General features: G+C 71.3%; 89 protein-coding genes, 1 tRNA gene and 3 pseudogenes (2 of these 93 cut by a window edge). 53 read left to right on the top strand and 40 right to left on the bottom strand.

All coding sequences use genetic code 11. The features are described from left to right. From CHC11_RS01435 to CHC11_RS01420, 5 genes are all read right to left on the bottom strand, one after another. A protein-coding gene (locus CHC11_RS01435; RefSeq protein WP_089309717.1) for a hypothetical protein crosses the window boundary here: on the bottom strand, positions 1-544 show its 5' portion. 395 nt of this gene lie to the left of the window's left edge; 544 of the gene's 939 nt are visible here — the first part of the coding sequence; its start codon is at positions 542-544; its stop codon lies beyond the left edge, outside the window. A gap of 29 nt (positions 545-573) precedes the next feature. Further along, complete coding sequence (gene fxsT / locus CHC11_RS01430) at positions 574-4482, bottom strand: FxSxx-COOH system tetratricopeptide repeat protein (protein WP_089309716.1); 3909 nt, start codon at positions 4480-4482, stop codon at positions 574-576. 98 nt (positions 4483-4580) lie between these two features. Further along, the gene (locus CHC11_RS40990) at positions 4581-4751 is read right to left on the bottom strand and encodes a hypothetical protein (protein ID WP_179278629.1); all 171 of its coding nucleotides are present in this window, start codon (positions 4749-4751) and stop codon (positions 4581-4583) included. A 204-nt stretch (positions 4752-4955) separates the two neighbouring features. Beyond that, on the bottom strand, positions 4956-6257 hold the full coding sequence (locus tag CHC11_RS01425) for a cation:proton antiporter (RefSeq protein WP_089309715.1): 1302 nt from the start codon (positions 6255-6257) through the stop codon (positions 4956-4958). Between the two features lie 368 nt (positions 6258-6625). Next, entirely contained in the window at positions 6626-7300 is a 675-nt protein-coding gene (locus CHC11_RS01420; protein WP_089309714.1) for a GntR family transcriptional regulator, read from the bottom strand. A gap of 198 nt (positions 7301-7498) precedes the next feature. On the opposite strand from CHC11_RS01420, the gene CHC11_RS01415 reads away from it, so the two are divergent. From CHC11_RS01415 to CHC11_RS01385, 7 genes are all read left to right on the top strand, one after another. Continuing rightward, positions 7499-9187: an alpha-amylase family glycosyl hydrolase gene (locus tag CHC11_RS01415; RefSeq protein WP_089309713.1), complete on the top strand. Its 1689-nt coding sequence runs from the start codon at positions 7499-7501 to the stop codon at positions 9185-9187. Further along, on the top strand, positions 9178-10113 hold the full coding sequence (locus CHC11_RS01410; protein ID WP_089309712.1) for a carbohydrate ABC transporter permease: 936 nt from the start codon (positions 9178-9180) through the stop codon (positions 10111-10113). The genes CHC11_RS01415 and CHC11_RS01410 overlap by 10 nt, the downstream gene beginning before the upstream one ends. 4 nt (positions 10114-10117) lie before the next feature. Beyond that, positions 10118-10978 carry a carbohydrate ABC transporter permease gene (locus CHC11_RS01405; RefSeq protein ID WP_089309711.1) on the top strand — a complete coding sequence of 287 codons (861 nt, stop codon included), beginning with the start codon at positions 10118-10120 and terminating at the stop codon, positions 10976-10978. Positions 10979-11040: 62 nt separating this feature from the next. Continuing rightward, positions 11041-12348 (top strand): ABC transporter substrate-binding protein, encoded by a 1308-nt coding sequence (locus CHC11_RS01400; protein ID WP_218825925.1) that lies wholly within the window; start codon positions 11041-11043, stop codon positions 12346-12348. Between the two features lie 78 nt (positions 12349-12426). Beyond that, positions 12427-13563 carry a mandelate racemase/muconate lactonizing enzyme family protein gene (locus CHC11_RS01395; protein WP_089309709.1) on the top strand — a complete coding sequence of 379 codons (1137 nt, stop codon included), beginning with the start codon at positions 12427-12429 and terminating at the stop codon, positions 13561-13563. 67 nt (positions 13564-13630) lie between these two features. Then, on the top strand, positions 13631-14404 hold the full coding sequence (locus CHC11_RS01390; RefSeq protein WP_218825896.1) for an SDR family NAD(P)-dependent oxidoreductase: 774 nt from the start codon (positions 13631-13633) through the stop codon (positions 14402-14404). A gap of 14 nt (positions 14405-14418) precedes the next feature. Continuing rightward, positions 14419-14802, top strand: coding sequence for a sensory rhodopsin transducer (locus CHC11_RS01385; protein ID WP_089309707.1), 384 nt, complete (start codon positions 14419-14421; stop codon positions 14800-14802). A gap of 80 nt (positions 14803-14882) precedes the next feature. Here CHC11_RS01385 and CHC11_RS01380 read toward each other — a convergent pair whose 3' ends face one another. The 3 genes from CHC11_RS01380 to CHC11_RS01370 all read right to left on the bottom strand — a co-directional run bounded on the left by CHC11_RS01380 (position 14883) and on the right by CHC11_RS01370 (position 19001). After that, positions 14883-16865: an ABC transporter ATP-binding protein gene (locus CHC11_RS01380; protein WP_245918649.1), complete on the bottom strand. Its 1983-nt coding sequence runs from the start codon at positions 16863-16865 to the stop codon at positions 14883-14885. A gap of 271 nt (positions 16866-17136) precedes the next feature. Next, the gene (locus CHC11_RS01375) at positions 17137-17916 is read right to left on the bottom strand and encodes an SAM-dependent methyltransferase (RefSeq protein ID WP_089309706.1); all 780 of its coding nucleotides are present in this window, start codon (positions 17914-17916) and stop codon (positions 17137-17139) included. Positions 17917-18110: 194 nt separating this feature from the next. Next, a complete protein-coding gene (locus CHC11_RS01370) occupies positions 18111-19001 on the bottom strand; it encodes a hypothetical protein (protein ID WP_143226877.1) in 891 nt (296 codons plus the stop codon). A 148-nt stretch (positions 19002-19149) separates the two neighbouring features. On the opposite strand from CHC11_RS01370, the gene CHC11_RS01365 reads away from it, so the two are divergent. Continuing rightward, positions 19150-19515: a hypothetical protein gene (locus CHC11_RS01365; RefSeq protein WP_089309704.1), complete on the top strand. Its 366-nt coding sequence runs from the start codon at positions 19150-19152 to the stop codon at positions 19513-19515. Positions 19516-19553: 38 nt separating this feature from the next. Then, positions 19554-19919, top strand: coding sequence for a roadblock/LC7 domain-containing protein (locus CHC11_RS01360; protein ID WP_089309703.1), 366 nt, complete (start codon positions 19554-19556; stop codon positions 19917-19919). Positions 19920-19989: 70 nt separating this feature from the next. On the opposite strand, the gene CHC11_RS01355 is transcribed toward CHC11_RS01360, so the two are convergent. After that, a complete protein-coding gene (locus CHC11_RS01355; protein WP_089310255.1) occupies positions 19990-20700 on the bottom strand; it encodes a DUF4386 domain-containing protein in 711 nt (236 codons plus the stop codon). 259 nt (positions 20701-20959) lie between these two features. Here CHC11_RS01355 and CHC11_RS01350 point away from each other — a divergent pair, with 259 nt between their 5' ends. Next, the gene (locus CHC11_RS01350; protein ID WP_089309702.1) at positions 20960-21400 is read left to right on the top strand and encodes an SRPBCC family protein; all 441 of its coding nucleotides are present in this window, start codon (positions 20960-20962) and stop codon (positions 21398-21400) included. After that, positions 21397-21912, top strand: a complete 516-nt coding sequence (locus tag CHC11_RS01345; RefSeq protein WP_089309701.1) for an NUDIX hydrolase — start codon at positions 21397-21399, stop codon at positions 21910-21912. The genes CHC11_RS01350 and CHC11_RS01345 overlap by 4 nt, the downstream gene beginning before the upstream one ends. 37 nt (positions 21913-21949) lie before the next feature. Here CHC11_RS01345 and hisD (CHC11_RS01340) read toward each other — a convergent pair whose 3' ends face one another. Further along, positions 21950-23257, bottom strand: a complete 1308-nt coding sequence (gene hisD / locus CHC11_RS01340) for a histidinol dehydrogenase (RefSeq protein ID WP_218825894.1) — start codon at positions 23255-23257, stop codon at positions 21950-21952. A gap of 274 nt (positions 23258-23531) precedes the next feature. On the opposite strand from hisD (CHC11_RS01340), the gene CHC11_RS01335 reads away from it, so the two are divergent. From CHC11_RS01335 to CHC11_RS01310, 6 genes are all read left to right on the top strand, one after another. Next, positions 23532-24458, top strand: coding sequence for a LysR family transcriptional regulator (locus CHC11_RS01335; protein ID WP_089309700.1), 927 nt, complete (start codon positions 23532-23534; stop codon positions 24456-24458). A gap of 267 nt (positions 24459-24725) precedes the next feature. Continuing rightward, positions 24726-25499 (top strand): ATP-binding cassette domain-containing protein, encoded by a 774-nt coding sequence (locus CHC11_RS01330; RefSeq protein ID WP_245918648.1) that lies wholly within the window; start codon positions 24726-24728, stop codon positions 25497-25499. Beyond that, positions 25496-26575 carry an ABC transporter permease gene (locus CHC11_RS01325; protein WP_089309698.1) on the top strand — a complete coding sequence of 360 codons (1080 nt, stop codon included), beginning with the start codon at positions 25496-25498 and terminating at the stop codon, positions 26573-26575. Before CHC11_RS01330 ends, CHC11_RS01325 begins: the two co-directional genes overlap by 4 nt. 8 nt (positions 26576-26583) lie before the next feature. Further along, positions 26584-27561: an ABC transporter substrate-binding protein gene (locus CHC11_RS01320; protein ID WP_089309697.1), complete on the top strand. Its 978-nt coding sequence runs from the start codon at positions 26584-26586 to the stop codon at positions 27559-27561. Further along, positions 27558-28736 carry an ester cyclase gene (locus tag CHC11_RS01315; RefSeq protein WP_218825893.1) on the top strand — a complete coding sequence of 393 codons (1179 nt, stop codon included), beginning with the start codon at positions 27558-27560 and terminating at the stop codon, positions 28734-28736. The genes CHC11_RS01320 and CHC11_RS01315 overlap by 4 nt, the downstream gene beginning before the upstream one ends. A gap of 23 nt (positions 28737-28759) precedes the next feature. Next, a complete protein-coding gene (locus CHC11_RS01310; protein ID WP_089310252.1) occupies positions 28760-29626 on the top strand; it encodes a nitrilase-related carbon-nitrogen hydrolase in 867 nt (288 codons plus the stop codon). Here the strand turns inward: CHC11_RS01310 and CHC11_RS01305 are convergent. Next, positions 29619-30581, bottom strand: a complete 963-nt coding sequence (locus CHC11_RS01305) for a LysR family transcriptional regulator (RefSeq protein WP_089309696.1) — start codon at positions 30579-30581, stop codon at positions 29619-29621. The two genes, CHC11_RS01310 and CHC11_RS01305, sit on opposite strands and share 8 nt — an antisense overlap. 142 nt (positions 30582-30723) lie before the next feature. Between CHC11_RS01305 and hisD (CHC11_RS01300) the strand changes: the two genes are divergently transcribed. The 3 genes from hisD (CHC11_RS01300) to CHC11_RS01290 are packed head-to-tail and all read left to right on the top strand — an operon-like array spanning position 30724 to position 33558. Further along, the gene (gene hisD / locus CHC11_RS01300) at positions 30724-32052 is read left to right on the top strand and encodes a histidinol dehydrogenase (protein ID WP_089309695.1); all 1329 of its coding nucleotides are present in this window, start codon (positions 30724-30726) and stop codon (positions 32050-32052) included. Beyond that, positions 32045-32851, top strand: a complete 807-nt coding sequence (locus tag CHC11_RS01295) for an SDR family NAD(P)-dependent oxidoreductase (RefSeq protein WP_089309694.1) — start codon at positions 32045-32047, stop codon at positions 32849-32851. Before hisD (CHC11_RS01300) ends, CHC11_RS01295 begins: the two co-directional genes overlap by 8 nt. Then, entirely contained in the window at positions 32848-33558 is a 711-nt protein-coding gene (locus tag CHC11_RS01290) for an alpha/beta fold hydrolase (protein ID WP_089309693.1), read from the top strand. Before CHC11_RS01295 ends, CHC11_RS01290 begins: the two co-directional genes overlap by 4 nt. A gap of 13 nt (positions 33559-33571) precedes the next feature. On the opposite strand, the gene CHC11_RS01285 is transcribed toward CHC11_RS01290, so the two are convergent. Both CHC11_RS01285 and CHC11_RS01280 read right to left on the bottom strand, forming a co-directional pair. Continuing rightward, positions 33572-34561, bottom strand: a complete 990-nt coding sequence (locus tag CHC11_RS01285; RefSeq protein WP_089309692.1) for a LacI family DNA-binding transcriptional regulator — start codon at positions 34559-34561, stop codon at positions 33572-33574. Positions 34562-34595: 34 nt separating this feature from the next. Further along, positions 34596-35387: an HpcH/HpaI aldolase family protein gene (locus tag CHC11_RS01280; protein ID WP_089309691.1), complete on the bottom strand. Its 792-nt coding sequence runs from the start codon at positions 35385-35387 to the stop codon at positions 34596-34598. Between the two features lie 111 nt (positions 35388-35498). On the opposite strand from CHC11_RS01280, the gene CHC11_RS01275 reads away from it, so the two are divergent. The 5 genes from CHC11_RS01275 to CHC11_RS01255 all read left to right on the top strand — a co-directional run bounded on the left by CHC11_RS01275 (position 35499) and on the right by CHC11_RS01255 (position 58071). Further along, on the top strand, positions 35499-36617 hold the full coding sequence (locus tag CHC11_RS01275; protein WP_089309690.1) for a cupin domain-containing protein: 1119 nt from the start codon (positions 35499-35501) through the stop codon (positions 36615-36617). Between the two features lie 508 nt (positions 36618-37125). Continuing rightward, entirely contained in the window at positions 37126-38766 is a 1641-nt protein-coding gene (locus tag CHC11_RS01270; RefSeq protein ID WP_089309689.1) for a phospholipase D family protein, read from the top strand. Then, positions 38763-48776, top strand: a complete 10014-nt coding sequence (locus CHC11_RS01265) for a hypothetical protein (protein ID WP_143226876.1) — start codon at positions 38763-38765, stop codon at positions 48774-48776. The genes CHC11_RS01270 and CHC11_RS01265 overlap by 4 nt, the downstream gene beginning before the upstream one ends. 55 nt (positions 48777-48831) lie before the next feature. Continuing rightward, positions 48832-57477, top strand: coding sequence for a LamG domain-containing protein (locus CHC11_RS01260; protein ID WP_089309687.1), 8646 nt, complete (start codon positions 48832-48834; stop codon positions 57475-57477). A 369-nt stretch (positions 57478-57846) separates the two neighbouring features. Then, a complete protein-coding gene (locus tag CHC11_RS01255) occupies positions 57847-58071 on the top strand; it encodes a hypothetical protein (RefSeq protein WP_089309686.1) in 225 nt (74 codons plus the stop codon). Positions 58072-58184: 113 nt separating this feature from the next. Here the strand turns inward: CHC11_RS01255 and CHC11_RS01250 are convergent, their stop codons facing one another. Continuing rightward, the gene (locus CHC11_RS01250) at positions 58185-58751 is read right to left on the bottom strand and encodes a CGNR zinc finger domain-containing protein (RefSeq protein ID WP_089309685.1); all 567 of its coding nucleotides are present in this window, start codon (positions 58749-58751) and stop codon (positions 58185-58187) included. An 82-nt stretch (positions 58752-58833) separates the two neighbouring features. On the opposite strand from CHC11_RS01250, the gene CHC11_RS01245 reads away from it, so the two are divergent. After that, positions 58834-60006, top strand: coding sequence for an epoxide hydrolase family protein (locus CHC11_RS01245; RefSeq protein WP_089309684.1), 1173 nt, complete (start codon positions 58834-58836; stop codon positions 60004-60006). Positions 60007-60546: 540 nt separating this feature from the next. Beyond that, positions 60547-61056: a peptide-methionine (S)-S-oxide reductase MsrA gene (gene msrA / locus CHC11_RS01240; protein ID WP_089309683.1), complete on the top strand. Its 510-nt coding sequence runs from the start codon at positions 60547-60549 to the stop codon at positions 61054-61056. 233 nt (positions 61057-61289) lie between these two features. Here msrA and CHC11_RS01235 read toward each other — a convergent pair whose 3' ends face one another. After that, on the bottom strand, positions 61290-62870 hold the full coding sequence (locus tag CHC11_RS01235) for an MDR family MFS transporter (RefSeq protein ID WP_089309682.1): 1581 nt from the start codon (positions 62868-62870) through the stop codon (positions 61290-61292). 112 nt (positions 62871-62982) lie between these two features. Here CHC11_RS01235 and CHC11_RS01230 point away from each other — a divergent pair, with 112 nt between their 5' ends. Beyond that, a complete protein-coding gene (locus CHC11_RS01230) occupies positions 62983-63537 on the top strand; it encodes a TetR/AcrR family transcriptional regulator (protein WP_089309681.1) in 555 nt (184 codons plus the stop codon). Between the two features lie 228 nt (positions 63538-63765). Next, the gene (locus tag CHC11_RS43750) at positions 63766-64122 is read left to right on the top strand and encodes a DUF6247 family protein (protein ID WP_425427262.1); all 357 of its coding nucleotides are present in this window, start codon (positions 63766-63768) and stop codon (positions 64120-64122) included. A 339-nt stretch (positions 64123-64461) separates the two neighbouring features. Here the strand turns inward: CHC11_RS43750 and CHC11_RS01225 are convergent, their stop codons facing one another. Beyond that, entirely contained in the window at positions 64462-66987 is a 2526-nt protein-coding gene (locus tag CHC11_RS01225; RefSeq protein WP_089309680.1) for a GmrSD restriction endonuclease domain-containing protein, read from the bottom strand. Positions 66988-68221: 1234 nt separating this feature from the next. On the opposite strand from CHC11_RS01225, the pseudogene CHC11_RS42335 reads away from it, so the two are divergent. Then, positions 68222-68448 (top strand): annotated as a pseudogene (locus CHC11_RS42335) (transposase family protein); the annotation flags it as partial. 451 nt (positions 68449-68899) lie between these two features. Here CHC11_RS42335 and CHC11_RS40000 read toward each other — a convergent pair. The 5 genes and pseudogenes from CHC11_RS40000 to CHC11_RS01195 form a co-directional block, all read right to left on the bottom strand. Then, positions 68900-69076: pseudogene (locus CHC11_RS40000) on the bottom strand (IS110 family transposase); the annotation flags it as partial. A 296-nt stretch (positions 69077-69372) separates the two neighbouring features. Further along, the gene (fadD1, locus tag CHC11_RS01210) at positions 69373-70953 is read right to left on the bottom strand and encodes a fatty-acid--CoA ligase FadD1 (protein ID WP_089309678.1); all 1581 of its coding nucleotides are present in this window, start codon (positions 70951-70953) and stop codon (positions 69373-69375) included. Next, the gene (locus tag CHC11_RS01205; protein WP_218825892.1) at positions 70946-71884 is read right to left on the bottom strand and encodes an alpha/beta fold hydrolase; all 939 of its coding nucleotides are present in this window, start codon (positions 71882-71884) and stop codon (positions 70946-70948) included. The genes fadD1 and CHC11_RS01205 overlap by 8 nt, the downstream gene beginning before the upstream one ends. Beyond that, entirely contained in the window at positions 71881-72510 is a 630-nt protein-coding gene (locus CHC11_RS01200) for a TetR/AcrR family transcriptional regulator (protein WP_089309677.1), read from the bottom strand. Before CHC11_RS01200 ends, CHC11_RS01205 begins: the two co-directional genes overlap by 4 nt. Then, entirely contained in the window at positions 72507-73856 is a 1350-nt protein-coding gene (locus tag CHC11_RS01195) for a flavin-containing monooxygenase (protein WP_089309676.1), read from the bottom strand. The genes CHC11_RS01200 and CHC11_RS01195 overlap by 4 nt, the downstream gene beginning before the upstream one ends. Positions 73857-73962: 106 nt before the next feature. On the opposite strand from CHC11_RS01195, the gene CHC11_RS01190 reads away from it, so the two are divergent. The 5 genes from CHC11_RS01190 (at position 73963) to CHC11_RS01170 (ending at position 76649) form a co-directional block, all read left to right on the top strand. Next, positions 73963-74700: an SDR family NAD(P)-dependent oxidoreductase gene (locus CHC11_RS01190; RefSeq protein WP_089309675.1), complete on the top strand. Its 738-nt coding sequence runs from the start codon at positions 73963-73965 to the stop codon at positions 74698-74700. Further along, positions 74697-75524: an SDR family NAD(P)-dependent oxidoreductase gene (locus CHC11_RS01185; protein WP_089309674.1), complete on the top strand. Its 828-nt coding sequence runs from the start codon at positions 74697-74699 to the stop codon at positions 75522-75524. Before CHC11_RS01190 ends, CHC11_RS01185 begins: the two co-directional genes overlap by 4 nt. Beyond that, on the top strand, positions 75521-75832 hold the full coding sequence (locus tag CHC11_RS01180) for an LLM class flavin-dependent oxidoreductase (protein ID WP_089309673.1): 312 nt from the start codon (positions 75521-75523) through the stop codon (positions 75830-75832). Before CHC11_RS01185 ends, CHC11_RS01180 begins: the two co-directional genes overlap by 4 nt. 263 nt (positions 75833-76095) lie before the next feature. Further along, complete coding sequence (locus CHC11_RS01175; RefSeq protein ID WP_089309672.1) at positions 76096-76395, top strand: DUF6247 family protein; 300 nt, start codon at positions 76096-76098, stop codon at positions 76393-76395. Next, entirely contained in the window at positions 76392-76649 is a 258-nt protein-coding gene (locus CHC11_RS01170) for a hypothetical protein (protein ID WP_089309671.1), read from the top strand. Before CHC11_RS01175 ends, CHC11_RS01170 begins: the two co-directional genes overlap by 4 nt. 1122 nt (positions 76650-77771) lie before the next feature. Here CHC11_RS01170 and zwf read toward each other — a convergent pair. Next, positions 77772-79142 carry a glucose-6-phosphate dehydrogenase gene (gene zwf / locus CHC11_RS01160; RefSeq protein ID WP_089309669.1) on the bottom strand — a complete coding sequence of 457 codons (1371 nt, stop codon included), beginning with the start codon at positions 79140-79142 and terminating at the stop codon, positions 77772-77774. A 992-nt stretch (positions 79143-80134) separates the two neighbouring features. Here zwf and CHC11_RS01155 point away from each other — a divergent pair. Both CHC11_RS01155 and CHC11_RS01150 read left to right on the top strand, forming a co-directional pair. Continuing rightward, entirely contained in the window at positions 80135-82456 is a 2322-nt protein-coding gene (locus CHC11_RS01155; protein ID WP_143226875.1) for a hypothetical protein, read from the top strand. Between the two features lie 61 nt (positions 82457-82517). Continuing rightward, positions 82518-82736, top strand: a complete 219-nt coding sequence (locus CHC11_RS01150) for a hypothetical protein (RefSeq protein ID WP_143226874.1) — start codon at positions 82518-82520, stop codon at positions 82734-82736. Positions 82737-82818: 82 nt separating this feature from the next. On the opposite strand, the gene CHC11_RS01145 is transcribed toward CHC11_RS01150, so the two are convergent. The 4 genes and pseudogenes from CHC11_RS01145 to CHC11_RS01135 all read right to left on the bottom strand — a co-directional run bounded on the left by CHC11_RS01145 (position 82819) and on the right by CHC11_RS01135 (position 85539). After that, positions 82819-84453 (bottom strand): caspase family protein, encoded by a 1635-nt coding sequence (locus CHC11_RS01145; protein WP_089309666.1) that lies wholly within the window; start codon positions 84451-84453, stop codon positions 82819-82821. A 21-nt stretch (positions 84454-84474) separates the two neighbouring features. Beyond that, the gene (locus CHC11_RS01140; protein ID WP_143226873.1) at positions 84475-84732 is read right to left on the bottom strand and encodes an effector-associated constant component EACC1; all 258 of its coding nucleotides are present in this window, start codon (positions 84730-84732) and stop codon (positions 84475-84477) included. Positions 84733-84736: 4 nt separating this feature from the next. After that, positions 84737-84817, bottom strand: a pseudogene (locus CHC11_RS43745) (hypothetical protein); the annotation flags it as partial. Between the two features lie 648 nt (positions 84818-85465). After that, a tRNA-Arg gene (locus CHC11_RS01135) sits at positions 85466-85539 on the bottom strand. Positions 85540-85644: 105 nt separating this feature from the next. Between CHC11_RS01135 and CHC11_RS01130 the strand changes: the two genes are divergently transcribed. From CHC11_RS01130 to CHC11_RS01110, 5 genes are read left to right on the top strand one after another with little or no spacing between them, the layout of a single operon-like run. Continuing rightward, a complete protein-coding gene (locus tag CHC11_RS01130; RefSeq protein ID WP_179278627.1) occupies positions 85645-86433 on the top strand; it encodes a phosphotransferase enzyme family protein in 789 nt (262 codons plus the stop codon). Beyond that, positions 86417-87313 (top strand): cobalamin biosynthesis protein, encoded by an 897-nt coding sequence (locus CHC11_RS01125; RefSeq protein ID WP_089309663.1) that lies wholly within the window; start codon positions 86417-86419, stop codon positions 87311-87313. The genes CHC11_RS01130 and CHC11_RS01125 overlap by 17 nt, the downstream gene beginning before the upstream one ends. After that, the gene (locus CHC11_RS01120; protein ID WP_089309662.1) at positions 87310-88821 is read left to right on the top strand and encodes a cobyric acid synthase; all 1512 of its coding nucleotides are present in this window, start codon (positions 87310-87312) and stop codon (positions 88819-88821) included. The genes CHC11_RS01125 and CHC11_RS01120 overlap by 4 nt, the downstream gene beginning before the upstream one ends. Before the next feature lie 51 nt (positions 88822-88872). After that, positions 88873-89505 (top strand): DUF1444 domain-containing protein, encoded by a 633-nt coding sequence (locus CHC11_RS01115; protein WP_245918647.1) that lies wholly within the window; start codon positions 88873-88875, stop codon positions 89503-89505. Between the two features lie 57 nt (positions 89506-89562). Beyond that, positions 89563-90201, top strand: a complete 639-nt coding sequence (locus tag CHC11_RS01110; protein WP_089309661.1) for a LysE family translocator — start codon at positions 89563-89565, stop codon at positions 90199-90201. A gap of 65 nt (positions 90202-90266) precedes the next feature. On the opposite strand, the gene CHC11_RS01105 is transcribed toward CHC11_RS01110, so the two are convergent. After that, complete coding sequence (locus tag CHC11_RS01105) at positions 90267-92018, bottom strand: serine/threonine-protein kinase (protein ID WP_089309660.1); 1752 nt, start codon at positions 92016-92018, stop codon at positions 90267-90269. Between the two features lie 115 nt (positions 92019-92133). Here CHC11_RS01105 and CHC11_RS01100 point away from each other — a divergent pair, with 115 nt between their 5' ends. Then, positions 92134-93084 (top strand): alpha/beta hydrolase, encoded by a 951-nt coding sequence (locus CHC11_RS01100; protein WP_245918646.1) that lies wholly within the window; start codon positions 92134-92136, stop codon positions 93082-93084. Positions 93085-93096: 12 nt separating this feature from the next. On the opposite strand, the gene CHC11_RS01095 is transcribed toward CHC11_RS01100, so the two are convergent. The 4 genes from CHC11_RS01095 to CHC11_RS01080 all read right to left on the bottom strand — a co-directional run bounded on the left by CHC11_RS01095 (position 93097) and on the right by CHC11_RS01080 (position 98013). Continuing rightward, entirely contained in the window at positions 93097-94800 is a 1704-nt protein-coding gene (locus tag CHC11_RS01095) for a serine/threonine-protein kinase (RefSeq protein WP_089309659.1), read from the bottom strand. An 81-nt stretch (positions 94801-94881) separates the two neighbouring features. After that, positions 94882-96198 (bottom strand): DUF4389 domain-containing protein, encoded by a 1317-nt coding sequence (locus tag CHC11_RS01090; RefSeq protein WP_089309658.1) that lies wholly within the window; start codon positions 96196-96198, stop codon positions 94882-94884. A 73-nt stretch (positions 96199-96271) separates the two neighbouring features. Next, entirely contained in the window at positions 96272-97234 is a 963-nt protein-coding gene (locus CHC11_RS01085; RefSeq protein WP_089309657.1) for a quinone oxidoreductase family protein, read from the bottom strand. 86 nt (positions 97235-97320) lie between these two features. After that, positions 97321-98013: a TetR family transcriptional regulator gene (locus CHC11_RS01080; RefSeq protein ID WP_179278625.1), complete on the bottom strand. Its 693-nt coding sequence runs from the start codon at positions 98011-98013 to the stop codon at positions 97321-97323. Between the two features lie 315 nt (positions 98014-98328). Here CHC11_RS01080 and CHC11_RS01075 point away from each other — a divergent pair, with 315 nt between their 5' ends. The 3 genes from CHC11_RS01075 (at position 98329) to CHC11_RS01065 (ending at position 102351) form a co-directional block, all read left to right on the top strand. After that, a complete protein-coding gene (locus CHC11_RS01075) occupies positions 98329-98601 on the top strand; it encodes a hypothetical protein (RefSeq protein WP_245918645.1) in 273 nt (90 codons plus the stop codon). Between the two features lie 110 nt (positions 98602-98711). Further along, positions 98712-98987 carry a DUF6504 family protein gene (locus CHC11_RS01070; RefSeq protein WP_089309654.1) on the top strand — a complete coding sequence of 92 codons (276 nt, stop codon included), beginning with the start codon at positions 98712-98714 and terminating at the stop codon, positions 98985-98987. A 1-nt stretch (position 98988) separates the two neighbouring features. Further along, on the top strand, positions 98989-102351 hold the full coding sequence (locus CHC11_RS01065; RefSeq protein ID WP_245918644.1) for a DNA polymerase III subunit alpha: 3363 nt from the start codon (positions 98989-98991) through the stop codon (positions 102349-102351). A gap of 31 nt (positions 102352-102382) precedes the next feature. Here the strand turns inward: CHC11_RS01065 and CHC11_RS01060 are convergent, their stop codons facing one another. The 4 genes from CHC11_RS01060 to CHC11_RS01045 all read right to left on the bottom strand — a co-directional run bounded on the left by CHC11_RS01060 (position 102383) and on the right by CHC11_RS01045 (position 105442). Next, the gene (locus CHC11_RS01060; protein ID WP_089309652.1) at positions 102383-103057 is read right to left on the bottom strand and encodes a DUF4328 domain-containing protein; all 675 of its coding nucleotides are present in this window, start codon (positions 103055-103057) and stop codon (positions 102383-102385) included. A gap of 96 nt (positions 103058-103153) precedes the next feature. Next, positions 103154-103501, bottom strand: coding sequence for a hypothetical protein (locus CHC11_RS01055; protein WP_245918643.1), 348 nt, complete (start codon positions 103499-103501; stop codon positions 103154-103156). A 73-nt stretch (positions 103502-103574) separates the two neighbouring features. Next, entirely contained in the window at positions 103575-104222 is a 648-nt protein-coding gene (locus tag CHC11_RS01050; protein ID WP_218825890.1) for a response regulator, read from the bottom strand. 26 nt (positions 104223-104248) lie between these two features. After that, positions 104249-105442 (bottom strand): sensor histidine kinase, encoded by a 1194-nt coding sequence (locus tag CHC11_RS01045; protein WP_245918642.1) that lies wholly within the window; start codon positions 105440-105442, stop codon positions 104249-104251. A 119-nt stretch (positions 105443-105561) separates the two neighbouring features. Between CHC11_RS01045 and CHC11_RS42330 the strand changes: the two genes are divergently transcribed. The 5 genes from CHC11_RS42330 (at position 105562) to CHC11_RS01020 (ending at position 109849) form a co-directional block, all read left to right on the top strand. Continuing rightward, positions 105562-105753 (top strand): hypothetical protein, encoded by a 192-nt coding sequence (locus CHC11_RS42330; RefSeq protein WP_089309648.1) that lies wholly within the window; start codon positions 105562-105564, stop codon positions 105751-105753. Next, positions 105750-106433, top strand: a complete 684-nt coding sequence (locus CHC11_RS01035; RefSeq protein WP_089309647.1) for an ABC transporter ATP-binding protein — start codon at positions 105750-105752, stop codon at positions 106431-106433. Before CHC11_RS42330 ends, CHC11_RS01035 begins: the two co-directional genes overlap by 4 nt. Next, positions 106433-108430 carry an ABC transporter permease family protein gene (locus CHC11_RS01030; RefSeq protein WP_089309646.1) on the top strand — a complete coding sequence of 666 codons (1998 nt, stop codon included), beginning with the start codon at positions 106433-106435 and terminating at the stop codon, positions 108428-108430. Before CHC11_RS01035 ends, CHC11_RS01030 begins: the two co-directional genes overlap by 1 nt. A gap of 176 nt (positions 108431-108606) precedes the next feature. Next, on the top strand, positions 108607-108813 hold the full coding sequence (locus CHC11_RS01025) for a hypothetical protein (protein ID WP_089309645.1): 207 nt from the start codon (positions 108607-108609) through the stop codon (positions 108811-108813). Between the two features lie 235 nt (positions 108814-109048). Further along, a complete protein-coding gene (locus CHC11_RS01020) occupies positions 109049-109849 on the top strand; it encodes a methyltransferase domain-containing protein (RefSeq protein ID WP_089310248.1) in 801 nt (266 codons plus the stop codon). An 18-nt stretch (positions 109850-109867) separates the two neighbouring features. Here the strand turns inward: CHC11_RS01020 and CHC11_RS01015 are convergent, their stop codons facing one another. From CHC11_RS01015 to CHC11_RS01000, 4 genes are all read right to left on the bottom strand, one after another. Continuing rightward, complete coding sequence (locus CHC11_RS01015; protein ID WP_089310247.1) at positions 109868-111520, bottom strand: acetolactate synthase large subunit; 1653 nt, start codon at positions 111518-111520, stop codon at positions 109868-109870. Between the two features lie 97 nt (positions 111521-111617). Then, on the bottom strand, positions 111618-112637 hold the full coding sequence (locus CHC11_RS01010; RefSeq protein WP_089309644.1) for an LLM class F420-dependent oxidoreductase: 1020 nt from the start codon (positions 112635-112637) through the stop codon (positions 111618-111620). A 131-nt stretch (positions 112638-112768) separates the two neighbouring features. Continuing rightward, complete coding sequence (locus CHC11_RS01005) at positions 112769-112969, bottom strand: DUF397 domain-containing protein (protein WP_089309643.1); 201 nt, start codon at positions 112967-112969, stop codon at positions 112769-112771. Further along, positions 112966-113811, bottom strand: a complete 846-nt coding sequence (locus CHC11_RS01000; protein WP_089309642.1) for a helix-turn-helix domain-containing protein — start codon at positions 113809-113811, stop codon at positions 112966-112968. The genes CHC11_RS01005 and CHC11_RS01000 overlap by 4 nt, the downstream gene beginning before the upstream one ends. A gap of 203 nt (positions 113812-114014) precedes the next feature. Here CHC11_RS01000 and CHC11_RS00995 point away from each other — a divergent pair, with 203 nt between their 5' ends. Further along, positions 114015-114527 (top strand): ATP-binding protein, encoded by a 513-nt coding sequence (locus tag CHC11_RS00995; protein ID WP_089309641.1) that lies wholly within the window; start codon positions 114015-114017, stop codon positions 114525-114527. Here CHC11_RS00995 and CHC11_RS00990 read toward each other — a convergent pair. Then, complete coding sequence (locus CHC11_RS00990) at positions 114524-115138, bottom strand: TetR/AcrR family transcriptional regulator (RefSeq protein WP_089309640.1); 615 nt, start codon at positions 115136-115138, stop codon at positions 114524-114526. The two genes, CHC11_RS00995 and CHC11_RS00990, sit on opposite strands and share 4 nt — an antisense overlap. A 132-nt stretch (positions 115139-115270) precedes the next feature. Here CHC11_RS00990 and CHC11_RS00985 point away from each other — a divergent pair, with 132 nt between their 5' ends. Continuing rightward, positions 115271-115343: the 5' end (the start) of a hypothetical protein gene (locus tag CHC11_RS00985; RefSeq protein WP_089309639.1), read on the top strand. The gene runs 407 nt beyond the window's last position; 73 of the gene's 480 nt are visible here — the first part of the coding sequence; the start codon lies at positions 115271-115273; its stop codon lies beyond the right edge, outside the window.

The raw sequence follows: 115343 nt of genomic DNA, 5'->3' as shown, positions 1-115343 counted from the left end.
CCACCAGGCGGGCGTCGGCGCCCGGGGCCTCGAACAGGACGGGCGCCGGGTCGGGGACGTCCGGAAGCGCCGGGACGAAGGTGCTGTAGCCGCCGAGGTTCTCGGGACCCAGCGAGTAGAGCTCGCGCACCCGGTCGGAGATCTGCGCCATCTGCCGGTCGCCGGTCTCGACCGCCGTGCCCTCCCGCGCGACGCCGAACTGGGTCTCCGCCGGACGGAGCGAGATGTAGTAGACGCCGCCCGCGGAGCAGGACAGGACCAGGCGGATGAGCCGTCCGCTGTCCAGCGACGCCGTCCACGAGTCGATCTTGGCGAACGTCGGGCCCAGCCTGCCGCCGATCTGGGCGTACAGCTTCCGGTCCTGCGGTGACAGATCCGCATCCTCCACCGCGAACCGGAACATGCCGTCGATGAAGTTCGCGGTGTGCAGCAGCCCGGCGGCCCCCTCGAAGACCTTCCGCACCGTGTTCTCCAGCAGCAGCGTTCCGGGGTCTGGGGCGATGTGGCCCGCGCGCCGCGTGGTGGTCCTCGGGGTCTCGCTCACTCGGTCTCCTCTCCAGGGTCCGGCCGGTGTCAGATCTGCGGTGCGTCCCACTGGAACGCGCGGCGCTCGGTGCCCGGCGACTCGTTCCGCAGCCGCGCCCGGGTGTGGGCGAGGTTCCCGCGCACGGCGAGGGCCCACGGATGCCCGTCGTCGGGATAGCAGGACGCGAGACGCTCCTCGGCCTGCTCGTCGAGGTCCAGGGCCTCGTCGAAGCGGCCGAGGGCCATCAGGGCGTTGGCCTGGTCGACCAGCGCCCCCACCACGTACGGATGGTCGTCGTCCAGCCTTTCGCGCAGCAGGTCCAGTGCGGTGGCGCTCTGCTCCTCGGCGAAGTCGGCGTCGCCGAGGGCGAGGGCGTAGGCCGACAGGTTGCAGCGGGCGAGCTGGACGAACGGATGCCCCTCGTCGTACAGGCCGAGGTAGCCCATGACGGCCCGGCCCGCCTCGTCGCGCGCGGCCCCGTACGCGCCGCAGGCGTGCTCGGCCGCGGCGACGGCCAGCCGGCAGGCGAGCGTCTCGTAGCTCTCACCGGGATGGAAGTCCAGGTGGATCTTCAGCAGCCTGCGCAGCTCGTCCCGGTCGGCGCCGCGCGCCTCGGGGTCGCCGGGCCGGTGCCGGCGGGTGATGCGCTGCTGGCGCTGGGCGCACAGCAGATGGAGGTTGGCGGCGTCGTCCCGGTAGAGCTCGCGGAGGATGACGACCGAGTGGGTCAGCTCCCGCGCCGAGTCGTCGTACCGGCCGAGGCGGCGCAGGAGTGCCCCGATCCTGTAGGCGGAGATCGCGAGCGCCTGCTGGTCGCCGGGTTCCGCCCGCAGCTGCCGCCGCCGGGTGAGCCGTTCGATCGCCAGCGCCTCCCGGACGGAGGCGTCCTGCCCCTCCAGGGTCAGCGACAGCGTGAGGTTCATGGCCGCGGTCCGGGTCAGCTCGTGGTCGTCGCCCAACTCGCGGCGCAGCCCGATCAGCGTCGCGCGGTCGCGGACGAGCGCGGCGGTGAAGTCGCCGGCCTGGCGCAGGTCGGCGGCGTACCCCCGCGCGCTCATCAGCGTCCGGGTGTCGGAGTAACCGAGGCGCATCTGCCGGTTGAGCGTGTCCTCGGAGATGGCCGCCGCCTCCTCGAAACGGCCGAGCGCCCTCAGGAGGTTGGCGCGTTGCACCTCGACGCGCAGCAGCAGCGGGTCATCGGCGTCCAGGCGTTCGCGCCAGTCGGCCGACAGCCGTTCGGCGACGTCGAGGCCGAGCCTGCGGTCGTGCACGTCCCCGGCCAGGTACAGGTGGCGCACGTGGCAGGCCAGCCAGCGGCGGACGGGCCGCTCCCCGCTCGCGAGCGCCTCGCTGACGAACAGGTGCCGCCGCAGCTCGGCGAACGTCGCGGCGTGGTAGGGCTTGTCGACCTCGGCGTCGGCCGGCGCGAACGCGGCGAGGACGCGGTGCACCTCGGCGGTCACCCGGTCCCTCTCGCCGTCCCGCAGCGAATCCCGGACGATCTTCTGGACCATCCGGTGGACGCGCAGTTCCCCGCCGAGCGCGTAGTCCACCTCGGCCAGGCCGTACCGGGTCAGCCGGACGAGCAGGGCCTCCAGCCGCACGGAGTCCTCGGCGAGGTCGGACCAGTGCGCCTCCAGCGCGGCGAGCATGGCGGGGGAGAACAGCAGCCTGCGGCCCACGCCGTCCGGCGAGAGGAAGGCCGCCATCCGCATCAGGTGCACGGCGGCCTCGCCCGAGTCGATCTGGCGCAGTGCGTCGAGGGTCAGCCCGAGGACGATCCGGGCGGTCAGCAGGTCCGCCTCTTCCCGGCGGGCCGCGTCGTCCCGCGGAGCCGCGGGAGCCGGCCGCGCGACCTCGGCGGCCTCGGCGGCCTCGGTGAACAGGCTGGTGAACGTCTCGACGGCGTCCTCGACCGCCTCCATCTCGCGGGAGGCCCCCGCGGACGCGGCCGTCCCGGCGCCGGCCCCCAGGGGACGCGCGGCGCCGCGCTGCCTCCAGTCGGCGTGGCGTTCCACCCACGCGGCGGCCAGCGCCACGTTCAGCGGGAGGTCGCGCATGTGGGCCGCGAGCCGGTCGATGTGCTCGTCGGAGAGCGCGGGGACCCTCCTGCGGAACAGCTCCCGGCTCTCGGCCCTGGTGAACGGCCCCGCCCTGGTGGTCTTCTCGACCCGGCGGACCAGCGTTCCGGTCCTGAGGGTCTCGACGTCTCCGCCCGTGATGATGACGTGGTGCCCGCGGGTGGTCTCGGGCACGAGGTCGGCCAGGTCCTCGGCCCGCTCGACGTTGTCGTAGATCAGCAGCCAGGTTCCGGCGCGGTTGACCTCCTCCCTGACGAACTGCGCGACGGGGTCGCCCGCGCCGGACGCGGGCCCGCGGCGGCCGCCGCGGGCTTCGACCGCCTCGTGCATGGCGGTGAGGCCGGCCCGCACGCTCCCGGACGACGCCGCGGTGATCCACCAGATCGCGTCGTAGTCGCCCGAGAACCGGAGGGCGTACTCCAGGGCGAGCCTGCTCTTTCCGGTGCCCGCCGCGCCGTTGATCATGTAGATGCCGTCGCGGTCCGAGCCGAGCAGCGCGTCGCGCATCCGCTCGATCTCCTCGCCCCGCTCGACGAAGGCGCCCGCGGACGGGGGCAGGCGGCGATGCCCGGGCGTCCGGCCGGGGAACCGGGGCTCGCCCCGGACCTCGGCGGGCGCGGGCGGCGTCCGCGCGGGCATCAGCCGCTGGAACAGTTCCTCGCGGGCGGCCGCCTCGCCCAGGGCGAACAGGTCGATCCGCGCGGACGGCGGGACGCCCCGGGCCGGGTCCTCGGGGGACAGCCGGAGGTACCAGTGACCGCCGGACACCGGCGTCCTGGACGGGCCGGCCCCGGCCGCCTCGGGGCCGACGACGATGACGACGTCGTCGTCGCGGACCGGGCCCTCCCCGGCGGGGCGCAGGTGCGCCGAGCGGAACTGGACGCCGAGCCAGTCGGCCCAGGCGCGCTGGGCCGGCTCGTAGACCACGCGGTAGTGGCGCGTCCGCATCACGTCGTCCGCGCCGATGCGCACCCGGTACGCCTCCACCGCCTCGGCCGTGGCCCGCGGCGGGTCGAACCGCTCCTCGCCGAGGATCGTGCGGAGCACGTCCCGGTAGGCGGTGAGGAGCGCGGAGCCCGCCCGGTCCCCGGCGAACACGGCGAGCCTCTCGGCGACGGCGGCGTGGGCGACCTTGGGAACCGCCATCCGCGGCCAGTAGGCGTTCCGCGCCGAGGGCGGCGTCGTGCCGGGGAAGAGCCATGCGAACGCCACGCCCGCCTCGCCGCGCACGCTGAGGGACGACGCGTCCTCCACCTGCATGAGCAGCGGGAGGAGCCGGGGGACCACGGTGGCCTTCAGTTCGCGGGCGAGCGCCTCTCCGGCCGCGATGCCGCCGGAGTCGGCCCTGACCCCGATGACCACGGTGTCGGCGAGCCTCGCCAGGGCCTCCGCCGGGAGGCCGGCGGCGTCGACGAGCACGTGGTCGTAGGAGGTGCGGCGCAGTCCGTCGCGAAGGGCGGCGGCGAAACCGTGGAGAGCGGGGGTCTCCAGTTCGGTCCAGTGGCCACGGGTGCCGTCGGAGCCCCGCGCCGGAAGGAAGTCGACCCGCCCGGCGATCGGCGGGCCGGGCGGTTCCCGGTGCCGCAGGACGGGCAGCAGGTCGAGCCCCTGGGGATCGCCCCGGTCGCCGGAGCCGAACCCGCGGGCGAGGTCGAGGAGCCCGGCATCACCGGGGCCGTCGCCGGCGAACCTCCTCGCGTGGTCCTCCAGGGCGGGCGACGCCAGGTCGCCGTCGACCAGGAGCACGGCGCGGCCGGCGAGCGCGAGCATCCAGGCGAGGTTCGCGAGGGCCGTGGTGCAGCCCGCGCCGCGCTCCGGCGCGGTGAGGGCGATGACGTTCGGCGGGCCGCTGCGCGGCGGAACGTGGGGGACCAACGCGGCTCCTTCGGGACCTCGCGTCCGGCGGCGGGCCGTCGCCCGCGCCGCGGACGCCGCTCACAACTGAGACATTCGCGACCGTTCGCACAACCCTTTCATATTCGCGCATTGAACGTGAGATACAAGGCCGATTCCTGCAGGTTCTCGCAATAGATGCGGTTGACGGCTCTGCGGAGGGCCTCGCTCGGCAGCGCGTCCATTTGGTCGAGATCGAAGTCGGTCACGTCGATGATGGTGGTCGGGAGTTCCTCACTTGCATCGTCCATCGCTCACTCTATTCGGCTGGTACGGCAGTTCTTTGGGGTTGACCGAATTCGGCCGCAGTGCCGAGGTCACTTCCGTCATCCCGCATGGGCACGGTCGAGGTTAGCCTCATCCCGCAATGACGACTATGTCCCATGGCGCGTTTTCCGTGTTCCGGCCGGCAACGAATCGGGGGGCATGCCCGCGCCGCGCCCCGTCAGGCGGGATCACGTTTCCGAGTCGGCGCCGGAAGCGGAGGCACACGCGTCGACCTCGGAGGCCGGCTCGGGATCCGGCGGGCCGGACAGCGCACCGAGCGGAAACGGGCTCCCGGGCCGGTCGGGTTCTTCGAGCGGGGGATGCGGCGGATCGCCGGCGAACCGGTTCAGCACTCCGTTGGAGGCGTAGTGCAGGACGTTCACGACCAGGATCGCCGGCGCGACGATCCCGACGGTGCCGCGGAAGTCGGGCTCCAGCGCCAGCGCCAGAATGATCGCGGTGATCCCGTTCTGCTGGCCGAGGGCCAGGTGGACGCGGTCGCGACGGCTCAGCCCGTGTTTCAGCACGGGCACCACGAGCAGCGAGATGAGCGCCTGGGCGCCGAACGCCGCCACCCCCAGCACCAGCGCGGGAAGCAGGTCGACGCCGTCCACCAGCAGCAGGCCGAGCGCGAAGGAGGCGACCAGGAAGGCGGTCGCCACGGCGCGGTCGATCACCTTCGCGTACGTCCGGACCCTGAAGAAGAGACCGGTCAGCGCCACGGCGAGCATCAGCATCCACTGGGCCGCGACGAGGAAGACGCCCACCAGCACCGCCAGCGAGAGCAGCTCTGCGAACCGCCCGCCCGTACCCGCGCCCCGCTCCGCGAGGGGTCTCCCGACCCGTGCCGGCACGACCTCCGGGCCCGGGGTCCGCAGGTGCCGCAACGCGACGAAGACCAGATAGGCCGCGGCCACCAGCGTGAGGTTCAACCCCAGATCGGACAGGTAGGCGCCGAGCCCGTCCCCCGACGGGCCGGCCTGCGGCGCCCCCTCCCGGCCCGAAAGCCGGAAGGCGAGAATCGAGAAGTAGAGGGAGAGCAGTACCGTCACGGGGTCGTCGAACGAGGCCCAGGCGAACAGGAGCGCCTTCGCCCGCGACGACATCCGGCTGCTCGCCCGCATCGCGGCCACCGACAGGGGATCGATCTGCGCGACGGCGATACCGAGAACGAGGTAGCGGGCGTCCTGGAACACCAGCAGCATCACGCCGGCGATCAGGGCCGCCTTGATGACCACGCCCAGCGTGACGGCCACCAGGACGCCCCGGGCGTCCCGCCTGAGCGCCCCGAGATCGATCTCGTGCGTGCTCCCGTACAGGCCGATCGCCAGCAGGAACCCCGCGAGTAAGGAGTACCGGGCCGAGCCCGCGAGATCACCCGGATGGACGAGCGCGCCCACGCCGAGCCCGGCCATCGTGGCGATCAGCGCCCCGACGACGATGAGGGGAACGATCCGCGACAGCCGTCTCCACGATTCGCGCGAACTCAAAAGGCGTTCTCCGTTCCATGGGCCGACCGCGCCCTTCAGGGCATGCCGGCGTCCGGATCGACGGACCCCCTCACCCGAGAACATCCTAAAAAATGATCACCGGTCGCCGAAAGCCCAATACGCTATCCGCCTACTTACCGACTGTCCGAATCCGGTATCCCGTCGAAACCGGAAAGCCGGGGAAGGAGCACCGGAAGCCCGCGGAGGAGCGGGGCGCGGACGTCCGCGACGGGGGTCGACTGGAACGTCGCAAAATTCGCCCATGGCCTGAAGGCCGACAGTTCCTCCGCACATCCATCCCGCCGGGTGGGACCTACGGTGGGAGCCTGCGCGCTATGCCGAGCCCTTTGCGCCCATCGGGACCGCCGTCACTCGTTGGCGTCCGCCTTGGCTGACGCCTCGTCCAGGTGGATGTGGATGTGCTCGTCCACGGCCGTCCCCAGGCGGACCGGGTCGCCGGCGGCGAGTGCGTCGATGAGGGCCGAGTGCTGTTCCGCGACGGTATGGCGGTCGGTGTGGCCGGACGCGTCGCGGCGGAAGTACGCGCGGACGCGCGGCTGGATGGTGCGCCAGAGCTGCATGCAGTGGGTCTGGCCGGAGCGCTCGATGACCAGCTCGTGGAACCGGAGGTCGGCGTCGGCCATCCGGTCGGCGTCGCCCGCCTCGGCGGCCTCCCGCATCTCGGCGACGAGACTCCGGAGGGCGGAGAAGTCCGACTCGTCCAGCAAGGGCATGGCGATCTGGAAGGCGAAGCGCTCGATGACGATGCGGATGGGGACCAGGACCTGCTCTATCTCCTCCTGGGAGATGTCCGCCACCAGCGTGCCCCGGTAGGCGTAGCTGACGACCAGCCCCTCCTGCTCGAGCTGGCGGAGCGCCTCGCGGATGGGGCCGCGGCTGGTGCCCAGTTGGGCCGACAGGTCCAGCTCGACCAGCCGGTCGCCCGGACGCAGCTCACCTTTGATGATCGCCTCCCGGAGCGCATCGGCGACCCGCTGCCTGCGGGAGTCCTGGGAGACGCGGGGGAGCGTGGGGCCGGCCATGAGGTCGGGGTCCTCTCTCTGGTCGTCGTCGGGAGCTCAGTGTCTCACAATCGACTGTTGATTGGTAATTGTTGACAATCACCAACCCTCGTGTACTGTTCGGATCGCACGCCTCCCCGACGGCACTACCTGCGGAAACTCGTGCATTGCCCCGCGTGGGCGACGGTTTCCGCCTCACCTACGGAGGTCCTCACCCCCATGAACGAACCATCTGTACGGACCCAGGGGCGGCCTGAACACGCCGTCGCGGAGGCGGCGCCGTGGTGGCGGACGGCGGTGTTCTACGAGAACCACATGGCGAGCCTCCGCGACGGCGACGGCGACGGGACCGGCGACATCAGGGGCCTGATCGAAGCGCTGGACTACCTCGCCGGCACGCTCGGCGTGTCGGCGGTCTGGCTGAGCCCCTGCTTCCGCTCGCCGCTGCTCGACCAGGGCTTCGATATCAGCGACTTCTGCGACATCGAGCCCGTCTTCGGCACGATGGCCGACTTCGACCGGCTCGTGGCGGAGGCGCACCGCCGCGGCGTGCGCCTGCTGGCCGACTACGTCCCGAACCACACCTCCGACCAGCATCCCTGGTTCGTGGCGTCGCGGTCCTCGCGCGACGACCCCAAGCGCGACTGGTACGTCTGGCGAGACCCCGGGCCGGACGGGTCGCCGCCGAACAACTGGGTCAGCGAGGCCGGGGGCTCCACCTGGGAGTTCGACCCCCGGACCGGCCAGTACTACCTGCATTCCCACCTCAAGGAGCAGCCGGACCTCAACTGGCGCAACGCCGAGGTGGTCGAGGCGATGCTCGACGTCCTGCGCTTCTGGCTGGACCGCGGCGTCGACGGCTTCCGCATCGACGTGGCGCACATGCTGATGAAGGACCCCGAGCTCCGCGACAACCCGGTACAGCCCGCGGCCGAACGCAACGTCTACGACGTCCAGCACGACGACTTCGGCTCCCAGAAGCACATCCACGACCGGCTGCATCCGGACGTGCACGGCGTCCTGCGCGCCATCCGCGCCGTGGTGGACGAGTACCCCGACCGGGTGCTCGTCGGCGAGATCGAGGCCATGGGGTGGTCGGACTGGGCGAGCTTCTTCGGCGCCGACCAGGACGAGATCCACATGCCGTTCGCGTTCCGTCTGATCGAGACTCCGTGGCGGGCGGCCGACCTCGCCCGCGAACTGGACGATCTGGACGCCGCGACGCCGGACGACGCGTGGCCGATCCTGGCACTCGGCAACCACGACCGGCCCCGCCTGGCCACGCGCCTCGGACGGGACCAGGCCCGGGTGGCCGCCATGCTGCTGCTCACCCTCCGCGGCACGCCGATCATCTTCTACGGCGATGAACTCGGCATGCCGGACCAGGACGTCCCCCGCGAGCGGCAGCGCGACACCTTCGGGCTCACTCCCGGCGGTAGGTCGCGCGACCCGATACGGACGCCGATGCCCTGGGACGACGGGCCCAACGCCGGATTCTCCACCGCCCCCGCGCGGGACCTGTGGCTGCCGGTCTCGGCCGAGGCCGCGACCCTCAACGTCGCCGCCCAGCTCGCCGATCCCGGCTCCCTGCTCTGCCTCTACCGGTCGCTCATCGCGCTGCGCCGCGACAGCGCCGCGCTGCGCGAGGGCTCCTACCGCGGTCTGCCCGGCGCGCCGGAGGGATGCCTGACGTACGAGCGGCGGGCCGGCTCCGACCACAAGATCGTCATGCTCAACCTGACGGGCCGTCCGCTGCGCGTCCCGCTGCCGGGGGCGGCGACCGTCGTGCTCTCCACGGCCGATCGCGGCCGGACCGGGGCCCGCCTCACCGGCGCCCTCGAACTCGCGGCGGACGAGGGCGTCGTCCTCGACGCCGACGGCGGAGAGGGGGACGGCGCATGTCCCTGAGGGCGACCCGGCCGGCGGGCCGGACGGTCCCGGTGACCGGCGGGCCCCCGCGGGCCCGCGGATACGCGAACGCCGAAGGCCGGTTGGCGGTGGCCATGCTGTCGCCCGCCGTTCTCCTGGTCGGCGCCGTGGCGCTCGTCCCCGTCCTCTACACGCTCTACCTGAGCTTCCACGACGCGAGCGTGGCGGAAACGGGACGGTACAACGGGCTCGCCAACTACCGCGCGCTCCTCGACGACCCGGACTTCGTCACGGCGAGCCTCAACACCGCCGTCTTCACGGCCGTCAGCGTCGTGCTGGAGTTCGGGATCGGGCTGGCCGCCGCGCTGGCGCTGCACCGCCGCTTCCGCGCCCGCGGCCTCGTCCGCTCGGCCGTGCTCGTGCCCTGGGCGTTCCCGGTCGTGGTGTCGGCCCTGATGTGGCGCCTCATGCTCCAGGACCAGGTCGGCATCGTCCCGTACCTGGCTCGGCAGATCGGGTTCGGCGACGCCTCCCTGGTGTCCGACCAGCACTCCCTGATGATCGCCTCGATCGGGGTGGACGTCTGGAAGACCACGCCCTTCGTGACGCTGCTCCTCCTGGCCGGATTGCAGACCATCCCGGAGGAGCTGAACGAGGCCGCGTTCGTCGACGGCGCCGGTCCGCTGGTGCGGTTGTGGCGCATCACGCTGCCGATGCTCAGGCCGGCGATCCTGGTCGCGCTGCTGTTCCGCACGCTGGAGGCCTGGAGCGTCTACGACCTGTTCTGGGTGATGAGCGACCGGCAACTGGAATCACTGTCCACCTACGTCTACAGGACCGTCCGGATCAGCGAACTCGCCTTCGCGAAGGGGACCGCGGCGGCGGTCCTGGTGTTCCTGTCCTCGATCGTCATCGCGCTGATCTACATGCGGACCCTGCGGTCCGACCCGGGAGAACAGGACTGACGCCATGGCAGCGACGACCTCGTCCGACCCGAGCCGGAAAGGCGCCCGGGCGCGCGACGCCCTCTTCTACCTCTTTCTTACCCTGTTCGTCCTGGCCGTCGTCGCACCGGTCGTGTGGGTGCTCAAGATGAGCATCAGCACGCGTGCCGACCTGCTCGCGACGCCGCCGCCCATCGTCCCGCCCCACCCGACGCTCTCCAACTACTCCACCGTGTTCGGCGCCCCCGAGTTCCGCCGGGCGCTGCTCAACAGCGTGCTCATCGCCGGCACGACCACGCTGGTCTCGCTCACCTTCGGCGTGCTGGCCGCCTACCCGCTGGCCCGGGTGCGCTTCCGGGGCAAGGCCGTCCTGCTCACCGGGTTCCTCGCCCTCGCCTTCTTCCCCACCGTCGCCATCATCGCGCCGCTGTTCAAGGAGTTCCGCGAGCTCGGCCTGCTGGACACCTACGCGGCGATCATCGCGGTGGACAGCGCGTTCGCGCTGCCCCTGACGGTGTGGCTCCTGACGGCGTTCTTCCGCACCCTGCCCCGGAACCTGGAGGAGGCGGCCCGGGTCGACGGCGCCTCCACATTCCGGGTCCTGACCAGCGTCATCCTCCCGCTCTCCGCCCCGGGCGTCGTCACCGCGGGACTGCTGGTGTTCGTCTTCGCCTGGAACGAGTTCCTGTTCGCCAACACCTTCCTGTTCTCCCAGGACCACTGGCCGGTCACGGTCGCCATCCCGGGCTTCGCCACCACCCACACCATCGACTTCGGCGCCCAGGCCGCGGCGTCCATCACGGTGACCCTTCCGATCCTGGTCATCGTCTTCGTCTTCCAGCGCCGCCTGGTCGCCGGCCTCATGGCCGGCGCGCTCAAGGGCTGACGCCCCGGGCGGTCCAGCCCGACCCACCCCGCATCGCGATGTCCCTCGCGGAAGGACCCACCATGTCGACGCCACGCATGTCCGTGTCCGGCACCACAATGTCCCGCCGTCGGTTCCTCCAGGCGGGCACCGCCGGCGCCGCCCTCCTGGGGCTGGGCGCCTGCGGCGGAGGAGACGACGCCGGCGGCGGGCGCAAGGTCGTGCTCGCCGCCTCCACCGACCAGCGCGAGCTGCTCAGGAAACCGCTGGCCCAGTTCCAGGCGGCGCACGACGTGACCGTCGAGTACCGGACGATGCCGGCGGACACCGGCGCGTACTTCGACCAGATCCGCACGCAGTTCCAGGCGGGCTCCGACGACATCGACGTCATCGCGGGCGACGTCTCCTGGCCCGCGCAACTGGCCGCACACGGTTGGCTCGCCGACCTGACCCCGCGGCTCGCTCCGGCGGCCCGCGCGGCCTTCCTGCCCGCGGCCATCGCCGCCAACACCTACCGCGGCAAGCTGTACGGCGTGCCGTGGTTCAACGACGCCGGCTTCCTCTACTACCGCAAGGACCTCCTGGAGAAGGCCGGGTACAGCGGCCCGCCCGCGACCTGGCAGGAACTCCAGGAGATGGCCCTCAAGGTCAAGGCGGACACGAAGATCCTCAACGGGTACGTCTTCCAGGGCGCGCGGTACGAGGGCGGCACCGTCAACGGGACCGAGTTCATCCGCTCCTCGGGCGGCGACGTCCTGCGGAGCGGCAAGGTCGCGGTCGGCGAGCCGGCGGCGGTGCGCGGGCTGCAGATCGCACGGGGGCTCGTCGCGAGCGGCGCCTCGCCCGCGAGCGTCGCGGAGTTCAAGGAGGACGAGTCCGCCGGCTCGTTCGTGGGCGGCAAGGCCGTGTTCCTGCGGAGCTGGGGCTACCTGTACAGCGTGGTCTCCGACGAGACCCAGTCGAAGCTGAGCCCATCCCAGGTGGGCGTGACCGAACTGCCGGTCGCGCAGCAGGGCCTGCCGCATGTCAACGTGGGCGGCGGCTGGAACCTCTTCCTCAACCGGGAGTCCCGCCGCAAGGACCTGGCCTGGACCCTGATCACGTACCTGGCCGCGGAGCCGCAGCAGCGGATCTGGGCGACCGAGGGGTCGCTGATGCCGACGCTGACCGGCCTGTACGGCGACGCCGAGGTGCTCAGGACCATGCCCGTCCTGGGCAGGGCCCGCACGGTCGTGCCGCACACCACGACTCCGCCGATCTCGCCGTACTACGCGGACATGTCGCTGGCGATGGCCAAGCACTTCAACGCCTCGCTACGCGGCGCCGAACCGCCGGAGCAGGCCGCGGCCGCGCTGGCGTCCGAACTGCAGAAGATCGTTGACCACGGCTGAGCGGCCGCGGCCGACCGCACGGCCCGTCCGCTCCACCACGACCGCCTCGGGGCGGTTCCCTAACGAATCGGGACACCCATGAAGATCCGTGAAATCCGCGCAGCCGGTCTGAGGGGCGCCACCCCGCAGGGCGGGTGGCAGGAGGAGCTCGCCCCCGACGACGTCGTCCACACCCTGGTGGCGGTGCACACCGATGAAGGGCCGGTCGGCGTCGGAAGCGTGTTCACCAGCGAGGCCCTGGTCCGCGGTGCCCTGGAGATTCTGCGGCCGCTGCTGATCGGGGAGGAGGCGACCGAGCCGGAGCGGGTCTCCGAACGCCTGCACCGGGCCACGTTCTGGATGGGCCGCGGCGGCACCGTGACGCACGCGATCAGCGGGATCGACATGGCGCTGTGGGACGTGCTCGGCCAGGTCACCGGGCAGCCCGTCGGCCGCCTGCTGGGCGGGCGGTACCGGGAGCGCGTCCGGCCCTACGCCTCCCTGCTCATGGACATGCCGGAGGTCCTGACCGACCGGCTGGCGCGGCTGGCCGATCGCGGCTGGCGGGCCTTCAAGATCGGCTGGGGGCCGTTCGGCCGGGTCAGCGCCGAGCTCGACGAGCGGATCGTCGCCGCGGCCCGCGCGGCCGTGGGAGCCGACGCCCTGCTCATGGTCGACGCGGGCGGCAGCGACAGCGCCTGGGCGAACGGGTACAAGTGGGCGCTGCGCACGGCCCGGATGCTCGACCGCCACGATGTCGCCTGGTTCGAAGAGCCCCTCAGCCCCGACGCCCTCGACGACTACGCGCACCTGCGCCGCGAGGCGACCGTGGCGATCTCGGGCGGAGAGGTGCTGACCCGGCGGCAGAGCTTCCACCCCTGGCTGGAGGCCGGCGCCCTCGACATCGTCCAGCCGGACGTGACCAAGGTCGGCGGCCTGAGCGAGCAGCGCCGCATCGGGTGGGCGGCGCAGGACCACGGCGTGCGGCTCATCCCGCACGGCTGGAACACCGCCGTCGGGCTCGCCGCCGACCTCCACCTCGCCTCGGCGCTGCCGGGCACGGACCTCGTCGAGTACGTCACCGGGTCGCCCTACGTCGACGACGTCACCGCCGAGCCCTGGCGGCTCGACGGCGACGGGATGCTCGCCATCCCCGACACGCCCGGCCTCGGAATCCAGCTCGACCCGGAGGCGCTGGGCCGCTACACCGACGCGGCCGCCCTGCTGCGCCCGTGACCCAGACCACGGACGCGCCACCCATGCCGTCCGGCTTCAGGAGACCGACCGAGACCAGGGAAGGCACATGCCCGGCGAAACCACTTTGATCACAGGAGCCGCCTCCGGCATCGGCCGGGCCACCGCGTTGCTGAGGGCCTCGGCCGGCCACCCCCTCGCCCTGCTGGACAGGGACGAGGCCGGCGTCCGGGCGGTCGCCGCGGAGGCGGAGGAGCGGGGAGCCCCGCGAGCGCTGGCGATCGCGGCCGACATCTCCTCTGAAAGGGAGGTGGCCGACGCTTTCGCGCGTTGCCGAGCCAACCTGGGCGTTCCCGTCAACATCGTCGCCAATGCCGGCGTGGAGATCGCGCGGGAGGCGCACGAGACGACGTTCACGGACTGGTCGGGAGTGCTCGGCGTGAACCTCAGCGGTACGTTCCTCACCTGCCGCGACGGTATCCGGCTGCTCCTGGCCGAGCGGCTTCCCGGCGCGATCGTCTGCGTGTCGTCGCCCTCGGCGTTCGTGGCGTTCGCCGGAGGGGCCAACAGCGCCTACGCGAGCTCGAAAGGCGGAATCTCCGCCCTGGTCAGAGCACTCGCCATCGAATACGCGGCGCACGGGATCCGCGTCAACGGCGTCGTCCCCGGTGCCACCGCGACCCCGCTGCTCGACGTCACCACAGGCGCGGACGACGACATCGCCGAGCGCGTCCGAACCCAGATCCCGATGGGCCGCCTCGCCCGCCCCGAGGAGATCGCCGAGGCCATCGACTGGCTGCTCGGCCCGAAGGCCGGCTACGTCACCGGCAGCCACCTCCACGTCGACGGCGGCCTCACCGCCCGCGGCGCCAACGACTTCTGACGAAGGGAACGCTCATGCCGCCGCACCCGGCCGGTCTCGGCTCTCACACCTGGGTCGTCGCCGACGGCTACATCCCGCCCTACGGTTCGGGCCCCGAGCCCGAGATGACGAGCCACGACAGCATCTGCATGCTCAACGCGGGGGAGACCGAGGCCAGGGTCGAGGTGCAGGTGTACTTCACCGACCGGGAACCCGCAGGCCCGTTCGTCCTCGCCATCCCCGCCCGGCGGGCCTTCCATCAGCGCATCAACGACCTGGACACTCCGGAGCGGATCCCCCTCGGCACCGACTACTGCCTCGTGGTCACCAGCGACGAGCCCATCGTCGTCCAGCACACCCGCCTGGACTCCCGCCAGGAGGCCAACGCCCTGATGAGCACGATCGCCTTCCCCGCCTGACCCCGCCGACCCGCGGGGCCGACCGGTGCCGATCGAGGTGCCCGCGCCGCGGACGGCGTCCTCATGATGGGGGACCTTCCTCAGACGTCTCCTTTCGGGACGGTGGCGAGAGCGGCTTCGTCCTGGCCTTGCCGGTATGCCGATGCCTGCAGTTCGTACAGTTCGGCGTACAGGCCGTTCAGTGCGACGAGTTCGTGGTGGGTGCCGTGTTCGGTGACGCGGCCGCCGTCGAGGACGTAGATGCGGTCGGCGTGCCGGACGCTCGCGAGCCGGTGGGTGATCAGCAGCACGGTGCGGCCGTGCTGCGCGGCGTGCCGGCGGATCTGGTCGAACAGGTGGTGCTCGGCGCGGGCGTCGAGCGCGGCGGTGGGTTCGTCGCAGATCAGCAGGGGCGCGTCCCGGTAGAAGCCGCGCGCGGCCGCCAGCCGCTGCCACTGCCCGCCCGACAGTTCGCACCCGTTGGCGAAGCGCTTGTCGAGCAGGGTGTCGAGGCCGAGGGGCAGGGCGGCGATCACCTGGTCGGCGCCGGCCGTGGTGGCGGCCTCGTCGACGCTCGCCCGGACGCCCGCGGCGGCCAGGTCGTCGCCCATGGTGATGTTGTCGGCGGCGGTCATCGGCCAGTGGGTGTGGTCCTGGGCGACGACGGCGATGGCCCGCCGCAGGGCCTCGGGTTCCAGATCGCTCACGCGGGTGCCGTCCCAGCGGACGACGCCGCTCTGCGGGGCGTACAGGCCGGCGAGGATCTTGGCGAGGGTGGTCTTCCCCGATCCGTTCTCCCCGACCAGCGCGACGATCTCCCCGCGCCCGAGCCGCACCGACACCCCGTGCAGCGAGGGGGCATCGCTGTCGGGGTAGGTGAAGGTGATCTCCTCGGCACAGATCTTCCCGAACCCGCGCAACGCCTCAAGCTGCTTCTCCGTGTCGCCCGGTTCGCCGGCGCGGGCCCGTCGCACGCGCTGTTCGGCGGTCCGGCAGTAGGCCATGTAGTCGCTGAAGTACAGGCCGTCCTCGTAGCAGCGGTTCAACGCGTAGACGAGGTTGACGAGAGAGGTCTGCCCAGCGCGGATCGCCAGGACCGCCGTTCCGGCCACCGCGAGCGGCATCACACCCCGCCACAGCAGCAGCCCCAGCGCCGTGTACATCAACGCCGTCGCGACCCCCTTGAGGACGTCTCCCCAGATCTGGGACATCGTCTGCCGGCGTGCCAGGTCGAGGAGCACGCGGCGGATGTGGGCGGCCAGTGCGGCGTACTGGCGCAGCAGGAAGGCCCGGACGGTGAAGGAGCGGACCTCGGCGGCGTGGCGCCGCTCGGTCATCAGATCGGACATGATCCAGCTCCGCCGCCGCACCTCCACCAGGTCCAGCTGGGTCAGGTATCCGAGCCGGGCCGCGCGGACCGCCGCCCATCCCTCGGGCAGCGCGGTCAGCAGCAGCAGGGGCAGCAGCGCCGGGTGAAGCACGCCGAGCGCGCCGGCCGCCGCAGTGACCCCGACGGCGGCGGTGAACAGGTCCACCGCGTTGTCGACCATGGACGGGGCCGAGTCCATGCCCCGCTGCCGGGCCCGATGCAGGTCGTCCTGGAACTCGGCGTCGTCGAACGCCGCCAGCTCGATCGCGGTCGTCAGCTCGTACAACCGCTGCTCGACGATCTGCTGGACCTGCGGACGCAGCCGGGCCTGCGCCCACTGCGCCCCGGCCGAGAACGCAGCCCGGACCGTGACCGCCACCCCCACCAGCACCAGCTCGGGCGCCGCGGTCCGCACCCGGTCCGGGGTCGGGCCCCCCGAGAACAGCGCGGTCAGCACTCCGGTGGTGGCCAGCAGCCCGAACGCGGTGAACACCCCGGCGGCCACGTTGAACGCGATCGTCGCGGCCAGGTCCCGCGGGCCCGCCCGCCAGGCGAGCCGCATCACCTGCCCGATCAGCGTCGGCAGCCGCCGCGCCATGGTGAGCGTCCCGGTGTCCGACAGCTCGGCGGCCTTGCGATACCACTTGTGCTCGCTCAGAGCCGGTCCCATGAGCGCGTCGACCGGCCTGGCGACGCGCCCGCGCCGCAGCTTCACCGCTTCACCCCCTCCGAACCGCGGGTCGGCGTCTCGCGATCACCGGAGCAGGCGACAGGGGTCATGGAACACCACCCTCTGTGCCGCGCTCGGCGCGAGGAAGGGGCACGGCGGTCTCTGGCCCCGCGCCCCCGCGGCACAGTTCTCCACCCGCGGGGTAAGCCCCGCGAAGCGTCCGGCGCCCAACGAACGCGGCCCCGCTCGGCTACGGGTGGGGCGTCTCGCGGAATTCCTTTATCGGGTTCGCCGAATCACGACCGAAGGCCCCGGGTCAGTTGATGCGGCCGATGCCGCCGTAGAGCCATTTGCCGACCTCGTCGGCCGGTTTGTCCATCTCGTCGTCTTCGGGGTTCCAGGCATCAATGGTGACCAGGCCGGGGTCGACGAGTTCGAAGCCCTCGAAGAAGAGCTCGATGTCTGCTCTGTCGCGGAAGTAGATGGGGGTCGGAGTGGCCGCGTAGGCCCCCTCGATCTGCTCGACGGCCGCGGCGGCATGCCCTTCCGTCGTCACGTGCGTCGCGGCGAGGTGGCTGCCCGGCGCCAGGGCCTCGCGCAGGGGCGCCATCACGCCTTCCCGCTCCTCCAGGGTGAGGAAGTGGGTCATGGCGATCATCAGCACGCCGACCGGAGCCGCGAAGTCGATCAGGCCGGTCCCGCGGGCATGACCGAGGACCTCGGCGGGCCGGCGCATGTCGGCCTGGGCGACGGTCGTGTACTCGTTGGTCGCGAGCAGCGCGCGCCCGTGCACCAGGACCACCGGATCGCTGTCGACGTACACGACGCGGGCGTCGGGGACGATCTCGTGGGCTATCTCGTGCGTGTTGCCGACGGTCGGCAGCCCGGAGCCGATGTCGAGGAACTGCCGGATCCCCCGGCGCGCCATGTACCGCACGGAGCGGCGCAGGAACGAGCGGTTCTCCAGGGCGAGTTCACCGATCTCCGGCATGGCCCGCGCGACCCGGTCCGCTGCGTCCCGGTCGACCTGGAAGTTGTCCTTTCCGTGCAGGTAGTAGTCGTACATGCGCGCGACGCTGGGTCGAGTGAGATCCATTTCCGGGGACAGGCCATCCTCGGCCACGTACGACCTCCACCCAAGATCAAGTTATTGCCGGAGCAAGAGTAGCCCCCGTCCGACACGGTGGCCAAGTCCGGCCTGGCGGTCGGGTTGACGCACCCTTTCAGCTATGCGAGCTCGCATAGCTGAAAGGCGCGATGCCGGGCCGGTGGCTTTCGCTGGAACCGTGGTCAGGGGCCGGTGTTCCGGTATCTGCGTCGAGGCAGCCCGGCCGCCTCCTGGGAGAAAGCGCTCTGGTGCGGGGGAGGCGGGGCCACCTGCGATCGGATGCTCTCGCTCGGGGGTTCTGACGGGCGGGCCGTGAGCCCGCTCCCCGGCGCCGGGTCGAGGACGGCCTCGGATCCTTCGATGAGGGGCGGCTCGATCGCGGCGAGCCCGTCGGCGATGAGGGTGGCCAGGTCGCTCATGACCGGGAACAGGCCGCGTCCGATTGCGAAGGCGATGTCGCGGGGTGTCCGGCGGCCGTTGACTCTGGCGAGCAGTTCCTGCCGCTGGGCGTTGACGGGCACCGAGACCGCCGGCTGCTTGCTCCGCGGTCGTGATCGTATGGACAGGCCGAGCGCGGTCCAGGAATGGGCGAGATCGAGCCGGCGGCGGACCTCGCGGATGGCCCGTTCGGTGTCCAGGCCGGGGTCGGACGCGAGCAGCGGGGCGGGATCGTCCGGGTCGGCGGTGCAGGTGCGGACCCCGCAGAGTGCCATGGCGAACAGTGCGTCAGCGACCGCGGCGCGGGTGATGACCTGCACGCCGGCGTCACCGAGGAGCCCGCGCACGACGAGTTCGCGCTCCAGCCGGCCGTCGGGGGCGCCGGCGGTGAAGGCGGCGCTCCAGTCGGCCTCGCTGATCCGCCCCGACCGCAGCAGCAACGGCTCGGGCCCCGGCGCGGCAGGGGTGGAGGCGGCCACCACCAGGCCGTCGCGCATGCTCACCGCGCCTCCCGGGGACCCGTCCATCCGCAGCGTTCCGGTGAACCGCTGCCGGCCGCGCCGGGTCAGTGCCGAGGTCAGCACGCCCGCGTGGTCACGCCCGCGTTCTCCCGGGGGCTGCGCTTGTGATGCCATCTGTCCCTTCTCGCCTTCTTTGGTGGTACCGGATGCCCCTTTGAGTGTGGCCACGGTGCCGGATCGGCGGAATCCGAGGTTTCCCGGTTGTGGAAGCCCGTTAGCGAGATATATTAGCGTCCAAAATAAGCAATTCGTCGGGAGTGGTATGAACATCGAAACGGCGCTCAAGGAAGCCATGGCCGTCGAGGGCGCGATCGGCGTGGCCCTCGTCGACTATGACAGCGGCATGTCCCTTGGAGCGCTGGGAGGCGGCCCCGGACTCGACCTGGACGTCGCGGCCGCCGGCAACACCGAGGTCGTGCGCGCCAAGGTCCGCACCCTGGAGTCGTTGGCCATCGACGACACCATCGAGGACATCCTCATCACCTTGAACCGGCAATACCATCTGATCCGCATCCTCGGGCGCGGCCACGGCCGCCTGTTCCTCTACCTCGCGCTCAACCGGGAACGCGCCAACCTGGCGCTCGCCCGGCACCACCTGCGGCGTATCGAGACCGAACTCAGCGTCTGACCGCGTCTCCGTCACGGGGCGATCTAGGGGGAACGGGAATGCGCGAAGCCGTGCTGGCGGAACTGCAGGCACTCCGCGGTCAGGTCGTGGGAGTCACGGACGCGGCCGTGGCGTCGGTGGACGGGATACTGGTGGCCTCCGACACCGACGAGGTCCGGCCCGACGTACTGGCGGCGCTCGCCGCGGCCTCACTGGGCCTCGGCCGAAGCGCGGGCAACGAGGTCGGCATGGGCGAGCTGCGCGAGGTGGTGACCCGCTGCCAGAGCGGTCACATCGTGGTCTACGCCGTGCGGCGCACAGGGCTGCTCGTCGTACTGGGCGACGAGGGACTGGACATCGCCGACCTGCACCTGCAGTCCCGTGCCACCGTGGACCGCCTCGGCGCCATCCTCGAAAAGAACTGACCCCCCAGGGTGTCAGGAACGGGACTGCCGTCCATTGAGCCACGTGCTTCACAGCAGATGACGTGAATCGTCACGCCGTGTCGGGCTCCTGTTCGGTCTTGGGGGCCGTTCCTGTGATGAGGGGGACGGGCCGGAAGCCTTTGGTGATGAGCCAGACGCCCAGTGACGCCTCCCAGACGATCTCTGGCGCCGTGAACAAGAAGTTCACCGGGGACTGCTGGTCGTAGGCGCCGAACAGGACCGCGGTCGCGGTCGCGCAGGCGATGGGGCCTCCGACGAGCCCGATGAGCGCCATGGGGCGTGGCACCAGGCCCGACCGGTACATCAGGTAGCCCAGCAGCAGCCCGTTGCCGAAGCCCGCGCAGAAGGCCGGGCCGAGCAGGAACGTCTGGTCCTTCAACGCCACCAGTGACCGGCCGATCTGAGCGGCGTCGGCGCCGCCTCCCAGGTCCTGCCGCAACGCCACGACGGCGAGCACGCTGACGACCCCCATCACGATGACGGTCGACTCGAGGATCCGCGTGCCGACGTAGCCGAGGGCGATGCTCTCGCTCTGCCGCTTCAGGATCGGGAACAGCACGACCGCGGTGGCGACGTTCGCGACGGCGGTCAGGATCTCGAGGAGGGCTCCGATCCGCACCTGGGTGTCCGCGCCCGCTCCCAGGATGTAGTTCGCGTCATTGAGGACCGGGTCGTACAGCAGCACCGCCGGGATCGAGAGGACGAAGGTGAGGACGAACCAGACACCGGCGATCCTGGCGCTCCGCTGAGCGGCTTCCATCGGGGTCGCCGGCGTCCGAGACCTGATCGTGTTCACATGACTCTCCAAGGCTCCGCATCGGCCCTCGCCCGACTGCCGGGATAGTCGTAGAGAACCACGAGGAGCGGGCGCTGTCCCCACCCTCCGGTGGCCGGTTCAAGCCGCGCTTCACCCGTCGGGAGGGGCGGTCGTCCGGCCTTGCGGCCGCGTGAAGGCTGCACCGCGGTGCGTGGCGCGCGGGTTGGGCGACATCGGCCCGGCGCGGTGAAAGGATGATCGCATGGGACAAGTCGTGGTGACCGCGGAGAGAACGCTGAAAGCCGGCCCGGACCAGGTGCTCGGAGCGCTCGGTGACTACACGGGGGTGCGCTCCCGCATGCTGACGGAGCACTTCAGCGAGTACGAAGTGCGGGAGGGCGGTCAGGGCGAGGGCACGGTCGTGCACTGGAAGCTGGCCGCCACCAGCAAGCGCGTGCGTGACTGCCTCTTCACCGTGAGCGCCCCCGCCGGCGACCGCCTGGTGGAACGGGACGCCAACTCCTCGATGGTCACCACGTGGACGGTCACCCCGGCCACCGAAGGCGCGCGCGTCCAGATCACCACCATCTGGGACGGAGCGGGCGGCATCGGGGGCTTCTTCGAGCGGACCTTCGCCCCCAAGGGCCTGCAGCGCATCTACGACGCCCAGCTGGACAAGCTGGACTCCGTACTGGGCACGTGACCGGCGCGCCGGCCGACGAGGTCTACCGGCGGCGCACCGCCCGTGTGCTGCTGGTGGACGACACCGACCGCGTCCTGCTGTTCCGCTGGCCGAAGGCCGCCGGCAAGCCCGAGGCGGGTTACTGCTGGATCACTCCGGGCGGCGGCGTCGAGCAGGGCGAGAGCCTGCGCGCGGCCGCGGCCCGCGAGCTGCGCGAGGAGACCGGCCTGATCGTCTCCCCGGAGGACCTCGGCCCGCAGGTCGCCCTGGCCTCCGGCCACGCGGACCTCGGCTGGGCCCGCGGCCTGTTCCGCGACGACTTCTTCCTGCTCCGCACGCCCGCCCGCGATATCGACACCGCGGGTTTCACCCCGGTCGAACGCGAGCATGTCAGCGCCCACCGCTGGTGGCCGCTGGCGGAACTGGCGAGCGCGCAGGAACCGGTCTACCCGCTCATGCTCACCGAACTCCTCACCGACCTCCTCGCAGGCCGCACCCCCTCCGCCCCAGTCCGCCTCCCCTGGCACCACTGACCGGCGTCAAGCCCGGCTGCTGGGAGGCGGCCTGAGCTCAGTCGCGGTGGAGGCGGGCCAGGCGCTTGGCCGCGGTGGCTTCGTGTGCGGGCATGAGGTCGGCCTGCGAGATGGTGACGACGTGCGGCGCGACCGTGCGGACGCCCTCGTCGGTGTCGATCCGCTGCCAGGTCACCGTCTTCAGGAAGGACGCGACGGACAGGCCGCCGGTGTAGCGGCCGGCGCCGGCGGTGGGGAGCACGTGGTTGGTGCCGATCACCTTGTCGCTGAACGCGACGGTCGCGCGCTGCCCGACGAACAGCGAACCGTAGTTGCGCAGGTTCTTCAGGTACCAGTCGTCGCGGTCGGTGTGCACCTCCAGGTGCTCGGCCGCGAGGAGGTCGCTCAGCCGGACGGCGTCCTCGTGGTCGGCGGCGAGCAGCACGAAGCCGTAGTCGCGCCAGGCGGCACCCGGCACGTCCGCCCCTCCGACCTTCGCCAGATCGTCGAGCTGGCGGTCGATCTCGGCGATGACCGCGTCCGCCATGGCGCGGCTGGTGGTGACCAGGGCGGCGGGCGAGGTCAAGCCGTGCTCGGCCTGGCCGAGCAGGTCCGCGGCGACCAGTTCGGGGTCGGCCGAGTCGTCGGCGATCACCGCCACCTCGGACGGTCCCGCGATCATGTCGATGCCGACCTGGCCGTACAGCTGCCGCTTGGCCTCGGCGACGAAGGCGTTGCCGGGACCGACGAGCTTGTCCACCGGGCCGGCGCCGTCGAGCAGGCCGAACGCCATCGCCGCGACGGCCTGGACGCCGCCGAGGCAGTAGACGGCGTCAGCGCCGGACGCGGTGAGGCTGTACAGCGTCGGCGCGTGCACGCCGCGGCCGGCGCGCGGCGGAGTGCACGCGATCACCCGGTCCACGCCGGCGACCTTGGGCACCTTCACGGTCATGAACGGGCTGGCGAGCATCGGCACCCGCCCGGCGGGCGCGTAGGCGCCGACGTGGGCGAGCGGGATCTGCCGCTGCCCGAGGACGACCCCGGGCAGCGTCTCGGCCTCGAAGTCGGTGAGGGTGGCGAGCTGGCGGGCGGCGAACCCGGCGACCTGCTCGATGGCGAAGTCGATGCTCTCGCGCAGCTTCGGGTCGAGGCCGGCGGTCGCCTGCGCCTTGTCGGCGGTGACCTCGAAGGACTCGGGGTCCCAGTCGTCCAGTTCGCGGGAGTACCGGCGGACGGCGTCCATGCCGTCCCTCTCGATCGTCGACAGCATCTCGCTCACCCGGTCGCGGACCTGCGGGTCGACGGCGCTGGAGGCGATCTTCAGCGGCTTCTTGATCAGGGTCACGTCGCCGGCGGGAACACGCACGGTGGAACTCCTTATACGAGAGGTTCGAAGAGGGAGCGGCAAGGGGGCCCGCCTCGTCAGGGGCCGGGCGGTCACGCGGGGCGAACGTCCACCAGGCGGAGCCGGGCGGGATGAAAGGGCGTGGTCGGCCCGGCGGTCCAGGCGTGAGGCGAGCACGGTGACGCCGAGCCGAGCGCGGCCGCCGCACGCGACTGCCCGGTTGCCGCGAGGTTAGCCGACCGTGTTCGCGAAGGGGTACCCTCACTTTCCTTAGGAAGCGAAAGGCTTTTCCTTAATGACGCTGATCCAGTTGCTGTACTTCGTCTCCGCGGTGGAAGCCGGTTCGTTCTCCGCCGCGGCCGAGCGGCTGCGCCTGGCGACGCCCTCGGTCTCGGAGCAGATCCGGCGCCTGGAGCGGCACGTGGGCACGGCTCTGTTCGAGCGCGGGCGCGTGCTGCAGCTCACCGACGCCGGCCGGGCGCTGCTGCCCCAGGCCCGCGCGACCCTGCGGGCGGCCGAGGAGGCGGAGCGGGCGGTGGCCGACGTCCGCGGGCTCAAGGGCGGGCTCGCGAACTTCGGCCTGTTCCGCAATGCGGACTACTACCTGGTGGGCCCCCTCGCCGAGACCTTCCTGCGGGAACATCCGCGGGTGCGCCTCCGGCTCCCCGGGCAGAACAGCGCCGAGGTCGCCGACGCCGTCCGCGCCGGACGGCTGGAGGCGGGACTGGTCGTCCTGCCGGTCGACGACGAGAGCCTGACCGTCGCCTCGATCATGCGGGACGAGGTGCGCTACGTCAGCGCCGATCCGCGGCGGGCGGGCGGGCCGGTGCCGCTGGAGATGCTGGCCCGGGGGCGGCTGATCCTTTACGACGCCGCATGGGCCGGCGTGGATCCGACCCGGCGCCAGCTCGCGACACGGATGCAGACCCGCGGCCTGGCCATGGCGCCGTACGTCGAGGTCGAGCGGGTCGAGGGCGCGCTGGAGCTCGTCCGGCGGGGACTCGGCGACACCATCGCGGCGAGCACCGTGCTGCGCACGCGCGAGCCCGGCCTCCACAGCGCCTCACTGGAGGAACCGCTGCACGACGAGATCGCGGTGATCCAGCGGCGCGGCGCGCGCCTGTCGGCGGCGACCGCGGAGTTCATCCGGCTCGCACGCACCCACCTGCACCGACTCGCGGAGGGCAACCCGCACGCTCGGATCCTCGGCCCGCGGGACTGACCGCGGACGCCGCAGCCCCTACGCCACAGGGCTTTCCGAGGGCGCACAGGATAACCCTGTGGATGGCAGAGGATCATTCGGCGTTGTCCTTCGGATCCGGCGACTCGTAGATTTCGCGCCAAGCCACTCGATGTGGGCCGGCGCACATGCCGGCCCTCCCGCCGGCTCGGCGACCCGCCGGCGGCGACCGGGACGGCCCGGCGCGACCGCCGCCCCGCCGAGGGCGGCGGACACCGGTCCGCAGCGCCCGGACCGAAGGAAAGGTCGGTGAGATCACAGATGGCGGACCCGCTACTCCAGGCCCGCGGCATCGGCAAGAGCTACGGGCACGTCGAGGTGCTCCGGGGAGTCGACTTCTCCGTCGCACGCGGCGAGGTGACGGCCCTGATCGGGGACAACGGAGCAGGCAAGAGCACCCTGGTCAAGATTCTTTCCGGCGCGCTCAGCCCGGACGGCGGCGAGATCCTGCTGGACGGCAGGCGGGTGTCCTTCAGCTCGCCCGAGAGCGCCCACGACATGGGCATCGAGACCGTCTACCAGGACCTCGCGCTCGCTCCGGAACTCGGCTCCGCGGAGAACGTCTTCGCCGGGCGGGAGCTGCTCAAGCCCGGGCTCCTCGGCCTGCTCGGCGTTCTCGACCGCAGGACCATGCGGGACCGGGCCCGGAAGGCGTTCGTCGACATGGGCACCGACGTCAAGGACATCGAGGCCCCGGTCGCCGCGCTGTCGGGCGGCCAGCGGCAGAGCGTCGCGATCTGCCGGTCGGTGATGTGGGCCGACAAGGTGATCTTCATGGACGAGCCGACCGCGGCCCTCGGCGTGCGGCAGACCGGCAAGGTCCTGGAACTGATCAGGCGGGTCGCGGACCGGGGCATCGCGGTCGTGCTGATCAGCCACAACATGCCCGAGGTGCTCCAGGTCGCCGACAGCGTGCAGGTGCTGCGGCTCGGCCGTCGCGTCGCCGAGTACCGGGCGGCGGAGGCGACCGTGGAACAGCTGGTCGGTGCGATGACCGGAGCTCTGGAAGGGAAGGCCGCATGACCGAGACCCCCGCACCGGTCACCCCGGCGAAAGTCGCGGACGAGACCGGCGCAACGAACGAACCGAGCGGGCCGAACGACGCCGGCGGCGCCCTGAAGATCGCTCACCGGTCTCCGCTGCGCAAGTTCCTGTCCACCTCGCCGGCCTACATGGGCCTGGTGCTGGCGCTGCTCGTCCTGCTGTTCTCGGTGCTGCGGCCGGAGGCGTTCCCCACCACCGCGACCGGCCGCAACATCTCGCTGGACATCTCGGTGCTGCTGGTCATGGCCGTCGGCATGACGTACGTCATGGTGGCGGGCGGCTTCGACCTGTCGATCGGGTCCGTCCTGGTGTTCTCCGGGGTGGTGATGGCCAAGACGATGTCCGCGATCGGCGGCGACGGCGCGATGGTGGTGGTCGCGGGCATGGCGGCGTCGGTGCTCGCCGGCATCGCCTGGGGCGTGCTGAACGGCGTGTGCATCGCGCTGCTGAAGGTCCCCGCGCTGATCACCACGCTCGGCACCATGGGCGCGGCGCTCGGCGCGTCCCAGATCATGACGGGCGGCAACGACGTCACCACCGTGCCGGACGCGCTGCTGAAGATCACCACGTCCAGGCCGCTCGGCTTCAGCTGGCTGGTCTATGTCGCCGCGGTCGTCGCGCTGGTCGGCGGGCTGATCCTCGCCTTCACCCGGTTCGGCCGCCACACCTACCTCGTCGGCTCCAACGAGGAGTCGGCCCGCCGCGCCGGCATCAACGTGAGCCGGCACCTGATCAAGCTGTACGCCGTCAGCGGCGGCCTCGCCGGGGTGGCGGGCGCGATGTCGCTCACCCGCTTCGCCACCACCACGATCTCCGGCCACGCCACCGACGCGCTCCAGGTCATCACCGGGGTCGTGCTCGGCGGGACGAGCCTGTTCGGCGGGATCGGCACCATCCTCGGCACCGTCGTCGGCATCTTCATCCCCGCCGTTCTGCAGAACGGCTTCGTCGTCACCCACGTCCAGCCCTACTGGCAGCAGGTCGTCATCGGCTTCGTGCTGATCGCGGCCGTCTACGTCGACCACCTCAAGCGCGCCCGGCGCGATCGCAGCTAGGAGACCTCATGAGATACGGCACCGCGTTGCGGCTGTCCGCCGCTGCCGGCGTGGCCGCCCTGGCCCTCACCGCCTGCGGCTCCGGGTCGGATTCGGCCTCCGGGCAGAAGCGGATCGTCTACGTCCCCGCCGTGACCGGCATCCCCTTCTACAACACCGTCGCGTGCGGGGCCCAGGAGAAGGCGAAGGAACTCGGCGCCAAGCTGGACGTGCAGGGGCCGCCGGAGTTCGACCCCGCGAAGCAGTCGGCGATCGTCAGCGCGCTGACGGCCGACAAGCCGGACGCGATCATGATCTCGGTGGCCGACTCCAAGGCGCTGATCCCGCCGCTGAAGCTCGCCAAGGCCGCCGGCATCAAGATCATCGGCGTGGACGGCGACCTGGACGACCGCTCGATCATGACGACCAACATCATCTCCAACAACCTCAAGGGCGGCGCGCTCGCCGCGGACGAGATGGCCAAGGCCACCGGCGGCAAGGGCGAGATCATGGGGTTGAACAACGACCCCGGCAACCCGCTCGGCGAGGCGCGCGCCAAGGGGTTCACCGACCAGTTGAAGAAGTACCCGGGGATGAAGTACCTCGGCACCCAGTACAGCAAGAACGAGACCGCCAAGGCGTCCTCGATCGCGTCGAGCGCCAGCTCGTCCAACCCGCGGCTCACCGGCGTCTACGCCATGTCGACCACCAACTCGGAGGGCGCCGTCACCGGCCTGCGTGAATCGGGCCGGACGGGGAAGGTCAAGCTGATCGGCTTCGACATCTCCGGACCCATCGAGACGGCGCTCAACGGCAAGCAGATGTACGGCACCATCGTCCAGCATCCCTACCAGGAGGGCCAGATCGGCGTGCAGTCGGCGCTGGACGCGGTGGCGGGCAAGCCGGTGCCGCGCGACCAGAACTCCGACCTCGTCTTCGCGACCCCCGCGAACCTGTCCACGCCGGAGGTCCAGAAGTACGTGTACAAGAAAGAGTGCGGCAAGTGACGGAGACCACGGAGCCCGGCGAGCCGAGTGACGGGGGGACGGCGGCCCCGCGGTCCGCGCCGCAGGTGTCGTCCACCGGCCGCGTCATGCCGGCGGACTTCTCGATCGCCCTCTCGGAGGGCCGCGGCGCCACCCTCCCCGGCGGCGACTACAGCCGGCGCAAGCAGTCGCTGCGCGGGTTCGAGGACCACTACACCGACATCGTCGACTACATCGTCCGGATCACGCACCGCATCTGGGAAGACCAGGACATCGGCTACATCTACGACACCTACGCGCCGGGCTGTCGCGTGTTCGACGACAGCGGCCCGCGGCACGGCATCGAGGAGATGGTCGCTGGAACGATCCAGGCGATCGCCGCCTTCCCCAACATGCGGCACTACGCCGACGAGGTGATCTGGGCGGGCGACGACGAGCAGGGCTTCGTCACGTCCCACCGCGCGCTGAACATCGGCGACCACACCGGCCACTGGCGGTGGGGCCCGCCGACCCGCCGCCGCCTCAACACCTGGGTGATCGCCAATTGCGTCATCAGGGACAACGAGATCTACGAGGAGTGGGTCCTCTACAACACCGCGGCCAAGCTGCAGCAGCTCGGCCTCGACGTGGCGGCCTGCGCCCGCGAGTTCGGGAACGCCGGCGCGCTGCGGCCGTACACCGAACGCGAGCAGACCGAGGTGGAGCGCCTGCAGGGCGGGCGGAAGCCCGTGGCCGTCGCCGAGCCCGACACTTCCGGCCCGTTCGACGTGGAGGAGTGGGCCCGCGCCCTCTTCCACAACACCTACAACCGCCGCGACCTCAGCGCCGTCGACCGGTTCTACGCGCCGAACGTCCGCTGGTACGGCGCCACCAACCGGCAGGGCTACGGCAGGGGGCAGGTGAAGGCGATGGCCCGCGCCCTGCTGGCGACGTTCCCGGACCTCGGCGTCCACGTGGACGAGGTCTACTGGATGGGCAACCCGGACGAGGGCTACCGGGTCAGCGTGCGCTGGGGCGGCGCGGGCACCCACAAGGGCTACTCGCTGTACGGCGCGCCGACGGGCCGCCAGGTGCACATCTGGGGCATGTCGCAGCTGTACGTCCGGCACGGTGAGATCGTCGAGGAGTGGGCGCTGTTCAACGAGTTCGACGTGATGGCGCAACTCCTCCGGGACGAGCCGGCCGCGCTGCTCTGACCGGACGACCAGGGGGCATGGAGATGGCACCGACGGCGACCCGCGTGACGTGCGTGCAGTTCGCGCCCGTCCTCGGCGACCTGGCCGGAAACATCCGGCGCGCCCGCTCGGCGATCCGCGCCGCCGTCGCGAACGGCGCGCGGATCGTCGTGCTTCCCGAGCTGGCGACCTCCGGCTACCTGTTCGCGAGCGCGCGGGAGGCCCGGGAGGCGTCCGTCGACGCGGACGATCCGCGGCTGGCGGCGTGGTCCGCCGAAGCGGCGCGCGGCGGCGCCGTGGTCGTCGCCGGGTTCTGCGAGAAGGGCGCGGACGGCCTGGTCTACAACAGCGCCATGGTGCTGGACGGGACGGGGGTACGCGCCGTCTACCGAAAGGCCCACCTGTGGGACCGCGAGAAGTCGCTGTTCGCGCCCGGCCGTGCGGAACCGCCCGTGCTCGACACCGCATACGGCCGGATCGGCGTGCTGATCTGCTACGACCTGGAGTTCCCCGAGATGCCCCGTGCCCTGGCGCTGCGGGGCGCCGACCTCATCGCCGTGCCGACGAACTGGCCGGTGGTGCCGCGCCCGGACGGCGAGCATCCGCCCGAGGTGGTGGCCGCGATGGCCGCCGCCCGCGCCAGCCGCGTCTTCGTCGCCTGCTGCGACCGCTCCGGGCTCGAACGCGGGGAGCGGTGGACGCGGGGTACCGCCCTCGTCGACCCGGACGGCTGGATCCGGGCGAGCACCGGCACGCGGGACGGCCACGCGACGGCCGACCTCGACCTGGTCGCGGCGCGCGGCAAGCGGCTGACCGACCTGGCCGACGTCATCGCCGACCGGCGGCCCGAACTGTACGGGGAACTCGTGCGGACCGGCCTCACGCCGCCGGGCGGCGGGGAGGTCAGCTGACGCCGGGACGGCGCCGGGCCGTCCCTCCCGTCGCCGGGTAGACGCGCTGCGCCGGGTCCTTGATCCCGGCCAGCAGGGTGCTGCGCGCGCGCCGCGCCAGTTCCCGGGCGCCCGGGGACAGCACCGACGACGTGCGCTGGATGAAGGCGATGGTGTCGTACAGCGGTTCGGCGAACGACACGGTCCCGACCTCGGGCGGGCAGAACGGGCTGTCGGCGACCGCCCGGGAGATGATCGTGTCGCCGACGCCCCGGGCGACCAGGGCGAGCGCCGCCTCGACGTGCTCCACCTCGATGATCGGTTCGATCCGCAGCCCCTCCAGCTGGGCCCGTTCGGCGATCTGGCGGCGGGTCGGGTCGGACCAGCCGTACCGGGCGTCGTACATGACCAGGTCGGCCTCTGCCATGCGGTGGATCGTCATGGGCGCCGCGAGCCGCTCGGGGTCGGCGCTGGCGTAGAAGACCTCGTCCCGGATGAGCGGCGTCACCCGCAGCCCGGCGTCCTCCACCGGCAGCACGACCAGGCCGGCCTCCAGCTCGCCCCTGGACACGGCCGCGGCGACCTCGCTGGAGTTCTGCCCGACGAGCCGGAGCCGGACGTTCGGGAACGCCTCGTGGAACTGCTGGGCCAGGTCGGGCAGCAGGTAGAAGGAGGCGTTGCGCAGCAGCCCGAAGGTCACCGCGCCGCCGTCCAGGGAGCCGATGGACCGCAGCGCCGCGCGCCCCTCGTCCACCGAGGAGACGGCCTGCTCGGCGAACGGCAGCAGTTCCGCGCCGGCTGAGGTCAGCACGAGCCGCCGGCCGCCCCGGATGAACAGCGCCAGCCCGGCCTCCTCCTCCATCCGGCGGATGAGCTCCGACACCGACGCCTGCGCCATCTTCAGCTCCGCCGCGGCCGCGGTGAAGGATCCCGTCCGGACGGTGAGCAGGAACGCGCGCAGCTGATTCAGAGTCACAGGGGAACCCTATGGCAAATGTGGGATAAGTCGGTCTAGTCCTGTTCCTTCGCGCTCCCTAGCCTGTCCATGGGACGCACCCCCCGCCGGGCGCCCGCGGACGAGTCCCTCCCGTCTCCATCCCCTCCGCCCGAAGGACGAAATGATCACCTTTCTGAAGGAGGCGGTCGCCTCCGAGCAGACCGCCGCCGACAACGGCCGCGTCGCGCAGACGGTCCGCGGCATCCTCGACGACGTCCGCGCCCGCGGGGACGCGGCGGTCCGCGAGTACTCCGCCCGCTTCGACGACTGGACCCCCGCCGCCTTCCGGCTGACCGCCGGCCAGATCGACGAGATCGTCGCGGGGGTGCCCAAGCAGGTCATCGAGGACATCGAATGGGTGCAGGCGCAGGTCCGGGCCTTCGCCGAACGCCAGCGCGCCTCCCTCACCGACTTCGAGCTGGAGACGCTGCCCGGGGTGCGCCTCGGCCAGCGCAACCTGCCGGTCCGCGCGGTCGGCGCCTACGTACCCGGCGGGCGGTACCCGCTCACCGCGTCCGCGCACATGACGATCGTGACCGCCAAGGTCGCCGGGGTCTCGCGGGTGGTGGCCTGCACGCCGCCGATCCGCGGCGAGGTCCCCGCCGCCACCGTCGCCGCGATGCACCTGGCCGGGGCGGACGAGATCCACCTGCTGGGCGGCGTGCAGGCGATGGCGGCGCTGGCGATCGGCACCGAGTCGATGGAGCGCGTGGACATGATCGCCGGGCCGGGCAACGCCTACGTCGCCGAGGCCAAGCGGCAGCTGTTCGGCGAGGTCGGCATCGACCTGTTCGCCGGGCCCACCGAGATCCTCGTGGTCGCCGACGACGCCGCGGACCCGTTCGTGGTGGCCGTGGACCTGCTGAGCCAGGCCGAGCACGGCCCCGACTCGCCGGCGGTGCTGGTCACCACCAGCGAGCAGGTGGCGCGCAGGGCGATGGCGCACGTGGAACGGCTCCTCGGCGACATGCCGACCCGCGACTTCGCCGCCCCGGCCTGGCGCGACCACGGGCAGGTCCTCGTGGTGGACGACCTGGACGAGGCGTTCGCCGTCGCCGACACCTTCGCCTCCGAGCACGTCCAGGTCCTCACCCGTGAACCGCGGCAGGCCCTGGAGAAGATGCACGACTACGGCGCGCTCTTCCTCGGCGAGGGCACCTGCGTGTCGTACGGGGACAAGGTGATCGGCACCAACCACGTGCTGCCCACCCGGGGCAGCGCCCGTTTCACCGGCGGCCTGTGGGTCGGCAAGTACCTCAAGACCGTCACCTACCAGGAGGTCACCGACCCGGAGTCCAGCGCGAGGCTCGGCGAGGTGTGCGGCCGCGCCGCCCGGGTGGAGCTGTTCGAGGGGCACGCCCGATCCGGCGACGTCCGCGCCGCGAAGTACCGGGGCGGAACGCTGCCGTGGAGCGACCACGACTTCACCGGGGTGCGCGCCGATGCCTGACGTGCCGGGCGACGTGCCGGGCGACGTGCTCGACGGCGTGCGCGGCCGGACGGCGCTGGTCACCGGTGCCGGCAACGGCCTCGGCCGCGCCATCGCCCTCGCCCTGGGCGATGCCGGGGTACGGGTGGTCGCCGCGGGTCGCACGCGGGCGAACCTGGACGAGACGGCCCGGCTGATGACCGCCCGGGGCGCCGGCGCCCGCGTCGCCCCGGCCGACGTCGCCGACGCCGGCTCGGTGGCGGCCCTGGCGTCGGCGGTCGCCGACGAGGACGTGTCCATCGTGGTCAACTGCGCGGGCGTCGCCGGACCGGTCAAGCCGCTCACCGAGATCGAGCCGGACGAGTGGGACGCGGTCTTCGCCGCGAACGTGCGCGGAACCTACCTCGTCTGCCGCGCGCTGATCCCCGCCCTCCTCGCCCGCGGTTCCGGCGACATCATCAACATCGCGTCCGTGAGCGGCAAGCGCCCGCTGGCGCTGCGCACCCCGTACACCGCCTCGAAGATGGCCGTGATCGGCCTCACCACCACCCTCGGCGCGGAGGTCGGCCCGCTCGGGATCCGGGTCAACTCGCTGTCGCCCGGCCCCGTCCGCGGTCCCCGCATGGAGCGCAACTTCCGGTTGGAGGCCGCCCGCCTCGGCATCACCGAGCAGGAGGCCGAGACGGCGTTCGCCTCCCGCGCCGCTCTCGGCCGCCTCCTCGAAGAGGACGAGGTCGGACGCGCCGTGGTGGCGATGCTGATGATGTCGGGTCTGCACTGCGCCGACATCGACCTGTCCGCCGGGATGGTGGCGAGGTGAGCGGTGCCCGGGCCGCGGACCCGCTGGTGCTGCTCCCCGGGATGCTCGGGGACGCCACGGTGTGGGACGGCGTGGTCGCGGCGCTCGGGCCGGAGACGGAGGTCCTGCGCCCCCGCGTCGACCTCGACGACTCGATCGCCGGGCTCGCCGCCCGGGTGCTCGACGGGGCGCCCGCGCGGTTCGCGCTGGCGGGACATTCGCTCGGCGGCATCGTCGCCATGGAGGTCGTGCGGCGGGCCCCCGGGCGGATCACCCGGCTCGCGCTGCTCAACACCAGTGCCGGCGCCGGCTCGCCCGCCCAGCGCGCGGGGTGGGCGCGGCTCGCCGAGCGGGTCGCACGGGGCGAGTTCGCGGCGGTCGCCGCCGAGTCGGCGAGGGCCACGCTGCCCGCCGTCCGCCGCGCCGATCCCGGCCTGGTCTCCTTCAACGAGCGCATGGCCGGCGCCGTGGGGCCGGACGGCCTGCTGCGGCAGCTCCGCGCGCAGCAGTCGCGAATCGACCTCCACCCCTCGCTGGCCGCGATCGACGTCCCGGTGCTGGTGCTGAGCGGTGAGCTGGACGAGGTGAGCCCGCCGGCGCTCCAGCGGGACCTCGCGGAACCGATCCGGACGGCGCGGCACGAGGTCGTCCCGGGCTGCGGGCACATGTCGCCCCTGGAGTGCCCCGGCGAGGTCGCCGCCCACCTCAGGCGCTGGCTCGCGGGGTGACGCGGCGGCCCGGTCAGCCGCGCGCGTGCGAGGTGCGCAGGACGGGCTCGACGGGGTGGACGACGCGTCGCGGTCCGCCGTCGTCCCCCGCGATCCTGTCCAGGAGCCGGTCCACCGCGCTGCGCAGCATGTCCTCGAACGGCACGCGCAGCGTGGTCAGCCCGACCAGCGGCCACGCCGCCTGCTCCAGATCGTCGAAGCCCACGAGGGCGAGATCACCCGGCACCCGGAGCCCGAGCTCGTGCGCGCCGTTCATCGCCCCCAGGGCGATCGTGTCGTTCGCGCAGAACAGCGCACGCGGAAGCCGCCGTTCCGCGGCCATGGCAGCCACCGCCGAGCGTCCGTGCTCGAAGTCGAACCCGCCGTGCCGGATCCAGGCCGGGTCGGGGCCGATCCCGGCGTCCGCGAGCGCGGACCGGTAGCCGTCCTCCCGCTCGCGCGCCGTGCTCGCCGTGCGCGGTCCGAGCAGCGCGCCGACCTCGCGGTGACCGGCCTCCAGCAGGATCCGGGTGCCGAGCCGCGCGCCGAGCCGGTCGTCGGCGACGCAGGCGTCGAGCGGGACGTCCTCGGCGTAGCGGTGCAGCAGCACCGCCGGCACCCCGCGCTCGCGCAGGACGCCCGGGAGCCGCGAGTCCCGTGACGCGGTGGAGACGATCACGCCGTCCACCGTGCCGCCGAGCACATGCGACTCGATGTCGTCCGGATCGCCGTGCTCGGCGATCAGGGAGAGCCGGTATCGGCGCCGGTCCAGCTCGTCGCACAGCCGTCCGACAAGAAGCGACCACAGCGGGTTGTCGAGATCGACGACCATCGCGATGCGGCGGCTGCTCCGCGTGACCAGATCACGTGCCCGATCGCTGGGGACGTAGCGCAACCGCGCCGCCGCCTCCCGGACGCGGCGTGCGGTCTCGGGTGGAATGCCCGGATGGCCGCGCAGCGCCCGCGACACCGTGGACTGCGACACTCCGGCGGCGCGCGCCACGTCCAGGCTCGTCACTCGCATCCGTCCACCCCTCCGGTCCCATCCGCCCGGCGGGTCAGTATCCGCCGGACGGCGCCGTGGTCACCGCCGTTCCCCGCACGGCCGCGACGGCCTCCGCGGCGGCCCGCCGCAGGATGGCCATGTCGCTGCCCGGCGTCACGAAATCGTAGCCCCGCTCGGTGAGCCGCAGTGCGGCCGCAGTGCCGGAGGCGAAGGCGCCCGCGATCACACCCGCCGCGTGCGCGGCCTCGGCGATCCGGCCGAGCGCCGCGTCGACCTCGGGCGGCGGGACGGCCAGGCCGGGCTCGACGCCCAGCGCGAGGGCGAGATCGTTCGGACCGACGTAGACACCGTCCAGCCCGGGCGTGGCCGCGATCGCCTCCACCGCGTCGAGGGCGGCCCGCGACTCGATCATCGCCCAGGTCAGGATCTGCGCGTCGGCCTGCTCGACGTATCCGGGGACCTGCGCGAGGTTCGCGCGGGCCGGGCCGTAACTGCGCACGCCCCCCGGCGGGTACCTGCACATCGCGACGAACCGCGCCGCCTGGACGGGATCGTCCACGGCCGGGCAGATGATCCCGTACGCGCCGGCGTCCAGCAGCTTGCCGATCACGGCCGCGTCGAGCGCCGGGGTCCGCGCCAGGGGGACGGCCGGACCCGCGGACACGGCCTGGAGCAGGCGGACGGCGCCGTCCAGCCCGAACATGCCGTGCTGGAGGTCCACGGTCACCGAGTCGAACCCGGCGTGCGAGAGGGTCTCGGCGAGATAAGCGCTGTCGGCTGACAACCACGCGTTGACCGCGGTCTCGCCCGCGCCGAGGAGCTCCTTGAGCCGGTTGTCGCGCATGTGTTCCGCCCTTCGGTGAAAGCTGTGCATACGTTAGCACGCCGTTGACAACGTACTTCCTCGCTGCAATCGTGAACTCTTACGCATACGTTTGCATGAAGGGACGATCCGATGCCTCCCGAGGTTTCCGCGGCCGAACTCACCTCCCGGACGATCCTGCGCAAGGACCTCACCGCCGATACGGCGGCCTTCATCGACACGAGGATCCCGGGCTCCGAAGGCAAGATCAACTACCCGCTGATCGGGCCGGGCGTCTCCGAGAACGCCGAGCAGGTCGTTCCGGTCACCGCGCCGCACGGCTTCAACCTGGGGGCGGCGGCGATGCCGGCCGGTGTCACCAACAACCTGCACCTCCACTTCACCGCCGAGGTCTTCGTCTGCATGGCGGGCGAATGGCTGTTCCGCTGGGGCGTCCACGGTGACGACGGCGAGGTGACGGTCGGCCCCGGCGACGTCATCTCGATACCGACCTGGGTGTTCCGCGGCTTCACCAGTGTGGGGACCGACGACGCGTTCCTGTTCACCGCCCTCGGACGCGACAGCTCCGGCGGTCTGATCTGGGCGCCTTCCGTCCTGAGGAAGGCCGCCGAGCACGGTCTGCACCTCACCTCGGACAACCGGCTCATCGAGACCGAACCGGGCGAGTACCCCGACGGGGTGGAGCTGAAGCGTCCGCTGACCGACGCCCAGCTCGCCACGCTCCGCAGGATCGGCGTCGAGGAGATGCGCACCCGGCTGGCCCGCCCATCCGACCTGCGCTGGTCGACGGCCCCGTTCCTGGACTCCGGGCTGGAGACCGGCGGCGCCGAACTGGCCACCGTCGTCGGTTACGGGATCACCGAAGACCGTGACCAGCGGCCGCGCCTCGCCGACCCCCACGGCTTCAGCCTCGCCCGCCTGCGCGCGACCGGGGGGCGCGGCATGTCGACCCACTCGGTGGACGAGTCCCAGGTACTGATCGTGACCGGTGGGCAATGGCGGATCACCCTGAACCGGGAGAACCCGGTATCCACGGAACTCGGCCCCTACGACACCCTGTCGATCCCGGTCGGAGCCTGGCGTCGCTTCGAGAGCATCGGTCCCGACCCGGGGGAGATGGTCGTGATCACCGGCGGCGAGGGCCGGACCCGCGTCCACTGGGATTCCGACATCACCTCCCGGGCCGCGGAGCGGGGCATCGTGATCGACGCGAACGGCTACACCGCGGCGGCCGACCTCCTCGACTCCTGAGGAGGCGGACCCGGGCCGGCATGGCGCGGACTCGATGCCGCGTGTTCAGGGTGAAGAGCTCATCGAGCGGGGTCATATCACAACATTTCGCGGCGCGCGAGTATTCGCGGTCCCCGTAATCGCGAACGCGACCATCGGCACCGTGCAGAATGCTGCGTCAAATATGCCCGGCGCGCCTCGGCCCGGATTGCGGGGTGGGCCGAGGCCGCCGAGCAATCGTGCCAGTGGTACCGGACGATCTGCAGGACTCGGCCAATCCGCGGACTCCCGGCCGCCAGAGTTGGCTGGCGGGTAGGTGATGGCGGCGATCCGGCGATGGGAGCACTGTTGACCGGATCGGGCCGAACAGTTGTGGAGGCGGGTCTCCGCTGGAAAGCTGGGCCTTCGCTGGTCTCATCCCCAACGGCCTGATCTTGACCGCGGTTCATGACCGGCGATCATCGACGTTCTCCTCGACCAGAATGCTGAATTCATCGTGTAGCAGTACATAGCTTCGGGGGCCCATCTGGTGGCTGATATCGATGCTCTGAAAAAGAAGTATTTCGTTCAGCCCGACGATACGAGTCCCCCTTCGGAGCCGCTGCCGGCCACTTTCGGCGGCTGCCGGGTCACCCCGCTGATCGACGGCGCCGCCTACTTCGCCGACCTCGCCGCGCAGATCGCCGCCCTGGGCCAGGGGACGCCGAGCGAGAACAGCGGACAATTCCTCTACATCGCCGGCTGGTGGCTCCATCTCATGGGCGGAAGGGTCAATCCCTCGCCCAGCTCGTCGGGCGCCTCGACCGGGCCTTCGATCGGGCTGGAGAACCCGTTCTCCCTCGACGGGCCCGGAGCCCCGAACCACCTGGTCGACCTGCTCAAGGCCAAGGCGGCGGCCGGAGTCGACGTCCGCGTCCTGGGCTGGGTCTCGTTCTCCGTGATGGCCGACTACTTCGTACTGACCGCGTCGATCCAGAATGGGGCGGGCAGTATTCGCGACGTCAACGTGGGCACCATGGCCGCGATCCGCGAACTGCGCAAGGCGCCCGCCCTCGCCGACAAGGCATGCCTGAACATCATCGCCCACTCGGCCGGCGCGGTGCACACCAAGATGGTGCTCGTCGGCAACGGCGGCAGCGCCATCGGCTACACCGGCGGCCTCGACCTGGTGGGCGACCGCCACGGCGGCCCACCGCACCCCCCCGCGCAGTGGCACGACGTGCAGGCGAAGGTCGAGGGTCCGGCGGTGCAGGCGATGTACGACCTCTACCGCGGCATGTGGAACGAGGTCAAAGCGCGCAAGGTCAAGTCCTTCCGCTATGCCGACGAGAAGATCGCCAGCCACTTACCGACCACGCCCGTCGTTCCGGCGCGGACCCTGCCGGCCACGCCGGTGGGCAAGCACCACGTCCAGTCGCTGCGCACCGTGCCGCGCTTCAACTACACGACCTTCAACATCCTGCCCGAGAACGACAAGATCTCCTTCGCCCCCGACGGCCTCTTCGAGGTGCGCTCCGCCTGGTTCAACGCCGTCCTCACCGCCGAGCGCTACGTCTACATCGAGGACCAGGGATTCTGGTCGGTCGAAGTGATGATCTGGCTGAACCAGGCCCTCAAGGCCCGCGACGATCTCAAGGTGATCCTGGTCACCGGGATCACCGACCCGAACGACCCGCACTTCCCCCCGTACGCCAACGTCGCGCTGTTCAAGGGCCTGCTCCACGATCTGAACGGCCAGCAGCGGGGCCGGGTGCGCGCGTTCAGCCGCAACCTGATCGTGCACACCAAGAGCACGATCGTCGACGACCACTGGGCGATCATCGGCTCGGCCAACGCCTTCCGGCGCAGCCTGTACAGCGACGTCGAGCACGCGGTGGGCCTCCTCGACGAGGACGACGTGCTGGTGCAGCAGTACCGGATGCGGCTCTGGGGCGACCACTTCGGCCTGCTCGCCCCGGCCGACCAGCAGAAGATCACCGACATCGAGAAGGCGCTCAACGTCTGGGACAGCACCTGGGGCACCCCGGGCAGCGGGGTCACCCTGCCGCTCACCCTCACCCCCATCCCGCTCCCCACCACGCAGACGGTGCTCAGCAGCAAAGATCAGGACAAATACGACCGTTACGCCGACGTCGACTCACGCGAGGCGTGGGGGGGTTGCCTGCCATGAGCAGCAGTATGTTCGTGACCCTCAACGACTTCCTTGGCAGCAAGTGGCCGTCCTTCCTGCCCAAGCCCCCCGACCCCGCCGCGCTCGACCATGTCTGGATCGAGCCGCCGCAGACCACCGCCAAGGCCGGCGAGGTCAATCTGACCACCCGCCTGCTCTTCGAGCAGGAGCTCGTGCTGGGGCTGCCCGGCCTCGACGCGGTGAGCCTGGTGCTCTTCCCCGCCGGCGGCGACGGTGCGCCCGCCGAACTGGGGCTGGAGATCGACATCCTGCCGCAGACCGTCCTGCGCGTTTCCGACGTGCCCGTCGCGCTGCGCTTCGGCCCGGAGCTGCTGCGCCCCATGCGCAAGGTGGGCAACGGCGGCGACGCCCGCTACGAGCCCGACCCCGGACGTCCGTTCGTCCAGCTCACGATGCCGAAGCTCAGCGGGAGCGCCGGCAGGGACGGCATCAGGTTCGACGCGCCGTTCACCGCTCAGCTGCCCCACCCCGTGATGATCGGCGACACCGGGCTGGTGATCGACGGCGCCGCGGTCGCCTTCCACCGCGCGGGCGGCAAGGCGTGCCTGGTGCTGCAGTGGAAGGAGGGCGGCCTCAACGGGCTGCTCGGGCAGCTCGTCCCCAACCTGGGCGACCGCAGCCCGGCGGGCGAGCAGCAGGTCACCCTGCGCCTGATCATCGGCGACGGCCTCGAAGAGCTGCGCCTGGACTGGCAGGCGGCGGCCCCCGGCGCCGCGCTCGCGCTCCCCGGCCTCGACGTGGGCCTCCCGGCGTCCAGCCGCTTCTCGCTGCTCCTGCTGCGCCAGGGCGCGGGCCTCGGCCGCGCCGCCCTCGTCGTCACCCTGGCGGGGGGCGACCCGGTGACGGCGGGCAGCACCTTCGCCTGGGGCCGCGACGGCGACCGCGAGCTGCACAACGACGAGCCGCCCCAGCCGCCCGGCAAGCCGCTCTTCAGCGTCACGCTCAAGCCGACGAGCGGGCCGCGCAGCCTGGTGCTGCTCGACGTCCCGCTCGGCGCTGCGAAGCTGCCCGGCTTCTTCCGCCGGCTCACCACGCCGATCGCCCCGCTCGACCTCAACGACCCCGCCGCCCTCTGCACGCCCGTGGCCTACGACCCAGCCGACCTCCAGGGCGACTGGACCGCCCAGCTGAGCGTCAACATCGACGCGGCCGGCGGAGCGTTCACCCTGCCCTTCCTCAAGCAGGGCCAGGGCGAGGACGCCCAGTTCCTGCAGCTCTATCTCCGCACACCGCTCGACGGGCTGCCGATCACCCTGCCCCAGGGCGAGGTCGGTTTCGACATCGGGGTGCGGCTGCGCGTCCTGAGCCTCAGCTTCGACCTGCTGTGCCGCCTGACCTTCAACCTCAGCACCTTCGCCCTCAAGGTCGACCACGACCAGGGGATCGAGCTGCGCTCCCCGGAGGCCGAGCGCGAGTTCCCCGACCTGTTCGGGATGCGCTGGCGGTTCAAGGGCAGGGACCTGGGCGACGAGACCTTCCACTACTTCACCATCGCCACGAAGGACTACCACTACCAGATCCAGCAGCCCGAAGGGTCGGTGCTGGAGCTCGACTTCACGCGCGCCAGCGAGGAGCCGATCACCTTCAGCGTGCGGGACTTCGCCCTCACGCCCAAGGGCGTCAACCTCGCCGCCACCGTCACCGACCGGCCGGCCCGGCTCAACGGCCTGCGCACGCGCTTCCGCTTCACCGACAGCGGCTTCGTGATCCGCGAGAACCGCATCGCCGACTTCACCATCGCCGGCTCGGGCCCGCTGCCGCCCGACCTCGTGGGCGACGCCACGGCCGACATCGCCCTGCAGTTCGCCCAGCGCGAGGGCGGCAACCTGACCCTCGTGCAGGGCGCCGCGAACCTGCGCGGCGTCAAGCTGCTCGACTGCAAGGGCACGCGCTTCCAGTTCTCGGTGGACGCCCTGGGCCTGCGGTTCGTCGACGACGGCGCCTTCCACCTCTACTTCACCGTCACCGGCTCCGCCCAGTTCGTACCGGCCCCCGGCGACGACGCCGACGGGCCGCTGGCCCTGCTCGGCAAGACCCGCATCGACCTGGTCCAGTGCCCGCTCACCGGCGACGCCCGGGTGATCGGCAAGCACGTGAAGTTCCTGATCGAGCTGCCCCAGCCCAAGTCGTTCAGCTTCCTCGGCTGCTTCGAGATGGAGCTGCGCGCGATCGGCTTCGTACCGCAGTGCGAGTTCTTCGACGGCGACGGGGCCATGCAGGTCACCGGCCAGCTGAAGTTCGCCCAGGGCCCCGGCGACACGCCGGACTCGCGGCCCGACTACCACGAGCTGTTCATCGGCCTGCCGCTCCCGGGCGAGTTCCTGCCGCGCATCCACTTCACGCGCCTGGCGGTGAACCTGGCCCTCGGCGCCGCCTTCCGGCTCAACGGCGCGGTCGACTTCGTCGACGAGCCCGACCAGACCGGGCTGATCGGCGAGGGCCTGGTCCAGATCCAGGGCCTGCCCGCCATCGCGGCCAGCTTCGGCTTCCTGCGCGTGCGCCGCGGCGCCGGCTCGCCCTGGCTGCGGGCCTGGTTCCTCTACCTGGAGATCCGCCAGGTCAGCTTCATGATCCCGGTCATCCAGATCTACCTGCGCGAGATCGGGATGGGCTTCGGCTACCGCTTCACCATCGCCTCCATCAAGGCCGCCGACGCCGAGAACGACGTCAAGAAGCTGCTCAAGACCCTGGAGGGCCTCTCGCGCACCCAGGGGGATCTGTCCAGGCGCGACCGCTGGGCGGTGGACCTGGAGGAGGCCGGCCAGGACCCGCGCTGGACGATCGTGCTGCGAGCGATGATCTCGCAGACCTCGGCCTCGCCCTCGCCCCTGCGCTACGAGGCCTTCGCCGAGGCCGACCTCGCCTGCGTCTTCCTCGTCGACGCGGTCATCGCCTTCCGCAGCGACCTGACCTTCTTCATGGCGGTGCGCGGCTGGTTCAACACCAACTACGCCGACTACGTCAACAACAAGGACGGCGTCCGCGAGAACCCCATCCTGAGCGGCTTCGTGCTGCTCTCGCCGCGCCAGAAGCGCTTCCTGGCCCACGTCTCCAAGCCCGAGGGCGGCAAACCGGGCAACCACCCGCCGCTGCCCGACTTCGTCCGCGACGCGATCGCCAACAGCCGCTTCTCGGCCACCCTGCTGATCGAGCCGGGCCTGTTCCACTACGAGCTGGGCTGGCCCAACATGCTGCGCTGGCACACCAAGCTCGGTCCGCTGGCCGTGGAGGTCGAAGGCGGGTTCATCTTCCGCGTCTCGACCACGGAGATGGTGCTCGGAACGAGCTTCCTGGCCCGCGGCAAGCTCGAACTGAGCGCCGGAGTGGACCTCGGCCTGGTCGGCATGCGGATCAGCGCCAGCGCGCGGGTGGCCTTCGGAGCGCGCTACATCGGCGTGATCGACTTCCGCGACCCCACGACCAACTCGGCCGTCTACGGCGCGATCGGGCTGGAGGTGCAGGTCACCTTCGCCATCGAGTTCTGGATCAAGATCCCGCTGGTCTTCACCACCATCAGGCTCTCGTTCAAGTTCAGCCTGGAGATCTCGTTCAGCGCCGGCCTGGAGATCGGCGTCAAGGGGCTGAGCGTGCCCGGCATACGCGGCGTCGGCACCGTCGGCGTCTCCTGCTGCGGGCACAGCCTCCAGGCCACCGTCAAGGTGGCCTTCGAGGAGGGGAACGTCCAGGCCGCCCTCGACCGGACCAAGGAGTTCCTGTCGCTGGGGCTGGAGGCCACCGAGGTCGAGCCGGTGCCGGGTACCGAGGGTGCGCTGGACGCCGCGACGGCCTTCACGCGCATGTCGTCCGCGGGTCGCCCCGCCCTGCCGCCGCGCGCCCTCGCGGCCGTGGTCGGCGAGGGGGCGTCGGCCCCGGCCGAAGGCGAGGTGTTCCATGTGCCCGGCTACGTCGTCTTCGTGCTGCGCGACTCGCCGAGCTGGGACGACGAGCACCAGATCTACTTCGTGCTGCTGCCACAGGGCGAACGCCTGCACCGGGACGCGCAGGGCCGGCTCATCCTCGACGAGGACGGCTTCCCGGTGGCGGAGCCCGAGCCGGGCTTCCTGCCGCCGCCTCCCGCCGAGGGCACCGTGGCCGGGAAGGACTTCGCGCTGCGCGTGCCGAAGCCGGCGGCCGGCGAGAGCTACACGCTGCGGCACTTCGAGCCCCTGCCCGATCCGCGGTTCGTCGACGTGAGCGGCGCGGTCGCGGCCGGCGAGCCGATCACCTGGGGGGTGAACTGGGCCGCGCGGCTCTACACCGGCGGCTCCGCCGAGCGCCGCGTCGTGAACCAGGCCACGGGGGAGCCGGGTGCCCCCGCGCCCCTGCAGGACGGGCTGAGCCTGGCCCAGCACGTCGCCAACGCCTTCAAGCAGACCTATGCCGGCGCGGGCGACGGCGCGGTCGCCCACCCGGTCGGTGATCCCGGTGCGCTGCCCGGCTACCGCCCCCCGGTCAGCGACCCGCGCGTGCAGAACCCGTCCGACAGCTCGTTCGAGGCGGCCGTGCGCGGAGCGTACGAGCAGTTCGGCGGCTCGCCCTTCCTCAAGCGCGACCCCCAGGAACTGTACGAGCGGCTGCTGGAGTCGGCCTTCGACCCGGGCACGACGATCTACTCCGCCGACGGCGCCGCCGAGGACGACGGCGATCCCGGCGCCGTCAACCCCGTCCAGGCCGACCAGCAGGCCCACCAGCTGCGCGGGGTGATCGTCCACGACATCATCTCCGATCTGCGCGCGTTCCACGCCGAGAGCAGCCAGACCAGGCGCGACGAACTGGTCGCCGGCTCGCTGGCCTTCCAGATGGGCCTGGTGTTCGCGGTGCGCACCGCCGACGGCCACCGTCCCGCCTGGCTCGACCAGGTGGCGCCCGGCCTGGACGCCCAGCCGTCGATCAGCCAGCGCGAGCGGCCCGAGGCGACCGCGCCCGGCTCGACGAGCGAGGACGTACGCACCTTCAACGTCGCGCAGGCCCAGTTCAGCCTGTTCCCGCCCGAGTTCGAGCAGGTGCGCCAGTACAGCGACGCGAGCACGATCGCTCTTGCCTGGGAGCTGGGCTGGCAGCGGCAGGCCATGCCGGGGACGAGCCGGGCCCAGAACGACCCCGACCACCACCTGGCCCACTACCTCGTGCGCAGGCGGGCCCTCGACGGTGACGAGGCCGAGCACACCACCACGGTGAAGCCGGTCAAGGTGCTGCACCGCCACACGACCGACGTCGCCGGCGCCGAAGGGGCGGACCAGGCCACGCCGACCGACACCCTCTCGCTGCTGCAGCCGCGCTTCCAGGTGGTCGACCACTTCTCCGACACGGCGAGCGACCGCGCCGCGCTGCCGCGCGAAGGGCGCGCCTACGTCTACACGATCACCCCTGTCGACTTCGCCGGCAGCTCCGGGCGCCCGCTGACCCTGATCGCGACGCGCTACCCGAACACCCCTCCCGCGGTGCCGGTGGACGGCGATCTCACGGTGAGCTACAGCATCGCCCCGGCCGACCTCGATCCGGCGGGAGGCGCGGCGACCCCCCAGGTGATGTCGCCGCGCCAGGTCTACGTCGAGTGGAGCGAGCCGGCCCGCCAGAACGGTCCCGCGGTTCCGATCCGCACCTACCGGCTGATCTTCCGCCGCGAGAGCACCGTGCCGATCGGCTCCTACGGCCTGGACAGCACGACCCAGCGCGGGCGCACCGCCGGCCTGCCGACGTCGAACGCCCGCCCCCTGCCCACCGACATCAAGATCGACCTCGATCACGTCTTCGGGCCGCCCGGTGCGCGCGGGGCGGTGGTCCCGGTCGCCGTGCTGCGCGAGCGGGGAGTGCTGCCCGAGGGCGCGTGGCGCCCCGAGGCGTGGCGGGTCTTCTTCCAGACGGTCTCCGACCGCGACGTGCCCTCGGCCCTGGCGCCGGTGCAGCTCCTGCTCGCCGCCGAAGCGGTGGCCGCGCCGCCCGCGTCCCCCGCGCCGACCGACCGCATCGAGCACTCGGGCAACCCGCGGGAGGAACGCCGCCCGGCCGAGCTGGAGTGGCTGCCGCGCCCGACCGCCTTCGACGTGGTGCGGCCCGAGGACGAGCGGGCGGAGCCGGGCCTCGCCCACACGCCGATGCCGCTCCAGAGCATCGCTCCATCAGACGGGGAGACGCCCGGCCCGGCCCCGTTCGTCTTCACCGGCGACATCGGCGCGATCGTCGGGTTCCGGCCGCACCCCCTCGGCATCCGGGCGATCCGGTTCCGCTGGAACCAGGGGCCGAGCGGCGACGCGGCCTACCCTCTCGAACTGAACGCCGGCTACCGGTTGTACGAGCTGAACATCGATGCGGCCACCACCGACACCTTCGCCGGCGCCGCCCGGCTCGCCGAGGAACTGCGGCTCCTGCAAGAGGTCCAGATGCTCCCGGCCGACGACCTGCCGCTCATGCCCGGCGACACGCTGAACACCAGCCAGTGGGAGGCCTGGTATCCCGGCGCCGTCCAGCGCCGCCGCCGGCCCGATCCCTCCGCCCAGGGCGTGCGGGACGAGCGCGGACCCTGGTACTCCTGGCAGGACTCCTATCTGGAGTGGCCGGAGTGGGAGGGCGTCACCCAGCCCGGCGGGAAGCGCGAGACGGCGCTGCACCCGCTCCTCGAACGCCTGGTGGAGCGGCTGCGCGGGATGCGCCCCGGCAGCGGTACCGACCCGCAGGGCCGCCTGTCGGACGGCTACGCCGCCGCCCTGCAGGTCAGCCCGCCGACACTGCCCAACGATCTGGGCGACTTCCTGGCCAGCTGCCCGCCGGGCGCGGACCGATACGGCTGGGGTGCGCTGCAACGCCTCGGCCTGGCGGTGACCTTCAGCCTCCACGACCCCGTCACGGGCACCCTGCGCGGCCCGAAGCTGCTGGAGTTGCTCCAGGGGCTCTTCGCGCAGCTGGGGGGCGGCGGCACCCCCGCCGACCCCGACGCCGCGGCCTTCGCCGCCCTCCGCCGCCACCTCCATGTCGAACTGCTGTTCCAGCCTGGGCGCAGCGTCCAGCTCGGCGAGCGGCCGGCCGAGGGCGACGATCTGCTGGCCCTGGTCCAGCTCAGCCTGCGGCCCACCGTGCGGCAGCGGCTGCGCTACCGCGCCGTCACCATCAGCGGACGCTCGAACACCGATGTCGAGGTGCGCTTCACGCTCACCGCGCCCTGCAGCCTGGTCGACCGGCCCGACAACGGGACCGGCCAGCTGGAGCTCGAACCGCAGCCGGCCCCGGTCGCCCGCACGATCAGGCTGCCGCTCAACGGCGAGGCGGCCCTGCTCCTGCGCGGCGCGACACTTCCCGCGACGATCGAGGTGCGCCCGTCGGCGCGGCTGAGCGTCGATCCGAAGCCCTTCGACCCGGCGATCGCGCCTCTGCTGAACTACGACCCGGGCCGCAAGCTGCTCAGCGCCCGCACCATGCTCGGCGCCGACCAGATGAAGCTTCTGCGCCCCTCTCTCGCCCCGGCCGACCTCCAGGCCGTGGAGAGCCTGGCCGGGACGGTGCGGAGCGAGGAGTTCGGCCCGACCGACGAGCGCACCAACCACTTCACCGTGGCGACCGGCGCGCTGGCCAAGGTGTTCGCCACCGCGGACGGCAGCCCGCCCGAGCACGTCCAATGGCTGCGGCTCAAGTACTACCTGGAGACGCTGAACAGCAACGACCCCAAGGTGCCGGACACCAGGAGGGTCAGCCTCCCCACCGCCGAGGCCGAGATCGTCAAGGCGCTGCCCGACGTACTGCCCTGGACGGCGCGCTTCTTCGACGCCGGCGGCGCGGTGGAGGCGGCGCCCGACGGGCTGGGCAGGACGGGCGCCGGTCCCTGGGCGGCCACGGCCTACCCGCGCGCGGGATCGCCCGCGCCGGCCACGCCCGACGCCGCCGGGCGACTGACCCACACCCAGCTGATCGAGGACCGCTGGGCGCATACGCTGCGCTACTACTTCCAGCCCTACGGCCGTTACGACCTGCTCTGGCAGAGCCTGCGCCGCTCGCCCACGCTCTTCCCGGGCCGCGCCGCCGCCGAGGTCGACGTCCCGGTCGTGAAGGTGGACCCCGCCGCGGGCGGGCTCGACGTGGTGGTCGAGCGCACGCAGGCCGTCGACGCTCCGCTCATCCTCAGCTCGCGCCGGCTCGACGAGGCGGCCACCCCGGCCCGCCCGCCGGCGCCCGGCGCGATCTGGGAGGTCATCGTCGCCCAGCATCACGAGCAGGCCCTGGCCGAGCGCAACCAGACCCTTGCCCGCCGGCTCGCCTTCCGCCGGCTCGCCTTCAGCCTGCTGCGCCGCTTCGGCTTCCCGAGCTGGTACCAGTGGTTGCGCGGCTTCGCCGAGGACCACCAGCACGAGCTGCCCGTGCGCCTCGTCGAGGGCGAGTACCCGGCCATCCCGGACCGCCTGCCGAGCCGGCCGGACCATCTCGTCCTCGACGGCGCGGCCGATCAGGACGAGCTGCGCGGCCTCGACCTGCCCGAGCGCGTCGGCGACTTCTCGCAGGGCGTCACCGCCCTGCAGTGGCGGGCCCTGCCGTTCTACTACGAGCACCGCCTGCTGGTGATCGCCCAGACGGACGGCACCGTCTCGCCGGTCAACAGCGTGACCCAGCGCGACCTGACCTACCGCTCGCCCCTGCCGGACGCCACCGTGAGCGGCGCGGACATCGTCTGGCACCGGCTGCCGCCCTTCCCCGCCGGGGTCCCCGGCGACGCCCGGCTCCAGCCCGACACCCGCGTGCGCACCATCACGATCCCGCTGCGCCGGTTCTGGGACAGCCTGCCCGACGAGGCCCAGCAGCGCTGGCCCGCCGAGGCGCCCGATCCGGCGACCGGCGGGGCGACGGCGCGCAAGCTCAGCGCCCTGCCCGACCCCGAGGTGGTCTACCAGATCGTCGAGCTGTTCAGCGGCAACATCGAGGTGCAGGCCGAGTGCTTCTACGACCCGGTCGCCGGGAGGTTCGCCCACCGCCAGCTCGGCAAGCGCTTCTTGGTGGCGCAGACCACGCTGGCGCCCCCGGCGGGTGTTCTCGGCGACTTCCCGCTGGCGGTCGATCTGGTCCAGGTGAGCGAGGAGCAGCTGAGCAGCGGCTACTCCACGGCGAACCTGCCGATCGACACCCGCAACCGGGTGGCCGTCGACGAGCACGGGCGCCTGCTGTTCGCCGGGGTGATGACGAGGGGAGACCGCGACGCCCTGGTCGGGCTGGTGAACGCGGCGGACGCGGCGAAGATCCGGCAGTTGTTCGAGAGCTGGAACGTCACTGAGCCGGTGAGCGCCCCCGCCGGGGACCTGCCCGGCCGACTCGAAGCACTGATCGACTTCCTGCCCGCGCAGACCTTGACCCTGGTCTGGGAGGGCCCCTCGGACGCCGCCGCGGGAGATCTTCAGCGGCTCCCCGGCGACAGCGCCTTCACCGGGGCGATCGCGCAGATCATCACCCAGGCCGCGGGCGCGGGCCCGGACGCCGTCACCCGCGTGGAGATCCCCGTCGGGCCGGAGCAGATCCCCGACGAGCTCCAGGACAAGGTGGAGCTCGCGCGCAACGCGCCGGGCACCCAGTACACCGCGATCGGGTGGAACGGCGCGATGAGCGGTGCGGACATCGCCGCGCTGCGGCGCTGGGCCCGCTTCCCCGCGTTCGCCGAGGCCGTGGAGAAGCTGATCGTCGCGGTGCGCGAGGCCGGCACCGGCGACGCGCCGACGCCTCCGGTCACGGTCCCCCTCGTCGTCGCGGTACGTCCCGTCCAGGCCGGTCTCGGCGGCGCCCTCGCCGAGAAGCTGCTGCTCGGCGCCGTACTGATGCGCCATCACGGCATGATGCGCGCGGACGACCCCGCCGCGCTCCTGGAGGCCTATCCGGGGCGGCCCGACCAGCTCGCCCTCAGACGACTGCACCATGCGAGCCAGAGCAGCGGAATGCGCGGGCGGGACCTGGTGATCCGCGCCCGCCGCGGCAGCGCCACGCCGAGCGAGCCGCGGCGGATCGAGCCCGCGGACCTGTAGGCGGAACGGCCTCTGACGGCGGCCCCCAAGGCCATGAGCGGACCAGGAGCAGCAGATGGCGAAACTCCCCGAGCTGCCGAAGCTGAAGATAGCGGGCCCCTTCTGGGCGGCCGAGGCCGAGGTGATCCGGCTGGCCGACCCGGCCACCAACTTCGCGTTCCGCACCATGTTCGTGGACACGACGCCGCGCCAGGCCGCCGGCGAGAACAACGTGCTGCTGCCCGGCTCCCTGCTGGCACTGGTCTACGTCACCAGCGTCACGATCAGCCCCACCAACGGCAGTACGCCCCAGTACGTGTGGAAGCGCAGCGGCAACAAGCCCGACGGCAAGCTCCCGCCGCAGGCGATCCGGGCCGCGATCAGCGCCGGCACCGCCAGCCTGCTGCTCCTGCAGGCCCCGGCCGACGGCTGGACCAAGGGCGTCGGCGGCAAGCTGCCCACCTTCACCTGCCTTGGCGGCGAGATCGTCCTCGACCCGATGACGGCCCAGGCCAACGCCGCTCAGAAGCTGTACACCGCGCTGGGGATCGGGCCGGCGGCGATCACGCAGCGCACCGGCCCGGCCCGCCTGCTCGGCGCCCTCGCCGTCCACGCAGGCGGCCTCTCGGCCTTCGGCCAGGTCCGCCCGCTGTGGGACACCGCGCCGGTCACCGCCGTGTTCCAGCTCGCCCGGGTCGTCCCCGACCCGGAGCCGACGGCGGGGACCAAGGTGCGCGGCTTCCGGATGACGATCGAGGCCGAGCGGCTGACGGAGGGCGAGCGGGCGGCGATCATCGACTCCTGGCGGCGCCTCAACCGCTACCTCAACCCGAACAACCCGCTGAACGGCCTGGCCGAGCCGCTGCCCGCACCGGAGTGGGCCACCCTGGAGCTCGCCAACCCGCTCGCCATCCCGCGCCTCTTCTGGGAGATCGCGCCCTGGCAGGAGCAGCCCGGCACGCGGCCGGTCAGCTTCGCGGGCGACGAGTTCGGCGTGCTTCTGAGCGACCGCGGCCCCTACGACCCGACCGCCCAGCCGGACACGCTCGCCCGGATCACCCCGGCCAGAGCGCGCGTGGCCGCCGACGGCACGAAGCTGCGGGTGGAGCTGGCGGCCGGCGGTCCGCCCGCCGGCTCCACCGGCACGCTCGGCTACCAGGCCGACCGCGACAACTCCGGCTGGAGCGAGCGGGTCACCCTCGCCGCCACCACACTCGCCTTCGACCCGAACGAGGCCGCGCGCAGGCTCCGCACCACGCTGCACGTGCCCGAACCGTCCTGGAGCCGGCCGGAACCGGGTGCTGCCCGGCCCGTCACCCCGGCCGTGCTGTGGGGGTTCACGCCGCTGGACGACGGCTGGGCCCAGCTCCCGCTGCCCAACCTGTCCGAGCAGATCTACCTCGACGCGGACGTGGCCCGGGACGAGCCCGCCCCGGCGCCCGGCAACCTGCTGCGCGGCGCCGTCAGCTTCGGCAACGACGATCCGGCAGGGCTCGGCCAGGCCCCCGGCGAGCAGCCCTGGAGCCTCACCCTCGCCGCGGCCCAGCGCATGACCGCCACCTGGGTGCTCGGCCCGGTCGGCGGGGGATACCAGCTCCAGTCGGCCGAGCTGGCGCTGGACGCGCCCGAGGTGGCGCTCAACGGCCTGTTCTGGCTGAGCACCGAGGCGCCCACCGCGGCCGACGCCCTGCCCGGCTTCGACGACTGGATCGGCGGCCTGGCGACCGTCCCTCTGCACACCGTCACCGGGCGCGAGCTGTTCCCGCCCCTCGTGCGGCTCGCCTTCGAGGCGATCACTTTCGCGTGGCGGAGCAAGCCCGCCCCCTCGGCCGGCCTCGGCGCCTGGGCCTTCCAGTACGGCATCGACCCGGCGCTGCTGCGGGCCCTGGTGGACGGTGGCGTCCTGCCCCCCGACGCGATCGGCGCCGCACTGCCCCTCGTCTGGCGGCGCCACCCGACCCTGCCGATGGTGCAGGCCCTCGCGCTCACCCAGAGCGTCAGCCCTCCCAACGTGCCGATCGCCGGCCGGCAGCTCGTACCGTTCGAGCTACCGGTGACCCGCCAGGACGGCATGGACCTGCCGGACGGCTGGCGCTTCACGGCGGAGGGCGCCTCGGGCTGGCCGCGTTGCGGCGGCGGCCTCTCGCCCGCCCGCGAATGGCTCGGTACGGATGAGGAGAAGCTGTACGACCTCCCCCTTGCGGCGCTATCACTGCCCGGCCTGGTGCTCGACCCGCGCCCCGACGGCGACCCGCCGCAGAGCGACTCCGGGCTCGGCCTGCCCGTCCAGTACCGCTACGACCTGCCCTACACGGACGAGATCCAGGCTCTGGCCCAGCTTCCCAAGATCCCCAAAGACCCTCGCGAGAGCTCGCCGCTGCCCGACACGGCGCGGCCCGAGCCGCCGCGTCCGCTCACCCGCGCGGACTACGCCGCCCACTGGCGGCGCCTCGCCGAGCGCGCCGGCCTCGCCGCCGCCGACGGCGTGGCCGCCTTCGCGCGGCAGGACGGCCAGACCGTGCTCCGCCACCTGGCCTCGATCCACGCCTGGCGGGTCCGCGCCACGCTCGCCCTCGACGGCTATCCCGGCGAGCTCCGCCTGGACAACGCCGACCCCGCCCCGAGCGCCCCCTTGAGCCTGACGCGCGAGGCGGCCCTACCCGGGATCGACGGCGGTTTCGCCGACGGGGCGGGGGGCTTGCGCCGCCTGCCCGCGGACGCGCCTACGGACTCGGTCCAGTACCGGTTGACGGCCGGAAGCATGGCCGCCCGCATGGTCGGCGACGACGGCTACGCCGACCAGCGCGGCCTGGTGCGCGGCGCGAGCCTGCCCACGTCCAACCTGATCAGGACCCCGCTGAGCCATCCCACGGCGGGCGATGTGCAGCTGACCACCACCCGCCTGCCGCTCACCCTCGGCCACGCCACGGGGACCTGGCGGCTCTGGTTCCGCGACCTGCCGGCGCAGGGCTCCACTTTCAGCAAGGCCTCCGCCCGCTCACCCGAGGCCGTCGAGCTCGATCTCGACGCCAACGACCCCGAGGCGCGCAGCAGCGACTACGAGCACCGCACCGCGTACGAGTGGCGCCTGCGCCCGCTCGACGACGACCCTGACGCGCCCCCGCCCGGCCTCGACCTGTTCGGCCTGCGCTTCTTCCCGATGGTGCTCGACCGCGTGGTCCTCGCCGGCGACGGCGTGGCCACGGTCGAGGTGATCGGGCGGTTGCAGCTTCCGGTGGCCGGCTCCGACGGCGAGCAGACCGATCTGAGCAACTGCGCGCGGCTGACCTTCTCCGGCGGCGGTACCGCGCTGAGCCTGAGCGCCATCGGCATCGACGGCAACGTCCTGGAGTGGCCCCTGGCCGTCTCCGCCGGCGAAGCCGGCGACGCCCCGCGCCTGCGGGTCGGCCGCATCGCCCTGGCACCCGGGGGCGCCGGCCTGAGCATCGAGCAGGTCCGGCTGCACTTCCACCTGTTCCGGGTGGAGTGGGCGGTCGGACTGCCGCCGATCAGCTTCCCCGACCCCGCGACGCCGCCCTTCACCCTGCCCGGCGCGACCGGCCCGGCCCCGATCGTGCCGCAGCGGGTCGCCCTCGGCCTCGACACGGCCGGCGGCGAGCACACCCTGAACCTCACCGTCGCCGTACGGATCGGCAGGCCGCCGACGGGTCTGCAGGCCCTCTACCGCTTCGACGAGGGCGGCGGCGCCACCGTCCACGACTCCTCCGGCATCGGTGAGCCGCTGCACCTCACCGCGACCGCGACCCAGGGCATGAACTGGAGCCCCAACGGCCTGACCCTCACCAAGGCGACGCTCATACGCTCGGGCGCTCCCGCCGCGAAGCTGAACGCCGCGGTGAAGGCGAGCAACGAGATCAGCATCGAGGCGTGGGTGAAGCCCGTCACCGGCGTGCTGACGGCCGGGCAGTTCGACATCCTCACCGTCTCCTCCGACGGCGGGCACCGGAACGTGACCCTCCAGCAGCGCAAGGGCCTGCTCGATTCGTCCTTCGCGGACGTGTGGCTGCACACCGACAGCACGAGCGACGAGGGCGCCCCTGACCTGGCCACACCGGCCGGCTCGCTCGGCGCCGCCCTGACCCACCTGGCCTTCACCCGCTCCGCCGACGGCCGAACCCGGATCTACATCAACGGGCAGCTCAAGGCCGAGCACGAGGTGGGCGGGAGCCTGGCCGCCTGGAACGACCAGTTCGAACTGGCACTCGGCGACGAGATCACGGGCGGCCGGGCCTGGCTGGGCACCTACCGCATGGTCGCCGTCTACAGCCGTGCCCTCACCGCCGAGGAGGTGTCCGTCCGCTTCGGCTCGGGTCCGGCGACGGCGCCCACCGCGTCCAGAGGGGAGGCCGTCGCGGCCGCGCTGACCTTCGACCTGATGGCGAAGGGGACGGATCGTTTCACGCTCGACACCGCCAGCCTCTTCGGCGACCTCACCCTCGCCGTCACCCTGCCCGACGGTTCGCCCGCGGCCCTGGCCGACGACACGACGCTGCAGTTCGGCTGGAACGGCTACAGCGCTCCGCAGCCCGGAGGCCTCCAGTTCCTGCCGGGCATGCGCCTGGCCGATGCCCAGACGCCCGGCCTCGGCGAACGCGCCGCCCCCGGCTTCGCCACGGTGACGTTCCGCGCCACCGCCCGGCCGGACGACCTGCCGAAACTGACCCTGACCGGCGCCTTCGTGGAGGCTCTGCTCGTAGCCCACTGGGGCCGCTCGCTGCACGACCGCGGTCCCGGCCAGAGCGCCGAAGCCGCCGAGCTGTACGGCTCCTCGGCCGGCGACGTCGTGGTGGGCTACACCTCGCGCCTGCAGGGCTCGGACTGGCAGGAGGGCTTCCTGCTCAACGGGATGCTGACCGCGACCAACCTGATCTCCTGGCCGCAGCAGCTCACCTACGACGCGGGCAACGCGCGCATCACCCTGCCGGCGGCCCGCGCCGCAGGGTCCCCGCCCCTGAACCATCTGCGCCACACGATCAGGGTGCTGCTGAACCAGCACGAGCTGCCCGGCTCCACTCTCACCGGTGCCGAGGGCCCGCTGCTGTTCACCTTCGCCCAGGGCCGGAGCTGGCAGACCCTGGCCCTGGTCGAGCACCAGCTCGCCGAGGTGACCCCGGCGGCCGACGGGAGCGGCGGGACCCTCGGCCGCGAGGCCCGCTGGACGGCCGTGCAGGAGGTGCGCCTGCTCGCACCGCAGCGCGCCGCGCAGTTCCTGCGTGCCATGGCCGCCCTCAAGACCACCGACCCCGTCGAGGGCGTCAGCCCGCTCGGCAGCGTGAGCGCCGGCTACCTGGGCGCCGGCCTGTCGGCGCTGCTGGCCGACTCGGGGGCGGCGCTCGACGCACTGCCCCCGGACACGCTGCTCGTCGAGGCGAGCGCCCACCACCTGGTCAAGCTCGTGCCCGCCGCGGAAAGCGCGACCACCACGCTGCAGTTCCTCCCGACCGGCAGTCAGGGCGCCCTGCTCAGCAGCCCGGCGGACTACGCGCCCAGCGACCCGACCGACCCGCGCTGGCTGCTGCTGACCATGCCCTTCCTGGGCCGGCTGCAGGACACGACCCGCGACCTGGCCCAGCCGGCGGCCGGGCAGCCCGGCCCGCTGCAGACCGACCCGCTGCTGCTCATCGCCCGCCTGCGCGCCGCGGCCCCCGCCACAGCCCTGCCCTCCCTGGCCCTCGCCCTCTGCGGCTGGGCCGACAGCGCCCCGCTGGCCGTCACCTTCGCCGGCCTGGACACCGTGGTCGGCCGCAGCTTCGCTCGGCTCGACCCGCTGGCCCTTGAGGAGAGCTGGTTCCGCGCCCAGAATCCGCTCCCCGAGCCGCAGGAGGACCTGCTGCAGAGCGTCCTCGCGGCCCTGCCCGAGACGCCGGCCCGGCTCAGCCGTCCGGTTGCCCTGCGCCAGGCATTCGACCCGCGCCGCCCCTTCTACCCGCCCCGGCCGGACGACCGGCCGGCGCCGGCAGAACCCTCGCCGTACGCCGACCCTGTCTGGCGCGAGGACGGGCTGCTGCTGACCCAGGCCGTGAACACTCTGGCGCCGACCGGCAAACCGCCGTACGGCTGGACCCTGGCCGCCGCGCTCATCGCGAGCAGCGGGCTGCTCGGCCAGCCTCCCGCCGCCGGCCAAGGCCCCCGCCGCTATCCCGCGGCGACCCTCATCCCCGCACCGCTCGCGCTCGATGGGGCCGACAACCCCCGCCCGCTGAACATCGTGGTCAGCCCGTACCTGGGGCTCCGATGGCGGCCGGCTCCGACGGTGCCGGCGGGTGGTCCGTCGCCCCTGCGACCCCGGCTGCTGCTCGCCGAGTTGCTCTGCCTGGCACCCAGCACCGCGCAGCTGCAGCCCGTGGCGAGCCGCATGTGGAGCGTGCAGCCCGGCAACCCCGAGCTTGCCGATGAGAGCCACCTGCGCGCCCAGGCGCAGGGCTGGGCCGTGCAGTCCCAGCGTCTCCTGGCGCCGGAGTCGCCGATCGCGGTGCTGCGCTATCGAATCATCAGCGACAACACCCGTCCGGACAACCTGGGAGAGGCTGCCCTGACCACTGGCTACGCCTTCGCCCTGGTCCGGGTGACGAGCGCCTCACCCCTGGCGAGGCGGCTGTTCGGCATCCGTCCGGCACTCTCCGGTCTGCGCTACCGCGAGGGCCAGTGCAACATCGCGGCGATCCCCGAGAGCACCCGCGACTTCGAACTCGCGCCGCCACAGACGGTCGGGGTGCAGCCGCTCTACCTCACCCAGCGCCCGGTGCGCGAGGACCTGCCGGCGTGGCCCTGGGGTCTCAGCGCGCTGCGCGTCAGCGTGCACTACACCAAGGGGCGGCAGGGCGTCATCGGCATGGCAGCGCCAGGCGCGGCGGGCCAGACGCTCTGGTGGCAGACGGTCCAACGTGCGGTGCAGTTCCGCTCGGCGCTGCACACCGACCGCCCGACCGGCGGCCTGCCACGACGCTTCCGCGCGCCGGCCGTACGCAGCCTGCTCCCCGCGCCGCCCGACCCGCCGCTTCCCGCGCTGACTGCGCCGTTGTTCGATCAGCCCGACCTCCCCGAGCCGGACGACCGGCGGCCGGAGAGCCCAGAGGCGCCGGCCCTGGAGCGCTGGCAGCCGGTCCTTCCCGGCGAACTGCACTACCTGGTGAGCGGCGCGCGTGCCGGCGTGTTCGTAACGCTGCGCAACCACGTCCTGCGGCAGAGCGGCGTCACCGTGGCCGGGGAGCATCCGCGCCCGCGCGGCCTGGCCATGCTTTCCGGCGGGCTCCCGGTAGAGCACCGTGCCCCGCGTCCAGTACCGCTGCCGGCCAACGCCGACGGCCGGCAAGGAGTCGCGCTGCGCACCTGGGCGAGCCATTTCGACCCCGAGAAGCTGGCTCTGGTCACGCCGTCCCCCGCCGACGAGGCCTTCCGCGCCGGCTTCGAGGACCCCCCGGAGAATCCGACCTACCGCCAGACCGCCCAGCGCCTGCGGCTGCAACTGGCCGCAGTCGAGCGCCACACGCTGGACCTGGGCTGGGACGGAGTCCTGACCTTCGTCTACCGGATCGACGGCGGCATCACGCTGCTCGGCGGGCAGAAACCGGAGACGCCGGAGACCGGCATCCTCGATTGGGCCCTGGCCCTGGAACTCGTGGGCGCCGGGCGGGTCACGACGCTGGAGGACATCACCACCCCGACGCTGGTGCTGACACCGGCCCTGCGGGCCCAGCTCGGTGCGGTCGGCGTGCCCCTGCCGGGGCCGGAGGTCGACACGGTAGAGACGGCGAAGCTCGCGATCCGCCGGTTCGGGCTCCCCGGCGACGCGAAGACCCGCGCCGACCGGGCCCGCGAGCTGATCGCCGGCATGCCGCCCGGCGCGACGATCCACGCGCGCGTCAGGGCGCAGTTCGCGCCCCACCAGCCCGGCGCGGCGCCCTATCGCGACGGTTACGGCCATGTGCTGCGATTCCCGCTCCGGGTGGCGGACCCGAGCGTGCCCCACCTGCCCCTCGTCCCGCGCTACGTCCACTTCGAGGATCCCGAGTACAACCGGCGGCTCGCCTCGCCTTCCGCCCACGCCTGCGTCCCGGTGCAGTTCCCCCAGCAACCGGCGGGCAGCAGCCCGCAGCGCACCGTCACTCTCTCCGCCGAGCGGCGGGAGTGCAATCCGGACGGAACGCTGGCCATGCGCTTCGACTGGGACGAACCGCCCCCGGGAAGCCCGAACGTCACGCTGACGCTCCAGAAGGTCGACCTGGACCAGACCCCACGCGACCTGGTGGACCCGAACGCCCCGGGCGGGCCGCTAAGGCTCGACCCCGGAAAGCTGCACGAGCTCTCGCTGGCGGCGATCCAGAAGCGGAACGGCCCGCTCAGCCCCGGCGAGCGGCTGCGGCTCGTCCTGCACGTCGTCTCGGGCCCGGTGAAGCCGGCTGTGGCACGGCTCGACATCACCATCGTCGAGGATCCGGTGATCCCCGCGACCGAGGCGGCCTACGCGCTCCTGCGCAGGCAGACGACCGGTGGCCACACCTACGTCGAATGTGTGCGCTTCGCCTGGGGCCCGGAGGCGCAGCGCGTCGAGCTGGTGAACCCGGCCGACCTGCGCACGGAGGTGGTGCGCCGGCGCGCGGTGTTCCAGTTCACCGACTCGACCCGCCCCGCCCGCCAGGAGGCCTACACCGTCCAGAAGCTCACCCAGACCGGCTCGACCCACATCCCCCTGCACGACTGATCAGCCGACCGGCACGGCACCTGCCCCGTCGCTGACGCCGCGGTCCGGGGGAGAAGCCCAAGCCACCCGGAGCAACAGCGCATTTGAAAAGCTGGCTCTTTCGCCACCGGCCGTGTCAGTCAGAATGAAAGGCAGGCAGGACCTCGGGAGGGCACGTGTCCGGGCGTAGTGATCATTACCACTGCGGTGTCGCATCCGGGGGCTCGCCCGGGACGGGATGCGTGCTCTTGGTCCTCGTGACAAGCGCCCTGCCCGCCGACCGGCTTCACATGGAGCATCCCCGCGGCAGGTGTCATCCAGACGCGGTTCAAACGGGAAGACATTGACGACCGCACAGATTTTCGAGGCTGGTTCCGCCTGAAGGCGGTGATGTTCATCGAGGAAGAGGCGCGGGACTGCTCGACCGCGGTGGACTGGTCGCTGCTGGCCGACAACAAGCCCATCGCGCACGGCACGATCGCAGCGGGGAGTGAAGACCAGGAAGTCACCGGCAAACCACCGGCTGGGACCCGGTTCATCCTGCTCACCGCGCGGCGCACCGACTCCTTGGCCTGTCGCTCCACCTTCCAGTGGGTCTACGCGGGCCTCGACTGAGCGCACGGCCTAGTGTCACCGGCCACTGGCAAAGGTGGCCCTTCCCCATGAGCGTGGTCGCGGGGGTAAGGCGCTGCTCGGCGTGTCAGCGAGCCGAGAAGGCGTCAGGGCCTTCACGATGGAAGGCGGCGCTGCTTGGCATTGAAGCGCGCCTTCTTCTGACGATTCCCGCACGTGTTCATGTCACACCATTTACGGGTGCGACTTTGGCTGGTGTCGAAGAAGGCGGCCTGGCAGGTCGGTGACGCGCACAAGGCCAATTTTCCGTCTCGTTCGCCCGCGATGATGCTGATCGCATCGGCGGCGATCACGCCGAGGGCATCTTCCACGCGGGAAGCCGAGCTGAGCCGCCATTGCCGCTTACCCTCGGGCGTCAGGATCGCAGCCGCCCGGCCCTCAGCGCTGCAGCCGTTGATGACTTGGACAGCAGATGCGGGAAGAGCGTCCTGGAGCGCGGCCGCTGTCGCGGCGACGTCGATCGACTCCCTCAGTGACCGAGCGAGGTCGAGCTGGGCAGTGGTGCAGGAGTCCACAGCGAGGCCGTTCACTTCCAGCCAGTCGACGAGCCGGTGCGGCGTGGGAATGCGCTCCACAGCGTTGCCGTGACGCTCCGTCAGAGTCGCCGTGAAGCTGGTCGCCAGCACGTTGCCGAGGCGAAAGTCAGGGAACCCAGCGCGCATGGAACCACCTTAGCCGGTTGCACGCTGACACGACGCCATGCTAGAACCGTCTTAGCCGGTTCCGCGATGGCCAGGAGGTCTCATGCCGCGTCCGACCAGCGACGTCCAAGCATTCGAGGCCCACGCAACGGACGCTGACCTCGACGATCTGCGCGCGCGACTAGCCGCGGCGCGGCTACCGGAGGCCGAGACGGTCCATCGCGCCGCGCCCGGCCCCCGCCGATGGGAACAGGGCGTTCCTCTCGCCGACCTCGCCGATGTCGTGGACTACTGGCGCACCGGGTACAACTGGCGGTCGTTCGAAGAGCGCCTTGACCGTATCGGCCAGTTCCGCACGACCATCGATGGTCTGGGAATCCATTTCCTGCACCGCCGATCCTCGCGCGCAGAGGCCACTCCGCTGATCTTGACGCACGGCTGGCCGGGCAGCGTTGCTGAGTTCACCGATGTAGTGGACGAGCTGGCAGATCCGAAAGACGCAGACGCGCCGGCGTTCCACGTCGTGGTCCCGTCGCTACCAGGCTTTGGCTACAGCGACAAGCCGGCCACCACCGGGTGGGGAATCGAAAAGATCGCGTCCGCATGGGTGGAACTGATGGGGAGGCTCGGCTACCGCAAGTTCGTAGCCCACGGGGGCGACTGGGGAGGTCCGATCACCACGGTCCTCGGCGGCAGGTTCCCGGAGCATGTTCTCGGCATCCACACAACGACCGCGCAGGCACCGCCTGGGCTGACAACAGACGGGCTGACGGCGGTCGAGCGCAGGTGGACCGAGGAAACCCGGGATTTCTGGCGCCACCGCGCGGCGTACGCGAAGCAGCAGGCGACCCGACCGCAGACCATCGGCTACTCGCTCGTCGACTCACCGGTCGGGCTTCTCGCCTGGATCCTTGACAAGTTCGCCGAGTGGTCAGACACCGAAGACAGCCCGTTCGAGACGATTTCCAGAGACAGAATTCTCGACGACGTCACCCTCTATTGGCTGACGCGGACCGGCGCATCGGCGGCCCGCATCTACTACGAGAGCCACAACTCGCTCGATCCCGCACTTCGGGTCGAAGTCCCGTCGGCAATCAGTGTGTACCCCCGCGACATCGAGAAGTGTCCGCGCCCCTGGGCGCAGGAGCGGTACCGACGGATCGTCCGATGGAGGTCCCCCGAAAGCGGGGGACATTTCCCTTCGCTGGAGGTTCCCGAGTACTTCGTCAAAGATCTGCAAGAGGGCCTCGCGGCAGTGCTCGCCGCCAACCGTTGAACGCGCCCCGGCGACCCGGCACTCGATGACCGGCGGGCATGTAGGAGAGGACCTTGAGGTGCTGTGGCGAGCGGTGCGCCGGCAGACGGGTGGTTCCCGGAACGCGCGCCACGTCCAGCCGCTGCTCGTCCTCGCCGCCGCCCTGATCGATCTGCGCCGGCTTGATGAGGCGGAGAACATACTGCGCGCCGTGGACGATTCGGCGCTGCGGGGGCGCTGCCGCACATCGTCATCCCGGAGGGTCCGGTGGTGTCCCGGTCCTGGGCGGTGCAGTGTCCCTGACCCGCAGCGAACTCGGCCGAGTCGACGGTGCGGCCTTCGGGTCATCGCCGAATGCCGGGTTGCCGGGAATCCGGGTGGAGTATCGCTAGTTGGAGGGGTTGGGGGATGCGAGCCCCGAGGAAGCGGCGGTGCGCGTCTATCGACCCGGCGAGTGGAACACGCACACGACCCGGGACGCGTGATCATTCTCTGAACAGCGGACCCGCTCTTCGTCCTGCCGGATCGTCCGCACTGCAGAGAGTACGAGAGGGGAAGAACATGGCAATCGAGAGAGCACTGCTCGCGGGCGGTTGTTTCTGGGGCATGGAGGACCTGTTCCGTCGCCAGCCCGGAGTGGTTTCCACAAGTGTCGGGTACAGCGGCGGCGACGTCCCCAACGCGACCTACCGCCACCACGGGTCCCACGCCGAGACGATCGAGGTCCTCTACGACCCCGACCAGACGGACTTCCGGGCCCTGCTGGAGTTCTTCTTCCAGATCCACGACCCGACGACACTGAACCGCCAGGGCAACGATGTCGGCACGAGCTACCGTTCCGCGATCTTCTACACCTCGGACGAGCAGCGGCAGATCGCCGAGGACACCATCGCGGACGTCGACGCCTCGGGCCTGTGGCCGGGCAAGGTGGTCACCGAGGTGACCGCCGCGACCGACTTCTGGAAGGCCGAGCCCGAGCACCAGGACTATCTGCAGAAGTACCCGAACGGCTACACGTGTCACTTCCCCCGCCCCGGCTGGAAGCTGCCCAGACGAGCGGCCGCCGAGTAGGGCGAGCCCAGCGCGCGACGAGCCAGAGCATCGCGCTGCGGATCGCAGTGATGGAGCGCCGCGTCGGCGGTGCCCGCCATCGCGGAGGTGGGGCCGTCCGACCTTGTGTTGATCGCCGTGAGGCTGTGGGACACCCATGACGCCGCCGCCCAACTGAGCGGCGACCCCACGCCCCGCAACCAGACAGGGGCCGTCCTCTCGTTGAGGACGGCCCCTGGGGCTGCTGAGACGGGTCAGACCGTGACGGGTTCGGTGAGTGCGCGATCCTCGGGGGCGGGCTGTTCGGAGGCGCCGCCACGCAGCGGGGTTTCGCGGATGAACCAGGCGGCGACGATGGCCAGCAGCGTGAACGCGGCCGCCCAGAGGAAGACGTTGTGGACACCTGAGGTGACCGCGTGCTCCACGGCGTCGCGCACGTTGACCGGCATCCGCTTGAGCAGCGCCGGAGTGAGCTGGCCGCCGCTGCCGGAGATCGACTCGCCTGCCCGCTCGCCGAGCCGGTCGGTCAGCGCACCGGTCAGGTGGCTGCTGTAGATCGCGCCGAGGATCGACACGCCGAGCGAGCCGCCGATCGTCCGGAACAGGGTGGCCGCGCCGCTGGCCGCGCCGATGTCCTTCATCTCCACGCTGTTCTGCGCGATGAGCATCGTGTTCTGCATCAGGAACCCCATGCCGGCACCCAGCACGAGCATGAACAGCCCGGTGGTCAGCCGGGTGGAGCCCACCGTGAGCTGGGCCAGCAGCAGCATGCCCGCGGTCATGAACACCCCGCCCACGATGGGATAGACGCGGTAGCGCCCGGTTCGGGTCACCAGCTGTCCGACGGCCATGGTGGTGACGAGCATGCCCATCATCAACGGCAGCAGGAGCAGGCCGCTGTTGGTGGCCGAGGCGCCCTGCACCAGCTGCTGGAACTGCGGCAGGAAGGTCACCGCACCGAACATCGCGAAGCCGACCAGGAAGCCCAGCACCGAGGCCAGAGTGAAGTTACGGCTGCGGAACAGGCTCATCGGCAGGATCGGGGACTCGACACGCAGCTCCCACAGCACGAACAGGGTCAGCAGGACGGCGGCGCCGGCGCCCAGGCCGATGATCGTGGCGGAGGTCCAGGCGTACTCCAGACCGCCCCAGCTGGTCATCAGCGACAGGCAGACGATCCCGCCGGTCAGCAGGACTGCACCGGCATAGTCGATGCGGGAGGTGCTGCGGGGACGCTTGGGAAGGTGCATGGTCAGCGCGGTGACCACCAGGGCGAGGGCGCCCAGCGGCAGGTTGACGTAGAAGGCCCACCGCCAGCTGAGGTGGTCGGTGACCAGGCCGCCCAGCAGCGGACCCCCGATGAACGCCAGCGGCATGACCGCGGCCATCAGCCCCTGATAGCGCCCGCGCTCGCGGGGCGGCACCAGGTCGCCGATGATGGCCATCGCCCCGACCATCAGCCCCCCGGCGCCCAGTCCCTGGACACCGCGAAAGGCGATCAGCTGCATCATGCTGTGCGCCATGCCGGCCAGTGCCGATCCGGCCAGGAACAGCACGATGGCGGCCATGAACATGCCCTTGCGGCCGTAGATGTCACCGAGCTTGCCCCAGATCGGCGTCGCTGCGGCGGTGGCGAGCGTGTAGGCGGTGACCACCCAGGACAGATGCGCCAACCCGCCCAGTTCGCCGACGATCGTGGGCATCGCGGTGCCCACCACCATGTTGTCCAGCATGGCGAGCAGCATCCCGATCATCAGCCCGCTCATCACGATGTAGATCTGGCGCTTGCTCTGGGGAGCCGCCCCCGTACCGCTCTCCGTGAGTGTCGTACTCATCCCGGTCCTCCCTGCATCGGCACTTACCTGCCGCCCGGCTAGTTTGCTTACCTGCCGTACGGTAAGCTGGGAACTAGCCGGTCGTCAAGTAAGATTGTTTGGGGAGGACGTGATGACCCGCCGACGCAGCGACACCCGCGAGCAGATCCGCAGGGTCGCCCTGGAGTTGTTCGCCGAGCAGGGCTACGAGAAGACCTCGCTCCGCGAGATCGCCGAACGGCTCGACGTGACCAAGGCGGCGCTGTACTACCACTTCAAGACCAAAGAGGACATCGTTGCCAGCCTCTTCGCGGACTTCCACGCCGAGGCCGAGGAACTGCTGGAATGGGCGCGGGGGCAGCAGCCCACCCCGGCGTCACGGCGGGAGTTCGTGCGCCGCTATGCCGAGATCATCCAGGGTCCCGGCAAGGAGATGCTCCGCTTCATGCAGCAGAACGAACCGGCAGTACGGGACCTGAAGGGCGGCGCCGACATGCGCGCGCGCATGCAGTCCTTCGCCGAGTTCCTGGTCGACAACGAGACGAGCCTCCCGGATCAGATCCGCGCCCGCCTTTCCATCCTCACCCTGCACATGACCCACTTCGCCATGCGCGACAAGGACATCGACGAGAACGAACTGCAAGCCGCCGCACTGGAGGTCGCCCTCGACCTCATCCCGGACGCCTAGGCACTTGCCCGAAACCCCGGCATCACCAGCACGCCGGATAATCCCCGCCGCTCCGCACAGCCGCGTGCCGATGCGGCGACGTCCGGCACCCGACCGCGCCCTCCCGGCGACCCCACCTCACCACCGCGCCCGTCACCCTCATGCGTCGGGAGGATCCGGGGCGGAGACGAACGTGCCTACCGATGCTCTAACTCGGACCAATCCGCTCGCCCGCGATAGGGAGGGCACATGTCCGGCCGTTCAGAACGGACCCCGGGGGAGTCCCGTCCCCGTGTGCGGCACACAGGTAAGTCAGACATCATGACCGCTCTGCCCGAGGAACCGGCCGCATCGCGGGATCCCGGAGAGGACCCGGCTGCGATCTTCGATGCGCTCCCGCCGTCGCATCGCGACCAGTTCCGGGCCGAGTATGACGAGGCGCACGACGCCGCGCACGACCTGGCGCGCTTCAAGCAGGTCCAGACGTTCCGATTCTCAGTGCTGTCACTCCACAGATGCCCGAGCCGCACAACGGCCGAGCCAAGGAACTGGCCGAGGAGCTGCGGAGGATCAGCGGCAGGATCAATGACCTCGCGATCGGGTTGAACACTGAACTCAAACGGGCGCCGACTCTGACGGTCCGTCTCTGCCGGGCGGCGGCGCGACCCCGTGACCGCCAGCGGATGACGGACAGGGCGGCGGCTTCGCGATGCGTGGCCGTCCGGTGACCGGCGCCCATGCCGCACGCTCCGGGCGGCCTGGCGCGGGGCCGCGCAGCGGCCTGAGCGCCGCCGCCCCTTGTCACTCCGGGACGGCCGTGGATGGGCCACAAGTGGCGGGCAGAGGGGCTTGCCGGCGGCGAACTTGAAGCTGTCGAGGCCTACCCGGATTTGTTGATCATGATGACCTTGGTCGCGCCCGGTCTCCACTCGAGGGGGGAGGCAGTCAGTTGCCGTCGCTGTGGTCGATCTGGGCTTTGAACCAGTCGAGGGTAGCGATAACGACGTCCCAGGTGGCCTCGTCGGCCAGTTGGGCGATGGGAAAACTGGGCCACAGGTCGAGTTTGGAGGCGGGCAGGTCGATTCCGGGGGCGTCGTTGAGGCGTTGCCGCAGTTCCTCGCGCAGGCCGGGGTCGTCGAATACGGGTCGGCCTTTCAGCAGGCCGAAGGGCACCTCGATGGTACGGGTGTAGAGGTTCAGCATCTTGGTCACGCCGGGTTTTTGTGGCAGGACCGGGCTGCAGCGGGCTTGGGCTCCGGTGCCGTACTGGAACTGGCCGCCCACCTCACGCCAACGGTCGAGCAGGCGGGCGACGGCCCCGGTGGTCTTGGGACCGTGGAGGCTGCCCAGTTGGCTGTGGAAGCGGTGTTCTTGTTCGGTCAGGTCGGCGGCGTCGCCTTCGGTCAGGTCGGTTTCTTTCATCTCGGCTGCCCCAGGCAGGTCGAGCAGCGCCGCGAGTTCATGGGCGGAGACATGCTGGGCGGGGTCGGCGCGGCCGGTGTCGTCGAGCTTGATACCGTCGTCGACCAGAACGTTTAGGACATTTCGGTCGTCGTCGGGGTCGGGCCAGCGGAAGTTAGGGGACGGTCGACGCTCGGCGGTAAGGACCCGGTGCGCGTTCACCACTTGCACGCTGCCCAGGTGGACGCCCACTGGCACGGCGTGCGAGCCGATCAGCTCGGCGATGTCCCCGTAGGTCGTCCATGTCGCTGCAGGCAGCGCGGCCAAGGCGTTGTGCAACAGCGTCCAGTCCCGCTCCGGGGAGGACTTACGGCCGGTCTCGTCCGGGCCAGGCCATAGAGCGATCGCCCGCTCGGTGAGGTCGTCGGCGCGGGCGTGGATCTCGGTCTTGCCCCAGTGTCCTTGTTCAGCGATGGCCTGGTTCATGGCGATGCTGGTGCGGCTGAGCTGCTCGCGCTTACGTGCGAACGGTAGGTCGCTTAAGGCTGAGTTGTACCCGGTCAGAGTCAGGTTTCCCAGCGTGTGGACGAGTTCGCGGTGCAGCATTGCCGGGTCGTCGCTGTCACGTGACAGCTCCGTGCGCCATTCGGGGGTCAAGTGCTGGGGGAGGACGTGCTCGATGGTGATGTTCTTGTGCGCCAGGTCGACCAGCTCGGGGCTGCGGAAGGTTCCCGCGAGGCGGCGGAGTACGAGCTTCTTCTGAGGGCCGCTGCCTTGCCAGTAGAACTGCCGGGTCCGGACAGCGTCGCGCAGCTCGGTGTCGGTGGGCCAGTACAGCCGTGCTGGCGACAGGGTGGAGCGGACGGTGCCGGGCACCGGCTCGTCGGCTGACAGCAGCCCCGACAGCCGCTGGAAGACCCGGTTCAGGTTGTTGGTGGGGACACCCGCGATGAGTCGGCGAACCACGAAACTCTCGATGTAGCGCAATGCTTCGGCCAGGTCATCATCGGTGGCCTCGCCGTCCTCACGCAGCTCCAGAAGCCTCATCACCACCGGGTAGGTGGTAGAGGCCTGCCACTCGTTGAGGAATTCAAGGCTCGCCGAAATCCGGCTGTCGGCCTCCCGACCGGGCTCGCGGATGACGGCGAAGTGGCGGGCGCGGCGGGCCAGGTCCGCGACGTAGGTCTCGATCTTGTTCTCGTCACCGCCGGCTTGGTCCAGTAGTTGCTGGTGGCCGCGGTAGATGTCGTTGTAGGTGGCGTCCTCGCCCTTCTTCAGCACCAGGACCAGGTACATCAGCTGCTCCAGCGCCTTGGTGTCGTTGCCGAGCATCCGCTGGAGCGGCAACCAGTAGGTGTCGTACACGTGCTCGCCTTTGGTCGCGAGCATCATGAAGACATAGTTGCGAATCAGGTCCACCTGACTGAGTCGCATGCCCGTGTTGTTCAGCGACTCGAAGATCCGGAACGCGTTGTCGTCCTGCTCCACGGTGATCTGCACCAGGCTGAGCCAGTCCAGCACCGCCGATTCGATACGCTTGATGTCGTGCGGGTCGGCCGGATCATCGGCGGTGACCAGCCTGCTGCGGAAGAACTGGTAGCTGGTGCCGATCACTCCCGAGACCCGCTGATCGAGAGACCCGTTGACACATGCAGTGAATGCGCCGCGGTCGACCTGCGTGGGCAGCAGCCGAAAGCGGGCTTCCCCCCGCTCGAACTTGTTGATCAGGTGCAGTTCATTGATCCGGTCCCACTCATCCGGATCTTCAACCTTCAGATGATCCCTGATCGCGCACAGCAGCAACAGCAGCGTGGTCAGCCGCTGTTGCCCATCGACCACGATCCACCGCGCCAGCGACGGGCTCGCATGAGGACTGGGCGCCAGCACTACCGACCCGAGGAAATGCCCGCGAGGAGACCCCTGCGCGACCGCGTCAGCCTGTGCCACCACGTCCTGCCACAGCGGCTTGAGATGCTTGTCCGTCCACGCATACGGACGCTGGAACAACGGGACCACGAACTGCTTCTCGCCCGCGATCAGCTTCCGCAACGTCGTCTCGCTCGCCTTCACCGACCGCCTCCCGCTTCAACCGCCGAATCCGTACTCACGTCCCCGCCGAGCATTCCACAACAGCATCACGCGCTGGTCACACTCCGCCACCTGCGAGACAGAGGCTCAACGGAGGTGTGGGTCGCAACCGAAAGGTTCGGGCTGCCACGTGTTGGGACCCGAGATAGGATGGCAGCTCGCCGGTGAACCCTTTCCATTAGCGCCTGTGAATAGGAATCACAGCATGATCGCGGGAGGTGTGGCGGGCCCTGAAATTTGAAGGAACCCTGGTAGGAAGGTGATCTATTAGAACCCTCCGCCCTAGCAGGGGCTTCACATGCTTTTTCTATCGTTCTTCGCTGCCGTGGCGTTGCAATCGCGAAGCTGCTACCCGGTCGCGAGCACCGATGCCAGGGCCGTGGTCGGACCGGAGAAGAAACCGTGGTTCATCGGGCACCACCCCTGTCCCGGTGAGTTTTTGTGAACAGGCACACGTCGGCGTGAACGCTGACCTGCGGCGGCAGCGCGCGGGAGCGGATGTCGCGCAAGTGGGGCCAACTCGGCGGGTCCTGCCTAACGACCAACGAGTCCCCGTCGATGGGGACGCGCAGCGCGAAAGCGTGTTTGGCGTACCGGAACCCAGTCCTTGGGCTTGGCGGATGATTTGCGAAGCGGGGTCGACGAATCGCCCGGCTTCGTGGCGGGCGATTGGCGTGATTGCCAGGACCCCGCCCGGCCGCAGCACCTTCCACGCGAACGCCGCGACGTGCCGTACCGGTCCATGACCTCCCCGATCGGCGAACAGCTCACGCACCGCCCGACCCCCGGTACTCCACCAGCGCATCCTGATCCACGCTCGCCACCAAAGACAGGCCCGCCACCGCAGTCACTTCAAACACGTATCACGGCGCGCCGCGCCCGCGACTCGGTTCCCTGCCCATCGTCGCGCGAGAGGGACATGAGAGCCAACTTCACCGCTGTCGCCCGGTATTAGCCCCGCGGGGAAGCGTTCGTCGAGCACTGGGAATTTCGCAGAATAGTTCCTCAGTCTATCGAGGTCACTGGCCGGATCGCCAATGCAGTATCTACGGATTAACCTTTTCTCATCCTGGGGCGGGATGGGGTGACCACAGCACGATCGCGAGTTGACGGATCGCCCGCAGATGCAGAGAAGCCTCCGGTAGACGGATTGGTGACCACAATCACACCGTCTCACCAGGAGCTTTTGCATGCTTTCTACCGTGCCGCTGTGAATTTGTCACGTCCGACGCTGAACTACGTGGCGGGATCGTCGCCGTCGCCGGGCGGATCAGGTGTCAGTGGCGGCGGCTGAACCCCGGCCAGCAGGCTCTGCTGGTGCTGGTGCTGGTGCTGGTGCTGGTGCACCTGCGCAAGGGTGAGACGTTTGCCGATACCGCTGCGGGTTTCGGGGTGCTGGTGGCCACCGCCTGGCGCTACGTCGAGGAGATCGTCGCGCTGCTGCTGCGCGTTCCCCAGCTGCGGGCCGCGTTGCGCAAGGCCCCGGCATCCGAGCGAACAGCGAGCGGACACGGGGACGAAAGGGATATTATTTGAAATCTTAGCATTGGTAAGACCGCAGGTCAGGCTGTTGCGCGTCCGGTATGATTGGAATTCGCGACCGTCGGATTAGAAGCCCGATGTAAGTGCTGTTTATCGATCATTGCGAGTGTCGCGTCTGTCACTCCATCCTATTAGGCGCAAATTCCGGAACCTGCGATGCGGCTCTGTGCCGCCTGCTGCTAGCGCGTTTCGCGACATACGAGCAAACAACGAGCGAACATGATCCAGTGTTGCGGAGGTTAGCCCCTGCAGGGCACACAGAACATGGGAACGGGCTCGACCAGGCTTCTTATCGTTGAGGAGCGGTTCTCCCTGTCCCGGCCAGCCGCGGGGGGTGCTTCTATCTTTTCCTTCAAGTGAGGCGTGGGGTTCTGGGTTCGTAGAGGGTGTTGTCGCGGAGCTTCGCGAACAGCACGCTGATGCGGTGCCGGGCGAGGCGGAGTAGGGCCTGTGGTTGGGGCTCCCCGCGGGCTCTGCAGCAGTTGTAGTAGGTGCGGGAGGCGGGGTCGTGCACGGCGGCGAGCGCTGAGCTGCCCGTGCAGCGCCAATCTGCGGCGAACCGGCCTGACCTCGATCTGTAGAGGCTGGCCTGACACCCGAACTGATGAATCGGGCGGTCCGCGACTGCCTCGTGAAGGGCTACGAGTCCTTGGTTGACGCTCTCGACCCGCAGGATCCCGATGACCGCCACGTGCTCGCGGCAGCGATCAAGGCAGTGCCGGTGACGATCGCTCGTGCCGGTCTCCAGACGGGCGAGCGCGCATGGGGGTGTTGGGAGTGACGTGGCCGAAGCTCATCGGAACTGAGGTCGTTAGACACGCTGCACTAGGGCTCAGGGCGGTAGACGTGGTCCCGCTCGCTCCGCGCGAACAGCGTGTCCGTGGTCTCGGTGCCCTGAGCCCGGAGCTCGCGCTTGAGAACCTTGTTCGTCGCCGTACTCGGCAGGTCGGTGGCGATCCGGACGAACTTCGGCCATGCCTTCGGCGACAGGTCCGGCTGGGCATTCAGGAACTTCTGGAGATCGACGGGCGTGAGGGTCGCGCCGTCGCGCAGCACCAGCGCGCACATGAGCTGGTCGCCCGGGGCGTCGGCGTCCGGTACGCCGTACACCGCGGCCTGGCTGATCGCGTCGTTGCGCAGCAGCACCCGCTCGATCGGCGCCGCCGCGAGGTTCTCGCCGTCGACGCGCAGCCAGTCGTCGGTGCGACCCGCCAGGTATATGAAGCCTGCTTCGTCCCGATAGGCGAGATCGCCGGACCAGTACATGCCCCCGTCGAGCCGCTCGGAGGTCGCCTGTTCGTCGTTGTAGTAGCCGGCGAAGAACCCGGCCCCGGTGGTGTTGACCAGCTCGCCGACCGCCTCGTCCAGGTTGGTCACCCGGCCCAGGTCGTCGAAGACGGCGCGCGGGCACTCGGTGCGGGTGTCGCGGTCGTAGACGGCGACGCCGTCGAACGGCTGCCCGATGGAGCCGGCCGGCGTGTCGTCAGTGCGGGTGATGATGACCGCGGTCTCGGTGGAGCCGAAGCCGTCCCACACGGTGCAGTCGAAGCGACGGGCGAACTCCTCGATGTCGCGGTCGCTCGCCTCGTTGCCGAACGCGACACGTAGTGGGTTGTCCCGGTCGTCGGGCTGTTCCGGCGTCGCGAGCAGGTAGGCGAGCGGCTTGCCGACGTAGTTGAGGTAGGTCGCGCCATAGTGGCGCAGGTCGCTGAGGAACCGGCTTGCGCTGAACCTGGCCGGCGCCAGAGCGGCACCGGCGTGGGCGTGCACGGCGTATCCGGCGAGGATGGCGTTGCTGTGGAACATGGGCATCGAGGAATAGACGATGTCCTCGGTCGTCAGGTCGAACTTTTCGGCGAGCGTCGCCCCCGACATCACCGCCATGAAGTTGGCGACCCGCACGGCCTTCGGCTCCCCGCTGGTGCCGGAGGTGAAGATCAGCATGAAGGTGTCCATCGCGTCGACTGTCGGGAACCCGGCGGTTCCACGCGGTGCGTCGGCCACCCGCTTGGGCCAGTCGACGTCGTCGGTGTCGACCACCGTCGCGCCGCCGAGGTCGAGCCCGCCGAGCAGGGCCAGGTGCTGATGATCGGTCAGCAGGATCTGGCAGTCGGCCCGGCGTACGTCGGCCGCGAGACTCTCGCCGCGCCGGATGGTGTTGATGCCGACGGTCACGTGCCCGCCGAGCGCACCCGCCGCGATCGCCATCGCCATCTCGGGGCTGTTCTCCATCAGCACGCCGACGTGGACCGGCCGGCCCGGGTCGGCCATCGCGTGCAGCACGTGCGCACGGGCGGCGCTCGCGCCGAGGTAGCCGCGCCAGCTCCACACCTGGTCGCCGTACTTCAGACCGGGCGTGTCCCGTTCGGCATGCTGGAGGAGGAGGGCCTGGACGGTGTCAGACACGGGACGGCTCCGATGCGGTCGCGGTGGGCGAGGTGGCGGCGGAGGGAACCGCCAGGTGGCGGCTCAGGAACGCCACGACGTGGCGGGTGGCGGCCTCGTGGAAGGGCTTGCCGGCGAAGAGGTCGAAGTGGTCGCCGGGGTAGTGCCGCACCTCGGCGCGACCGGCGAAGGCCGCCTTCGCCGCGGCGTACGGCGGCGCGCTCCTGTCGAAGTCGCAGATCTGCACCAGCCACGGGACCCGCAGCGACTTCGCGTCCTTGGCGGGCGTCCGGCCGCTGAGCTCCATCACGACGTCGGCGGCGATCTCGTTGCGCCAGGTCGGGCCCGCGAGCGCGAGGTAGTCCTCGTAGGCGCCGGGCAGGGTCAGCGCGCCGAGCTCCCCGGGACGAGCCACGACCGGGATCATCGTCGGCGCGCGGCCGGCCTTTCGTCGTAGGGCCGAAGCGATGCCGCGGCCGGTGGAGGCGAGCAGCTGGGCCGGGCGATGGTGCTTCGCGGCGAGCCGCGCGGCGGCGAGCCCGTCGACGAGCGGCACCGCGGAGACGACCGCCGCGACGTCGTCACGCGCGGCGGCGACGGAGACGACGTGGCCGCCCGCGAGCGAGATGCCCCAGAGCACGACCCGTTCGGCGTCGACGCCCGGAAGGCGCTTCGCTGCCTCGACGGCGGCGTGCCAGTCGGCGACCTGGTCGGCGACGGACACGCACTGGCGCGGACCACCGTAGCCCGCGTCGCTCGCGCCGAAGCCGCGGTAGTCGAAGGTGACGGCGTGGAAGCCCGCCGCCGCGAACGCCTCGGCGAACGGCTGGAGGCCGGAGTCCTGGGTGCCGCCGAGGCCGTGGCCGAGCACCATGACGGGCGCACCGTCCGCGCCGGCGTGATGCGTGGCGGCGCAGCGCACACCGGCCGAGGTGAAGTCGAAGGTGGTCACGCGATGCCTCCGTAGATGCTGGTCATCCAGATGTGCGTGAGCGCCTCGACGTGCTGCTCGCGCGGCGGCTCACCGCAGAGCGCATGGCGCTCGAGGGCGTGGTCGTTCAGGTCGAGGAGTACGGCGGCCAGACCCGCCGCGTCCGGACCGTCGGTCGCGTGCCCGGCAGCCCGCTCCCGCTCGATCATCTCCGCGACCATGCCCGCGAACTCGGCGCGGCCCGCGTCCCAGCCCTCCCGGACCTGTGGGTTCGCGGCCCTCGCTTCGAGCAGGGCCCGGTAGGTGTGCGGCGAGGCGTCGACGGAGTCGAAGAGCGAGTCGAGGACCTGCCGGATCCGCTCGCCGGGATCACCCTCCGCCTTGACCAGCAGGTCGGTCGCGCCCGACGCGGCGTCGTACAGGTCGGCCATCAGGGCGAGCACCGCGGTGGCCTTGCTCTCGAAGTAGAAGTAGAACGCGGAGCGGGTGACGCCGGCCCGCCGCGAGATCTCCGCGACGTTGACCTGGTCGAGGGTCTGCTCGCGCAGCAGGTCGTCGAGGGCCTGGAGCAGGGCCGAGCGGCGCTGGTCGCCGCGGTTGACACTGCGGCGGTCGACCAGCCGCGCCCAGGTGCGCTCCTCGCTCACCCGCGCGCCTCCACGGGCTGCCGCGCCCGCTGCCGCGCAGCTCGCTCCATGCCCGCGGGGATCTCGCGGGTGCGCAGGTCGTGCTCGTAGAGGAAGTGGTCGAGCTGCTGGGTGTGCCGCGGCCGCTGCACCATGTGGGCGGTGTACTTCTGCTGGTCCTCGTCGATCACCCGCTCCATCTCGGCGACCGGCGGCGGCGCGTAGCGGCCGACGAGCCAGGCCGCGACCAGCCGGGTCTGGCACTCGACGAACGGGAACAGTGTCGGCGTCGCCTGGGCGAACCCGATGAACGCGACGTCGTCCATGCCCGGCTTGAAGATCCGCTTGTAGAGGCGGATGCGGTTCTCGGGCGCGCTGAGGAAGTCGGGGTCGAAGAACGGGAAGGTGATGTTGTAGCCGGTGGCGTGGATGACGACGTCGAAGTCCTCGGCGGTGCCGTCGGCGAAGTGCACGGTAGGACCGTCCCAGCGCTCGATGTCGCCCTTGGCCCGCAGGTCGCCGGAGCCGAGCCGCAGCGGCAGCTCGACCGACTGCGTCGGATGCGCCTCGAAGAACTTGTGGTTGGGCTCGGGCAGGCCGTAGTCGGTCGGGCGGCCGGCGGTCAGCGGCTGCATCATCTGCACGAACTTGCGCTGCCACGCGAACGGGATGTGCGGGGAGGTCCTGTAGTACTTGTCGGCCGGCGTTCCGGCGAAGTACTTCGGCACGATCCACGCACTGGACCGCGTCGAGATGACGACCTCGTTGTCGAGTGTCTTGCTGGAGAGCTCGACCGCGATGTCGGCGGCGCTGTTGCCCAGCCCGATGATCAGGATCCGCTTACCTGTCAGGTCGTACGGCGTCCGCGGGTCGATGTAGGCGTGCGAGTGCATCGTCAGGCCGGTGAACTCTCCCGGCTTGTCGGCGAAGCGCGGGTCCCAGTGGTGGCCGTTGGCCACCAGGAGCACGTCGAAGCGACGTACGCCGGTGCGCTCGGTCTCCAGCGACCACCCGCCGTCGGGGTGCCGCTCGGCGTGCACGACGCCGTTCTCGAACTCGATCCGGCGCCGGATGTCGAACGCGTCGGCGTAGCTGTCGAGGTAGTCCTTGATCTGGGTGTGGTGCGGGAAGTCGGGATACTCCTCGGGCATCGGGAAGTCCTTGAAGGACAGCTGGTGCTTCGAGGTGTCGATGTGCAGCGAGCGGTAGGCGCTGCTGTGCCCGTTGGGGTTGCCGAAGGCCCAGTTGCCGCCGACGCGGTCCGAGGACTCGAACGTGGCGTACTCCAGCCCGTAGTCCTCCAGCATCTTGCTCATCGTCAGCCCACTGATGCCGGCACCGATCACGGCGACCGTCGGACCACTCATCGGCTACTCCTCGGCATCTGCTTGACAACCTGGTGTGACGCCCGTCACGTTAGGACTGCAATTGACACGTGTCAACAGATACCGACGAGCGTCAGGATGGTGGCGGATGAGTGAGCAGCGCACGGTCGTGGTGGTCGGGGGCGGGTCCGGCCTCGGAGCGGCGACGGCCGCGCTGCTGCGGTCGCAGGGCGACATCGTGGTGGTCGCCGACCTCCCCGGCACGGCCGCCGACGTCGAGGTCGACGTGACCGACGAGGGAGGAGTGGAGGCGCTCTTCGAGGGCGTCGTCGCCGAGCACGGGCGCTTCCACGGCGTGGTCAACTGTGCCGGCACGAGTACGCTCTCGCGAGTCGTCGACCACGACGCCGCGGAGTGGCGCCGGATCGTCGACGTCTGCCTCACCGGCGCGTTCCTCGTGCTCAAGCACGCCGGACTCCGGGTCGCCGACGGAGGTGCGCTGGTATCGCTGACCTCCCTCAACGCCCGCCGGCCCGGCACCGGCCTGGCTGCCTACTGCGCCGCGAAGGCCGGCCTCGTGGCGCTCACGGAGGTCGCTGCGCTCGAACTCGCGCCGCGCCGCGTGCGCGTCAACGCAGTGGCGCCCGGACTGGTCGTCACGCCGCTGACGGCGCCGGCGATGGACGTACCCGGGGTCGAGGACGAGTACGTCGCCAACACGCCGCTCGGCCGACCGGGAAGCCCGGAGGAGATCGCCGCATCCGTGCGCTACCTGCTGTCGGACGACGCGGCGTGGATCACCGGCGAGACCCTTGACATCAACGGCGGTGCCCACCTGATGCGCTACCCGGATCTCGCCGGACTCGTGGAGAAGGCGTTCGCATGAGCCTCGCGAGCAGATCCGCGATCGTCACAGGCGGCGGCTCGGGCATCGGAGCCTCCCTCACCGCGGCACTTGTCGGCGCAGGCGCCGACGTGGTGTGCACGGACCTCGACCTGGGCGCCGCGGACAAGACCGTCTTCGGCCTCGCCGGACCGGGATCGGCACGTGCAGCGGCCGTCGACGTGACGCGAGCGGCCCAGGTGCAGCAGGTCGTCGACGAGGTCGTGGAGGCACACGGACGGATCGACCTGATGTTCAACAACGCGGGCATCACCTATTTCGGCGACACGGAGAACCTGACGCTGGACCAGTGGAACTCGATCATCGACGTCAACATCCGCGGCGTCGTGCATGGTGTGCACGCGGCGTATCCGCAGATGGTCCGCCAGCGCGGCGGGCACATCGTCAACACGGCCTCGATGGGCGGTCTCATGGCCGCGGGCCTGATGACGTCGTACGTCGCCACCAAGCATGCCGTCGTCGGGCTGTCCCTCGCGCTGCGGACCGAGGCCGCCGCGCACGGTGTCGGCGTCACCGTTGTCTGCCCTGCGGCCGTGGACACCCCGATCCTCGACAAGGGCGAGATCGGCCCCTACCGCGGTCGCGACTTCTACCTCGACGGGCAGGGGATCAAGCGTCCGCTCGATGCGGGCGTGCTCGCCCGGCGGGTCCTGGCGGCCGTCGAGGCGAACGAGGCAATGGTCGTGGAGCCGCGCCGTGCGCGGCTCGCGTGGCGCGTCGGCCGGCTCTCGCCGACGTTCGTCAATAAAACGACCACGCGGTTCATCGACAGACAGCGCGCCCAGGCGCGGAGGGGATCGGCATGACGGCGGCGCTGTTCGAGATCGGGTACTACGGGCTGGCGGGCCGTATCGCGAGTCCGCTCGACGTCGTGGCGGAGGCACAGCAGGCCGAACGGCTCGGCATCGGCGCGATGTTCCTGTCCGAGCGGATCAACGTCAAGGACGCTGGGGTGGTGGCAGGCGCGGTCGCAGCCGCGACGGGAAAGATCGGCATCGGCACCGCAGCGACCAACCACAACACCTGGTCGGGTCGAACAGAACCGCTGCGGGCCCCGACGTGCAGGACTCTCTCCGGTGTGCGCAGAAGTGTCCGGGGCCCAGGTCGGCCCTAGTCCGGCCCCACACGTCCGAGCTGGCTCGTCCGGGGAACGATGTTCGTGCTGGTGGTGATGGCGCGCCCGGCAGGATTCGAACCCGCGACCGTCGGATGAGAAGTCCGAGGTTCTCCGACGGCCCCGCGTCCCGGCCCACCTGCGCACACTCCTCGGCAACTCGTCACCGCTTACAAGATCATTCCGCACATACTCCGGATCTTGCTCACGGCCCTGCTGGGGGAGTCCCGTCCCCGTGTGCGGCACACGGGTAGATTGGCATCATGACCGCTCAGCCCGAGGAACCGGCCGCATCGCGGGATCCCGGAGAGGACCCGGCTGCGATCTTCGATGCGCTCCCGCCGTCGCATCGCGGCCAGTTCCGGGCCGAGTACGACGAGGCGCTCGACGCCGCGCACGACCTGGCGCGCTTCAAGCAGGTCCAGACCTTGCTTCGCCGCTGGCGCTTGCGGGCCATCGCCTACGCCCGTCCCGGCTACGAAGAGGCTGTGCAGGACGCCCTGCAAGGCCGGGAAGACACCTTCGTCCGCTACACCCCGCCGGGCTGGGAAGGCCGGGTGTGACGTACCGCTTCGACGGCTTCCACGGCCGTGCGCTGTACGAGTTGAACGGACTCCCCGAGGAGGTTCGCAACGGGCCGCTCCTTGAACGCCTCCTCCGGCTCCTCGAAGCTCCGTGGGACGCGGTACCGGAACGGGCAGATCAGACAGCGGTCCGGCACGCCTTCTTTGGTGCCGGCGGCGAAGGCATGCTCACCTTCCTGGTGGACGAGAAGGCAGAGACGCTGCGCATCCTCGACATCCTCTGGTTGGGGTAGCGGCGTAGCCGCTGTTCTTCCCCCACCTTCCTTCCCCCGACCCGTCGAGTGGTTGCCACTGCTCGTTCCATGTCTGCTCGTCTGCGTATCTGGGCCTGGCGTGGCGGGGGACCTTGGCAGGGTTCTTGTCCTGGTGCGGCTCGGGGATCAAGGCGGCGTGGTCCAAGAGAGCGGTCAGAGCCTCTGACAAAGACGCCACTACCGCTGTTCGTTCGGCCTCTTCGCGGGCCTCACGGTCGGCTTGCAGTTGCCTCTTCAGCACCTGTTGCGAACCAAAGAAGCTGGCGCTGGCACCGACCAGCGCGCCGATCAGCCCCGAGAGCGGCGAGATCCAGTCGTCTATCCCCTCAGTTTCCAGGCAGTCGGAGGAGGAGTCGGCAGCAACACGCCGGGCGTTAGCGATTCGCTTCGTACTGCTCGATGATGTTGGCGAGGATGCGTCCGCGATCGATTACCTGTCAATTCCCCAAAGCGTGGAGACGGTGTTATGCCACCTCGGCCCTGAGTTGGGTTGTTGACGCCTTCCGTGCTTCTGCCATCTGACGCTCGAAGGCAATCGGAGCGAGCCCGTCGTTGGCGCTGTATCTTCTGCTGGTGTTGTAGAAGTCGGCGATCCAGGTCGCGATCTTGATGCGCGCCTCGGTCCGAGTGGAGAAGCAGTGGCACATCTACAGTGCCGAGTTGCTTTGCGACGTCAGCGCGGAGGAGGCCGCCGTGCGCCAGTGGACACCGACCGGCCATGAACGCCAAGCAGGTGGTGGGCCGACCTTCAGCCGAACCGACTCGCCCGGTTCTGCCTCTCCACCACCGACACGCTGCGCTTAATCTGCCGCCGGTTCGAATCCAGTACGGGATCCGCCCCAGACCGGCGCTCACGGTCGCCCCATCGGGCGCCCGCCTGACGATCCCGTCCCGGTTCACAGTCTTCTGATCGTCTGGATCCGTGGCCGAGGTTCTTCGAGGCGCTGGATTGGGAGAACGGCAACATTTCGGGTGCTGTTTGGCTGGTCGGGGTGAACCGTGCCACGGCGTTTAACTGGGCGCGGGTGAGGGAGGCGGTCTTGCGGCTTTTCTGCATCGTCGTTGTCGCCACCCTCGGGCCCCCATCCAGGCCCGTACGCGTCAGTCGAAGGTGGTGGAGATTTCGTGCCAGCCGCCGGGGACGAAGTTGGTGGCTTCGTCCGGCCCCCAGGTTCCTTTGGCGTAGGGGAGGGGCTGGGTGGGGAGGTCGAGGACGGGCTGGATGATGCGCCAGGATTCTTCGGCCAGGTCGAAGCGGACGAAGCGGCGGGGGTCGCCGGTCATCGCGTCGGTAAGGATGCGCTGGTAGGCCGCTTCCATCGGGCCCAGGACCTTGGTGAAATCCACGCTGAGCGGGACTCGCCGGGTGCTGCCGCGTCCAGGGACCTTGGCGAGCAGGTCGAATGTGACCCCCGCATCGGGCTGGATGCGGAAGCGGATCAGATTGGGCTCTGGGGCGCCGTCGAAGAAGCTGATGGGCGGGGTGCGGAGTTGGGCGACCACTTCCAGATCGGTGGTGCCCAGTGCTTTACCGGAGCGGATGTAGAACGGGACGTCGGCCCAGCGCCAGTTGTTGATGCGCAGGCACAGCGCAGCGTAGGTCTCGGTGGTCGAACCCTCACGGACGCCTTCGGTGGCGAGGTAGCCGTCGTACTGGCCGCGGACGATATCGCCGGGTGCAACGGCCTCGACGGCGCGCAGAACCCGCCATTTCTCGTCGATGAAAGCGCGTGCGTCGGTCGACGGCGGCGTGTCCATGGCCAGGAGTGCGAGGATCTGCAGAAGGTGGTTCTGGACGACATCGCGGATCGTGCCGTTGGCGTCGTAGAACGAGCCGCGGTCGGCGACGTCGAAGTCCTCGGCCATCGTGATCTGCACGTTGTCGACGTAGTGACGGTTCCAGATCGGTTCCAGGAGCATGTTCTCGAACCGGAACATCAGCAGGTCCTCGATCGGCTCCTTGCCGAGGAAGTGGTCGACGCGCCTCAGATGGTCCTCGTCGAAGAACTTCAGCAACTCGGCGTTCAACGCCCGCGCCGACTCCAGGTCGTTGCCGAACGGCTTTTCGACGACCATCCGGGCGTTCCTGTTCAGGTCGACCTTGGCCAGGCCCTCGGCGACCGTCGCGAACAGCGAAGGAGGAACCGCAAGATAGTGAGTGAGGAATCCCGCATCGCCGACCTCGCCACGGATCGCATCGAAGGTGGCGCCGTCGGTGTAGTCACCGGCGACGAGCCGGAGGTTCCCGGCGAACTTCTCGAACGCCGCGTCGTCCACCTTGTCGTGCTTGGCCTCGCAGGCCTCACGGGCCCGACTTCGCAGCCCGGCCAGGTCGAGGTCGGTCTTGGCGACCCCCACGATCGGCTGGTCCAGCACCCCGTCCGCCGTCAGCTGGTACAACGCCGGCAGCAGCATCTTGTACGCCAGATTCCCGGTGATCCCGAACAGCACCATCGCGTCGGCCCGCTCCATCGCCGCCCCCTCTCCTCGGCTCACAGCTTGACGCCTCGGCCATCCGGAGAACAAGCGTCCCACGGGTCGCATAGCGCTCGGTCATGGTCAGAACGCGTCGCCTCGCCTCCATCGATCCCGGTTCGCGTGTCGTTCCGTGCCGATGCCTGCTACTTGTCACGGCCGAGCGCCTCGCCCATTAACGATCATGGTGCACGGGGGTTTGTGTTGGCGGAGGGACCGTGACCACGCGGACCCGCTCAGCGGGGCACGAGCTTGACGGTCGCGCTGCGGACCTGCTCGTTGGTGAGGTGGTCGACGGACGAAGGGCTTCCCGAAGGCGGCATTCGCCTCTCTGTCAACCAAACCGGGGACCTGAGCCCCCCATGCTTCTGATTTGCAGTTTTTTGGAGGTCATCAAGTGGCTCCATGGCCAGAGAAACGCAAGGCGCCAGGTCATAGACCTGATGCTTCAGTGAACGTTTTTCGTGCGCCCAGCAGAACGGGAGTTGATGCCGCGTGAGCGGCTGATCTTGTTGTTCGTAAGCTCGTCGTCGCGTTCGCCCGGTCCGCGGAGTTCTTCCAGCCGGGCTCGTCCCCGCGGTCAGGGAGCGCGCCGGTGTCAGCGCGGGCTGACGCCGCCATCCTTAACCCCCACTTCGCCGATCTCCACCGCACTGCCCATTGACCTGGTCTGGGCCTTTCAGGAAGCCGAAGTCCCATCCACCACAACGAGCACATCGCCGGCGTTGCGTTGCGCACCCGAGCGCGCGTGCAGCGGGCTGGACGGTGGCTAGTCGAGCACAGTACTGATCGGAGCTCGGCCGCTATAGGACTGGCCCTTTGGCCATCGACTGGGCAGAGGACGACGTCCAACTCATCCAGACCATCAGGCTCCTGTCCGATCGATTCGGTCTTCGGCCGACGGTTCGGGGGCGCTCGCCCGATGAGGAGGCAGTCATGAACCGCAAGGAGCGCGGCAGCTCACTGGGTGGGAATCCATGAGGCGATGGTTGCTGGTTCCCGCCTTGGTACTGCTGGCCGGGCTTGTGCTCCCCGTGTGGGCAGTCTTCGTCGAGCCGGCGCCAGGAGTTCCCGGCCTGAACGCTTTCCCCAGCGCCTATCTGGGCGACACGCTCCTCATCCCGGCGACCATACTCGTGATCGTCGGGGTCATCAGATCGCGTGCCCCGGCGTTCAATGAGAGGGCGTTGACGGTGGCCGCCGCGGGGATGGCCGGGGCCGCCGCCGTCGCGGTCCAGGCGATTTGGCTCGGCGACCTCCATCCGCGAGTCAACTGGACCCTTCCCCGCCCCGGTTATTTCACGGCTGCCGGATGGTGGCACGCGGTCTATTTCGTGGTGATGTCCGCTCTGGCCGCCGCGCTGACCGTGCTCGCCATCGCACGCGTTCGCGCTGAGCGACACAGAAGCGGCACGGCGCCCGTGGCCGGGCCGTACGCGCCGGTTCCGTTCATGACGGTCGGTACCTACCTTGTCCTGGTTGTCCATGACAGCACCGCGGCCTCCATTGGGCTGGCCTCGGGAAGCTCGCTGGCGCTCGCCGCAGTCGCCCTGGCGCTGACCGGAGGACTGACGGTCCTGGCACTGGGGCGATCATGGCGAATCCTGCTGCGCCCCGCGCTGGTCGGGCTCGCGGCCGCGGGGGCCGGGTCCGCCTTCGTCGTGGGTCCAGGACCGTACAGCGTACCCGTCATCGTCGCCGTGGCAGCAGCGCTCACCACCGCCGCGCTGGCACTCCTCTTCGATTTGCTGCTGCTAGCGGCGAGCAGTTCGGTGACGCTGGTGGACCGATTGATCGGAGGCCTCACGACGGCGGCTATCTGTGGTGCCGCCTGGGTGTTGCTGTCGCAGGAACTCGCGCGCCATGACGCGGCTGCGACTGCGCAGACCGCCGTCGGTGCCGTTCTTCTGCTCACCGCGCACATGATCGGGTTTCTGGGGCGCGAAGCGAAAGGCGCCTTGATGTTCAACGTTCTGTGCGTCGGGGTCTTCGCCGTTGCCGCCACCGCCGCGTGGTTCGCTGCGGCCCCCGCCACTGTCGCGGCCTGGGCGCCGGGGCTCGCGGTGACCGTCGGTTTCGTGCTGACCGGAGCGACCAAGGGCATGAAGGAATACAGCGAGTTAATCCTCGGCGTCCCCAAGGAGGCCTCCGAGCACAGCGAGCGCCTCACCCCGAACCAGGTCGGGCGGTCGACTCTGGCCTTGGTGCTCATCGGCCTTTTCGCACTCGGGTCGCTGATGGCCACCCTCGCTCTCGCCCTGGCCTCAAACCCGGGGATTGCGCTTCCCGCCTCCGCACCGCTCAGTCGGCACGACTTGGTGGTGTGCGTCGCGGCCATCCTGTGCGTCGTCTTCGCAGTCGCGATCTTCGCCGTTGCGTCAAAGGCCACCGCCCAGGGGCCGCGATGGGCCGTGTGGACCGCGACCGTGGCCGCATCGCTGGCGTTGAGCGCGCTGTTGCTGGCAGACGCCGGGCGGCAAACGGCCACGGCGCTGGTCACGCCGACGGCGTTCGCCGCCGCACTGGTCGCCGCAGCCTGGACCCTGAACAGCCTCGTCAACAACCTCTGGCTGCTTCAGGGACGGGTTTTCGGCCCGCTCGACCTGGTGCCAACGCTAAGCCTGGCGTTGCTGACCAGCAGCACCGTCCTGTGGATCCTGACCGCAGGCACCCGAACCGATGGTGGCAGCCGAGGGCTGGTGCAGGCCCTTCTCCTCGCTCTGGTCGCAGTGTCGTTAATGATCGCCCTAGTCACGTTTTTTGGCGGAGCCGCCGGGCGCGGGCAGCGCCACCTCACGGAACTGCCGCCGTGGAGAAACCTATTCCAGGACGCCCTCATCATCGCCGCGATCGTTCTGATCCTCATCCTCCCCACCGAGTACATGATCAACAATCTAGGGGTGTGGGACGGCCTCAAACTGTCCGTGCCGCCCGCCCTTCTGTTCGCGGCCGGCTGTGGCTGGGTCATGAGCGCGAACCGGAACTGGCCGGAGATCGAGGCGAGGAGGCTCCTGTCCGCGGATGCCGCCTCCCAGGTACTTGAGAGTATGGGCGACCGGTCCTGGCGCAGGTTCAGGCTCGACCTGCGTACCCAGAGGACCTATCGCACCCGGCCCATCCCCAGCGAGCACTCCGAGGAGTTCATCAGAGCGCTCGGCGCGCACACCCGTAACCAGAACCGGATCGCCGCGGTAATGTTCACCGCGCCCCTGATCACCCTGGTGATCGGCATCTGGCTCCTCTTTGACAGTGGCCAGTACAGCCAGATGGCACGTCACCTAGCACGCAGCCTGTCGCCAAGGAGGGTATAGAGCTGCATGGGGGATGGCTGAGGTTCCCCCCGTTGCGTACCTGCCCGGTGGGCATCCCGCCGTGATCCAGGTGCGGGAAGAGCCGCTGATGGAGGGGCTGAACGAGTTCTTCAACCGTGAGATCTTCGGCACCCACCGTCGCGAGCGCTTGCAGGCGCTTCTCGCCCGAATGGACGGCGAGCACGTGGACGAGCATCAGACGCATGTCGCGGCGGCCAAAGCCAAGATCAAGGATCTGGCCCGGCGGCAAGCCCCTGACGAGCACAGGTTCCTGCACTGAAGTCACCTGTCGATGACGCCATAGCAGCGCGGGAGGCATATGCGGCTTAGGGAGTATAAGTGATGGCGCATATTCGCAGAATCTAGAGTTCCTTGTAGTACGACAGGCGCAACTCAACGCCAGTCTGCCGACCGTGCTCGGTGAGCGGCCCTCCGCCTGAGCGTGTGGTCCATACCCAGGGGCGGACATGCGGTGTCGCCTCTTCACCGCGGAAGACCGCTAGCTCGCGCATCAAGGCGTCTCTCGCCACGGCCGCCTGCTCGCGGTCAGTGAAGCGCCGGTCGACCGCGCGCTGGCACCTATCTTGCTCGACCGCTCTCGCAGTGGCCAGGACGTCGTCCCAGCGCTCGCCGGACATATCGATCGGCGGACGGGACGGGGCGCCCGCGCTATAACGGCCGCCACCGTAAGTGAACAGCGCACGAGCAACGTCGTGTCGGCCAGCGCGAAGGACGCTGATCGGGCAGACGTCCAGCCTTCCGGTTTGCTCCAGGTACCTAGGGCCGCCGCCGAAGGTGTCGAAATCGGGAAAAATTTCAGCTTCCTCCAACATGGCGACTATGTGATGGACTCCGCCGATGCGCTCGATCGTCACCTTGTCGAGAACTGTCCAGGGCAGCCAAGATGTGCCGCTCCGCGCGAAAAGTTGAACACCCTGCCGCCCGATTTCCAGCCGCAGCGGCCTCCTGGCCATGCCGAAGAACCCGACGCAAAGCAGCAGCACGATAGTGCTGGCCACGCTGAGCGCGGCTCTCCAGCCGAGCGCGATGTCCGGAAGAAACGAGCTGGCGATCAGGCCGGCTCCGAGCACTCCCCACAACGCCGTGATGATCCAGTAGAGCCGACGATGGGCCTCGAACGACGTGTACTCGTTCTCGACATTGCCACGATCCCGGCGAAACGGATCCCAGGCCGTCTCCAATTGCTCCGACTCCACCGCTTTCGACTTGTGAGAGTGCGGCGTCTCGGCAGCAGGGGGTATTCGGTTCCGGGTGAGCGCAATGAGTTCGGCGGTCCGGGTTGCGCGCTTTTCGGGGGTGGGTAGGCCTTCGGCCTTCATGACGGCGCGTAGCCGTTGATAGAGGGACTCGATGGTGAGAAACTCGGGCCCGTCCTCGATGCCGGTCTCGAGCATGCTGAGGAGCCGTCCGGTGAAGGCCGTGTGCTTCTCACCAGGTAGGGCGAGGGCGACCTGGTCACGCTGGGCGGAGGTGAGCACGTAGGTCCCCTGGACGTCGATCTGTCCAAGCACCGACGTGACAGGATCGGACATCAACTCCGCCAGTACTCGGCCAGAGAAGCAGCAATCCAATATGACGACCTTGCTGGAGGCTGGGCTGTCGAGGATCGCATTGCGAAGTTTCTCGTATTCGAGGGCGTTGAACTCGGGGGAGTCCCACTCGCTGTCAGGCAGAGCGAGGTACAACTCATGGCGCTTTCCGCCAACAAGGCCGTGTCCGGCGTAGTAAACGAGAAGTAGATCCTCGGCTTGCGACATTGACGATCTGAGTGTGCGGCCGAGCCGACGGATGTCGCCCTCGTCAACGACAGTGGTGCAGTTGTCTGCGGGGACGATCCCGTTCCTGGGGTCGGTGAGTACACGGGCCAGGTCCGCCAGTGATTGCCCGACGGCGGGCAAATCTGGCAGGCGCTCATCGGCATAGCGCGTGGTGCCTAGCAGGACGAGACGTGACCGGTCGGGATCGGGCAGCCGCATCGCCTACTCCGGCCGCTCCGCCTAGAGCGCTTCACGGAGGAGGCCTTCGACGTCCTCGCGGGCCACACGCTGTGCGTCGATCTCGATCTTCTGATCCTGCTCGCGCTGGATGACCAGACGGATATCAGATCGGCGTGGCTGGGTCAGCCACACCTTGAGTGAGTCCACGAGAAGGGACACGGCACCGCCCGACCCGAGCGCCACTATCACGGTGTCGACCGCCCGATCCCATCTCGCCAGGGCGCGGTCGTGGCGCGTCCAATCGAACCCGGCCCGCAAGGTCTGGTTCTCCTCTGAGCCAGTCAGCGAGCGATTCGAGCTCCGGCGCACGGTCGCTTCCCGTGATCGAGAATCGCACGTCCATGCATCCTCCATAGTATGGCTAGGGCGCGCTGGAACGCTTCGGCAGGATTTCAGCGCAGTTCTCCAGATGTTTTGGCGACCAGGGTAGTTCACTGAGTCTCTTCCGGCGGCGGACCCGTGGCCGCAGACCAATGCTTGATCGTAAACGGAGTGGCAGCCTCGGGCATCAAAAAATCCCCAGTAGGGCGGTTGGTCTCTCACAACGTCCCTTCCCCGTCAGAGGCTCCACATACTTCCGACCTGGCCCGCCAATCCGCCGTCATCCTCAACGCCCGCACTGAGCCAGACCCGGACGACACGGCAGCGCCGGGCTGTGCCGTCCGGTGGCGGGGCGGCGAGGCGATGACCTGCACGGATTGATCATCAGATTCGCCGCGCAGGTGTCCGCGGCCGAGTCGTTCCGGTGCGGGCGCCGGAGCCACACGGTGACCCGGCCAGCGGTTGGATGGCCGACAACCGCTTGCGTGGCGGCGTTCCAGGTACCGCCGGGTTTATGTGGCCCGAGCGGCGGCTGGACGGGTGATCGCAGCGGGTCGCAGGGGTGGCGGCGACAGGTCGCGACATCCGAGCGAACATCGAGCGAACACGGGGGCGAAGCGGGGCAGTATTTGGGATCTTGGCAGTGGTAAGACTGCAGGTCAGGCTGTTGCGCGCCCGGCAGGATTCGAACCCGCGACCGTCGGATTAGAAGTCCGATGCTCTGTCCAGCTGAGCTACGGGCGCTCGGCGCCCGGCGGGACGCCGGGTCACAGTGTAAGGGTGCACGTCGTCCGTCTCCACCTCCATTACGTCCTTACCGCTGGGGCGGGGGTTCTATCTTGGGGTGCTGTGGCGGTGAACATTGAGGTGCCGCTCTCCGGTGGGGACGTGTCGGAGGGTGTGGTGCGGGTCGGGGAGACGGTGCGGAGGCCGCTGCGCGCGCACAGTCCGGCGGTCCACGGGTTGCTGCGGCATCTGGAGGACGTGGGGTTCGAGGCGCCGCGGGTGCTGGGGGTCGATGAGCTGGGGCGGGAGGTGCTCAGCTGGGTGCCGGGGGAGGTGCCGCATCGGCCGTTGGAGGCGTCCGTCGTCTCGGAGGACGTGCTGCGGGGCGTGGGGCGGCTGCTGAGGCGGTACCACGACGCGGTCGCGTCGTACGAGGCGCCGGTGGGGGCGCCGTGGGACGCGGAGACGTCCAATGTGGACGGGGAGCCCGAGGTCATCGGGCATTGCGACGTGACGCCGGAGAACGTGGTCTTTCGGGGCGGGCGGCCGGTCGCTCTGATCGACTTCGACCTCGCGCGGCCCACCACGCGGGTGTTCGACGTGGTCACCGCGTTGCGGCACTGGGGGCCCATCGAGGATCCGGCCGATCGGGACGCCGTGCTCTACGGGGCGGACGTGGGACGTAGGCTGCGGATCTTCTGTGATGCCTACGGGTTGGACCGGGAGCGGCGGCGGGAGGTGCTGCCGGCGGCGCGGGTGAGGTTCGAGCGGTCCTATCGGGCGATGCGGGGGAGGGCCGAACGCGGTGGGGGATGGGCGCGGATCTGGCAGGGGGGCGCTGGGCCCCGGATACGGCGGGCTCAGGATTGGCTGGAGCGGCACTGGGACGAGCTCGATGCGCGTCTCTGGTGAGGGGCTGGTTCTCGGGGTCGCGCTGGACGCCGTTCTCGGGGATCCGAAGCGGTGGCATCCCGTGGCCGGGTTCGGTCGGGTGGCGTCTGCGGTGGAGCGCCGGGTCTATGGGGATTCGCGCTGGCGGGGCGTTGTCTATGTCGGGGCTCTGGTGGGGGGCGCCGGGGTCGCGGGGGTTGCGCTTGAGCGGGTAAGCCGGCGGCCCGTGGTGCATTGCCTTGTAACTGCCGGGGTTACCTGGGCCGTGCTTGGCGGGACGTCATTGGGGCGTGAAGGGCTCTACATGGCGCAGGTGCTGGAGCGGGGAGATGTGGGGGCGGCCAGGGAGCGGCTTTCGCATCTGTGCGCGCGGGATCCTCGGGGGCTGGACGTTCGCGATCTGAGCCGTGCGGTGGTGGAGTCGGTGGCCGAGAACACGTCGGACGCGTCCATCGCGCCCTTGGTGTGGGGAGCGGTGGCGGGAATCCCGGGGCTGCTCATGTATCGGGCCGTGAACACGCTTGACGCGATGGTCGGGTACCGGAATCCGAGGTACGAGCGGTTCGGGTGGGCGGCGGCGCGGTTGGACGATGTCGCGAACTGGGTCCCGGCGAGGGTCACCGGGGGATTGGTCGCTCTTTGTTCGGGGCGGGAGGCCTGGCGCGTTCTGAGGAGGGACGGGGCGAAGCATCCGAGTCCCAATGCCGGACGGTGCGAGGCCGCTTTCGCCGGGGCGCTCGGGGTGAGGCTGGGCGGTGCCAACGCTTATGGCGGACGGGTCGAGCGGCGGCCGGAGATGGGGGACGGGCGGGCGCCCGAGGTCAGGGACATCCGGAGGGCCGTCCGGCTCTCGGCTGCGGTGACGTTCGCGGCGGCGGCCGTGGTCTGGAGCGTGCGGTGAGCGGGCTTCTGGTGGCGGGGACCACGTCGGACGCGGGGAAGAGCGTCGTCACGGCGGGGCTGTGCCGGTGGCTGGCCCGGCAGGGGGTGAAGGTCGCGCCGTTCAAGGCCCAGAACATGTCGCTGAACTCGATGGTGACGAGCGACGGTGCGGAGATCGGGCGGGCGCAGTACATGCAGGCGCAGGCCGCGGGGGTGGAGCCTGCGGCGCTGATGAATCCGGTGCTGCTCAAGCCGGGAAGCGACCGCAGAAGCCAGGTCGTGGTGCTGGGGAAGCCCGTGGCGGAGGTCGACGCCCTTCAGTACGGGGCGCACAAGGAACGGCTCAAGGGCGTCGTGCTGGAGAGCCTTGAGGAGCTGCGGGCCGAGTACGACGTCGTGGTGTGTGAGGGCGCCGGGAGTCCTGCCGAGATCAACTTGCGGGGCGGCGACATCGTGAACATGGGCCTGGCGCGGGCGGCGAACCTGCCGGTGGTGGTGGTCGGCGACATCGACCGGGGCGGTGTCTTCGCGTCGCTGTACGGCACGGTCGCCCTGCTGGAGCCCGCGGACCAGGCGCTGGTCGCCGGGTTCGTCATCAACAAGTTCCGGGGGGCCGAGGAGTTGCTCGCGCCGGGGCTGGAGCAGCTCGCGATGCTCACAGGGCGGCCGACGCTGGGGGTGCTGCCCTGGAAACTCGGCCTGTACCTCGATTCCGAGGACACCCTGGCAATGGACGCGCCGAGGCCCGACGCGAAAGGGCCCTACGGGAAGGAGACGCTGCGCATCGCCGTCGTCAGATTCCCGCGCATCTCCAATTTCACCGACCTGGACGCTCTGGCCTGCGAGCCCGGCGTCGTCGTCCGGTACGCGGCGAGTGCCGGCGATATGGCCGAGGCCGACCTGGTGGTGCTTCCGGGGACCCGGGCCACGGTCGCCGATCTGGCGTGGCTTCGCGACCGGGGAATGGCCGAGGAGATCCGGAGAAGGGCCGAAGAGGGACGCCCGGTTCTCGGCATCTGCGGCGGTCACCAGATGCTCGCCGAGGAGATCGTGGACGATGTCGAGTCCAAGGACGGGAGAGTGAAGGGGCTCGGCCTTCTTCCCACAAGAGTCGAATTCAAGAAGGAGAAGACCCTCGGGCGGCCCACAGGGAGCGCCTACGGGGAGACCGTGCATGCCTACGAGATACATCACGGCATCGTGACCGTGGAAGGGGAGCCCTTCCTCGACGGATGCCGGAAAGGCGCCGTTTGGGGGACGACCTGGCATGGCGTGATGGAGAACGACGGCTTCCGGAGGGCTTTTCTCGCGGACGTCGCCGGATCGGCGAAACGGGAGTTCGTTCCGGCCCCGGACGTGTCGTTCGGGGCGCTGAGGGAGGCGACCCTGGACGCGCTCGGGGACCTCGTCGAGGAGCACCTGGACACCGGGGCCGTGTGGCGGATCATCGAGCGCGGCGCGCCGGGAGGCCTGCCCGTCGTCCCGCCCGGCGGAGCCCCGGCGCCGCCCTCCGCGGCGGTAAGGTGATCCACCCGTGAAGACAGGCGCACGCAGGCCGAGCACCAGGAGGAACACCCCGTGACCGACCCGCGGTCCAAGCTGATCGTCCCGCTGATGAAGGCGCGGGTGCCGGCCGAGGTCCAGCTGGAGTTCCCGCTCCCGGCGGACGAGGAGCCGATCCGCGACCCGTTCGCCGCCGACCTGTACGTCACCTACGCGCTGGAGATCGCCGACGAGGGCGCCCCCTCCGGCCGCCGCTACGAGCACGTGGCGCGGCGGCACTGCGCCGACCTCGGGGTGGCGCAGAGCGAGCTGCGCCACCACGCGGTGATCAACCTGCGCGACCTGCGTCCCGAGCTGAGCCTCAGCTGGTACCCGGACGTGCGCGCCGTGACGGTGTCGCTGGGCGCGTCCGCGCGGGGCGGGGGCCTGGAGTCGGGCCTGCTGCTGGACGAGGGGTTCCTGGAGAAGCTGGCGCAGGACGTGGACGGCGACCTCGTCGTCGCGGCGCCCGCGCGGGACGTGTTCGTCGCGTCCGGCACCGGTCACCCGGACGGCGTCGACAAGCTCCGCTGGGCGGTCGCGCAGGTGTGGGCCGAGGACCGTGCGGACGACGGCGCCGAACCGGTCTGGGACGTCCCCGCCGGGAGCCTGCTCACGCACAACCTCCTGGTCCGCCGCGGCGGCGCCTGGGACGTCCTCACCACCTGAGCCTCGCCCCGGGAAATCGGGTGGGACGCCATGACCGGAATGCGTACTCTGCGGGGCATGGTGTCGACTCATCAGCTTCTGGCGTTCTCCGCGATGGCGCTGGCGATCATCCTGATCCCCGGGCCGTCCGTCCTGTTCGTCGTCGGCCGCGCGCTGGCGCACGGCCGGCGCACCGCGCTCGCGGGGGTGATCGGCGGGGTGCTCGCCGCCCTGGTGCTGACCTGCGCGGTCGCGGTGGGCATCGGATCGGTCGTGGAACGCTCCGTCGTCGTGTTCACCGCCCTGAAGATCGTGGGCGCGGTCTACATCGTCTACCTCGGGGTGCAGGCCATCCGGCACCGGCGTTCGCTCCAGGAGGCGATCGCCGGGAGCGAGGCGGAGCGCGGCGGGGGACGGGCGCTGCTGCAGGGCTTCTTCGTGGGGATCACCAACCCGAAGACGACCGTGTTCTTCGCGGCCGTCCTGCCGCAGTTCGTGGTGCGCGAGAACGGCCACGTCGAGCTCCAGATGATGGTGTTCGGCGCGATCTTCGCGCTGATCGCGCTCTGCTGCGACAGCGTGTGGGGGATCGCGGCGGGGACGGCCCGCGCCTGGTTCGCCCGCTCGCCGCGCCGCCTCGCGGCGATCGGCGGCACCGGCGGCCTGATGATGATCGGTCTCGGCGTCACCGTCGCGGCGACGGGCCGCAAGGACTGAGCCGGCCCCCTGTCCTCACCGCAGCCGCAGCCACTGGTGACCTGCGCGGATGACGCCGGAGAGGGTCAGACCTCGCAGAGAGCGAAGTCGTCGAAGACGGCCTGCGGCCGTCCGGTGGCGCCCTCGGAGCGGACGACGAGCAGGCCGCTCCGTCCGGGGGCACTGCTCGGCGGGGTGGCGGCGGACGAGGCGACCGGCTCTCCGTTCACCCACATCGCGAGATCGATGTTGCCGTCCTCGCGCTTGACGCAGGCGGCCTGGAGGCGGTTGCCGTCGCGAAGCTTGGAAGCGGTGCCGGTCGTCACGGTCTTCGTCTTCCAGGTGGACAGGCTGGCGATGCGCGCCCGCCCGTCCGAGCGGAGGAGGAACGCGTAGCCGAAGCTTCCGTGGCAGTACACCCCCGCCTCGCCCTCGGCGTTCTTCGGCGTGACCTCGGCCTCGATGAGCTGGGATTCGGGGATCCGGCCCGCCGGTGCGTCGACGGTCGTCCGCGTGGTCGCCGGGAGGACCTGGATCTCGTACTTCCTGTCGCGGTAGGACGCGTCCCCCGCGGGCGTGGCGGCCGTCTTCCAGCCGGAGTCCGCGTCGTTGAACCTGTCGTCGAATATCTTGTCCTTGACCTCCGGCGGTTCGTCGCCGAGGACGGCGGCCGCGCCGGGCCCCGAGGCGTCCGGGGCGTCGTCGCCGCCCGGGAGGTTGAGGGCCCCGATCACGACGGCGACGGCGACGGCGGCGCCGGTCGCGACGATGAGCAGGCCCTGGTTGCGGTGCGGGGACGGCTTCCTCGCCGGAGCCGCCGGCATCTGCGCGCCGACCGGACGCGTCGGCGGCACGGAGTCGACGCTCGTCAGAGGCGCAGGCGCGGCCTTCGGCGCAGAGGCGGGCGTCGGCGCAGGGGCAGGGGCAGGGGCAGGGGCAGGGGCAGGGGCAGGCGTCGGTTCCGGTGCCGGCTCCGGCACGGGCGGCGCGACCGCGGGCGGCGCGACCGCGGGCGGAGCCGCGGGCGGCTCGTCCTCGCCGGTCAGCGCCTGGATCAGCTGCTTCACCGTCGGGCGTTCGGCGGGCTCCTTGGCCAGCGAGCGGGCCACCAGATCGCGGACGGCCGGGTCGAGGCCGTCCAGGTCGGGGTCGGCGGACGTCACCCGGCTGATGACCTCCGGGAGCGTCCCGCCGCCGAACGGGGCGCGCCCGGTGCCCGCGTAGGCGACGACGCAGCCCCAGGAGAACACGTCGGCGGCCGGCGTGATCTCCCGCTCGTGCATCAGCTCGGGGGCGATGTAGGCGGGCGTGCCCACGAACTGGCCGGTCCTGGTCGGACCCTCGGTGGCGTCCAGCGCCCGGGCGATGCCGAAGTCGATCACGCGCGGCCCGGTCGGGGACAGCAGCACGTTGGACGGCTTGAGGTCGCGGTGCACGATCCCGGCGCCGTGGATCGCGCCCAGCGCCGTCGCGATGTTGACGGCGAGGGCCTCCAGGTCGCCGCCGCGCAGCGGACCGTCCGCCTTGACGGCCTCCTCGACCGACGGCCCGTTGACGTACTCGGTCACCACGTACAGCGGGTCGCCGTCGAGGCGGGCGTCCAGGACGGCGGCCGTGCAGAACCGGCTGACCTGCCGCGCGGCCGTCACCTCGCTGCGGAACCGGTCGTGGAACGCCTCGTCGTCGGCCAGCTCCGCGTTGATGACCTTGATCGCGACCCGCCGCCCCGACTCGTCCTCGCCGAGGTAGACGGTGCCCATGCCGCCCCGGCCCAGCCGGGCGGTGAGCACGTACGGGCCGAGCAGCCGCGGGTCTCGGTCGCGGAGGGGCGCCTGCATGGCTCGACTCCCGGGGGGGTGGAGGTGGGCTGTGATCCAGTCTGTCGTACGGTCAGTCTCTTTGACGCCCGATCATGGGGCATCAGTTCACCGGAGAGCGGGAGGAAATGTGGACGTGACGGCGGACGTGCTCGGCCCCGGATACGAGGCGATCGAGCTGCCGATGGGCCGGGACGCCGAGGGCGAGGTCGTGGCGACGCTCGTGCGGCGCCGCGGCGGCGGCGACCCGTCCCGGCGGGCGGTGCTCTACCTGCACGGGTTCGTCGACTACTTCTTCCAGCGGCACCTCGCCGACTTCTACGTCGAGCTCGGCTTCGACTTCTACGCGCTCGACCTGCGCAAGTACGGGCGCTCGCTGCGTCCGCACCAGACCCCGAACTACGTCGAGAGCCTGTCGGACTACTTCCCGGAGATCGACGAGGCGGTGCGGATCGTCCGCGACGTGGACGGGCACGACACGCTCCTGCTGAACGGCCACTCGACCGGCGGCCTGGTCGCCGCCCTGTGGTCCGACAGGGCCAGGGGCAAGGGCCTGGTCGACGGCGTGTTCCTCAACAGCCCGTTCCTGGACATCGCCGAGCCGCTGGTGATGCGCAAGGTCGGCGCGGGGCTGGCGCGGGCGCTGCGTCCCCGGTTCCCCAGGGCGAAGCTGCCCGCGGGCGTGTCCGACCGGTACCCGCGCAGCATCCACCGCGACCACGAGGGCGAGTGGGAGTTCGACCTCTCCTGGAAGCCGCTCGCCGGGTTCCCGGTGCGGGCGGCGTGGCTGGCGGCCGTGCGCCGGGGGCAGCTGCGCCTGCACCGCGGCCTGGACGTCGACGTGCCGGTGCTGGTCATGGCGTCGACGCGCAGCGTCCGGCCGACCCGCAGGGTGCTGGACGTGACGGGGGCCGACGCCGTCCTGGACGTCGAGCACATGGCGAGATGGGCGCCGCGGATCGGACGCCATGTCACGCTCGTGCGGATCGACGGCGGCCTGCACGACCTGGTGCTGTCCGCCGAACCGGCCCGCACGCGGGTCTTCGCGGAGCTGACCCGCTGGACGAACGGCTACCTGCCCGGCTGACCCGCCCCCGGCCTAGCCGAGGATCTTCGACAGGTCGAAGTCGTCGAAGTCGACGATGATCTGCTGCGCGGCGTTGCCGCCCCGCTCGACCCGCAGGCCGGCCTTGCCGTTGCCGAGCGGCTGGTCGGTGTCGGTCGCGTCGATGACCTGGTGGCCGTTCACCCAGAGCCGCAGCCGCACCTGCTTGCCCTCGTCGCCGCTCTCGCAGGCGATCTGGAGCTTGTTGGACTCGCCCTCGGCGAAGCCGGGGACCGAGTCTGGGGCGGCCAGCTCCTTGGTCCCGCGGTCCTTGGTGATCTTGCGGAGCACCGCGCCCTTGCCGTCGTTGCGGATCAGAAGGCTGTACCCGTTCTCGCCGTTGTCGGACGAGCGGCAGGTGAGCCCGAACTCGGCGTCGGGGGACCCCTGGACGACCTTGGCTCCGACCGTGGCCAGCATCGGGTCGGGGGCGAAGTCGTCCTTGGGCACGTCCCGCCCCGTCGAGCCGGTGGTGCCGTAGGACTGGAGCCGGTAGGAACTGTTCGTGTAGGTGTACTGGCCGGTGAAGGTGCCCCAGCCGGAGCTGTCGCTGGAGAAGTCGTCGCTGAAGGTCGTGGCGACGTTGTCGGGCGGGCCGTCCGGACGCAGCGCGAGGAACCCGACGACGGCGAGCACGACCAGGACGGCCACGACGGCGCCGCCGATGATCAGCGGGCGCCGGGGGAGCCCGCCGCCGCTCGGCCGGGCGGCGGGACGCGCGTCCTGGCGGGTGGCGCCGGGCGGCGCGGGCGGCGGGGTCGGCTGCTGGAAGGCGGCCTGGGCCGTCCGCGTCCGGCCGGTGGGCTCGCTCGCGGGCCCGTGCCAGCTCGCCTGGACGGTCTCGGCGAGCCTCGCCGGGTCGGCGTGGCCGTTGCCGACGAGCCGTCCGAGCAGCTCCTGGACGGTCGGCCGCCGGCGCGGGTCCTTGTCGAGCGCGGCGGCGACGACGTCGCGCAGGCCGGGGTCGAGCCCGTCCAGCCTCGGTTCCTCGTGCACGACGCGGTAGAAGATCTCCGGAACCGTGGTGCCCGCGAACGGGGGGCGGCCCGTCCCGGCGTAGGCGACGACGCAGCCCCACGAGAACACGTCGGAGGCCGGGGAGACCGGCTCGCCGCGCAGCAGCTCGGGCGGCAGGTAGTTCGGGGTGCCGACGAACTGGCCGGTGCGGGTGGGGCCGTCCGGGTCGTCGAGGGCGCGGGCGATGCCGAAGTCGATGACGCGGGGGCCGGTGGAGGACAGCAGGACGTTGGCGGGCTTGAGGTCGCGGTGCACGATCCCGGCGCCGTGGATGGCGGCGAGCGCGGTGGCGACGCCGACCGCGAGGCCCTCCAGGTCGGAGCCGGGCAGCGGGCCGCGCTCGGCGACGGCGCTCTCCAGGCTCGGGCCCTCGATGTACTCGGTGACCACCCACAGGGGGTCGGTGTCGAGCTCGGCGTCCATCACGGGCGCGGTGCAGAACCGGCGGACCTGCCGCGCGGCGGTCACCTCGCGCCGGAACCGCTCCCGGAACGTGCCCTCGCCGACGAGCTCCCGGTTGATCATTTTCACGGCGACGCGGCGCCCGGCGCGGTCCTCGCCGAGGTAGACCGTCCCCATGCCGCCCCGGCCGAGCCGCCCTACCAGCCTGTAGGGGCCGAGCTCTCCGGGGTCGTCGGGGCGCAGGGTCTCGCCGTTCTCTCCTGCGTGCGTGGTCATCATGATCCTGAGGGGATTCGGGAGTCTTTGTGGTAGAACCCTAGCGGTCCGCGGTGAATCGGACGCGCGGAGCCGTCACCGCGTTCAATGCGTTCGGCGGGCGCGCGGAAGGGTGCGGAACGGCGGCAGCTTCTCGCCGGTGAGCCCGAACGCGTACGCCACGACCCGGCTGGACCAGCGCTGGCAGCCGACGACCAGCGCGTACAGGGCGCGGGGATACCGGCCGGTGAACGGGATGACCAGCCAGCTGAGCAGCATGACGACCACCAGGGCCCCGTACATGAGCAGCATCACGGCCAGGTGCGGGACCACCAGCAGGCCCCTGAGCAGGGTGAACCAGCGCCGCGGGCCGCGCCAGGCGGCGGGGAACGGCAGGTCGACGAGGACGGTGTCCTCGCCCGGACCGGGCTCGCGCGCCGCGACGGCCGCGGGCGCGGCCTCCGGCGCGGGCCTCGGCGCCGGAACCTCGACGGCCGCCGGCCGCTCGCCGCCGGGATCGGAGGCGGCGGCCGGCTCCGCGGCCGGATCCGGTCCCCGCCACGACGCCGAGATCGTCTCCACGGCCTGGGTGAGGTCGGCCTTCTCCTGCCCGACGAGCAGGGTGAGCAGCCGCCGCGCCGTCGGACGGTCGCGCGGGTCCTTGCCGAGCGCGGCGGCGACGACGTCGCGCAGCCTCGGGTCCAGGCCGGCGAGGTCGGGCTCCTCGTGCTCGATGCGGCGGAACGTCTCGGCGACGGTGCCGCCCTGGAACGGGGCGCGGCCCGTCCCGGCGTAGGCGACGACGCAGCCCCACGAGAACACGTCCGACGCCTGCTCGACCGGCTCGCCCCGCAGCACCTCGGGCGCGATGTAGGACGGCGTCCCGACGAACTGGCCGGTGCGGGTGGGCCCGTCGGGGGCGTCGAGGGCGCGGGCGATGCCGAAGTCGATGACGCGGGGGCCGGTGGAGGACAGCAGGACGTTGGCGGGCTTGAGGTCGCGGTGCACGATCCCGGCGCCGTGGATGGCGGCGAGCGCGGTGGCGACGCCGACCGCGAGGCCCTCCAGGTCGGAGCCGGGCAGGGGCCCCTTGTCCCGGACGGCCTTCTCCAGGCTCGGCCCGTCGATGTACTCGGTGACGATGTACGGCGGGTCCTGGTCGAGCTCGGCGTCGATCACGGGCGCGGTGCAGAACCGGTGGACGCGCCGCGCGGCGTTCACCTCGCGCCGGAACCGGGCGAGGAACGCCGGCTCCCCGGCCAGCTCGCGGTTGACGACCTTCACCGCGACCCGCCGGCCGTCGGGCTCGGCGGCCAGGTAGACCGTCCCCATGCCGCCGCGCCCGAGGCGCCCGAGCAGGCGGTACGGGCCGAGGACGCGGGGTTCGTCGTGCTCCAGCGGTCCGGCGGCGTACGTCGTCATGGGGGGGCGGCGCTCCTTGGAAGATCGTCTGTCCGGGCCAGCCTAGGGGAGGCGGCGGCGCCGGGCGGGACGGTCAGGGGATCAGCAGGAGCTTGCCGGTGGTGCGCCTCGCCTCCAGATCGGCGTGCGCGGCGGCGGCCTCGGCGAGGTCGTGGCGGCGGCCGACATGGACCTTCACGGCCCCGGACTCCACCCAGGCGTGGACGTCGGCCGCGCGCTCCAGCAGTTCCGCGCGCGTCGCGACGTAGTGGCCGAGGGACGGCCGGGTCAGGAACACCGACCCGGCCCGGTTGAGGCGCTGCGGGTCGAACGGCGGGACCGGGCCGCCTGCCGCCCCGTACAGGGCCAGGGTGCCGCGCCGCCGGAGGCTCGCCAGGCTCCCGTCGAACGTGGGCGCCCCGACACCGTCGTACACCGCCGCGACGCCCTCGCCGCCCGTCAGCTCCCGCACCCGCTCGGGGAACCCGTCATAGCCCATCGTGGCGTCCGCGCCCGCGTCCTTCGCCAGCTTCTCCTTCTCCGGGGTGGACGCCGTCGCGATCACCCGGGCGCCGAGGGACGCGGCCGCCTGCGTGAGCAGCAGCCCCATCCCGCCCGCGGCCGCGTGCACGAGGACGGTGTCGCCCTCCCGGACCGGATACGTCGACCTCGTCAGGTAGTGCGCGGTCATGCCCTGGAGCAGGGACGCCGCCGCGTCCTCCAGGCTCACCCCGCCGGGGACGGGGACGACCTTGTCCGCGGGGACCACGGCCTTCTCCGCGTAGCCGCCCTGCACGTTCGCCCACGCGACGCGGTCGCCCACCGAGAACTCCCGGACGCCCTCGCCGACCGCGGCGACCGTCCCGGCCGCCTCGACGCCCGGCGTGTAGGGGGTCTCCTGCGGGTAGGCGCCCGTCCGGTAGTACACGTCGATGAAGTTGACCCCGGCCGCCGCGACGTCGATCAGCACCTCGCCCGGCCCGGGCTCCGGGGCCGGGCGCTCGGACGCCTCCAGCACCTCCGGGCCGCCGGTGCGGGTGATGACGATCGCGCGCATGTCGTTCTCCTGACGGTCGGTTCGCGTGGTCGCTTCGGGAGAACCCGGCCTCCCGGCGGGGTATTCCACTCCACCGGCGGGACCGCTCACACCCAGTCGCGCATGGTCCGGCCGACGAGCGTCACGGCCTCCTCCACGCGGGCGGCGACCGTCCCGGGGTCCCAGATGTCGTGGCGGGCGCAGTCCTCGAACGCGACCTTGGTCGCGGCCAGGTAGAACGACACGACGATCCGCGGCCGCAGGTCCTGCTCCATGTCGACGCCCTCGCGGCGCGCGATCTCGGTGGCGAGCGCCTCCGCCGACGCCGAGTACCGCGCCATCTGCGCCGCCATAAGCGACGGCGTCGCCTCGATCACCTGCCGGACGCGGCGGAACCGGGCGCTGTCGGCCGGATCACTCGCGGCGATCGTGCGCAGCACGACGCGCAGCGACTCGAACAGCGCGGTGAACGGACGCTCCTCGGGCGGGCGGGCCGCGAGGGCCTCCTCCAGCACCTGGTCGTGCTCGGCGAGGAAGCTCGTGACCACGTCCTCCTTGGTGCCGAAGTAGCGGAAGAAGGTGCGCTGCGACACCTCCACCGCCGCCACGATCTCGTCGATCGTCGTCGCCTCGTACCCCTGGGCGAGGAACAGGTCCAGGGCCGCGTCGATGAGCGCGAGGCGGGTCCGCTGCTTCTTGCGCTCGCGGAGCCCGGCCAGGGCGTGGTCCTGCTCGGGACCGTGCCCGTGGACGCGGTGGTGTGTGTGGCCTGACGGGTCGCCGGCGGGGACGGCGCTCATCGGCTCGCTCCTTCTTTTTTGGGTGACGCGGGCGATGCCCGCCTCACAGAGGCTTTTATCACGGACGGAGCCTCCGTATGCCGGCCAGGTTCCGGGGACCGGAAACCTCTCGCGCGGTGATTGGCGCATATCCGGACGGTGCGTTACACCGCTTCTGTGGACCATCCCCTGGCGGGCGGGGTAGACCCCTCCCCACTCTTGGGATTCTCCCCGCACGGCCGCCGGATCGGGGTCATGCTGAGGGCCGGTCACCAACCGCCGCCGGAGGATCGCTCATGGTCATGAAGGCGGCTCGGACCTGCTGAGGCGGCTGATGTGTCTGTAGTCGGTGGGCGGGAGATCGCCGAGATGCGCCGGCGTCACCTCGCGGCGCTCGCGCACGAGGTCGAGGCCCGGGGCCTGGCCTGGCGGTTCGCCGGGCCCGGGGAGTCCCTGCTGGCCGTCTACGTGCCGGGCACGGGGCGCCATGTGATCGTCCTCGCCACCCCGTGCGGTGACGGCTGGTTCTACCTGTGGCCCGCCGGCGGCATGGCCGACGCCGCCCGGCCCGCCGAGGTCGCCGACCGCATCCGCGCACTTCTCGGCTGACCCGCCTTGCTCCCCGGCCCCGGGGTTCCCTAGACTCGACTCCGAACGTTTGTTCGAGAACGAGGTCCGCATGCTCCTTCCCCCGTGCGGCGAGCGCGAGGGGGAGGCAGATGACGCGCGTGTTCGGCGATCCGGTGGACGTCTGGGTGAGCGACGGCCGTCCGGTCCGGTTCGTCTGGCGTGGCCGGCTCTACACCGTCCGGCGGGTGCTGGAGCACTGGGTCACGACCCGCGACTGGTGGCGGGAGCGGCATCCGGACGGCGAGGCCACCGGCGAGCGGGAGTTCTGGCGGATCGAGGCGACCCCGGACCGGGAGATCGGCGTCTACGAGCTGCGTTATGACGTGGCCGCCGACAGTTGGCTGCTATCCCGGGTATGGGACTGACGTGCATATTCATGTCGCTTCGTCCTATTCGCTCCGGTTCGGCGTCGCGCCGCCCGCGGCGCTGGCGGAGCGCGCGGCGGTCCTCGGCATGGAGACGCTGGCGCTGACCGACCGCGACGGCCTGTACGGCGCCGTCCGGCACGTCCGGGCCTGCGCGGAAGCGGGGATCGGCGCCGTCGTCGGAGCCGACCTCCGCGTCGCCTCCACCGGGGAGGAGCGCGTCGTCGTCCTCGCCGAGGGGCGCGCCGGATGGCGGTCGCTGTGCCGGCTGGTGACGGCGGCGCACGCGGCGGGCGAGCGCGGCCGCCCGCTGGTGACCAGGGAGATGGTCGGCGCGCACGCCGACGGTCTCATCGTCCTGCTCGGCCCGGCGTCGGACGTCGGGCGGGCCCTCACCGGGCGGCGCCCCGACGTGGCGGCGGCCCGGCTGGCGGCGTGGCGCGCCACCGCCGAGACCGTGGTCGAGATCGTCGACCACCGCGACAGGGGCGACGGGCCGCGGGCGGCGCGGATGCTCGCGCTCGCCCGCGAGGCCGGGGTGCCCGCCGTGCTGGGCAACGCCGTCCGCTACCTGGACCCGTCCGACCACCCGGTCGCGCAGGTACTGGACGTGACGCGCCGCCAGGTCCCGCTCGACCGGCGGCACCTGGACGACCGCACCGGCCAGGCGTACCTGAAGTCGGTCCCCGAGATGCGGCGGGTCGCCGAGGCGACCTGCGGCCCGGACGAGGCGGACGCCCTGCTCGCGGCCACCCGGCGGCTGTCGGAGCGCTGCGTCCTCGATCCCGGCCGCGACCTCGGCATGGACGAGGTCCACCTGCCGGCCGTCGGAGGAGACCCGCACGCCCGGCTCGCCGCCCGGTGCGCGGAGGGGATGGCGCGGCGCGGGCTCGACGGGTCGCGGGAGGCCGCGGCCCGGCTCGACCGGGAACTCGGCGTGATCGGGCGCAAGGGCCTGGCGCCGTACTTCCTCACGGTCGCCGACGCCGCCGCGCTGATCAGGGCGCGCGGCATCCGCTGCGCGATCCGCGGCTCGGGCGCGGGCAGCCTGGTCAACTACCTGATCGGCATCGGCGACCTGGACCCGCTGCGGCACGACCTGGTGATGGAGCGGTTCCTCGCCGACAGCCGCGAGGGCCTGCCCGACATCGACCTGGACGTGGAGTCGGCCCGCCGGCCGGAGGCCTACCGGGCGCTGTTCGACCGGTTCGGCGCGGACGCCACGGCGTGCGTGTCGATGATGGAGACCTACCGGGCGCGCAGCGCGCTGCGCGACGTCGGCAACGCCGTCGGGCTCCCGCCGCACGAGATCGACGCGATCGCCAAGGCGTTCCCGCAGATCCGGGCGAACCAGATCCGCACGGCCCTGGCCGACCTGCCCGAGCTGCGGCAGAGCAACCTGGCGGCGGGCCGCCTGGAGGTGCTGTTCCGGATCGCCGAGCGCCTGGACGGGCTGCCCCGCCACATCGCCATGCACCCGTGCGGCGTCCTGCTGTCGAACCCGGGCCTGCGGGACCGGACACCGGTCGAGCCCGCCGCGGCGGGGTTCCCGATGAGCCAGTTCGACAAGGACGACGTCGAGGCGATGGGGCTGCTCAAGCTCGACGTCATCGGCGTCCGGATGCAGTCGGCGATGGCGCACACGGTGGCGGAGGTCGCCCGGGTGACGGGGGAGACGGTCGCCCTGGAGGACGTCCCGCGCGACGACCCCGCGACGTTCGCGCTGGTGCGCACGTCCCGGACGCTCGGCTGCTTCCAGATCGAGTCGCCCGGCCAGCGGGAGCTGATCGGCCGGCTCCAGCCCCGCGACCTGGACGACCTGGTGATCGACATCTCGCTGTTCCGCCCCGGCCCGGTCAACTCCGACATGGTGACGCCGTTCCTGGAGGCCCGCGCCGGGAACCGGGAGCCCGCCTACCCGCATCCCGACCTCGAACCCGTGCTGCGGGAGAGCCTCGGCGTGATCGTCTTCCACGAGCAGGTGCTGCGCGTCATCGACGTGATGACCGGTTGCGGCCTGTCCAGGGCGGAGGCGGCGCGGCGGAGCCTGAACCACGAGCGGGGCCAGGCCGTGGTCGGCGCCTGGTTCCGGGAGCGGGCGCTGGCGCGCGGCTACGACGGGGCGGCGGTCGAGCGCGTGTGGCGGATGCTGACCGCGTTCGGCGCGTTCGGCTTCTGCAAAGCCCACGCCGCGTCGTTCGCGCTGCCCACCTACCAGTCGGCCTGGCTGAAACAGCACCACACGGCCGCCTTCTACGCCGGCGTCCTCACCCACGACCCCGGCATGTACCCCAAGAGGGTCATCCTCGACGACGCCCGGCACTTCGGCGTCCCGATCCTCCCGCTGGACGTCGACCGCTCGGACGCGCAGTGGCGCGCCGAGCCCGTCCCGGCGGGCGGCCCGGCCGGGATCCGGGTCGCGCTGAGCGAGGTCAGGGGCATCTCCGACGACGAGATCGCCAGGATCACCGAGGCCCGGCCGTACCGGTCGCTGACCGACTTCTGGCGCCGCGCCCGGGTGTCGCGGCCGATCGCCGAGCGGCTCGTCCTGGCGGGCGCGTTCGACGCCCTCCACGACGGCGTCCCGCGCCGTGACCTGCTGTGCCGCGTCGGCGCCCTCGACCGGGTCACCGCCCGTCCCGCGCGCGTCCCGGAGGGCCAGCTCCCCCTCGGCCGCGAGGACGGCGACGGGTTCCCGGCCGGCGTGGAGACCGGCCTGGCGGAGGAGATCCCGGCGGGCGGGCTGCCGCCGATGACGCCCGCCGAGGTGGTCGAGGCCGAGCTGGACATCCTGGGCATGGACGTGAGCCGGCACGTCATGACCTTCTACGCCGGGCTGCTCGCCGCGCTCGGCGTCGTCCGCGCCGCCGACCTGCCGGGACGCCCGGACAGGAGCGAGGTGCTGGTCGCCGGGGTCAAGGTGGCGACGCAGACCCCGGCGGTCAGGTCCGGGCAGCGCGTCATCTTCGCCACGCTGGACGACGCGACCGGCCCGGTCGACCTCGCGTTCTTCGAGTCGGTGCAGGACAGGTGCGCCGCCACCGTGTTCGGCTCGTGGCTGCTCGTCGCCCGGGGGCGGCTCCGCCGCGCCGGGGACCGCGCCGTCTCGATCACCGCGAACGCCTGCTGGGACCTGAACGTGCTGCACGAGGAGTGGCGCCGCGGCGGCCCGGACGCCGTCCGCGCGGCCATGGCGGCCCCGTCCGGCCGGAGCCGCCCGGTGGGCCGCCGCATCGTCCAGCCCACAGGCTTCGCGATGTCGCCGTACTCCGACATCGGCCACGCGGGCCCGGCCGTCAAGCGCCCGCCGAGAACCCCCCTCTGGCACACCAGCCGGGGGAGCTCCGGCCCTCCTCCCGCCTGACCCGCCGCCGCGTCCGCCCGGTCCGGGCGGGTCACCGGGTGATCTGGATCCGGGTGATCTGGAAGACGGTCGCCATGCACAGGGCGGCGGCGAGGGCCTGGAAGGCGGCCGCGGCGACGCCGATGTGCACGTCGAGGCGGGCGTCGGCGAGGGTCTCGACGCTGCCGTGCGCGAACACGCGGCCGAGGACGAGACCGAGCAGGGCGCAGGCCCACCAGCCCGCGACGACGAGCCCGGCGGCCTGCCGCTCGGCCGTCCGGTACCGGCCGCTGTTCACCCACACCTCGTAGACCACCCGAGGCGGCAGCCACAGGTTGACGACCGGGAGGAACCAGCCGAGGAGCACCCAGGCGCGGTGGTGGCGGTGCGGCCCGGGGGACTGGTGGAACGCCCGCCACAGCCAGGTCAGGTACAGCAGGCCGGTGACCGCGGCCATGATCGCGCCGATCGTGAACACGTCCCCGTAGGGGGCGAGGGCCTTGCCGGTGGCGGCGGCGTCATAGCTGTCGTGCGTCGCGCCGTGCAGCGGCTGCGCCAGCCTGAGCAGGCTGATCCCCGAGCCGAGGGCCACGAACGCGTTGAAGCCGAGCAGCATGAACACGGCCACGCCGACGGCCCGGAAGTCGCGGCGCCGCGCCCACGCGCCGCAGGCCGGGCACCGGTCGACCTCGGTCGGGATGATGTCGCCGCACAGCGCACACGGCATGATCCACCTCCCCAGGGCCTTTGCTGTTGGCTGTTTTGGATACTACGTACGTTTGACCGGCACGGCCCAACGGGAGTTCGGGCCCTTACGGGATCGTCACATGTGGAGCATGAGCCGTGTGAGCGCCCACGTCGCGGCCGCGGTGAGGGCGGCCCAGGCGGCGAGGCGCCCGAGGCCACCTGTGGACAGCAGCCGCTCGGGACGGAACCGGGTCACCGCCAGCAGCGCCCACCATTCGGCGGCCAGCGCGATCGTCGCGTACAGCGACCCGAGGCCGATCAGGGAGAAGAACAGGACGGTGCCCGCCGGGGTCGCGAAGTGCGCGAACAGGGCGGGCCCCCTCTCCGGTCCGTGCAGGCCGCGCCGCAGGGCCAGCAGGACGGCGCCCCAGCCCGCGGCGCACAGCACCCACACGACCAGGACGGTCACGGGCAGTCCGTTCATCGACTCCGGTGCCAGCGCCGAGCCTCCCCCGTCTTCCGCGTGTTCCCCGTCTGCGTCCGCCTGCCGGTGCCCGTCAGGTCATGAGGCCCGACTCCCAGGCCCACGCGGCCGTCGCGACCCGGTTCCGCGTGCCGAGCTTGCGGTTGACGCTGCCGAGATGCGTCTTGACCGTGGAGAGCGACACGTACAGCTCCGCGGCGATCTCCTCGTTCGTCCGGCCGCGCGCCACGAGCCTGACCACCTCCAGCTCCCGCCCGCTGAGCGGCTCGCGCGGCTGCACGGGCCGCGCGGGCGGCCCGGCCAGCCGCTCCAGCAGCCGGACGGTGATGGACGGAGACACCAGCGACCCGCCGTTCGCCGCCGCGCGGACGGCCTCCACCAGCAGCGCGGGCCCGCTGTCCTTCAGCAGGAACCCGACCGCGCCGCCGCGCAGCGCCCCGTAGACGTACTCGTCCATGTCGAACGTCGTGACGATCACGATGCGCGGCGGGCCGGGGACGCCCGGGCCGGCGAGGGCGCGGGTCGCCTCCAGGCCGTCCATCCGCGGCATCCGGATGTCGAACAGGCACACCTCGGGACGCAGTCGGCGGGCCAGCGCGACGGCCTCGGCGCCGTCGGCGGCCTCCCCGACCACCTCCATGTCGGGCTGCGAGTCGACGATCATCCGGAACCCGGTCCGGACCATCTCCTGGTCGTCGGCGATCAGTACGCGGATGGTCACCTTGCCGATTGTGTCAGCATCACCGGTCATCCGTCCGATACGGGGAGACGTGCGACGACCTCCCACCCGCCCTCGGGGCGCGGGCCCGCGTGCAGCCGGCCGCCGAGCGCGCCGACCCGCTCGCCCAGCCCGGTGAGCCCGAAGCCGCCCGCCGGCAGCCGCCTGCCGCCGCGCCCCCGCCCGTCGTCCCGCACGGCGACCTCGACGTCGCCTCCGACCCGCGCCAGCGTGACGCGCACGGTCGCGGCGTCGGCGGCGTGCTTGCGGATGTTGGTCAGCGCCTCCTGGACGACGCGGTGCGCCGACGCCGCGACCTCCGGCGGCAGCGTGCCGACGCCGGGCTCCACCGTGAGCGCGGCGGGCGGGTGGGAGAACCCCTCGACGAGGCCCCTGAGCTGCGCGAGGTCGCCGACGGGACGGGTACTGGAGCCGCCGTCCGGGAGGGCCTCCCCGTCCGGGGCGTTCACGTGCTGGGCGTCGCGCAGCAGCCCGACCATGCGCCGCATCGACGTGAGCGCCTCGGTGCCCGCCTTCTCGATCTCGCCGAGCATCCGGTCGAGCTGCTCCTGCGTCTGCGCGGCGCCCGACTGGGCCGTGAACCGCGCCGCCTGCGCCTGGACGACGATGCCGGTCACGTGGTGGGCGACGAAGTCGTGCAGGTCGCGGGCCAGCTCCAGCCGCTCGTCCCGCCGCGCCGACGCCAGCGACCTGGCCCGCCGCGCGTCCAGCGCCCGCAGGTAGAGGCCGACGCCGAGCGCGATCGCCACGGTGATGCCGAGCGGCGCGGTGAACAGCGCCGCCGCGATCGGCGACCAGCGCAGCGGGGTCGCCAGGACCGCCGCGCCGAGCAGCACCGCCAGCGGGACGAGCCGGTCGCGGCGGGCCTTCCACACCACCCGCGCGATGACGATCAGCAGGCCGCCGATCTCCGCGAACAGGCTCGGGGCGCCGAGCTCGGGCCGGACCGCCGTGCCGAGGTACAGGGTGCTGAGCGCCGACAGCGCCCCCGCCCCGGCCGCCCACAACGGGAAGCCGCGCCCCGAGACCGCCGCGACGTTGGCCACCGCCGCCACGAACACCATCCACAGCGTGGGGTGGTCCCGGATCCCGGCGGCCGTGCACCCCAGCAGGTACAGGGACGCGAACCCGGCGTACGCCGCGCGCACCAGGCAGCCGCCCACCGAATGGATGCGGTCCAGCCGTGCCCCTACGTCGCTCACGTTCACGCAGCGTACGACCCATTGCGGACTGCCGGATCGGCCATTCGGCCGATCCCGCCGCCCGGGGACCGGCCCCGCGTCCGATGCGGCCGGGCGGCTGCGCCGCGCACGCTTGGGCCATGTACCTGATCTACGTTCCCCTCGCCGCCGCGTTCGCCGCGTTCGTCGTCTACGGCGGCGTCGTGATGCCCGCGATGGAGATCGCCGAGTCGATACGCGACCGGCGCCGCACCCGTCCGCCCGGCAACGTCCTGGAGCTGCGCCCGGCGGGCGGGCCGCGTCCGGTGGGCGAGCGGGGGGAGGCGGCGTGAGCGAGCCCGTCCTGCTCGGCCGCGGGCTGGTGAAGCGGTTCGGGACGGCCGTCGCGCTGGACGGCGTCGACCTGGCCGTGGGCCGCGCCGAGGCCGTCGCGATCATGGGTCCGTCCGGGTCGGGCAAGTCGACGCTGCTGCACTGCCTCGCCGGGATCATGCGGCCGGACGCGGGGGAGGTGCACCTGCTCGGCCGGCGGATCGACACGCTCGGCGAGCGCCCCCGCAGCGCGCTGCGCCGGAGCCGGTTCGGCTTCGTGTTCCAGTTCGGGCAGTTGCTCCCGGAACTGCCCGCCGTGGAGAACGCCGCACTGCCGCTGATGCTGAACGGCACGTCCAGGCGGGAGGCGGTGCAGGCGGCGCGGGGCTGGTTCCGGCCGCTCGGACTGGACGGGCTGGAGCACCGGCGCCCGGGGGAGCTCTCGGGCGGCCAGGCGCAGCGCGTCGCGATCGCCCGCGCGCTCGTGCCCCTTCCGGCCGTCGTGTTCGCCGACGAGCCGACGGGCGCGCTCGACCAGGCGACCGGCCACGACACCATGCGGCTGCTCGTGGAAGCCACCAAGCACAACGGCGCGTCCCTGGTCGTCGTCACCCACGACCCTTCGGTGGCGGCCTGGTGCGACCGCGTCGTGGAGGTCCGCGACGGCCGCGTCCGGTCGCCCCTGGAGAGGACGGCCTGATGCGCACGGCAGTGGAACTCTCCTGGCGCCTGCTGCGCGGCGGCGGCGGGAACAACGTGCTGGGCTCGCTCCCGACCCTTGCCGCCGTGGCCGTCTCGACCGGGCTTCTGCTGTTCGCGGTGGGCGCCGACCACGCGTTCCTCCAGCGGGCCCACGCCGACGCCTGGCGGCATCCGGGGAAGCCGGCCGGGAACCCCTCCATGATCGAGGCGCTGTCGACCGACTACGTCCAGGGCAAGCCGATCACGGTCGTCGACCTGGCCGCGCTGAGGGGCGGCGCCCCCGTCCCGCCCGGCATGAGCCGCTTCCCGAAGCCCGGCGAGGTGTGGACGTCCCCCGCCCTGGCCCGCCTGATGCGGGAACTGCCCGCCGACCGGCTCGCCGAGCGGTTCCCGTCCCCGGCGGGAACCCTCGGGCGCGGCGCGCTCGTCCACCCCGGCGAGCTCGTCGCGGTGGTCGGGCGCACTCCGGACGAACCCGCCATGACCGCCGGCCGGGGCGCCATCGAGCATCTCGGGACGACCGGCGGCCCGTCGCGCATCGACCGGTTCGAGACCGGCGCGTCCTGGTCGGCGGGCGTCTACCTGCTGCTCGCGGGACTGGCGTCGGTGCTGATGGTCGTGCCGCTGCTGGTGTTCGGCGGCGCCGCGGCCCGGCTCACCGTGGCCCGCCGCGACGGGCGGCTCGCGGCGCTGCGGCTGGTCGGCGCCACCCCCGGCCAGGTCGTCGCGATCACCGCGACCGAGGCCGTGCTGACGGCCGCCGCGGGCGCGGCGGCCGGGCTCGTGCTGTTCGCGGCGGCGGTCCCGCTGCTCACCCGGGTCACGATCGCGGGCGGCGGCTGGTTCGCCGGCGACCTGTGGCCAAGCCCGCTCGCCCTCGCGGGCCTGCTCGCGGCGGTGCCCGTGCTCGTCGGAGTCAGCGCCGTCGTCGGCCTGCGCCGCGTCGTCGTCAGCCCGCTCGGCGTCGCGCGCCGCGAGACCCCGCCCGGCATGCGGGCCGTCCGGATCGCCGCGCTGCTCGCCGTCGTGATCGCCTTCGGCGCGGTCGGCGGCGGCCTGATCGACAGGGGCCGCGCGGGCATGATCGTTCTGATGGTCTTCCTCGTGCTGGCCTTCCTCGCGATCAACCTCGCGGGCCCGTGGGTGGTGGCGGTCATCGGCCGCCTGACGGCCGGCACGGCGCGCGGCCCGGCCCGGCTGCTGGCCGGACGCCGCCTGGTGGACGACCCTCGCTCGGCCTGGCGGACGGTCGCCGGCGTCGCGCTGACCGGCTTCGTCGCCGGGTTCCTCGCCCTGCTGAACGCCCACCCGTCCACCGGCGGGCCGCGGGACGAGCTGGAACTGGCCGTCCCGTACGAGCGGTCCGCCGCCGTCGCCGAGCAGGCGAGGGGCAGGCTCGCCGGTCTCGACGCGGGCGTCTCGGTGCGCAGGACCGAGACCGGGGACGACCCGATGGCCGCCGACGGCCGCGTCACCACGACCGGCGTCGTGACGGTCACCGTCCCCGGCGGGTCCGCCGCCGTCGACCGGGCGCGCACGGCGCTGACCGGACTCGTCCCGGGCAGGGTCGCCACCACCCCCGCCGACGACGAGGTCGCCGGTGACTTCCTGGTGGCCGACCTGCGCACCGGGGCGCTGATCGTCCTCGCCGTCTCGTTCCTGGTGGGTACCACGAGCGCGGGCATCACCGGGGCGTCCGCCGTCCTGGACCGCAGGCAGACGTACGCGATGCTGCGCCTGGCCGGCACGCCCCTGTCCGTCCTGGACCGGGCACGCCGCCAGGAGACGCTGATCCCGCTCGCGGTCATGGGCGGCGGTTCGCTGCTGACGGGCCTGCTCTTCGGCCTGCCGTTCGCCCAGGGGTTCGGGCTCTCCGGCCTGGCCGGGCTCGCCGGGTTCGTCGTCCTCGGCTTCGGCGGCGTCCTCGGCGCGAGCGCGCTGAGCCGCCCGCTGTTGCGCTCCGTGACCGCCGAGCCGGCCCCGCGCCCCGACTAGCTCGAATAAGGGTTCGAGAATGTCGGACCCCCAGCGTAGCGTTGACCTTGTGATTTGGGAGACATCGGGAACACATGTCGAACCAGATCGCTTTCAACGACGTACCTAGGGGTATGTGACAGACGGTGGCGCTCGCACAGGCGCGGCCCCACCGGGCGAAGGAAGGGGCGTTGGCAGTGAGCGCAGCGACCGGCACGTTCCATCTCACCCACCCGCGGCTGAACGGGCCCGCCGAGCGGACCGTCGTGGAGCCGTGGCTCACCGATATCCCCCATGCGACGCTGAACGCCTACGCCGAGACCGCGCCCCCGCTCGCGGCGATCGAGGCCCTTCCGGTGCGTCCGCAGCCCCTTCCCGCCCGCCGCGTCGCCGTGGCGGCCTGACACGAACCACCCGAAAGGGATCGAGGCCGGTGCCTCGGTCCCTTTCCTCATGCCCGAGCGGTCGTGGCGGTCGTGGCGGCCGTGCCCGAGCGAAGAAGATCACGCCCGTTCATGTAAGCGAGCTGGCGCCTGGTGGAGATCGCCGACGGCCGGTCTCATATACTGATACACTTTTCTCAAACTCTGAGAAGTTGTCCTAGGGTCAGGGTACACCGGACACAGAGAGGTGACCCCGATGACCGCGAAGGCGACCTACACGCACGGCCACCACGAGAGCGTGCTCAGCGCGCACCAGTGGCGCACGGTCGAGAACTCCGCCGCCCACCTGGTCGGGCACCTGCGCCCCGGCCTGTCGGTGCTGGACGTCGGCTGCGGGCCGGGCACCATCACCGCCGGGATCGCCGAACGCGTCGCGCCGGGCCGGGTCGTCGCCGCCGACTCGGCCGAGACCGTCCTGGACGAGGCCCGAAGGAACACCGCCGCACTGGACAACGTCGTGTTCGCGGTCGCCGACGTGCACGCCCTGGACTCTCCCGACGGAACGTTCGACGTCGTCCACGCCCATCAGGTCCTGCAGCACGTCGGCGACCCTGTCCGGGCGCTGCAAGAGATGCGCCGCGTAGCCAAACCAGGGGGGATCGTCGCCGTGCGCGAGGCCGATTTCGGCACCATGGCCTGGTACCCGGACCCGCCCGGCATGGACGCCTGGCTGCCGATCTACTACAAGGTCGCCCGCGGCAACGGCGGCGAGCCCGACGCCGGCCGCCGCCTCGTCTCCTGGGCGCGCGCCGCCGGGTTCACCGACATCACCGCGTCCGCCTCGGCCTGGTGCTACGCCACCCCGCAGGAGCGCGAGTGGTGGAGCGAGTCGTGGGGCGGCCGCCTGATCAGGTCGTCGGTCGCCGACCACGCCGTCGCCGGCGGCCACGCCACCCGCGCCGAACTCCAGCGCGTCTACGAGGGCTGGAAGGCGTGGGCGGCCGCCGAGGACGGGTGGTACTCCGTCACCCACGGCGAACTCGTCTGCCGCGTGTGACCGGCCGCGCCGGGGGCGTCAGAAGGGGCCGGTGAGCTCGCCGAGCTTGTCGGTCAGCCGCAGGTTGTGGGAGTAGTCGACCGGGACGGTGATGACGGAGACCGCGTCGTCGGCGAGGGCCTTGCGGAGGGTGGGCAGCAGTTCGGCGGCCGACTCGACGCGGTAGCCGCGGGCTCCGAAGCTCTCGGCGTACCGGACGAAGTCGGGGTTGCCGAACCTGATGTTCGAGCTGCGCCCAAGGTCCAGGTCCATCTTCCACTCGATCAGTCCATAGGCGGAGTCGTCCCAGATCAGCACGGTGATCGGGATGTTCTCGCGGACGGCCGTCTCCAGCTCCTGGGAGTTCATCAGGAACGCGCCGTCCCCCGTCGCGGCCAGGACCCTGCGCTCGGGGTGCGCGAGCTTGGCGGCGATCGCGCCGGGGACGGAGAAGCCCATCGACGACAGGCCGTTGGAGACCAGCAGCGTGTTCGGCTCGTAGGTCGGGTACATGCGCGCCATCCACATCTTCACCGCGCCGGTGTCGGCCAGCACGATGTCGCTGCGGCCCATCGCGGCGCGGACGTCGGCGACGATGCGGCGGGGGGAGAGCGGGTGGCCGTCCTCGGTCGCGCCCTCGGCCAGCTCCTCCTGGAGCATCCGGCGGATCCTGCGGCCGGTCCCGTTCACGTCGAAGCGGCGGTGGACCGAGTCGGCGAGGGCGCGCAGCGACCGGGACACCTCGCCCTGGATGCCGACCTCGACCGGGTAGTGGTCGTCGACCTCGGCGGGCGACTGGTGGATGTGGATGATCTTCTTGTCCGCCTTCGGGTTGATCTTGACGGGGTCGAACTCCTGCAGCTCGTAGCCGACGGCGATCAGCACGTCCGCCTCGTCGAAGCCGAAGTTGACGTAGTCGTGGCGCATGAAACCGACCGCGCCGAGGGCGTTGCGGTGGTCGTCGGGGAAGACGCCCTTGCCGTTGAACGTGGTGGCGACCGGCAGGCCGAGGCGCTCGGAGAAGTACACCAGGGCGTCGCTCGCGCGGGCCCGGGCGGCGCCGTGGCCGGCCAGCACGACCGGCCGCCGCGCGAGGGCGATCACGTCGGCGGCGCGGGCGATCTGGGCCGCGGAGGGCTCCTGCGCGCGCACGACGTTCACCGGCAGGGGCCCGAGGTCGGCGGAGACCTTGGCCGACTCGACGTCCTCCGGGATCGCCAGGTACACGGCGCCGGGGCGTTCGGTCTGCGCCGTCTTGAACGCCTTGCGCACCATCTCGGGCAGCGCCTCCGCCCGCGGCGCCAGCTCCGACCACTTGGTGATCGGGCGGAACAGGGACACCAGGTCGACGATCTGGTGCGACTCCTTGTAGATCCGGTCCAGGCCGACCTGGGCGGAGATCGCGACGACGGGCGTGCTGTTGGTGGTGGCGTCCGCGACGCCGAGCTGGAGATTGATCGCGCCGGGGCCGAGCGTGGCGGAGGCCACGCCGGCCTTCCCGGTGAGGCGGCCGTAGATCTCCGCCATGAACGCGGCGCCCTGCTCGTGCCGGACGAGGATGTAGCGGATCGGCGACTCGTTCAGCGCGTCGACGAAATGGATGTTCTCCTCGCCCGGGATGCCGAAGACGTACTCGACGCCCTCCGCCTCAAGGGTCCTGACGAGAAGCCGGGCGGCGTCCTGCGTGGACATCGTGTGTCCCATCTCCAGTCTGCGTCTGTCCTGGGTGCCTTCCGTGCAGCACCCGGGTCCCTACCTCCATTCCGCGCGAAGATGTGTTCCCGATCTCTCAGGAGTCGGCCATCTCCTTGATGGCGCGCAGCGTCGGCTCGTCCCTCACCCCGGCGATCAGCAGGGTCGTCACCGGGCTGTCCCGCCACAGCCGCAGCCTCTCCTTGATCCGCCCGAGCGGGCCCAGGAGCGAGATCGCGTCGGCCAGCCCGTCCGGCACGGCCTTGATCGCCTCGTCCCGGCGGCCGCCCAGGAACAGCTCCTGGACGCGCCCCGCCTCCTCCGCATAGCCGAGCCGGCCGATCAGGTCGAGGTGGAAGTTGCGGTCCTTGGCGCCCATCCCGCCGATGTAGAAGGCGAGCGGGATCTTGGCGAACTCCAGCGCGGACGCCAGGTCGTCGGTGACGATCGTGGTGACGGTCGCGGCGATCTCGAAGCCCTCCGGGCGTCCGGCCAGCGACCCGCCGAAGACGGGCTCGATCTGCTCGGGGTCGACGAACAGCGGCAGCCAGCCCTGCGCGGCCTCGGCGGACAGCGCGACGTTCTTCGGGCCCTCCGCGCCCAGGTAGACGGGGATCTCCGGGCGCAGGGGGTGGGCGATCGACTTCAGCGGCTTGCCGAGGCCCGACCCGCCGGGATAGGGCAGCGGGTAGTGCGGGCCGGCGCTGGTCACCGGGTCCTCGCGGCGCCACACCTGCCGGACGATGTCGAGGTACTCGCGGGTGCGGGCGAGCGGCTTCGGGAACGGCTGGCCGTACCAGCCCTCCACGACCTGCGGGCCGGACGCGCCGAGCCCGAGGATCACGCGCCCGCCCGACAGGGCGTCCAGGGTGAGCGCGTGCATCGCGGTGGCCGCCGGGGTCCGCGCCGACATCTGGACGACGGCCGTGCCCAGCTTGATCCGGGACGTGCGGGCGCCGTACCAGGCCAGCGTGGTGAACGCGTCCGAGCCGTAGGCCTCGGCGGTGAACACCGAGTCGTAGCCGCAGCGCTCGGCGGCCAGGACCGTCTCGGTCTGGTCCTCGGGGTCGCGCTGCCAGTAGCCGACGTTGATGCCGAGCTTGAGTTCCGCGGTCACGTTGCACCCTCCGGTAGTCGACGCACCGGCGATACTAGAACACGTTCTAGTTTCTCGGAAGGGGCGCCCGAGGCCGCGGAGGGGACGGCGAGGGGCCGCGGCGAACCTCGCCGCGGCCCCTCGACCGGTCGCTAGCTCTCCTTGATCCCGTCCAGCAGGCCCCGCCAGGCGGCCGGCGTCAGCACCAGGGCCGGGCCGGAGGGGTCCTTGGAGTCGCGCACCGCGCGCAGGTCGCTGGACAGGGCCGCCATCTCGACGCACTGGTCTCCGCTTCCGCTGCGGGACGACTTGCGCCAGACGGCCAGGGTGAGTTCGCGCTGGAGGTGGGTCACAGGCTGCTCCTTGCTGCCTCGGCTATGAGGTGCGCGGACTCCTCGGGGGACAGGGCTCGCTTCGCGATGCGCTCGAAGCGATCCCTATGTTTTGCTATTTCCTCGGCGCTCTCAAGGTAAACGTCGCCCATAGTGCCCTCGACGTAGGCGATATCGGGGTCTGCGGGGTCGGGATACGACAATATGGTGAAACGTCCGTCCAAGCCCGCATGCGCCGCAGCTGTGTAGGGGAGTACCTGGATCGTCACGGATGGGCGGGTCTCCGCGGCAGTGGTGAGGGCGTTCAGCTGGGCCCGCATCACCTCCTCGCCGCCGATCGGACGGTGCAGCACGGCCTCGTCGAAGATCACCTGGAGGCGCGGCGCGTCCGCGCGGTCCAGCAGGGCCTGGCGGATCTTGCGGGCGGAGATGCGGCGCTCGATCTCCTCCTCGGAGGGCAGCAGCCGGCCCGCCGTGATCACCGCGCGGGAGTAGTCCTCGGTCTGCAGCAGCCCGTGCACGAGCTGCGGATCCCAGGTGCGGATGTGCGAGGCCTCGTCCTCCAGCGCGACGTAGCTGCCCGCGAAGACGTCCTGGTAGGCGGTCCACCAGCCGCGCTGACCGGCCTGCCGGGCCAGGGTGATGAGCGCGTCGCGGTCCGGGCTCGGCACGCCGTACAGGTCGAGGATGTCGGCGATGTCGCCGGGTTTCGGGCGGGTCTGGCTGGTTTCCAGGCGGGAGACGGTGGCTCTCGACCAGTCGAGCCGGTCCGCCACTTCCTGCAGCGTCAGGGCCTGCTCCTCGCGCAGCTTGCGGAGCTCCCTGGCGAGACGACGGCCGCGGACGGTGGGGCGGTAGGTCATGGGAGTGGAGTCTTTATCACTCCCGGCGCCTGCCACAACGCGATTGACGAACCCGGCAGGAAGGTCAGAGCAATTCCATGAAGGGTGTTGCGATCGTGAGAATCTCACGAGACTCTGGAATCCGTGATCGGTCGTGAACGGACAGTGACGACCTGTCCGCCCCGCCCGCCCTTCGCACTCGGACCAGTTTCGCGGGAGGAACCGTGAAGACCACGCCAGCCGATCTGACGGCGGAGACCATGGCCGACGCTATGGCGGGCGGTGACCCGGCCCAGGGCGACGGCGTGCCCGGATGGGTCTGGGCCCTGCCGGGCGGCCCCGGAGGCGCGGGGTACGCCCGCCGCGTCCTGCGCGACGCCCTCGCCTCCCTCAGGGTGCCGCCGGACGGGGCGGCCGACGCCCGGCTCATGGTGAGCGAACTGGCCACCAACGCCCACCAGCACGCCGGCGAGCACGGCCCGCACGAGCTGTGGGTCTACATGGGGGACGGGACGGCGGGCGAAGTGCGGTGCGCCGTCTTCGACACCTACGCCGACGTCGGCCTGCCCGGGTACTCCTGGACGTCCGGCGACTGCGGGCGCGGGCTCAGCATCGTCCACGAGCTGTCCAACGGACGCTGGGGCCTGCGGCGGACCCTCTCCCGCCTCGGACCTCCCGTCCGCGGCAAGGCCGTCTGGTTCGCCGTCCCCGGAACCATCGGCACGCCACCCGGCTAGCCCGCGCCGGCCCGCGGGGCCCTCTCCAGGGCGGGGCCGATGTCGCTGACCAGCGCGAGCAGCGACCGGGTGAGCAGTGTGCGCACCTGGTCGCGGTCGAGCGTCTTCTCCTGGAGCCACTGGCGCGTCGCCGCGTCCGCGAGCCCGGAGTAGGCGCGCAGCACGGCCCGCAGCGTCTCGGTCGGCTCGGCCACGCCCAGCACGGCCAGCATGTGCTCGACCGTCTCGTCCCGGAACCGGTTGACGATGCGGAGGAGCTCGGGGTCCTGCCCGAACCCCTCCGCGTCGAGCGCGGCGAACCACGTGGTCGCGTTGCGCTCGGCGGTGTCGAGGAACAGGTTGACGAGCAGCTCGACCGCCTCGGGCAGCGCCAGCCGCTCGTCCGGCGGCGGGGCCTGCATCGCGGCCGAGGCCGTCAGACCCTGGACGACCTTGAGGAACAGCTCCCGCTTCGTCCCGAAGTAGTAGTGGATCAGGCCGCGCTGCACGCCGGTCTCCCGCGCGATCGCGGCCGTGGAGACCTCGGCGTACGGCAGCTCGGTGAACATCCGCCGCGCGACGTCCAGGATCTGGGCGCGCCGCTCGTCCGGGGACAGGCGCTGGTAGCTCACCGCGACAGCCTATTCTGTGGGCGGCCGGCGCCGAGCGGCCGCGACCGATCCGCCTCTCCTCGGCGTGCCATGGCGTCGCGCCGACGGCGCCTCCGGGAAGCTCGTCGCCGACGACCAGGAGGGACGGCACAGGTGACCGCTGCGGAGAAGACGCTCGTGATGTACGGAGGCGGCGCGCGGGAGGCCGCGCGCCGGATGCTGCCGA

This window comes from Actinomadura mexicana (assembly GCF_900188105.1).
GTDB lineage: Bacteria > Actinomycetota > Actinomycetes > Streptosporangiales > Streptosporangiaceae > Spirillospora > Spirillospora mexicana.
This window is presented reverse-complemented; position numbering and strand designations above follow the sequence as displayed.

Bases quoted from the DNA above. Each gene is read 5' to 3' on its own strand.
- CHC11_RS40990 (WP_179278629.1), bottom strand. From the start codon at position 4,751: ATGGACGATGCAAGTGAGGAACTCCCGACCACCATCATCGACGTGACC.
- CHC11_RS01420 (WP_089309714.1), bottom strand. From the start codon at position 7,300: ATGGCCGGCCCCACGCTCCCCCGCGTCTCCCAGGACTCCCGCAGGCAG.
- CHC11_RS01415 (WP_089309713.1), top strand. From the start codon at position 7,499: ATGAACGAACCATCTGTACGGACCCAGGGGCGGCCTGAACACGCCGTC.
- CHC11_RS01410 (WP_089309712.1), top strand. From the start codon at position 9,178: ATGTCCCTGAGGGCGACCCGGCCGGCGGGCCGGACGGTCCCGGTGACC.
- CHC11_RS01405 (WP_089309711.1), top strand. From the start codon at position 10,118: ATGGCAGCGACGACCTCGTCCGACCCGAGCCGGAAAGGCGCCCGGGCG.
- CHC11_RS01400 (WP_218825925.1), top strand. From the start codon at position 11,041: ATGTCGACGCCACGCATGTCCGTGTCCGGCACCACAATGTCCCGCCGT.
- CHC11_RS01395 (WP_089309709.1), top strand. From the start codon at position 12,427: ATGAAGATCCGTGAAATCCGCGCAGCCGGTCTGAGGGGCGCCACCCCG.
- CHC11_RS01390 (WP_218825896.1), top strand. From the start codon at position 13,631: ATGCCCGGCGAAACCACTTTGATCACAGGAGCCGCCTCCGGCATCGGC.
- CHC11_RS01385 (WP_089309707.1), top strand. From the start codon at position 14,419: ATGCCGCCGCACCCGGCCGGTCTCGGCTCTCACACCTGGGTCGTCGCC.
- CHC11_RS01375 (WP_089309706.1), bottom strand. From the start codon at position 17,916: ATGGATCTCACTCGACCCAGCGTCGCGCGCATGTACGACTACTACCTG.
- CHC11_RS01370 (WP_143226877.1), bottom strand. From the start codon at position 19,001: ATGGCATCACAAGCGCAGCCCCCGGGAGAACGCGGGCGTGACCACGCG.
- CHC11_RS01365 (WP_089309704.1), top strand. From the start codon at position 19,150: ATGAACATCGAAACGGCGCTCAAGGAAGCCATGGCCGTCGAGGGCGCG.
- CHC11_RS01360 (WP_089309703.1), top strand. From the start codon at position 19,554: ATGCGCGAAGCCGTGCTGGCGGAACTGCAGGCACTCCGCGGTCAGGTC.
- CHC11_RS01355 (WP_089310255.1), bottom strand. From the start codon at position 20,700: ATGGAAGCCGCTCAGCGGAGCGCCAGGATCGCCGGTGTCTGGTTCGTC.
- CHC11_RS01350 (WP_089309702.1), top strand. From the start codon at position 20,960: ATGGGACAAGTCGTGGTGACCGCGGAGAGAACGCTGAAAGCCGGCCCG.
- CHC11_RS01335 (WP_089309700.1), top strand. From the start codon at position 23,532: ATGACGCTGATCCAGTTGCTGTACTTCGTCTCCGCGGTGGAAGCCGGT.
- CHC11_RS01325 (WP_089309698.1), top strand. From the start codon at position 25,496: ATGACCGAGACCCCCGCACCGGTCACCCCGGCGAAAGTCGCGGACGAG.
- CHC11_RS01320 (WP_089309697.1), top strand. From the start codon at position 26,584: ATGAGATACGGCACCGCGTTGCGGCTGTCCGCCGCTGCCGGCGTGGCC.
- CHC11_RS01310 (WP_089310252.1), top strand. From the start codon at position 28,760: ATGGCACCGACGGCGACCCGCGTGACGTGCGTGCAGTTCGCGCCCGTC.
- hisD (WP_089309695.1), top strand. From the start codon at position 30,724: ATGATCACCTTTCTGAAGGAGGCGGTCGCCTCCGAGCAGACCGCCGCC.
- CHC11_RS01295 (WP_089309694.1), top strand. From the start codon at position 32,045: ATGCCTGACGTGCCGGGCGACGTGCCGGGCGACGTGCTCGACGGCGTG.
- CHC11_RS01285 (WP_089309692.1), bottom strand. From the start codon at position 34,561: ATGCGAGTGACGAGCCTGGACGTGGCGCGCGCCGCCGGAGTGTCGCAG.
- CHC11_RS01280 (WP_089309691.1), bottom strand. From the start codon at position 35,387: ATGCGCGACAACCGGCTCAAGGAGCTCCTCGGCGCGGGCGAGACCGCG.
- CHC11_RS01275 (WP_089309690.1), top strand. From the start codon at position 35,499: ATGCCTCCCGAGGTTTCCGCGGCCGAACTCACCTCCCGGACGATCCTG.
- CHC11_RS01265 (WP_143226876.1), top strand. From the start codon at position 38,763: ATGAGCAGCAGTATGTTCGTGACCCTCAACGACTTCCTTGGCAGCAAG.
- CHC11_RS01260 (WP_089309687.1), top strand. From the start codon at position 48,832: ATGGCGAAACTCCCCGAGCTGCCGAAGCTGAAGATAGCGGGCCCCTTC.
- CHC11_RS01255 (WP_089309686.1), top strand. From the start codon at position 57,847: ATGTTCATCGAGGAAGAGGCGCGGGACTGCTCGACCGCGGTGGACTGG.
- CHC11_RS01250 (WP_089309685.1), bottom strand. From the start codon at position 58,751: ATGCGCGCTGGGTTCCCTGACTTTCGCCTCGGCAACGTGCTGGCGACC.
- CHC11_RS01245 (WP_089309684.1), top strand. From the start codon at position 58,834: ATGCCGCGTCCGACCAGCGACGTCCAAGCATTCGAGGCCCACGCAACG.
- msrA (WP_089309683.1), top strand. From the start codon at position 60,547: ATGGCAATCGAGAGAGCACTGCTCGCGGGCGGTTGTTTCTGGGGCATG.
- CHC11_RS01235 (WP_089309682.1), bottom strand. From the start codon at position 62,870: ATGAGTACGACACTCACGGAGAGCGGTACGGGGGCGGCTCCCCAGAGC.
- CHC11_RS01230 (WP_089309681.1), top strand. From the start codon at position 62,983: ATGACCCGCCGACGCAGCGACACCCGCGAGCAGATCCGCAGGGTCGCC.
- CHC11_RS43750 (WP_425427262.1), top strand. From the start codon at position 63,766: ATGTCCGGCCGTTCAGAACGGACCCCGGGGGAGTCCCGTCCCCGTGTG.
- CHC11_RS01195 (WP_089309676.1), bottom strand. From the start codon at position 73,856: ATGAGTGGTCCGACGGTCGCCGTGATCGGTGCCGGCATCAGTGGGCTG.
- CHC11_RS01190 (WP_089309675.1), top strand. From the start codon at position 73,963: ATGAGTGAGCAGCGCACGGTCGTGGTGGTCGGGGGCGGGTCCGGCCTC.
- CHC11_RS01185 (WP_089309674.1), top strand. From the start codon at position 74,697: ATGAGCCTCGCGAGCAGATCCGCGATCGTCACAGGCGGCGGCTCGGGC.
- CHC11_RS01180 (WP_089309673.1), top strand. From the start codon at position 75,521: ATGACGGCGGCGCTGTTCGAGATCGGGTACTACGGGCTGGCGGGCCGT.
- CHC11_RS01175 (WP_089309672.1), top strand. From the start codon at position 76,096: ATGACCGCTCAGCCCGAGGAACCGGCCGCATCGCGGGATCCCGGAGAG.
- zwf (WP_089309669.1), bottom strand. From the start codon at position 79,142: ATGGAGCGGGCCGACGCGATGGTGCTGTTCGGGATCACCGGGAATCTG.
- CHC11_RS01145 (WP_089309666.1), bottom strand. From the start codon at position 84,453: ATGCGGCTGCCCGATCCCGACCGGTCACGTCTCGTCCTGCTAGGCACC.
- CHC11_RS01125 (WP_089309663.1), top strand. From the start codon at position 86,417: ATGCGCGTCTCTGGTGAGGGGCTGGTTCTCGGGGTCGCGCTGGACGCC.
- CHC11_RS01110 (WP_089309661.1), top strand. From the start codon at position 89,563: ATGGTGTCGACTCATCAGCTTCTGGCGTTCTCCGCGATGGCGCTGGCG.
- CHC11_RS01105 (WP_089309660.1), bottom strand. From the start codon at position 92,018: ATGCAGGCGCCCCTCCGCGACCGAGACCCGCGGCTGCTCGGCCCGTAC.
- CHC11_RS01095 (WP_089309659.1), bottom strand. From the start codon at position 94,800: ATGATGACCACGCACGCAGGAGAGAACGGCGAGACCCTGCGCCCCGAC.
- CHC11_RS01090 (WP_089309658.1), bottom strand. From the start codon at position 96,198: ATGACGACGTACGCCGCCGGACCGCTGGAGCACGACGAACCCCGCGTC.
- CHC11_RS01085 (WP_089309657.1), bottom strand. From the start codon at position 97,234: ATGCGCGCGATCGTCATCACCCGCACCGGCGGCCCGGAGGTGCTGGAG.
- CHC11_RS01080 (WP_179278625.1), bottom strand. From the start codon at position 98,013: ATGAGCGCCGTCCCCGCCGGCGACCCGTCAGGCCACACACACCACCGC.
- CHC11_RS01070 (WP_089309654.1), top strand. From the start codon at position 98,712: ATGACGCGCGTGTTCGGCGATCCGGTGGACGTCTGGGTGAGCGACGGC.
- CHC11_RS01060 (WP_089309652.1), bottom strand. From the start codon at position 103,057: ATGCCGTGTGCGCTGTGCGGCGACATCATCCCGACCGAGGTCGACCGG.
- CHC11_RS01055 (WP_245918643.1), bottom strand. From the start codon at position 103,501: ATGAACGGACTGCCCGTGACCGTCCTGGTCGTGTGGGTGCTGTGCGCC.
- CHC11_RS42330 (WP_089309648.1), top strand. From the start codon at position 105,562: ATGTACCTGATCTACGTTCCCCTCGCCGCCGCGTTCGCCGCGTTCGTC.
- CHC11_RS01030 (WP_089309646.1), top strand. From the start codon at position 106,433: ATGCGCACGGCAGTGGAACTCTCCTGGCGCCTGCTGCGCGGCGGCGGC.
- CHC11_RS01020 (WP_089310248.1), top strand. From the start codon at position 109,049: ATGACCGCGAAGGCGACCTACACGCACGGCCACCACGAGAGCGTGCTC.
- CHC11_RS01015 (WP_089310247.1), bottom strand. From the start codon at position 111,520: ATGTCCACGCAGGACGCCGCCCGGCTTCTCGTCAGGACCCTTGAGGCG.
- CHC11_RS01000 (WP_089309642.1), bottom strand. From the start codon at position 113,811: ATGACCTACCGCCCCACCGTCCGCGGCCGTCGTCTCGCCAGGGAGCTC.